The 115343-nt window shown below is 39.8% G+C and carries 123 protein-coding genes and 1 pseudogene (2 of these 124 running past the window's edge); 102 read left to right on the top strand and 22 right to left on the bottom strand.

Annotated elements, in window-relative coordinates; translation table 11 throughout:
* The 9 genes from ACRRMM_RS03345 to ACRRMM_RS03305 all read left to right on the top strand — a co-directional run.
* Window positions 1-863: the 3' portion of an acetyl-CoA C-acyltransferase gene (locus tag ACRRMM_RS03345; protein ID WP_146270642.1), read on the top strand. 226 nt of this gene lie to the left of the window's left edge; only the last 863 of its 1089 coding nucleotides appear in the window; its start codon lies off the left edge, out of view; it ends in the stop codon at window positions 861-863.
* A gap of 73 nt (window positions 864-936) precedes the next feature.
* Complete coding sequence (gene mltG / locus ACRRMM_RS03340; protein ID WP_146270640.1) at window positions 937-2019, top strand: endolytic transglycosylase MltG; 1083 nt, start codon at window positions 937-939, stop codon at window positions 2017-2019.
* A 212-nt stretch (window positions 2020-2231) separates the two neighbouring features.
* A complete protein-coding gene (locus ACRRMM_RS03335) occupies window positions 2232-2897 on the top strand; it encodes an O-methyltransferase (protein WP_008342672.1) in 666 nt (221 codons plus the stop codon).
* Entirely contained in the window at window positions 2894-3823 is a 930-nt protein-coding gene (locus tag ACRRMM_RS03330; protein ID WP_008342670.1) for a peptidase U32 family protein, read from the top strand. The genes ACRRMM_RS03335 and ACRRMM_RS03330 overlap by 4 nt, the downstream gene beginning before the upstream one ends.
* A 20-nt stretch (window positions 3824-3843) precedes the next feature.
* Window positions 3844-5112: a peptidase U32 family protein gene (locus tag ACRRMM_RS03325; RefSeq protein ID WP_017358097.1), complete on the top strand. Its 1269-nt coding sequence runs from the start codon at window positions 3844-3846 to the stop codon at window positions 5110-5112.
* A gap of 7 nt (window positions 5113-5119) precedes the next feature.
* The gene (gene udk, locus ACRRMM_RS03320) at window positions 5120-5752 is read left to right on the top strand and encodes a uridine kinase (RefSeq protein ID WP_007501435.1); all 633 of its coding nucleotides are present in this window, start codon (window positions 5120-5122) and stop codon (window positions 5750-5752) included.
* Between the two features lie 648 nt (window positions 5753-6400).
* Window positions 6401-6874 (top strand): transcription elongation factor GreA, encoded by a 474-nt coding sequence (greA, locus tag ACRRMM_RS03315; protein ID WP_007501433.1) that lies wholly within the window; start codon window positions 6401-6403, stop codon window positions 6872-6874.
* Window positions 6875-6924: 50 nt separating this feature from the next.
* The gene (locus ACRRMM_RS03310; protein WP_407974438.1) at window positions 6925-8667 is read left to right on the top strand and encodes a peptidoglycan D,D-transpeptidase FtsI family protein; all 1743 of its coding nucleotides are present in this window, start codon (window positions 6925-6927) and stop codon (window positions 8665-8667) included.
* A 67-nt stretch (window positions 8668-8734) separates the two neighbouring features.
* Window positions 8735-9397, top strand: coding sequence for a YrrS family protein (locus ACRRMM_RS03305; protein WP_007501430.1), 663 nt, complete (start codon window positions 8735-8737; stop codon window positions 9395-9397).
* Window positions 9398-9539: 142 nt separating this feature from the next.
* Here the strand turns inward: ACRRMM_RS03305 and ACRRMM_RS03300 are convergent, their stop codons facing one another.
* Entirely contained in the window at window positions 9540-9746 is a 207-nt protein-coding gene (locus ACRRMM_RS03300) for a YrzA family protein (RefSeq protein ID WP_026050117.1), read from the bottom strand.
* A gap of 187 nt (window positions 9747-9933) precedes the next feature.
* On the opposite strand from ACRRMM_RS03300, the gene ACRRMM_RS03295 reads away from it, so the two are divergent.
* The 7 genes from ACRRMM_RS03295 to ACRRMM_RS03265 all read left to right on the top strand — a co-directional run bounded on the left by ACRRMM_RS03295 (window position 9934) and on the right by ACRRMM_RS03265 (window position 14704).
* Window positions 9934-10575 carry a class I SAM-dependent DNA methyltransferase gene (locus tag ACRRMM_RS03295; RefSeq protein ID WP_407974437.1) on the top strand — a complete coding sequence of 214 codons (642 nt, stop codon included), beginning with the start codon at window positions 9934-9936 and terminating at the stop codon, window positions 10573-10575.
* Window positions 10576-10590: 15 nt separating this feature from the next.
* Complete coding sequence (mtnN, locus tag ACRRMM_RS03290; protein ID WP_019743016.1) at window positions 10591-11286, top strand: 5'-methylthioadenosine/S-adenosylhomocysteine nucleosidase; 696 nt, start codon at window positions 10591-10593, stop codon at window positions 11284-11286.
* A 47-nt stretch (window positions 11287-11333) separates the two neighbouring features.
* Complete coding sequence (locus tag ACRRMM_RS03285; protein WP_007501427.1) at window positions 11334-12257, top strand: PLP-dependent cysteine synthase family protein; 924 nt, start codon at window positions 11334-11336, stop codon at window positions 12255-12257.
* 1 nt (window position 12258) lies between these two features.
* Entirely contained in the window at window positions 12259-13407 is a 1149-nt protein-coding gene (locus ACRRMM_RS03280; protein WP_407974436.1) for a bifunctional cystathionine gamma-lyase/homocysteine desulfhydrase, read from the top strand.
* A 72-nt stretch (window positions 13408-13479) separates the two neighbouring features.
* The gene (locus ACRRMM_RS03275; protein ID WP_017358091.1) at window positions 13480-13710 is read left to right on the top strand and encodes a YrhC family protein; all 231 of its coding nucleotides are present in this window, start codon (window positions 13480-13482) and stop codon (window positions 13708-13710) included.
* Window positions 13711-14248: 538 nt separating this feature from the next.
* Window positions 14249-14383: a YrzI family small protein gene (locus ACRRMM_RS03270; protein ID WP_008342648.1), complete on the top strand. Its 135-nt coding sequence runs from the start codon at window positions 14249-14251 to the stop codon at window positions 14381-14383.
* A 159-nt stretch (window positions 14384-14542) separates the two neighbouring features.
* Window positions 14543-14704, top strand: coding sequence for a hypothetical protein (locus ACRRMM_RS03265; protein WP_154666048.1), 162 nt, complete (start codon window positions 14543-14545; stop codon window positions 14702-14704).
* 43 nt (window positions 14705-14747) lie between these two features.
* Here ACRRMM_RS03265 and ACRRMM_RS03260 read toward each other — a convergent pair whose 3' ends face one another.
* The gene (locus ACRRMM_RS03260) at window positions 14748-14873 is read right to left on the bottom strand and encodes a YjcZ family sporulation protein (protein WP_008342643.1); all 126 of its coding nucleotides are present in this window, start codon (window positions 14871-14873) and stop codon (window positions 14748-14750) included.
* Between the two features lie 267 nt (window positions 14874-15140).
* Here ACRRMM_RS03260 and ACRRMM_RS03255 point away from each other — a divergent pair, with 267 nt between their 5' ends.
* From ACRRMM_RS03255 to ACRRMM_RS03235, 5 genes are all read left to right on the top strand, one after another.
* Entirely contained in the window at window positions 15141-15743 is a 603-nt protein-coding gene (locus tag ACRRMM_RS03255) for a class I SAM-dependent methyltransferase (protein WP_428828464.1), read from the top strand.
* Window positions 15744-16168: 425 nt separating this feature from the next.
* Window positions 16169-17383, top strand: a complete 1215-nt coding sequence (gene fdhA, locus ACRRMM_RS03250) for a formaldehyde dehydrogenase, glutathione-independent (protein ID WP_017367682.1) — start codon at window positions 16169-16171, stop codon at window positions 17381-17383.
* Between the two features lie 221 nt (window positions 17384-17604).
* Complete coding sequence (locus ACRRMM_RS03245; protein WP_144625308.1) at window positions 17605-18549, top strand: ABC transporter ATP-binding protein; 945 nt, start codon at window positions 17605-17607, stop codon at window positions 18547-18549.
* Window positions 18550-18568: 19 nt separating this feature from the next.
* Complete coding sequence (locus ACRRMM_RS03240) at window positions 18569-19735, top strand: ABC transporter permease (protein WP_249669021.1); 1167 nt, start codon at window positions 18569-18571, stop codon at window positions 19733-19735.
* Window positions 19728-20849, top strand: a complete 1122-nt coding sequence (locus ACRRMM_RS03235) for an ABC transporter permease (RefSeq protein WP_249669013.1) — start codon at window positions 19728-19730, stop codon at window positions 20847-20849. Before ACRRMM_RS03240 ends, ACRRMM_RS03235 begins: the two co-directional genes overlap by 8 nt.
* Before the next feature lie 138 nt (window positions 20850-20987).
* Here the strand turns inward: ACRRMM_RS03235 and ACRRMM_RS03230 are convergent, their stop codons facing one another.
* Entirely contained in the window at window positions 20988-21881 is an 894-nt protein-coding gene (locus ACRRMM_RS03230) for a LysR family transcriptional regulator (RefSeq protein WP_008342630.1), read from the bottom strand.
* A gap of 130 nt (window positions 21882-22011) precedes the next feature.
* Here ACRRMM_RS03230 and ACRRMM_RS03225 point away from each other — a divergent pair, with 130 nt between their 5' ends.
* From ACRRMM_RS03225 to ACRRMM_RS03205, 5 genes are all read left to right on the top strand, one after another.
* The gene (locus ACRRMM_RS03225) at window positions 22012-23454 is read left to right on the top strand and encodes an alanine/glycine:cation symporter family protein (RefSeq protein WP_187424760.1); all 1443 of its coding nucleotides are present in this window, start codon (window positions 22012-22014) and stop codon (window positions 23452-23454) included.
* Window positions 23451-24650, top strand: coding sequence for an iron-containing alcohol dehydrogenase (locus tag ACRRMM_RS03220; protein ID WP_057079276.1), 1200 nt, complete (start codon window positions 23451-23453; stop codon window positions 24648-24650). The genes ACRRMM_RS03225 and ACRRMM_RS03220 overlap by 4 nt, the downstream gene beginning before the upstream one ends.
* 194 nt (window positions 24651-24844) lie before the next feature.
* Window positions 24845-25594 (top strand): glucose 1-dehydrogenase, encoded by a 750-nt coding sequence (locus ACRRMM_RS03215; RefSeq protein WP_017367675.1) that lies wholly within the window; start codon window positions 24845-24847, stop codon window positions 25592-25594.
* Between the two features lie 374 nt (window positions 25595-25968).
* The gene (locus ACRRMM_RS03210; RefSeq protein ID WP_407974434.1) at window positions 25969-27189 is read left to right on the top strand and encodes an MFS transporter; all 1221 of its coding nucleotides are present in this window, start codon (window positions 25969-25971) and stop codon (window positions 27187-27189) included.
* 70 nt (window positions 27190-27259) lie between these two features.
* Window positions 27260-28300, top strand: coding sequence for a 2,3-butanediol dehydrogenase (locus ACRRMM_RS03205; protein ID WP_008342621.1), 1041 nt, complete (start codon window positions 27260-27262; stop codon window positions 28298-28300).
* Between the two features lie 40 nt (window positions 28301-28340).
* Here the strand turns inward: ACRRMM_RS03205 and ACRRMM_RS03200 are convergent, their stop codons facing one another.
* Genes ACRRMM_RS03200 through ACRRMM_RS03185 form a run of 4 tightly spaced genes read right to left on the bottom strand, consistent with a single transcriptional unit; the run spans window position 28341 to window position 31407 of the window.
* Window positions 28341-29054: an amino acid ABC transporter permease gene (locus ACRRMM_RS03200; protein WP_008342619.1), complete on the bottom strand. Its 714-nt coding sequence runs from the start codon at window positions 29052-29054 to the stop codon at window positions 28341-28343.
* Window positions 29055-29066: 12 nt separating this feature from the next.
* The gene (locus ACRRMM_RS03195) at window positions 29067-29765 is read right to left on the bottom strand and encodes an amino acid ABC transporter permease (protein ID WP_008342617.1); all 699 of its coding nucleotides are present in this window, start codon (window positions 29763-29765) and stop codon (window positions 29067-29069) included.
* Window positions 29762-30622 carry an amino acid ABC transporter substrate-binding protein gene (locus ACRRMM_RS03190; RefSeq protein WP_428828463.1) on the bottom strand — a complete coding sequence of 287 codons (861 nt, stop codon included), beginning with the start codon at window positions 30620-30622 and terminating at the stop codon, window positions 29762-29764. The genes ACRRMM_RS03195 and ACRRMM_RS03190 overlap by 4 nt, the downstream gene beginning before the upstream one ends.
* The gene (locus ACRRMM_RS03185; RefSeq protein ID WP_007501396.1) at window positions 30619-31407 is read right to left on the bottom strand and encodes an amino acid ABC transporter ATP-binding protein; all 789 of its coding nucleotides are present in this window, start codon (window positions 31405-31407) and stop codon (window positions 30619-30621) included. The genes ACRRMM_RS03190 and ACRRMM_RS03185 overlap by 4 nt, the downstream gene beginning before the upstream one ends.
* A gap of 120 nt (window positions 31408-31527) precedes the next feature.
* Between ACRRMM_RS03185 and ACRRMM_RS03180 the strand changes: the two genes are divergently transcribed.
* The 23 genes from ACRRMM_RS03180 to ACRRMM_RS03070 all read left to right on the top strand — a co-directional run bounded on the left by ACRRMM_RS03180 (window position 31528) and on the right by ACRRMM_RS03070 (window position 53645).
* On the top strand, window positions 31528-32697 hold the full coding sequence (locus tag ACRRMM_RS03180; RefSeq protein ID WP_331832524.1) for an acyl-CoA dehydrogenase family protein: 1170 nt from the start codon (window positions 31528-31530) through the stop codon (window positions 32695-32697).
* Between the two features lie 115 nt (window positions 32698-32812).
* Complete coding sequence (blaBPU, locus tag ACRRMM_RS03175; protein ID WP_081114540.1) at window positions 32813-33601, top strand: BPU family class D beta-lactamase; 789 nt, start codon at window positions 32813-32815, stop codon at window positions 33599-33601.
* A 304-nt stretch (window positions 33602-33905) separates the two neighbouring features.
* Window positions 33906-40754: a DNRLRE domain-containing protein gene (locus ACRRMM_RS03170; RefSeq protein ID WP_428828981.1), complete on the top strand. Its 6849-nt coding sequence runs from the start codon at window positions 33906-33908 to the stop codon at window positions 40752-40754.
* Between the two features lie 15 nt (window positions 40755-40769).
* Window positions 40770-41528, top strand: a complete 759-nt coding sequence (locus ACRRMM_RS03165; protein WP_254000680.1) for a hypothetical protein — start codon at window positions 40770-40772, stop codon at window positions 41526-41528.
* A gap of 174 nt (window positions 41529-41702) precedes the next feature.
* Window positions 41703-42170, top strand: coding sequence for a hypothetical protein (locus tag ACRRMM_RS03160; RefSeq protein WP_428828462.1), 468 nt, complete (start codon window positions 41703-41705; stop codon window positions 42168-42170).
* A 156-nt stretch (window positions 42171-42326) separates the two neighbouring features.
* Window positions 42327-43025: a hypothetical protein gene (locus ACRRMM_RS03155; protein WP_428828461.1), complete on the top strand. Its 699-nt coding sequence runs from the start codon at window positions 42327-42329 to the stop codon at window positions 43023-43025.
* Window positions 43026-43784, top strand: a complete 759-nt coding sequence (locus tag ACRRMM_RS03150) for a hypothetical protein (RefSeq protein WP_428828460.1) — start codon at window positions 43026-43028, stop codon at window positions 43782-43784. It abuts the gene before it with no gap.
* 47 nt (window positions 43785-43831) lie between these two features.
* Window positions 43832-44074, top strand: coding sequence for a DNA-binding protein (locus ACRRMM_RS03145; RefSeq protein WP_254000679.1), 243 nt, complete (start codon window positions 43832-43834; stop codon window positions 44072-44074).
* 65 nt (window positions 44075-44139) lie between these two features.
* The gene (locus ACRRMM_RS03140) at window positions 44140-44523 is read left to right on the top strand and encodes a DUF2750 domain-containing protein (protein WP_322535883.1); all 384 of its coding nucleotides are present in this window, start codon (window positions 44140-44142) and stop codon (window positions 44521-44523) included.
* A gap of 24 nt (window positions 44524-44547) precedes the next feature.
* Window positions 44548-45177: a hypothetical protein gene (locus ACRRMM_RS03135; RefSeq protein ID WP_056705355.1), complete on the top strand. Its 630-nt coding sequence runs from the start codon at window positions 44548-44550 to the stop codon at window positions 45175-45177.
* A gap of 56 nt (window positions 45178-45233) precedes the next feature.
* On the top strand, window positions 45234-45842 hold the full coding sequence (locus ACRRMM_RS03130) for a hypothetical protein (protein ID WP_017358071.1): 609 nt from the start codon (window positions 45234-45236) through the stop codon (window positions 45840-45842).
* Between the two features lie 23 nt (window positions 45843-45865).
* Complete coding sequence (locus tag ACRRMM_RS03125) at window positions 45866-46549, top strand: DUF7003 family protein (RefSeq protein ID WP_046344065.1); 684 nt, start codon at window positions 45866-45868, stop codon at window positions 46547-46549.
* A gap of 39 nt (window positions 46550-46588) precedes the next feature.
* On the top strand, window positions 46589-47065 hold the full coding sequence (locus tag ACRRMM_RS03120) for a hypothetical protein (RefSeq protein ID WP_017358069.1): 477 nt from the start codon (window positions 46589-46591) through the stop codon (window positions 47063-47065).
* A gap of 47 nt (window positions 47066-47112) precedes the next feature.
* On the top strand, window positions 47113-47511 hold the full coding sequence (locus ACRRMM_RS03115; RefSeq protein ID WP_255835831.1) for a YxiG family protein: 399 nt from the start codon (window positions 47113-47115) through the stop codon (window positions 47509-47511).
* Window positions 47512-47569: 58 nt separating this feature from the next.
* A complete protein-coding gene (locus ACRRMM_RS03110) occupies window positions 47570-47917 on the top strand; it encodes a YxiJ-like family protein (protein ID WP_255835832.1) in 348 nt (115 codons plus the stop codon).
* Between the two features lie 18 nt (window positions 47918-47935).
* Window positions 47936-48313, top strand: coding sequence for a hypothetical protein (locus tag ACRRMM_RS03105; RefSeq protein WP_081114544.1), 378 nt, complete (start codon window positions 47936-47938; stop codon window positions 48311-48313).
* 53 nt (window positions 48314-48366) lie between these two features.
* Window positions 48367-49236 (top strand): alpha/beta hydrolase, encoded by an 870-nt coding sequence (locus tag ACRRMM_RS03100; RefSeq protein ID WP_428828459.1) that lies wholly within the window; start codon window positions 48367-48369, stop codon window positions 49234-49236.
* 94 nt (window positions 49237-49330) lie between these two features.
* The gene (locus tag ACRRMM_RS03095; RefSeq protein ID WP_034646559.1) at window positions 49331-49669 is read left to right on the top strand and encodes a winged helix-turn-helix transcriptional regulator; all 339 of its coding nucleotides are present in this window, start codon (window positions 49331-49333) and stop codon (window positions 49667-49669) included.
* 338 nt (window positions 49670-50007) lie between these two features.
* Complete coding sequence (gene hxlA / locus ACRRMM_RS03090; RefSeq protein ID WP_007501390.1) at window positions 50008-50640, top strand: 3-hexulose-6-phosphate synthase; 633 nt, start codon at window positions 50008-50010, stop codon at window positions 50638-50640.
* Entirely contained in the window at window positions 50637-51194 is a 558-nt protein-coding gene (hxlB, locus tag ACRRMM_RS03085; RefSeq protein WP_017358065.1) for a 6-phospho-3-hexuloisomerase, read from the top strand. Before hxlA ends, hxlB begins: the two co-directional genes overlap by 4 nt.
* 148 nt (window positions 51195-51342) lie before the next feature.
* Window positions 51343-52068 (top strand): DsbA family oxidoreductase, encoded by a 726-nt coding sequence (locus ACRRMM_RS03080; RefSeq protein ID WP_428828458.1) that lies wholly within the window; start codon window positions 51343-51345, stop codon window positions 52066-52068.
* Window positions 52069-52162: 94 nt separating this feature from the next.
* The gene (locus ACRRMM_RS03075) at window positions 52163-52618 is read left to right on the top strand and encodes a MarR family winged helix-turn-helix transcriptional regulator (protein ID WP_428828980.1); all 456 of its coding nucleotides are present in this window, start codon (window positions 52163-52165) and stop codon (window positions 52616-52618) included.
* A gap of 10 nt (window positions 52619-52628) precedes the next feature.
* Window positions 52629-53645: a serine hydrolase domain-containing protein gene (locus tag ACRRMM_RS03070; RefSeq protein WP_428828979.1), complete on the top strand. Its 1017-nt coding sequence runs from the start codon at window positions 52629-52631 to the stop codon at window positions 53643-53645.
* 5 nt (window positions 53646-53650) lie between these two features.
* Here ACRRMM_RS03070 and ACRRMM_RS03065 read toward each other — a convergent pair whose 3' ends face one another.
* Window positions 53651-54763 (bottom strand): substrate-binding domain-containing protein, encoded by a 1113-nt coding sequence (locus tag ACRRMM_RS03065; RefSeq protein WP_428828457.1) that lies wholly within the window; start codon window positions 54761-54763, stop codon window positions 53651-53653.
* Between the two features lie 272 nt (window positions 54764-55035).
* On the opposite strand from ACRRMM_RS03065, the gene ACRRMM_RS03060 reads away from it, so the two are divergent.
* From ACRRMM_RS03060 to ACRRMM_RS03045, 4 genes are all read left to right on the top strand, one after another.
* The gene (locus tag ACRRMM_RS03060; RefSeq protein WP_426995157.1) at window positions 55036-56661 is read left to right on the top strand and encodes a xylulokinase; all 1626 of its coding nucleotides are present in this window, start codon (window positions 55036-55038) and stop codon (window positions 56659-56661) included.
* Window positions 56655-57359, top strand: coding sequence for an L-ribulose-5-phosphate 4-epimerase (locus ACRRMM_RS03055; RefSeq protein WP_428828456.1), 705 nt, complete (start codon window positions 56655-56657; stop codon window positions 57357-57359). Before ACRRMM_RS03060 ends, ACRRMM_RS03055 begins: the two co-directional genes overlap by 7 nt.
* Window positions 57360-57376: 17 nt before the next feature.
* Window positions 57377-58798: an L-arabinose isomerase gene (gene araA / locus ACRRMM_RS03050; RefSeq protein WP_428828455.1), complete on the top strand. Its 1422-nt coding sequence runs from the start codon at window positions 57377-57379 to the stop codon at window positions 58796-58798.
* Between the two features lie 84 nt (window positions 58799-58882).
* Window positions 58883-60223: a sugar porter family MFS transporter gene (locus tag ACRRMM_RS03045; RefSeq protein WP_007501378.1), complete on the top strand. Its 1341-nt coding sequence runs from the start codon at window positions 58883-58885 to the stop codon at window positions 60221-60223.
* A gap of 241 nt (window positions 60224-60464) precedes the next feature.
* On the opposite strand, the gene ACRRMM_RS03040 is transcribed toward ACRRMM_RS03045, so the two are convergent.
* Both ACRRMM_RS03040 and ACRRMM_RS03035 read right to left on the bottom strand, forming a co-directional pair.
* Entirely contained in the window at window positions 60465-60686 is a 222-nt protein-coding gene (locus ACRRMM_RS03040; protein ID WP_428828454.1) for a hypothetical protein, read from the bottom strand.
* A gap of 27 nt (window positions 60687-60713) precedes the next feature.
* Window positions 60714-61023: pseudogene (locus ACRRMM_RS03035) on the bottom strand (hypothetical protein).
* 183 nt (window positions 61024-61206) lie between these two features.
* Here ACRRMM_RS03035 and ACRRMM_RS03030 point away from each other — a divergent pair.
* Complete coding sequence (locus ACRRMM_RS03030) at window positions 61207-61500, top strand: CotD family spore coat protein (protein WP_017358055.1); 294 nt, start codon at window positions 61207-61209, stop codon at window positions 61498-61500.
* Between the two features lie 52 nt (window positions 61501-61552).
* Here ACRRMM_RS03030 and ACRRMM_RS03025 read toward each other — a convergent pair whose 3' ends face one another.
* The 5 genes from ACRRMM_RS03025 to ACRRMM_RS03005 all read right to left on the bottom strand — a co-directional run bounded on the left by ACRRMM_RS03025 (window position 61553) and on the right by ACRRMM_RS03005 (window position 65447).
* Window positions 61553-62221 carry an ABC transporter ATP-binding protein gene (locus tag ACRRMM_RS03025; RefSeq protein WP_008342557.1) on the bottom strand — a complete coding sequence of 223 codons (669 nt, stop codon included), beginning with the start codon at window positions 62219-62221 and terminating at the stop codon, window positions 61553-61555.
* Entirely contained in the window at window positions 62214-62759 is a 546-nt protein-coding gene (locus ACRRMM_RS03020; protein ID WP_236809971.1) for a hypothetical protein, read from the bottom strand. The genes ACRRMM_RS03025 and ACRRMM_RS03020 overlap by 8 nt, the downstream gene beginning before the upstream one ends.
* Window positions 62760-62780: 21 nt before the next feature.
* Window positions 62781-63281, bottom strand: coding sequence for a stage II sporulation protein M (locus tag ACRRMM_RS03015; RefSeq protein WP_019743196.1), 501 nt, complete (start codon window positions 63279-63281; stop codon window positions 62781-62783).
* Between the two features lies 1 nt (window position 63282).
* Window positions 63283-65052 (bottom strand): hypothetical protein, encoded by a 1770-nt coding sequence (locus ACRRMM_RS03010; RefSeq protein ID WP_048003087.1) that lies wholly within the window; start codon window positions 65050-65052, stop codon window positions 63283-63285.
* Between the two features lie 68 nt (window positions 65053-65120).
* Window positions 65121-65447 carry an uberolysin/carnocyclin family circular bacteriocin gene (locus ACRRMM_RS03005; protein WP_017358050.1) on the bottom strand — a complete coding sequence of 109 codons (327 nt, stop codon included), beginning with the start codon at window positions 65445-65447 and terminating at the stop codon, window positions 65121-65123.
* A 372-nt stretch (window positions 65448-65819) separates the two neighbouring features.
* Here ACRRMM_RS03005 and ACRRMM_RS03000 point away from each other — a divergent pair, with 372 nt between their 5' ends.
* The 4 genes from ACRRMM_RS03000 (at window position 65820) to ACRRMM_RS02985 (ending at window position 68702) form a co-directional block, all read left to right on the top strand.
* Window positions 65820-66338 (top strand): GNAT family N-acetyltransferase, encoded by a 519-nt coding sequence (locus tag ACRRMM_RS03000; RefSeq protein WP_432450780.1) that lies wholly within the window; start codon window positions 65820-65822, stop codon window positions 66336-66338.
* Entirely contained in the window at window positions 66292-66846 is a 555-nt protein-coding gene (locus ACRRMM_RS02995) for a hypothetical protein (protein WP_017358048.1), read from the top strand. The genes ACRRMM_RS03000 and ACRRMM_RS02995 overlap by 47 nt, the downstream gene beginning before the upstream one ends.
* A 154-nt stretch (window positions 66847-67000) precedes the next feature.
* The gene (locus tag ACRRMM_RS02990; protein WP_428828452.1) at window positions 67001-68413 is read left to right on the top strand and encodes a polysaccharide deacetylase family protein; all 1413 of its coding nucleotides are present in this window, start codon (window positions 67001-67003) and stop codon (window positions 68411-68413) included.
* Between the two features lie 97 nt (window positions 68414-68510).
* Complete coding sequence (locus ACRRMM_RS02985; RefSeq protein ID WP_017367648.1) at window positions 68511-68702, top strand: hypothetical protein; 192 nt, start codon at window positions 68511-68513, stop codon at window positions 68700-68702.
* A gap of 47 nt (window positions 68703-68749) precedes the next feature.
* Here the strand turns inward: ACRRMM_RS02985 and ACRRMM_RS02980 are convergent, their stop codons facing one another.
* Window positions 68750-68881 (bottom strand): hypothetical protein, encoded by a 132-nt coding sequence (locus tag ACRRMM_RS02980; RefSeq protein WP_019743202.1) that lies wholly within the window; start codon window positions 68879-68881, stop codon window positions 68750-68752.
* A 154-nt stretch (window positions 68882-69035) separates the two neighbouring features.
* Here ACRRMM_RS02980 and ACRRMM_RS02975 point away from each other — a divergent pair, with 154 nt between their 5' ends.
* From ACRRMM_RS02975 to ACRRMM_RS02965, 3 genes are all read left to right on the top strand, one after another.
* Window positions 69036-69446, top strand: a complete 411-nt coding sequence (locus ACRRMM_RS02975; RefSeq protein ID WP_019743203.1) for an Imm1 family immunity protein — start codon at window positions 69036-69038, stop codon at window positions 69444-69446.
* A 211-nt stretch (window positions 69447-69657) separates the two neighbouring features.
* Window positions 69658-70914 (top strand): reverse transcriptase domain-containing protein, encoded by a 1257-nt coding sequence (locus tag ACRRMM_RS02970; RefSeq protein WP_019743204.1) that lies wholly within the window; start codon window positions 69658-69660, stop codon window positions 70912-70914.
* Window positions 70915-71013: 99 nt separating this feature from the next.
* The gene (locus tag ACRRMM_RS02965; protein ID WP_019743205.1) at window positions 71014-73017 is read left to right on the top strand and encodes an RNA-directed DNA polymerase; all 2004 of its coding nucleotides are present in this window, start codon (window positions 71014-71016) and stop codon (window positions 73015-73017) included.
* Between the two features lie 116 nt (window positions 73018-73133).
* Here ACRRMM_RS02965 and sigK read toward each other — a convergent pair whose 3' ends face one another.
* Entirely contained in the window at window positions 73134-73862 is a 729-nt protein-coding gene (gene sigK, locus ACRRMM_RS02960) for an RNA polymerase sporulation sigma factor SigK (RefSeq protein ID WP_058014952.1), read from the bottom strand.
* A 231-nt stretch (window positions 73863-74093) separates the two neighbouring features.
* Between sigK and ACRRMM_RS02955 the strand changes: the two genes are divergently transcribed.
* From ACRRMM_RS02955 to ACRRMM_RS02940, 4 genes are all read left to right on the top strand, one after another.
* Window positions 74094-75215, top strand: a complete 1122-nt coding sequence (locus ACRRMM_RS02955; protein ID WP_019743206.1) for a tetratricopeptide repeat protein — start codon at window positions 74094-74096, stop codon at window positions 75213-75215.
* A gap of 165 nt (window positions 75216-75380) precedes the next feature.
* On the top strand, window positions 75381-76121 hold the full coding sequence (locus ACRRMM_RS02950; RefSeq protein WP_428828451.1) for a polysaccharide deacetylase family protein: 741 nt from the start codon (window positions 75381-75383) through the stop codon (window positions 76119-76121).
* Window positions 76122-76192: 71 nt separating this feature from the next.
* On the top strand, window positions 76193-76921 hold the full coding sequence (locus tag ACRRMM_RS02945) for an SGNH/GDSL hydrolase family protein (protein ID WP_188092722.1): 729 nt from the start codon (window positions 76193-76195) through the stop codon (window positions 76919-76921).
* A 78-nt stretch (window positions 76922-76999) separates the two neighbouring features.
* The gene (locus tag ACRRMM_RS02940; protein ID WP_003217499.1) at window positions 77000-77149 is read left to right on the top strand and encodes a hypothetical protein; all 150 of its coding nucleotides are present in this window, start codon (window positions 77000-77002) and stop codon (window positions 77147-77149) included.
* 136 nt (window positions 77150-77285) lie between these two features.
* Here ACRRMM_RS02940 and ACRRMM_RS02935 read toward each other — a convergent pair whose 3' ends face one another.
* Window positions 77286-77426 (bottom strand): sporulation histidine kinase inhibitor Sda, encoded by a 141-nt coding sequence (locus ACRRMM_RS02935; RefSeq protein WP_003217327.1) that lies wholly within the window; start codon window positions 77424-77426, stop codon window positions 77286-77288.
* Window positions 77427-77788: 362 nt separating this feature from the next.
* Here ACRRMM_RS02935 and ACRRMM_RS02930 point away from each other — a divergent pair, with 362 nt between their 5' ends.
* From ACRRMM_RS02930 to ACRRMM_RS02895, 8 genes are read left to right on the top strand one after another with little or no spacing between them, the layout of a single operon-like run.
* Window positions 77789-78310 carry a YqeG family HAD IIIA-type phosphatase gene (locus ACRRMM_RS02930; RefSeq protein WP_008356191.1) on the top strand — a complete coding sequence of 174 codons (522 nt, stop codon included), beginning with the start codon at window positions 77789-77791 and terminating at the stop codon, window positions 78308-78310.
* Between the two features lie 2 nt (window positions 78311-78312).
* Entirely contained in the window at window positions 78313-79413 is a 1101-nt protein-coding gene (gene yqeH, locus ACRRMM_RS02925) for a ribosome biogenesis GTPase YqeH (protein WP_007501357.1), read from the top strand.
* A 21-nt stretch (window positions 79414-79434) separates the two neighbouring features.
* Window positions 79435-80277 carry a shikimate dehydrogenase gene (gene aroE, locus ACRRMM_RS02920; protein ID WP_017358031.1) on the top strand — a complete coding sequence of 281 codons (843 nt, stop codon included), beginning with the start codon at window positions 79435-79437 and terminating at the stop codon, window positions 80275-80277.
* Entirely contained in the window at window positions 80271-80561 is a 291-nt protein-coding gene (gene yhbY / locus ACRRMM_RS02915; protein WP_008342507.1) for a ribosome assembly RNA-binding protein YhbY, read from the top strand. The genes aroE and yhbY overlap by 7 nt, the downstream gene beginning before the upstream one ends.
* A 13-nt stretch (window positions 80562-80574) precedes the next feature.
* Entirely contained in the window at window positions 80575-81144 is a 570-nt protein-coding gene (locus ACRRMM_RS02910) for a nicotinate-nucleotide adenylyltransferase (protein ID WP_008342505.1), read from the top strand.
* A complete protein-coding gene (gene yqeK / locus ACRRMM_RS02905; protein ID WP_035390865.1) occupies window positions 81134-81697 on the top strand; it encodes a bis(5'-nucleosyl)-tetraphosphatase (symmetrical) YqeK in 564 nt (187 codons plus the stop codon). The genes ACRRMM_RS02910 and yqeK overlap by 11 nt, the downstream gene beginning before the upstream one ends.
* Window positions 81698-81709: 12 nt before the next feature.
* Window positions 81710-82066, top strand: coding sequence for a ribosome silencing factor (rsfS, locus tag ACRRMM_RS02900; protein ID WP_008342502.1), 357 nt, complete (start codon window positions 81710-81712; stop codon window positions 82064-82066).
* The gene (locus tag ACRRMM_RS02895) at window positions 82063-82806 is read left to right on the top strand and encodes a class I SAM-dependent DNA methyltransferase (protein WP_428828450.1); all 744 of its coding nucleotides are present in this window, start codon (window positions 82063-82065) and stop codon (window positions 82804-82806) included. Before rsfS ends, ACRRMM_RS02895 begins: the two co-directional genes overlap by 4 nt.
* A gap of 48 nt (window positions 82807-82854) precedes the next feature.
* Here the strand turns inward: ACRRMM_RS02895 and comER are convergent, their stop codons facing one another.
* Window positions 82855-83703 carry a late competence protein ComER gene (gene comER / locus ACRRMM_RS02890; protein ID WP_428828449.1) on the bottom strand — a complete coding sequence of 283 codons (849 nt, stop codon included), beginning with the start codon at window positions 83701-83703 and terminating at the stop codon, window positions 82855-82857.
* Between the two features lie 90 nt (window positions 83704-83793).
* On the opposite strand from comER, the gene ACRRMM_RS02885 reads away from it, so the two are divergent.
* The 3 genes from ACRRMM_RS02885 to ACRRMM_RS02875 all read left to right on the top strand — a co-directional run bounded on the left by ACRRMM_RS02885 (window position 83794) and on the right by ACRRMM_RS02875 (window position 87378).
* Window positions 83794-84423 (top strand): helix-hairpin-helix domain-containing protein, encoded by a 630-nt coding sequence (locus ACRRMM_RS02885; RefSeq protein WP_428828448.1) that lies wholly within the window; start codon window positions 83794-83796, stop codon window positions 84421-84423.
* Window positions 84424-84488: 65 nt separating this feature from the next.
* Complete coding sequence (locus ACRRMM_RS02880) at window positions 84489-85058, top strand: ComE operon protein 2 (RefSeq protein ID WP_008342495.1); 570 nt, start codon at window positions 84489-84491, stop codon at window positions 85056-85058.
* Window positions 85051-87378 (top strand): DNA internalization-related competence protein ComEC/Rec2, encoded by a 2328-nt coding sequence (locus ACRRMM_RS02875; RefSeq protein ID WP_428828978.1) that lies wholly within the window; start codon window positions 85051-85053, stop codon window positions 87376-87378. Before ACRRMM_RS02880 ends, ACRRMM_RS02875 begins: the two co-directional genes overlap by 8 nt.
* A 39-nt stretch (window positions 87379-87417) precedes the next feature.
* Here the strand turns inward: ACRRMM_RS02875 and ACRRMM_RS02870 are convergent, their stop codons facing one another.
* Window positions 87418-87552 (bottom strand): YqzM family protein, encoded by a 135-nt coding sequence (locus ACRRMM_RS02870; RefSeq protein WP_008342491.1) that lies wholly within the window; start codon window positions 87550-87552, stop codon window positions 87418-87420.
* Between the two features lie 238 nt (window positions 87553-87790).
* Here ACRRMM_RS02870 and holA point away from each other — a divergent pair, with 238 nt between their 5' ends.
* Complete coding sequence (gene holA / locus ACRRMM_RS02865) at window positions 87791-88810, top strand: DNA polymerase III subunit delta (protein WP_242730689.1); 1020 nt, start codon at window positions 87791-87793, stop codon at window positions 88808-88810.
* A 134-nt stretch (window positions 88811-88944) separates the two neighbouring features.
* Here the strand turns inward: holA and rpsT are convergent, their stop codons facing one another.
* Entirely contained in the window at window positions 88945-89211 is a 267-nt protein-coding gene (gene rpsT / locus ACRRMM_RS02860) for a 30S ribosomal protein S20 (protein ID WP_008342485.1), read from the bottom strand.
* Window positions 89212-89409: 198 nt separating this feature from the next.
* Between rpsT and gpr the strand changes: the two genes are divergently transcribed.
* The 12 genes from gpr to mtaB all read left to right on the top strand — a co-directional run bounded on the left by gpr (window position 89410) and on the right by mtaB (window position 103410).
* Window positions 89410-90525: a GPR endopeptidase gene (gpr, locus tag ACRRMM_RS02855; RefSeq protein ID WP_008342483.1), complete on the top strand. Its 1116-nt coding sequence runs from the start codon at window positions 89410-89412 to the stop codon at window positions 90523-90525.
* 66 nt (window positions 90526-90591) lie between these two features.
* Window positions 90592-91800 carry a stage II sporulation protein P gene (locus tag ACRRMM_RS02850; protein ID WP_008342481.1) on the top strand — a complete coding sequence of 403 codons (1209 nt, stop codon included), beginning with the start codon at window positions 90592-90594 and terminating at the stop codon, window positions 91798-91800.
* A gap of 13 nt (window positions 91801-91813) precedes the next feature.
* Window positions 91814-92146, top strand: a complete 333-nt coding sequence (locus tag ACRRMM_RS02845) for a YqxA family protein (protein WP_019743214.1) — start codon at window positions 91814-91816, stop codon at window positions 92144-92146.
* Between the two features lie 165 nt (window positions 92147-92311).
* Window positions 92312-94150, top strand: a complete 1839-nt coding sequence (gene lepA / locus ACRRMM_RS02840) for a translation elongation factor 4 (protein ID WP_008342476.1) — start codon at window positions 92312-92314, stop codon at window positions 94148-94150.
* A 114-nt stretch (window positions 94151-94264) separates the two neighbouring features.
* Window positions 94265-95404: a radical SAM family heme chaperone HemW gene (gene hemW / locus ACRRMM_RS02835; protein ID WP_428828447.1), complete on the top strand. Its 1140-nt coding sequence runs from the start codon at window positions 94265-94267 to the stop codon at window positions 95402-95404.
* Window positions 95405-95485: 81 nt separating this feature from the next.
* On the top strand, window positions 95486-96517 hold the full coding sequence (gene hrcA / locus ACRRMM_RS02830; protein ID WP_008342473.1) for a heat-inducible transcriptional repressor HrcA: 1032 nt from the start codon (window positions 95486-95488) through the stop codon (window positions 96515-96517).
* A 63-nt stretch (window positions 96518-96580) separates the two neighbouring features.
* The gene (gene grpE, locus ACRRMM_RS02825) at window positions 96581-97138 is read left to right on the top strand and encodes a nucleotide exchange factor GrpE (RefSeq protein WP_272511715.1); all 558 of its coding nucleotides are present in this window, start codon (window positions 96581-96583) and stop codon (window positions 97136-97138) included.
* Between the two features lie 24 nt (window positions 97139-97162).
* A complete protein-coding gene (gene dnaK / locus ACRRMM_RS02820) occupies window positions 97163-99001 on the top strand; it encodes a molecular chaperone DnaK (protein ID WP_008342469.1) in 1839 nt (612 codons plus the stop codon).
* A 165-nt stretch (window positions 99002-99166) separates the two neighbouring features.
* Window positions 99167-100300 (top strand): molecular chaperone DnaJ, encoded by a 1134-nt coding sequence (gene dnaJ, locus ACRRMM_RS02815; RefSeq protein ID WP_008342467.1) that lies wholly within the window; start codon window positions 99167-99169, stop codon window positions 100298-100300.
* A gap of 22 nt (window positions 100301-100322) precedes the next feature.
* The gene (gene prmA, locus ACRRMM_RS02810; RefSeq protein WP_035390850.1) at window positions 100323-101258 is read left to right on the top strand and encodes a 50S ribosomal protein L11 methyltransferase; all 936 of its coding nucleotides are present in this window, start codon (window positions 100323-100325) and stop codon (window positions 101256-101258) included.
* Between the two features lie 23 nt (window positions 101259-101281).
* Window positions 101282-102052, top strand: a complete 771-nt coding sequence (locus ACRRMM_RS02805; RefSeq protein ID WP_019743217.1) for a 16S rRNA (uracil(1498)-N(3))-methyltransferase — start codon at window positions 101282-101284, stop codon at window positions 102050-102052.
* A complete protein-coding gene (gene mtaB, locus ACRRMM_RS02800) occupies window positions 102052-103410 on the top strand; it encodes a tRNA (N(6)-L-threonylcarbamoyladenosine(37)-C(2))-methylthiotransferase MtaB (RefSeq protein ID WP_017367626.1) in 1359 nt (452 codons plus the stop codon). Before ACRRMM_RS02805 ends, mtaB begins: the two co-directional genes overlap by 1 nt.
* A gap of 40 nt (window positions 103411-103450) precedes the next feature.
* On the opposite strand, the gene ACRRMM_RS02795 is transcribed toward mtaB, so the two are convergent.
* Complete coding sequence (locus ACRRMM_RS02795; protein ID WP_060832438.1) at window positions 103451-104380, bottom strand: Na/Pi symporter; 930 nt, start codon at window positions 104378-104380, stop codon at window positions 103451-103453.
* A gap of 182 nt (window positions 104381-104562) precedes the next feature.
* Here ACRRMM_RS02795 and rpsU point away from each other — a divergent pair, with 182 nt between their 5' ends.
* From rpsU to era, 13 genes are all read left to right on the top strand, one after another.
* Window positions 104563-104736 carry a 30S ribosomal protein S21 gene (rpsU, locus tag ACRRMM_RS02790; RefSeq protein ID WP_003152957.1) on the top strand — a complete coding sequence of 58 codons (174 nt, stop codon included), beginning with the start codon at window positions 104563-104565 and terminating at the stop codon, window positions 104734-104736.
* 14 nt (window positions 104737-104750) lie between these two features.
* The gene (locus ACRRMM_RS02785) at window positions 104751-105200 is read left to right on the top strand and encodes a GatB/YqeY domain-containing protein (protein ID WP_017358018.1); all 450 of its coding nucleotides are present in this window, start codon (window positions 104751-104753) and stop codon (window positions 105198-105200) included.
* A gap of 141 nt (window positions 105201-105341) precedes the next feature.
* On the top strand, window positions 105342-106655 hold the full coding sequence (locus tag ACRRMM_RS02780; protein ID WP_007501318.1) for an NfeD family protein: 1314 nt from the start codon (window positions 105342-105344) through the stop codon (window positions 106653-106655).
* Window positions 106656-106682: 27 nt separating this feature from the next.
* Window positions 106683-107675 carry a flotillin-like protein FloA gene (floA, locus tag ACRRMM_RS02775; protein ID WP_007501317.1) on the top strand — a complete coding sequence of 331 codons (993 nt, stop codon included), beginning with the start codon at window positions 106683-106685 and terminating at the stop codon, window positions 107673-107675.
* Window positions 107676-107706: 31 nt separating this feature from the next.
* The gene (locus ACRRMM_RS02770) at window positions 107707-108204 is read left to right on the top strand and encodes a hypothetical protein (protein WP_046344011.1); all 498 of its coding nucleotides are present in this window, start codon (window positions 107707-107709) and stop codon (window positions 108202-108204) included.
* Between the two features lie 206 nt (window positions 108205-108410).
* Window positions 108411-108692 carry a sporulation protein YqfC gene (gene yqfC / locus ACRRMM_RS02765; protein ID WP_003217398.1) on the top strand — a complete coding sequence of 94 codons (282 nt, stop codon included), beginning with the start codon at window positions 108411-108413 and terminating at the stop codon, window positions 108690-108692.
* A gap of 18 nt (window positions 108693-108710) precedes the next feature.
* Window positions 108711-109901, top strand: coding sequence for a sporulation protein YqfD (gene yqfD / locus ACRRMM_RS02760; RefSeq protein ID WP_017358015.1), 1191 nt, complete (start codon window positions 108711-108713; stop codon window positions 109899-109901).
* 3 nt (window positions 109902-109904) lie between these two features.
* Window positions 109905-110864: a PhoH family protein gene (locus tag ACRRMM_RS02755; RefSeq protein WP_008342419.1), complete on the top strand. Its 960-nt coding sequence runs from the start codon at window positions 109905-109907 to the stop codon at window positions 110862-110864.
* A gap of 114 nt (window positions 110865-110978) precedes the next feature.
* Window positions 110979-113093, top strand: coding sequence for an HD family phosphohydrolase (locus ACRRMM_RS02750; RefSeq protein WP_407969087.1), 2115 nt, complete (start codon window positions 110979-110981; stop codon window positions 113091-113093).
* Window positions 113094-113573 (top strand): rRNA maturation RNase YbeY, encoded by a 480-nt coding sequence (ybeY, locus tag ACRRMM_RS02745; RefSeq protein ID WP_007501310.1) that lies wholly within the window; start codon window positions 113094-113096, stop codon window positions 113571-113573.
* Entirely contained in the window at window positions 113551-113937 is a 387-nt protein-coding gene (locus ACRRMM_RS02740) for a diacylglycerol kinase family protein (RefSeq protein ID WP_008342413.1), read from the top strand. Before ybeY ends, ACRRMM_RS02740 begins: the two co-directional genes overlap by 23 nt.
* 112 nt (window positions 113938-114049) lie before the next feature.
* On the top strand, window positions 114050-114448 hold the full coding sequence (locus tag ACRRMM_RS02735) for a cytidine deaminase (RefSeq protein ID WP_008342410.1): 399 nt from the start codon (window positions 114050-114052) through the stop codon (window positions 114446-114448).
* On the top strand, window positions 114441-115343 hold the 5' portion of the coding sequence (gene era / locus ACRRMM_RS02730) for a GTPase Era (RefSeq protein WP_007501305.1). 3 nt of this gene lie beyond the right edge of the window; only the first 903 of its 906 coding nucleotides appear in the window; it begins with the start codon at window positions 114441-114443; the stop codon falls past the right edge of the window. Before ACRRMM_RS02735 ends, era begins: the two co-directional genes overlap by 8 nt.

Here is a 115343-nt window from a genome sequence, read left to right as displayed (position 1 = left end):
TTGATAGGCAGTGTGCTTCCGGTCTTGAAGCCATTAGAACAGCGTGCATCATGATTCAGTCGGGGGAGGGATCAATATATATCGCTGGTGGAACGGAAAGCATTTCTCGGTCACCAATGAAAGAAAGGGCCCGCTTTTCTCCAGAGTGGATAGGAGACCCTCATATGGGGGAAGCGGCAGAGCTGACGGCGTCGAGATTTTCAGTTGCGAGACAAGAGCAAGATGACTATGCACTTTTAAGCTGGGAACGAAGTATAACCGCATTCAAGCAAGGAACGTATTCAGAAGAAATTGTTCCGATTAGCGGGCTGAGTACAGATGAAGCGGCAGCTAAAATAAGACCGATTGCAAGCTTGATAAAGCGGGCAAAACCTGTCTTTTTACCAGGAAAAGGTACTGTGACTGTGACCAATAGCTGTAAAGAAGCAGATGGTGCAGCTGCCGTCGTTGTAATGGAAAGAGCGGAAGCGGAGGCAAAAGGCTTCAGCCCTATGCTGCGGTATATCGGGAGTGCCGTGACCGCTATAGACCCGCATTATCCTGCTGCTTCACCAATTGATGCAATCAAGAAACTTTTACATAAAGAACAGGTGAAGATAGAAGATGTTGCACTTTTTGAAATCAATGAAGCGTTTGCGCTCAAAGTAGTACTCATTGCCCGGACACTAGGTATTCCTTATGACCGTATCAATAAAAGAGGCGGTGCGCTTTGTCTTGGGCATCCATATAGCGCCTCGGGAGCTGCTATGATGGTGAGACTGTTTTACGAAGCCCGCGCCTTACCGAATGGAAGCTATGTCATGGCTGCAATTGGCAGTGGAGGCGGTGTCGGTTTAGCCACACTATGGCAAGTTCTGTCATGACATGCATGAGCAAGTAATTGCCGAACTCCGTCGAATCATGTACTATAAAAGCTAGATGTGAGGAGGGCCATGCATGTTTTCAGAACAAAAGAAACGACCATTTTTTAAACGAAAAATGGGGATCGTCCTGTTATCTGTACTTGCTGTGATCATCATTGCAGCATTATCAGGTTTTTTATATGTAAAATCAGCACTCGGGCCGGTCGATCAAAAAAGCAAACAAACCATTAATATTCATATTCCAAATGGGACATCTGTCAGCGGAATTGCGAGCATTTTAAAAGAAAATGAACTGATTTCAAATGACACGATTTTCACTTACTATGCAAAGTACAAAAAAGCATCAGGCTTTAAAGCGGGCTATTTTCATCTCAAACAAACAATGGATGCGGATCAGCTAATTCAAAAGCTGACATCTGGCGGGACAGACTACGCATTTCAGCTTGTGATACCTGAAGGGAAACAGTTGTCTGATATTGCAGCCATTATTGCAAACCAGACGAATTTTTCAGCGAAAGAAGTTGAAGCGAAGCTGGATGATCCAGCCTTTATTAAAAAAATGATGAAAAAATACCCGAAAACGGTGACATCACAAGTGAACGGGAAACAAGTCAAGCATCCGTTAGAGGGATATTTATTCCCGGCGACGTATCCGTTTTATCGTGAGGATGAATCACTTGAAACCATCATTGACACAATGATTAAACAAACAGATCAATATGTAAAAACGTACGAAAAGGACATGAAAAAGAGAAAGATGTCCATCCATGATGTCCTAACGATGGCATCCCTAATAGAAATGGAAGCTACCGAAAAAACAGACCGGTCAAAAATCTCAAGTGTGTTTTATAACCGGTTGAAAAAGGACATGCCGCTTCAAACAGATCCAACCGTTCTTTATGCGCTTGGCGAGCATAAGTCCCGTGTTTATTACAAAGATTTAAAAGTAAAATCACCTTATAATACGTATACAAACAAAGGGCTGCCGCCTGGACCTATTGCCAATGCTGGAGAATCTTCTTGGAAAGCAGCACTCCATCCAGAGAAAACAGATTTTGTTTACTTCCTAGCAAAGAAAAATGGCGAAGTCGTCTTTACGAAAACGTTAAATGAGCACAACAAAGCGAAAGCGAAATACATCACAGGCAGCAACTAGCGCTCATGTGAAAGGAAAAAGACTGTAGACAATGGTGAAATTGCCTGCAGTTTTTTTCGTTGTTATATCCATTTTATAGGTTCGCAATTACCACATCTTTGTGGTAAAATATATCGGGTTGTTTTTACTTAGATGAACGAAAGATTGACGAGAAAGAGAGCTGCAATAGGCAGGACTCTTCTTTTTCAGGTCATGAAGGAGCTAGACATATAATGACAATCGAAGATGATCAAATAAATGATTATATTGAAGATTTAATTGAGCCGAGTCCTGATGCCATCGCTCAATTAGAGGAGTATGCGAAAGAGCATCATGTGCCAATCATGGAAAAGGTGAGCATTGAACTGTTATTGCAGCTGCTTTCTTTGAAAAAACCGAAGAAGATTCTTGAGGTTGGGACAGCGATTGGCTATTCAGCGATTCGAATGGCAGAAGCTCTGCCAGATGCTGAAATCTATACGATTGAGCGAAATGCAAAACGTTATGAGGAAGCGACACGGAATATTGAAGAATTACATTTCAAAGATAGAATTCACGTGTTTTTTGGCGATGCGATCGAATCAGCTAAAACGGTTCAGACGATGGCGCCCTATGATGTGATCTTCATTGATGCGGCAAAAGGCCAGTATCAACGCTTTTTTGAGCTGTTTGAACCGATGCTGTCCGATGACGGAATGATTATTACAGACAACGTATTATTTAAAGGCTTAGTTGCGACAAATTATGAAGAAGAAATTGAAGATAAACGAAAAAAACAATTAATAGGCAAAATTGATCGATACAATCAATGGCTGATGTCAAATCCTGACTACCAAACGTGTATCATTCCGGTTGGAGATGGGATCGCTATTAGTACAAAAAGAGGTGACCAATCATGAAAAAACCAGAATTGCTTGTGACGCCAAGCAAGGTGTCGGATGTACTGCCGCTCATTGAAGCGGGTGCTGACGCATTTTTAATAGGTGAACAAACATATGGAATCCGTCTTGCAGGTGAGTTTTCAAGAGAAGATGTGAAACAAACGGTTCAACTCGCACATGCACATCACAAAAAAGTATATGTCGCCATGAATGCGATTTTTCATAATGACCGTGTGGCACTGCTTGGAGATTATTTAACCTTTCTCGATGGGTTAAACGTGGATGGTGTCGTTTTTGGAGATCCGGCAGTGATCATGGCCGCAAAAGAAACAGGTGTCAACTTGAATCTGCACTGGAGTACAGAAACAACTGGGACAAACTATTACACTTGTAACTACTGGGGCAGAAAAGGCGCAACACGTGCTGTTCTTGCCAAAGAACTCAATATGGATAGCGTGATTGATATCAAAGAAAACGCTGAAGTGGAGATTGAAATTCAAGTCCACGGCATGACCTGTATGTTCCAATCCAAACGGACACTTGTTGGCAACTATTTTGAATATCAAGGCAAACAAATGGACGTGGAAGGAAGAAATATGGAAGAAGGTCTATTCCTTCACGACCAGGAGCGTCAAAACAAATATCCTATTTTTGAGGATGAAAATGGCACTCACATTATGAGTCCAAATGATGTATGTATGATTGATGAATTAGAAGAATTTGTCGACGCAGGCATTGACTCATTTAAAATTGACGGAATTTTAAAGTCACTTTCTTATATGACAGAAGTGACATCCCTCTATCGAAAAGCCATTGATTTACTTGTGACTGATAAGGAAGCCTATGAAGATCAGAAAGATGAATGGGTGGAGCGTATTGAAGAGATCCAGCCTGTCAACCGCTCAATCGATACAGGATTCTTCTTTAAAGAAACGGTTTATTAAGATAAAAGGAGGCAGAGGAAATGGCACTTTTAAAAGATGGAATTTCTGAAGTGATCGATGGAAAACGTGTCATTACAAAAAAACCAGAACTGTTAGCGCCAGCAGGTAACTTAGAAAAACTAAAAATTGCTGTGCATTATGGAGCAGACGCTGTTTTTATTGGCGGGAAAGAATTTGGACTTCGTTCAAATGCAGATAACTTTTCAATCGAAGAAATGGCAGAAGGTGTCGCATTTGCGAATAAATACGGTGCTCGTATTTATGTGACAACGAATATTTTCGCCCACAACGAAAACATGGACGGTCTGGAAGAATATCTTCAAGGGATTGAAGGAGCGGGTGTAGCGGGAATTATTGTCGCTGATCCACTCATCATTGAAACATGCAAACGAGTAGCTCCAAAGCTTGAAGTTCACTTGAGCACACAGCAATCTCTTTCAAATTGGAAAGCGGTGCAGTTTTGGAAGGAAGAAGGGCTTGAGCGTGTGGTCCTTGCACGTGAAACAAGCGCCCTAGAGATTAAAGAAATGAAAGAAAAAGTGGATATTGAAATCGAAACGTTCATTCACGGGGCGATGTGTATTGCTTATTCTGGTCGCTGCGTGCTCAGTAACCATATGACAGCGAGAGATTCAAACCGCGGAGGCTGCTGCCAATCTTGTCGCTGGGATTATGATCTTTATAAACTAGAAGGCTCTGAGGAAGCGCCTTTATTCGGTGAAGAAGATGCACCATTTGCGATGAGTCCAAAAGATTTAAAACTCATCGAATCCATACCGCAAATGATTGAAATGGGAATTGATAGCTTAAAGATCGAAGGACGAATGAAGTCCATTCATTATGTAGCAACAGTTGTCAGTGTCTATCGTAAAGTCATTGATGCTTACTGTGCGGATCCAGACAATTTCGTCATTCAACAAGAATGGCTCGATGAATTAGACAAATGTGCCAACCGTGACACGGCTCCTGCCTTTTTTGAAGGTGTACCAGGAACGGATGAACAAATGTTTGGCATTCATGGAAAGAAAACGACCTTTGATTTCGTCGGTCTTGTACTTCATTATGATGAACAAGAGCAAATTGTCACATTACAGCAGCGTAATTTCTTTAAAGCTGGCGACGAAGTTGAATTTTTCGGTCCAGAAATCGAAAATTTCACATGCAAGATTGAGACGATTTGGGACGAAAAAGGGAACGAACTCGATGCCGCTCGTCATCCACTGCAAATTGTGAAATTTAAGCTTGATCAAAAAGTATACCCTAGCAACATGATGAGAAAGGGGAAATAACCGGCACATGGGGAAAAAACCAGTGGTGATTGGAATCGCTGGCGGCTCGGGTTCAGGTAAAACGAGCGTCACCAATTCCATTTACGAAAAATTTAAAGGACATTCAATCCTCATGCTTCAGCAAGATTTATATTATAAAAATCAAAGTCATATGCCATTTGAAGAGCGCCTGCTGACCAATTATGATCATCCGCTTGCATTTGACAATGACCTGATGATTGAGCATGTAGAAGCGCTGCTAAAGTACGAGTCCATTGAAAAACCGATTTATGATTTTAAACTAAACACACGTTCAGAAGAGACGGTACATGTTGAACCCAAAGATGTCATCATCGTTGAAGGAATCTTTGCCCTTGAAAATGAACGTCTAAGAAACTTAATGGATATTAAACTGTATGTGGATACAGATGCAGATCTTCGGATCATTCGCCGTATTTTACGTGATACGAAAGAAAGAGGCAGATCGATTGATTCCGTGATTGAACAATATGTATCTGTCGTCAGACCGATGCACAATCAATTCATTGAACCGTCAAAACGATACGCCGATATCATCATCCCAGAAGGCGGACAAAATCATGTGGCCATTGACCTCATGGTGACAAAAATTCAAACGATTCTTCAAAACCGCGGAGAGTAAATGGTGGAGAAGAACAAAGACCTTTACGACGTAAAGGTCTTTTCAACATCATGCTCTTGTAGTCAATACTTTAGTAATGGCTAGTCCGAAATCATCGGTGAGCATTGTAAGAAGCAGCCCCCTGAGTAAAAGATTTGATATGATAGGAAAACAATGCTGCGAAATGAAGACAGGAAAATCACGATGGGATGCTGAAAGTTTCAGTTATTCCTGCTTTGTAAAAGTATATTAAAAAAACGACAAACAAATCATCACAAATTTTCAAACAATTCTTGATCAAAATGCAATTTTGTAATAATATAGCATAGACATATCGTACACTGACCATATTATGTATTGGAAGATGGAGAATGGGTAAGCTATTCTTCTACATATGATCGAAATGGCCGAACGAGGTACAGGAGCTTCCTGTGCCTTTCCACAGTTTGTGCGATGAAGATAATACATCATCATGAGACCGCTGCTGTTCCTGCCTAATAAAAAGGCATAATAGTTGCATCTAAAAGGGACGCCATGTAAGATGGACTTTTACGAATATGGGACAGAAGGAATGAGGGCCGGAATATGTCCTCATTCTTGTATATTTCAGTCGTCACTCACATGCAGAAAGCTTGTATGATGAGGATTAATAGAAGGAGTGAATGATTCATGGCACAAGAGAAAGTATTTCCAATGACAGAAGAAGGAAAGCGCAAATTAGAAGAAGAGCTTGAATATTTGAAAACGGTTAAACGTAAAGAGGTTGTAGAGCGTATTAAAATCGCTAGAAGTTTTGGAGACCTCTCTGAAAACTCGGAATATGATTCTGCTAAAGAAGAGCAAGCGTTTGTAGAAGGTCGTATTACAACGCTTGATAATATGATTCGTAATGCCAAAATTATTGAAGATGAAGGTAACTCAAATATTGTTTCACTCGGTAAAACAGTGACATTCGTTGAATTACCGGACGGTGAAGAAGAGTCTTATACGATTGTAGGAAGTGCAGAAGCTGATCCGTTTGAAGGCAAAATTTCAAACGATTCACCAATTGCAAAAAGCCTTTTAGGCAAACAAGTAGACGACAAAGTCACAGTTCAAACACCTGGCGGAGAAATGTTCGTCCAAATTGTAAAAATTTCATAATTACGTTTATACGATAAACACCTCGTCCACAATAGGGACGAGGTGTTTTTATGCTGAAAACAAGAAGAATCCAATGGACAGGTGTCATTATTTTTATCTTATTGCTCGGTCTCCTATTTAGACTAGCGGAAATTCAGTTGTTTTTCACAGAATCTTTTTCAAAGCTTGATATTAATTTGATCCAAGAAAGTGTCAGGCAGCGGACAGAAGAAGTAGTCATTTCAGACGGACGCGGCGAATTTTTAGATCGAAACGGCGAGGCACTTCTCACAAAGGAAGAGCCAGCGGTCATCATATTTCCATTCCTGCAATATGACCTCCCTCACTTAAAGCAAACCGCTTCTATACTTGAGATGAAAGAAGATGAACTGAAAAGCCAGCTGACAGAAACGAAGAAACCACTCATTTTAAAAGATGATATGACGAAAAAAAAGCTGAAAGACATCAATGATATGAAATATTCAGGTGTTTACGGCGTATATATGAAAGAGAAGGACAAAAAAAGACTTGCCCTCCACACATTAGGTTTCACAAGCGAGAATCCAGAACTCTTGAGAAAGCGTTATCCGGACAAAAAAGAACTTTCAATCCGCACTGAGATCGGTACATTCGGTTTGGAAAGTACATTTGACGAATTTCTATTACCAGAGCAAGACACAAAATTGTTATATCATGTGGACGGAAGGGGAAACCCTTTGTTTGGGATGGACGTCAAATATACAGCAGAAGCTCATTCGTTTTATCCGCTGCAAGTGCAGACAACTATGGACGAAGACATGCAGAGGGAAATGGAGAATGTTCTCAAAGCGCAAGGTGTTGAAAAAGGCGGAGCGGTTCTGCTCGACATTCAGAATAGCAGTGTGCTGGCGATGGCGAGTGTTCCAAATGTGACCAGCAAAAACCGGCATGAGGCAAGAAATTACATGCTGACCGCAATGGCTCCCGGTTCTGTATTTAAAACGGTCGTACTTGCCGCAGCGATTGAAAAAAACTTGAACCAGCCACAAACGATGTATGATTGTCGAAAGAATTTATATGGAGAGCCAGAAGGAAAGCAGGAAGTACTGAATCTGTCTGAAAGCTTTGCGCAAAGCTGTAATTATACATTTGCGACACTCGCTGAGCAGCTCATCCAAACAGATGATCAAAGCCTTGAAAAGACAGCTTCAAAGCTTGGGCTTGTGGATCGAGCCGGCTGGGAAGGGGATGTATACCATAAGCAACAATTCAAACAGTTTGATCGTGAAGAAACAGGCAGTGTGTGGGGAGATAAAAGAGACAAGCATGTCAAAAAAGCCATTGCGCAAACGGCAATTGGTCAAAAAAATGTCAAAACAACCCCCTTACAAATTGCCAATATGATGGCAACGATTGCAAGGGGCGGAGAACGAAAAGAAGTGAGGATTGCAGATAAAGTGATGTATCAAAACGGAACAACGATGCTATCCTTTCAAAACAAACGACCTGATGGTGACAGTATTGACCGCTATACAGCTCAAACCTTGCAAAAGTACTTAAGGCAGGTGGTGACCTCTGACAAAGGAACAGGAAGAAGATTTCAAGACCTGCCGTTCCATATAGCAGGGAAATCAGGCACTGCCCAAACCGGCAGCAAAGATAAACAGGGGAATCCACTTTATCACAAGTGGTTTGCCGGATACTTTCCGGCAGAAAAACCAAAATACGCTCTGGTTGTTGTTCACCTTGACGAGGCAAGTGGCCGGGCTAAGACAAATGAAGCGTTTTATGATATTGTAAAAAAGGTCAATGAAATTGAAAAGAAACAGACATAGAACATCCCTTCATGTCATGTTAGAATAGTAACGACTTAGGGAACAGAGGCAAAGGAGTGCAGAGATTTTGAGTAGAAATTCTCGATTTGAACATCGTGATAAGCGCAGAAAGGCGAATATGGTGCTTAACATATTAATTGGTATCGTTGTGGTGCTTATTTTGGTTGTCGCATCGAGTTTGTTAATTTTTAATAGACCACCGAAAGATGTAGCCAACGAACCATCAAAAACAGCACCTGCATCGAGTGAAAATAAACAAAACTCAGAAGAAGATGTGAAAGATCAAAAGAAAGATACATCCGATGATGCGGATGCAAAAAAAGACGATTCATCTGACAAAAAAGACGATACAAAGAAAACAGATGATGAAGAAGAGCCAAACAAAGATGCGTTAAAAGATGCCACAGAAACAGATGGCGGTAAAACAAGTGACGTAGATAAAACATATGAAAACGATAACTGGGAGCCTGTAGGAACAGAGCAATCGGGATCACATACAGCAACCTATGATGCTAACTCAAAAGACTGGAAAGAAATGATCAAAGCCATGTCCTATGCGACAGGAATCTCAGAAGACCAAATGACTGTTATTTGGTTAGGAAATAACGGAGGACCTCAAGATGCAAAAGGAACCATCCGTGATAAATCAACAGGTGAACGCTACCGTGTAGAAATTACGTGGGTGGATGAAAAAGGCTGGAAACCTGTGAAGGTTGAAAAATTAAAATAAAATAAAAAAGATGCATGCAAAAAGGCTAAAATGAACTTCATTTTAGCCTTTTTCTTCTTTTCAGCGTGATAGAAAACCTTTGCAGTCTAGGAAGGACTAGCACCGGCGCACAGACCTGATTGCCTACACGCTGATCTTTTTTTTATGAGATATTCGCTTTAAAATGAACAACTGCTGTATACAAAATCTTATCATCAATGACAGTCGTTTGATGACTCACAGAATGAACAGTCAGCAAGATCGCCTGATTATGTTCAATTTGTTTTTGGATCTTTTGTTCAAGTTCTTTTAAAGACGTTGCTTCAAAAAATTCAATTTTGTCCTTTAAAAAATCCAGTTGAAAATCCATTTCATTCATCCCTCCATGCTCTAGATTCATCATAATCTCTCCCATTCAAAAGGGCAAATATTTTTCTACCCCGCCCAGTATTTTTTAGTAGGAAAGAATCAGAAGATGTGGTAGGATAGGAACTGTTCGACGGAATAAAACATACTATACGGATAGGAATAAATAGATAAAGTGGAGGGAAAGAAAAATGGGACGTGAGTTTCTTTCTTTATTTGATCATTGGGCTGAATCTTATGATGACACTGTAAGTGGTCATGACGAGCAGTATAAAGAAGTGTTTCGCTGGTATCCGGCCATTCTAAAAGAGATTACTCGCCGTGCAGGTCAACATGTCATTGAGTTTGGAAGCGGCACAGGAAACCTAACGGCGGCACTGCTTCAAGCAGATAAGAAAGTGTTTGGCGTTGAACCTTCAGAGGCCATGAAGAAAGCGGCTCTTCAAAAAGGAATACCAAATGTATTTCATGACGGGGATTTTTTATCGTTTCCATCTCCACCTTTTGAGCCTGATACGATCGTCAGTTCATATGCTTTCCATCATTTAACGGACGACGAAAAAAAACAAGCCATCCACACCTATGGCAACATCCTTCCCTCAGGTGGTAAAATAGTCTTTGCTGATACAATGTTTCAAAATCAAGCAGCACATCAAGCTGAAACGAACAAAGCGAAAGCCGCTGGATTCGATCAGCTTGCAGAGGATTTAGAAACGGAATACTATCCATCCATAGGTGTGTTAAAGCAAATCTTTGAAGAAGAAGGTTTTAGCACATCTTTTCATCAAATGAATGATTTTGTGTGGATCGTAGAAGCGAAGAAAAGGGAATGAAAGGATGTTTTTGATTTGAAAATCGCAGTGATAGGTGCAATGGAAGAAGAAGTGACGATTTTAAGAGACCAACTAAAGAATGCCACACAAGAAAACATCGCTGGGTGTGAATTTACAACAGGTGTTTATGAAGATAAAGAAGTGATTTTATTAAAATCAGGGATTGGAAAAGTAAATGCAGCGGTCAGCACAACACTTCTGCTTGACCGCTTTCAGCCAGATTATGTGATCAATACAGGATCAGCTGGCGGTTTCCATCACTCATTAAATGTAGGTGATATTGTCATCTCTACTGATGTTAGACATCATGATGTGGACGTGACGATCTTTAATTACGAATATGGACAAGTGCCAGGATTACCAGCTGCTTTCATCGCAGATGATCAGCTTGTGAAGCTGGCAGAGGAATCTGCTTCAGAAATCGATCATATTCAAGTGGCAAAAGGAACGATTGCAACAGGAGATTCATTTATGGATGATCCTGGTCGTGTCGCGTTTGTGAGAGAGAAATTTCCAGAGCTGTATGCAGTGGAAATGGAGGCAGCTGCAGTTGCGCAAGTTTGCCATCTATTTGAAACGCCATTTGTGGTCGTTCGAGCGTTGTCAGATATTGCTGGGAAAGAATCCAATATCTCTTTTGATCAATTTCTAGAGCAAGCAGCGATTCACTCAACAGACCTTGTCCTGCGTATGATAAAGCAAACACAATAAAAGAAGGGGTTTCCCCCCTTCTTTTCCATACAAAGGAAGGGATTTATATGGCTGTCATACATGATATTACGGAATTAATTGGCCACACACCGCTTTTAAAACTGTCAGGGATGGGTGTGCCGGCAGGTGTTGATGTTTATGCAAAACTTGAAATGATGAACCCAGGCGGAAGTATTAAGGATCGCTTAGGTGATATGCTGATTAAAGAAGCGTTGGCATCGGGCAAACTGCGCCCAGGCGGAACCATTATTGAAGCAACTGCAGGAAACACAGGCATCGGGCTTGCGCTAAGTGCAAGAAAACATCAATTGCATCCGATCTTCTGTGTACCAGAACATTTTAGTCAAGAGAAACAACAGCTCATGAAGGCGCTTGGTGCAGAGATTATTCATACACCAAGAAAAGATGGGATGAAGGGTGCGATTGATCGAGCCCTTGAACTAGAGGCAAGCCTTGACAATGCTTATTGCGTCTTACAATTTAAAAACCAAGTAAATCCATTGACTTACTATAAAACACTCGGGCCAGAAATATGGTCTGACCTCCAGGGGAACATAGACGTGTTCGTAGCAGGAGCGGGCTCTGGCGGAACGTTTCAAGGCTGTGCTGCCTATTTAAAAGAGCAAAAAGAAGCGCTAAAAACAGTGATCGTGGAACCAGAAGGATCTATTTTAAATGGCGGAAAGCCGGGACCGCATAGAACGGAAGGAATTGGCCTTGAATTTATTCCAGATTATATGGAATCGACTTTATTTGACGAGATTTATACCGTCAGTGACGATGATGCTTTCCGAATGGTGAAAGAAGCAGCTGAAAAGGAAGGTGTTCTGATCGGAAGCTCGTCTGGAGCCGCTCTATTTGCCGCTTTAGAGGAAGCGAAAAAGGCATCACCTGGGACGGTGATCGTCACTATTTTTCCTGATAGCAGTGAACGTTATCTAAGTAAAGGTATTTATGAGGGAGGAAAATAAAATGAAGCCAAAAACAATGATGATTCATAGTGGAATCACTGGTGATGAAAAAACAGGAGCCGTGTCTGTTCCCATTTACCAAGTCAGCACCTATAAGCAGCCTAAAGCAGGCGAGCACACTGGATATGAATATTCCAGAACTGCGAATCCAACAAGAACAGCACTGGAAACAGTCATTCGTGATCTTGAAGGCGGGGCAAACGGCTATGCATTCGGTTCAGGGATGGCTGCAATTACAGCTGTGATGATGCTGTTTAACAGCGGAGATCATATCGTACTGACTGACGACGTGTACGGCGGAACCTATCGTGTGATGACAAAGGTGCTCAACCGGATTGGCATTAAAGCCACATTTGTAGACACAAGTGATCCTGAAGCGGTGAAAAAAGCAATTTTACCAGAAACAAAAGCCGTCTATATTGAATCACCAACCAATCCATTGCTGAAAATGACCGATCTACAAGCCATAAGCCGGATCACAAAAGAAGCTGGCATCTTGATGATTGTCGATAATACGTTTTTTACCCCATATTTTCAAAAGCCGATTTCATATGGGGCTGACATTGTCTTGCACAGTGCCACAAAATATTTAGGCGGCCATAGTGATGTGGTGGGCGGACTTGTCGTGACAGCTACTGAAGAGCTTGGTGAAGAACTGCACTTTGTTCAAAATTCTACAGGCGGTATTCTTGGACCGCAAGATGCGTGGCTTCTAATGCGAGGGATGAAAACGCTCGGACTAAGAATGGAAGCACATCAACAAAACGCGCAGAAAATCGCTGAGTTTTTAGAACAGCATCCTGCGATTACACGTGTCTATTACCCAGGTTTAAGCGCTCACCCAGGTCATGAGCTTGCAAAAACTCAAGCAACAGGCTTTGGCGGTATGATTTCTTTTGATATTGGAAAAGAAGAAAATGTCGACGTGTTTTTAAGCCAATTGAAATTGTTTACAATCGCAGAAAGCCTAGGGGCGGTTGAAAGTTTAATCTCTGTTCCTGCTCGCATGACCCATGCATCCATTCCAAAAGAGCGCAGAGAAGAGCTTGGTATCACAGATGGTTTAATCCGTATTTCTGTCGGTATTGAGGATATTGATGACTTATTACATGATATTGAACAAGGGCTCGACACAGTAACGAATGGATAGATTTACATGCCCCTCGCTTTCTCTCACTATGGTAAGCTATCAATAGACATTGATAACGGGAAGGTGAAACAAGTGAAGAAAAAGTGGGATGGTTTAGTGACAGATTACAAGCAATACGCTTTTATTTTGCTTGCTGTCAGCACCTTTTTATATATTGGTACGATTTTACCGAATCAGCACATAGAAGCATCACCAAAAATGCTGATGCTGGCAGTTGATTGTGTTTTCCTATTGGCTGCTTTTCTTTGCGTGAAACGTGCGATCTTTTTTCAAAAAAAGCTACAAGAACTAGATGAAGATTAAGTCGAAAAGTCTCCTCATATGATGAGGAGACTTTCAGCGTGTAGACAAACCCTCGCATTCTTTGTCAGTCCTGCGTGCCGGTGCTCACGAAACAGTCTGAAGTTTCCTCATGTGATGAGGAAACTTTTTTTAATTACACTGGATAATCGGACAAGAATCACTGTAGAAATTTAGTCAAACACACAAAAATCATCTAATTTACTAAAAACAGGTTTACAAAATGGTGCTTGCTGGATATACTTACAAAGTAATTAAAAACGTAAAGGAGGCTGAAGAATATGTTATTCGTATCTACTTGTGATCAATTCAACAACCAATTTCATCATGTCATCAGCCTGTGGAAGAGCTCGTGTCCTTCCTTTACCTTTTACGGTTCACGCTACAAAACTGTTTAAGTAAACGAGGATTTCACGTATCATCCATCGCAGGTTAGAAGACACTGTCTTTTGATCTGCATTTTTGTGTGCCCGCAGGTCAACTGATAAAGAAGATCTGCGGGCTATTTCGCGTGCTGCGAACTGAAGGGAGGTGAGCGTATATGACAATCCATTTATTTTTTATTACTTTGACGATCCAACGTAAATACAAGGACATTGAAACCGTTCTTTATGAACAACAAGTCGAAACATTTTATGAAGAAATGAAGCAGAAACAACTAAAGTACATGAACTAAAAAGGACAATAAAAACATGAAAAGGAGGAGATTGACATGTTTATGATGCTTGCAATGCTTGATTGTTATACAAGGGAGAAGGACCAGGTTTAGACACGCTCCACATTGATCACCTGCACATATGATAACCGTAAAAAGAGATTGTGAGGTGATCAATGAATGTCGATGTCACCATATATGAGGTTTCCGTCAGTGGGGCACGGGTATGCGTCTATTCCGCATTCTTTAAAGCACGGATACGGCAATCCATACAGAATGCAAAGAGAGCAAGAAGAAATGCTCAGACGCTATATGTACAATTATCCAACCTATTGGTATTAAAGAAAAGGAGCAGGAAACGTTATCGTTTCCTGCTCCTTTTACATTAGCAAATCCAGCTTGCACCGATGATGATTAACAAAATGAACAGTACAACAAGCAATGCGAATCCGCCTGCAAAACCGCCACCGTAGCCACCGCAGTAGCCTCCAGAATAACCGCCAAAGCCCATAATCTAGCACCACCTTTATCTAATCAAGATACATTCATAAAATATGCAGCTCATGCGGAAAACGAAATCAATCTGAGCACAATTAATGAAAATGCCTATTTGTTTAAATATTTTTCATGACGTGCGAAACATTTTCAGAAAAGGTGCCGTCTAATAAAAGACAAAGAAATTAGGACTAGGTCTTAACTTTTGTTAGGCGAGAGCCGATATGAAAAGTAAGAAAATTCGTAAATAGTTTTATTTACTGGTGCAAAGCAGGTGTTGACATTGATTCAAAGCTGGATTGGAAAACAAATGAGGGAACCAAAGGGCTTGTTCTCAAAATGGGTTGCCCGCTATATGGAAAAAAATCATCATAATATCAATCAATGGACGATTCAACTCTTAAATATACAAGAAAACGACCGGATTTTAGAAATTGGTACTGGAAGAGGTATGACATTATCTAAAGTAGCGGAAAAACTTGATCGAGGGAAAGTATATGGAATCGATGCTTCGCGTCATATGGTAAAATACGCGAAAAGAAAACATAAGAGGCTTGTCGAGCAGGAAAAAGCCGTTATCACACTTGGAAAAGCTGAGCAATTACCTTTTGAAGACAGATCATTCAATAAATTGTTCACAGTGCAGACCATCTATTACTTGCCAGATATCGAACAAGTCATGAAAGAGGTATATCGTGTTCTTCAAGTGGATGGAGAAGTATTCTTATCTTTTCAAAAGCAGGAACTAATGAAGGAACAAAAACGCCCACAGTCTCTTTCAACGTACAGTGAAGAAGACATCAGCTGTCTTTTTTCAGCGTATCACTTTAGAGACGTCTCTGTTTACCATTATGATACATACATCTGTATCAAAGCCTTAAAATGATGAAAATATTTCCCAGGTAATGAACAAGCACTCAAAAAAAGGCTCTTCGCCAGAAGGGCCTTTTTTGCATGTGGGAATTGATCATTCATCAATAAAAAAGACTCTTCACAAGAAGAGTCTTTTGCATTCATTTCATATGTAGGGGCCAGCCAGGTGTGTAAGGAATGATAGTATATATAAGGAATTTGTTTGTCGATTAAGGATACCTGTCTGGCTTATTCCTTATATCGACAATGTTCTGCAAATGTTTAGCTTTTTTTTCAATATTTTCTTTTTTATTTGACTGGAAAATACATTTTTCTCTCCTAGATAGACATTTGTCACTTATTTTTTGAGTCAATGTGCGGTTAAAAGAAGGAAAAAGCCCGAGAAAGAGAGAATTTTGGAGAGACTTCATTTTTAAACAAAAAGGGAGGAATGAAAACATGTCGGGAAACAAAGGTGTCGTTTACAAAGGAGCAGGAAATGTAGCAGTTGAGGATATTGGATACCCTGATTTGGTTTTAAGGGATGGCCCTGGTGTACCTAAAGCCAATGTTGGACGTAAGTGTGAGCATGGCGTCATTTTAAAAGTAGTGACAACAAACATTTGCGGGAGCGACCAGCACATGGTAAGAGGGCGCACAACTGCGCCTGAAGGACTTGTCCTTGGTCATGAAATTACTGGTGAAGTCGTTGAAGTTGGACGAGATGTAGAGTTTATCCAAAAGGGTGATCTCGTATCAGTTCCGTTTAATATTGCCTGTGGCCGTTGCGTCATGTGTAAGGAACAAAAAACCCATGTGTGTTTAAATGTGAACCCCGATCGACCTGGCTCAGCTTATGGATATGTAGATATGGGCGGATGGGTTGGCGGCCAATCGGAGTACGTCATGGTGCCATATGCTGATTTCCAGCTACTCAAATTTCCGGACAAAGATCAGGCGATGGAAAAAATACTTGATTTGACGATGCTTTCTGATATTTTCCCGACAGGTTTTCATGGTGCGTATTCGGCTGGCGTAAAACCAGGCTCTACTGTCTATATTGCTGGTGCAGGGCCAGTAGGTCTTGCAGCAGCGCATTCCGCTCAGCTCCTTGGCGCTTCTGCTGTCATCGTCGGCGATCTCAATGAACAAAGGCTCGAGCAGGCGAGAAGCTTTGGCTGCGAAACGATTAATTTACGAAAACATGATCGAATCGGTGAACAAATGACAAACATCCTTGGAGAGCCAGAAGTCGACTGTGCGGTCGATTGTGTCGGTTTTGAAGCTTCAGGTCATGGAGATCAAGGAGAAGCACCAGCCACCGTTTTAAATACAATTATGGATATTACCAAAGTTGGCGGTAAGCTTGGAATTCCAGGACTTTACGTCACAGAAGATCCAGGTGCTGTGGATGAAGATGCAAAAGTTGGATCTCTGAAAGTGCGAATTGGACTTGGCTGGGCCAAAGCCCATACCTTTGTGACAGGCCAAACCCCTGTCATGCAATATCACCGCAGCTTGATGAAATCTATTTTAAGCGGAAGAGCACAAATCGCCAAAGCCGTTAATGCGACCGTCATTTCCCTTGATCAAGCCCCTAAAGGATATAGCGATTTTGATTCGGGTGTGGCGAAGAAATTTGTGATTGACCCGCATGGTATGATTTCTAAATAATGATCCATCGAAAAAAACTTACAGGATTTTTCCTGTAAGTTTTTTTGTTTATAAATATAAAAAGACCTATACTGTTCTTCTACATTTCATAACGTGATAAAATGAGTAAATTGGAAAAAATGATCTTTAGTTGAAAGACATACCATAAAACAGTTGGCAATGATTGGACAGGATTATGATAGATAGGAAGAATGATAGGAAGAATAGAGGAGAGATTGCGATTGCTAAAAGTACAAAACATCATCAAAAATTATGAAGGTAAACAAGTATTAAAAGGGGTTAGCTTCCACTTAAAACAAGGTGAATCATTTGGACTGTTGGGCCCTAATGGTGCAGGGAAATCAACCTTAATCGGTATCATGACAGGACTTATACATGCAACGAGCGGGACTATTACGATTGGAGGCATTGATCTACATAAAGAAACAAAGCATGCACAGCAATTGATTGGCATTGTTCCGCAAGAGATCGCTTTATATTTAGATATGTCAGCAAAAGAAAATTTAACGTTTTGGGGGAAAATGTATGGACTTAAAGGAGAAGAATTAAAAAGCAGAGTACAAGAAATCCTTGAATTAATTGGTCTGGGCAATAGAGCGAATGATAAGGTGAAAGTATTCTCAGGAGGGATGAAAAGAAGAGTGAATATCGGATGTGCGATTTTGCATCGGCCAAAACTATTAATAATGGATGAGCCTACAGTGGGTATAGACCCGCAATCCAGAAATCATATATTAGAAACAGTTAAAACGCTAAATAGTGAAGGAATGACGATTATTTATACGAGTCATTACATGGAGGAAGTCGAATATCTATGTGAAAAAATAGCTATTATGGATCAAGGTTCTTTCATTAAGGTAGGTGATTTAAGTGAATTGGCTGAGCTTGTTGGAGAAAAAAGAGAAATCATTTTTACGATTAAATGTGAACAAGGACAAAAGGATATGGAGCGAGTGTGCCAATATATAAATGAATATCACCCACTGAATGACTTTATGGTGCAGGGAAATCAAATCAAATTATTTGATGACAATCCTCAGCATTTACTAAGTCAACTTATTCAAGGTGTAACCGAATTAAATGTTCAATTAATTTCAGCAGAAGTTGTAGAACCAAATTTAGAAAATGTATTCTTGTATTTCACAGGTAAGAAATTACGAGACTAGACCGAATAGAGGTGAGCATATGAGCATTTGGGTTGTACTGAAAGATCTATTATTGTTTTTTAGGGATAAGAAAAGCTTTTTTACACTTTTTTTTATGCCTATCATATTAATTGCTATATTAGGTGCAGCATTTGGAGATAACATGAAGAAAGATAGCGAAATTAGGATCAATTCATTTCGAGTAGGAATAACAGATCAAGATAAGTCCGCTACAAGTAAAATGTTTCTTTCAACATTGTCTAAGAGTGAACTCAGTGACATATTTGAAGTGAAGGTCACCTCGAAAAATCAGCTAGAGAAAGATTTAAATAGTAGAGACATTACAATGGGTATAATCATAAAGCCGAATTTTGAAAAAAGCCTATTAAATCATGATCATGTGCAATTGAATATTTTGAAAGGACCTAATTCAAGCTTACAGGAAATGGTCCTAGAAAATGTGGTTTTGCAATTCTTTCAAAATTATCATATGAATCGTATTCTGGTGCCGTTGAATCAAGGTAAAGAAGTGGAGGTCGTGTCTGATCAACTGAAAAAAGAACTAGTGAACGAAAGGAATATTCATATCAACAGCCAGCCGATTACATCCTTCCAATACTACGCAGGCGGGATGGGTGTGCTTTTTTTATTAATGACTGTTGTTTTCTTGGTTGGCAGTATGATAGAGGAAAAAGAAGAAGAAGTTTATAAAAGACTACTAGTATCAAAATTAAACAATACTAGTTATATCATTGGAAAGTTATTGGGCATTATTTTAATGAGTATGATTCAACTTGCGGTCATTATTTTATTTACTAGCTTTATCTTTAAGGTGAACTGGGGAGAGCCTTTTACTGTTGTTATGATCGGATGTAGTTTTATATTAAATGCTGCGGGTTTCGGGGTGCTGATTGGTTCTTTTATCAAAAGAGAAAAAACGTTTAATAGTGTGGGGATTTTAGGCACTCAAGTGTTAGCTGCTTTAGGCGGAAGTATGGTGCCCTTATACTTATTCCCACAATGGGTGATTGATACCAGCTATTTTTTACCTAATTCTCTTGCACTTCAAATGTTTTTGAAAAGTATGGCAGGTGCTGATTTTAGTGAAATACAAAACGGATTATTACTTAGCTGTGGGATGGGAATGGCTTTCTTCATCATTGCTTTATTAAGAATGTCTTTTGAAAGGAAGCATCGTTATGCATAAAATATTAGCCATTATCACGTTAAAGTTAAAAGAAACATTAAAGTCCCCATTGACCCTCATTTTTTTATTTGTGATGCCAATTGTATTTAGTTTTATCTTTGGTAGTACCGCATCTGATACAAAGAAACCGACAGTTGCTTTTATTCTAGAGCCCAGTCAAGGTAAACTAGATCAAGAAATTTTTCAAATTCTCGAAAAAAACACCAAATTTCTCTGGGTAAAGGCAACTGAAAGCGACGCAAAAGATTTAGTATCTGAAGAAAAGGTAGTTGCGTCTGTGAAAGTCGTAAACCAATTAAAGTCCCATCTAAAAGAAAATAAAGAGATTTTTGATGTGACAGTTTATAAAAAAACTGAAGAATATGCAGTCTTATCTCCCTATTTAAAAGAGACAGCTGCCATCATTTATCAAATCAATCAGGGTGTGAAAGAGCAGAAAAGTGTTTCTCTCACCAATGCATTGAACAAGTTAAATGAATCTGGTACGATTTCATTGGCCGAAAAAAATCAAAATGGTCAAGCAAGCCAGCAACCAAATTTAATACCGCTTGGCTTTACCATTATGTTTATGATGTTTGCGATTTCAAGCTCTTTGTCATCTATACATTCGGAGTATAAAAATTATACATGGCAAAGATTGCTTTCGAGTCCCATCCATAAAATATATGTACTTCTGGGCTATTTAATAGCATATTTCCTTCTTGGATGGATACAATTGGGTGTTCTTTTGACCATCTTATCTATTTTCTTTAATGTCTACTTAGGCAACCTGTTTCTTATCTTATTGTTCGGATCATTTGTTATAGGCCTTGTCGTAAGTTTAGGATTTATGATAGCTACTTTATCTCAAACAAAAAAACAAGCTGAAATCTTTAGTGCAATTGTCATTGTAGGATCGTGCATGCTGGGTGGTATTTATTGGCCTTTAGATATCGTTCCAGACATTATGAAGAAGATTTCTTTGACTATACCGCAAACATGGATGATGTCTGGTTTTGGTGAGATCATGAGCGGCAATGTTAATCTTTCTATCTTATTATTAGATGCGACGGTTTTAATTGCTTTTACGGTGGTCTTTATGATCATTGGTTTGAAGAGTATCAGATCCTATTAATCCTTTGTTCTTCTAAAAAGCCCTCTATAGCTATGTAGAGGGCTTTTTGTATACACGTGATTTACTTTAAATGATTGGATAACTCGTTAATATTTAATGGTGAAAGAAATTGAAGGCTGCCCAAGTAAATATTTCACATTACCCATTGAGAAGGATATATTCCTCTGTTAAATCAACAAACGCCTTCAAAGCAGGAGACATCCATTTATTTTTATGCCAGAATAGTTGGATTTTCGTTGTGAGACAGGGTCCCATCCAATTGATTTTAATCATATGGCCTTCTGTTATTTCTCTTTTTATAGAAATTTCGGGAAGTACAGCAATTCCTAGACCAGCCATTACACATTTTTTTATGGCTTCTACATCTGCTAGTTCTAGTTTACTTCTCGGTTTTGCTCCTGCCTGTGTCAAAGAGTGTTCGAAGGCATAACGATAATCGCAGTCTTCAGTTAACAACAATCTTTGCTCGTCTAAATCGATAGGATATACTTTTTGTTTTTTGCTCAATGGATTTGTTGGACAGCATACAATGGCCATCGGTTCATCTTTTAGTTCTTTTACAATTAAATGTGAGGATACGACAGGATTCATCGATAATAGGGCGACATCAATTTGTCCTTCCAGTAATAGATTTAAAACATCCTTTTCAGCTATTCCGGGACGGAAAATCAGTTCTACTTTAGGATACGTTGTTTGAAAGTCCGTTAAAATATGAGGAAGTCGATAGGTACATTGTGTTTCAGATGCACATATTCTTAAAATGCCGCTTGGCTCACTCATCCCACCAACAGCCTCTAATGCTTCTCCTGTTAAACCTAAAATCTTATCCGTATAATCTTGAAACTTCATGCCAGCTTCAGTTAAAATGACCCTTTTTCCAAGCCTTTCAAATAGAGGGGTTCCTAGCTCTTCTTCTAATGCAGCGATATTTGCTGTGATACTTGATTGAGCATAGCCAAGTATTTGTGCTGTTTTTGTAAAGTTTAATACTTTTGATGCTGTTTGGAACATCATCAGTTGCTTTATTTCCAACGTCAATCCCTCCTAAATCGGATGAGCCGATTGATGCAATCAGAAAACTTCTATAGATAGATCATAACATTTTTACTATGATAAAAGTAGGCGCTTTCATTATTTAGAATGTTCAGATTTTATAGGGGGGATGGCTTTGTTTGAAACGATTGTCAATTCAATAAATGACTTTTTATGGACATATATTTTAGTCGTTATGTTAATAGGGATTGGAATCTACTTTACGGTGAGAATGAAGTTTATGCAAATTGTCTTACTAAAAGAGATCTTCCGTTCTATTTTTGAAAAAGCCCCAAAAATAAAAGGGAGTCAAGACATTTCTTCAATGCAAGCTTTCTTTATCGGAGCAGCGACGAGGATTGGAACTGGAAATATGGCAGGTGTTGCTATTGCCATCACAGTTGGTGGTCCTGGAGCTATTTTCTGGATGTGGTTTGCAGCGGTTTTAGGGGGAGCTTCTGCATTTGTCGAAAGCACACTCGCTCAAATATATAAAGTGAGAACAAGTGATGGTTTTAAAGGGGGGCCAGGCTATTATATACAAAAGCAATTTGGACTGAAATGGCCAAGTAGGATCTTTGCCTTTTCTGTTATTATTAGTTTTGGCTTAATTTTTAATGCAGTACAAACGAACACCATCACAAATGCCTTTCGATATTCATTTGGTATCAGTCCAATTGGCATGGGGGTATTCGTAACCATTCTTACGGCTCTCATCATTTTTGGTGGTGTAAAGAGAATTGCCCGCTTTACCCAAATCATTGTGCCAATCATGTCCTCGTTTTATATTATCTTAGCACTTTATGTGATTGTGACAAATATCGCTGATGTACCCGCAGCATTAGCAAGTATTATGAAAAGTGCGTTTGGATTAGAGCAAATGGTTGGAGGCGGAATCGGCGCTGCAATAATGAACGGTGTCAAACGCGGTTTATTTTCCAATGAAGCAGGAATGGGAAGTGCGCCAAATGCGGCTGCTGCTGCCCATGTTTCACACCCAGTAAAACAAGGGTTTGTTCAATTATTAGGCGTATTTTTTGATACATTAGTTGTTTGTAGTTGTACAGCATTTATTATTATGCTATCAACAGTAGAAACAGCAGGTGATTTGTCAGGTATTGAAATTACTCAAGCTGCAATGGCGCAGCATTTCGGTTCTTGGGCTAGTATTTTCTTAGCATTTGCGATCTTTACTTTTGCATTTAGCTCCATTGTAGGTGGCTACTATTACGGTGAAGCCAATATCGGTTTTATTCATAACAGTGTAACCGCGCTATTCGTGTATCGAATCACTGTTTTAATGATGATTATGTTTGGTGCTCTCGCCAACTTACAAATCGTTTGGACGTTAGCGGACTTGTCGATGGCGATTATGGCTATTGTTAACTTGGTTGCCATTGCGATTTTAGGCAAATTTGCTTTTGCGGCTCTAAATGATTACATGGGACAAAGAAAGGTAGGAAAGAACCCTGTTTTTTACGCTTCTACCATTCCCGGTTTAAAAGGAATAGAATGGTGGGGAGCAGAAAAACAAGCAATTAAATCAACAAATGAAGGGGTAGAAAATCAATGATAAATTTTGAATATGATTGTCATACGAAAATGATCATGGGGGCGGGGAAATCTAAAGATATTGCCTCTATTGTAGAGGACATTGTATTGCCTAGTGCTACAATTATGATTGTAACTGACCCTGGTGTAAAAAGCGCAGGATTGGTGACGCCTATTGAAGCCTATTTGCAAGAAGCTGGTTATTCCGTTGTCGTCTTTGATCAAGTATCTCCAAACCCTAGAGATCATGAATGTCTAACGGGTGCAGAGCTCTTTAGAAAAGTACAAGCATCAGCGGTTATTGCGATTGGTGGAGGCAGCCCAATGGATACGGCAAAAGCCATAGCTTTATTAGGTCCAAATGGCGGTAATCCTGAAGAGTATATAGCAGGCAAGAAAGCGTACACAAATGTATCACCCTTAATTTGTATTCCAACCACGGCTGGAACTGGCTCTGAGGTGACCCGTTCATCTGTGATTACGTTAGCTGCTTCACATAAAAAAATCACCTTAAAACATGCCTTGCTTCGACCAACTATTGCGATTTTGGATCCTGCTCTTACTTCTACGGTGCCAAAAAGTATAACAGCGGCAACAGGTGTTGATGCACTGGTCCATGCGATTGAAGGCTATACATGTAAAGAAACAAACCCTATATCTAAGGCGATGGGAGCAAGCGCAATGAAAACCATTGTGACCTATTTACCGAAGGCGTATGAAGACGGGTCTGATTTAGAAGCAAGATACAAAATGCAGGAAGGCAGTTTACTCGCTGGCTTATGCTTCGGTTCTGCTGATGTAGCAGCCGTACATTGTTTAGCCGAAGCGCTCGGCAGTCTTTATGATACGCCTCATGGTATCGCAAATGCTGTGTTTTTACCTTATGTCATACAATTTAATGCAGCTGAAAACAAATCATTGCACATAGAGCTTGCAAACATCATGGGCTTTGCAGATAAAACGGATGCAGATGATGTGGCGATTCAAAAATTAATGGATGGTATGTATACATTCACAAAGAATTTAGGTATTCCATCACTAAAAGAATTATCTTATGTAAAAGTAGAGGATTTTGAAAAAATGGCTCAACTAGCAGAACAAAATAACTCTACAAAAAGCAATGTTCGTGCCGTTACGAAAGCGGACTACTTAGATATACTAAAGGCTGCTTTTTCATATAGTCATACAGAAAAAGAGCCGAATAGAATGACTGAATGATAAACACAAACTTTCCCAGACTTTACACAAGAAGCAAACGACTATGTCGTCAATATGGAGAATTACAAATATACCACCCTCCTAATGTATGATTTAGGTGGTGGTTTTTCTATGTCCCATTTGACTAGGTATCATGTATACATGAGTGGTATGATAGACGACAACATCTCATGAGAGAAAGGATAGGATAAACGATGAATTTTCACAATAAAACAGTCGTTATCACTGGCGCAGCCAATGGAATTGGTGAATCGATCGCGTATGGCTATGCGAAAGAAGGGGCGCGTGTCGTGCTTGCGGATATTGACGAAGAGAAGGGCAAGCGCTTGGAAGATCAGCTGAAAAAGGAGTCCTTTGAGGCTTTTTTTAAAAAAACGGATGTGAAACAAGAGAAGGATATTCAAGACATCATGTCGGCTGCCGTGGCACGTTATCAAACGATCGATATTCTCATCAATAATGCAGGGGTTATGTGTACAAAATCGCCTTATGAGCTAACGGTTGATGAGTTTGATCATGTGCTGCATACAAACCTACGAGGTGCTTTTTTATGTGCAAGGGAAGCGGCACGTTATATAAAAGAGAATCAATCAGGCGGTTCTATCGTTAATATCTCATCCACTCGCGCGACCATGTCAGAACCAGATACAGAAGCGTATGCTGCATCAAAAGGCGGGATATCAGCACTTACTCATGCGCTGGCTGTTTCCTTTAGTCAGGATCATATAACAGTAAACAGCATTTCCCCTGGGTGGATTGAAACGAAGGATGAGAAAAATTTGCGAGAAATTGACCATCAGCAGCATCTTTCCAATCGAGTAGGAACGCCAAAGGATATTGTCAAAGCTTGTTTTTATTTAACAGATGAAGACAATCAATTTGTGACAGGAACAGATTTGGTTGTTGATGGCGGCATGACTAGGAAAATGATTTATGCGGATTAACATGAAAAAAACATTGACGCCTTGACGGAGGCGCAGTACAATATGTAACAATTCAGCTGAAGATCGTGATGAAAAAAAGATAAAGCGCAAATAGAGAAGAGTATGTAATGGCTGCCTCACACAGAGAACTCCGTAAAGCTGAGAAGGAGCTGGGAAGCGTTACAGAACCAAGCCTCTTAGCTCTGTACCGGATTCATTGTGATGGTGGTGCAGCGGCATTCTCCCGTTATAGAGAAGGGTTAGCGATAACCTGCTGAGGTTCATCTGGTAACAGGTGAATGAACTGAGGTGGCAACGCGGAGTCAATCCCGTCCTCAAGACAGAAATGTCTTGGGGGCGGGATTTTTTTTGATGACAAAAAGGAGGGCACTACGATGAAAAAACATTGGCGGGATATGAGCATGTTACTTGGAGCGATTGGTATTGCGAACATAGGAGAATGGATTTATATGATTGCTCTCCACCTGCTGATTTTTCAGGAAACGGGCTCCGTTCTTGCTGTAACAGCCGTCTATATGTTAAGACCTGTCTCGGCTCTTTTAACAAATAGCTGGTCTGGTAGTTTAGTAGATAGACTGAATCAGCGGAATGTCATGATCAGTCTAGATCTATGCCGGGCCGTTCTGATTGCTTGTTTACCCTTTGCCTTATTTTCAGGCCACTTATTGATCGTATATGTGATGCTATTTCTCATTCATATGGCACAAGCCATGTTTCATCCAGCTTCGATGGTGTATATGACAGCACTAATCCCGGCGGATAAACGAAAACGGTTTAATGCCATTCGATCTTTGCTTCAGTCTGGTGGATTTTTACTCGGACCTGCCGTAGCAGGGTTGCTTTTTCTCATTGGTACACCAGTCCTTTCAATTTATGTAAATGCAATCTGCCTTTTGATATCTGCTGTTTTGACGATGTGTTTACCGACTTTGTCAAAAGCAGCCGGGGCACAAAAAGGCTTTTCACTCTCGGTATTAAAGGAAGATGCAAAACTTGTCTTTCATTTCAGTCTCACATCCCGTCAAGTGATGACCGTGTATTTATTATTTAGTGCCGCCATCACGGTGCTGCCGACTGCCATTGACTCACTTGAAGCAGCTTTTGCAAAGGAAGTGCTGATGTTGACCAATACCGAATATGGGTTTCTTGTCAGTGTAGCTGGAGCAGGGATTATCGCAGGGGCATGTCTCAATACGGTCATTGTCGAAAGGCTGCCTATTTCAGTGATGCTTGGTGCGGGAAGTTTGTTAGTGGCTTTTGGATACTTGATCTATGCTTTTTCAAGCACATTGACTGTCGCAGCAGCTGGCTTTTTTGTTCTCGCTTTCTTTTTAGCATTTGCAAACACCGGTTTTATGACTTTTTATCAAACGAATATCCCGGTAGAGGTTATGGGGAGAGTGGCAAGTTTTTATGCGTTATGTGAAGCTGTTCTGACGATGATGATGACAGGAATATGCGGCGCATTGGCGCATGTGTTATCGATACGTACTTCTGTCATAATTGGCTGCCTATGTATGCTTCTTATTTGTCTGTTGCTATGTTTTGTCATTTTTCGTCCATTGACTGTCAAAAAAATAGTGCATCTTACTTAGAAAATTAAAAAAATTATGTTATCATTATTTAAGTAAGTTAATTAAATTGATGAGAAAAGGAGTCTTACAAATGAAAGCACTACGCTGGCACGATCAAAAGGACATTCGACTAGAGGAAATTGACGAACCAACAGTTGCTCCAGGAAAAGTGAAACTGAAAGTAAAATGGTGCGGCATTTGTGGTAGTGATTTACATGAATATTTAGGCGGACCGATCTTCATTCCTGTGAACGAACCTCATCCACTTACAAAAGAAAAAGCACCCATTACATTGGGACACGAGTTCTCTGGTGAAATTGTAGAAGTTGGAGAAGGTGTGAGTAATTACAAAGTAGGCGATCGAGTGGTTGTTGAACCTATTTTTGCAACTCACGGGCACCAAGGTGCTTACAACTTAGATGAAAATATGGGCTTCTTAGGACTTGCTGGTGGCGGTGGAGGATTCTCTGAATATGTATCTGTCGATGAAGAATTACTTCATTTGTTACCAGACGAAATTTCATATGAGCAAGGTGCACTTGTTGAACCTTCTGCAGTTGCTTTATATGCGGTTCGTTCTAGTAAAGTGCAAGCTGGGGATACAGCAGCTGTGTTTGGCTGTGGACCAATCGGTTTACTTGTCATTGAAGCATTAAAAGCAGCTGGTGCTACTGACATTTATGCAGTGGAATTATCAAAAGAGCGCCAAGAAAAAGCAAAAGAACTTGGAGCGATCATTGTAGATCCTTCTCAGTATGAAGATGTTGTTCAAGAAATCGCACGCCGTACAAATGGTGGAGTCGATGTTTCTTTTGAAGTGACAGGTGTACCTGTTGTATTGAAGCAAGCAATCCAATCAACTAGAATTTCAGGTGAAACAGTCATTGTAAGCATTTGGGAAAAGGGCGCAGAAATTATGCCGAATGACATTGTCATTAAAGAACGTACAGTCAAAGGAATCATCGGCTATAGAGATGTTTTCCCATCTGTATTAAACTTAATGAGAAAAGGCTATTTCTCTGCAGATACACTCGTCACGAAAAAAATCAAGCTGGACGATGTGATCGAAGATGGCTTCCATGCATTAATCAATGAAAAAGATCAAGTGAAAATTTTAGTCAGTGCTGAATAAGTAGGACGATAAAGAGAATGGCAGATGCCGTTCTCTTTTTTTAACGTCCAAGAGATTTTCCGTACACGCTGACTCGTTTCTCTAACAAAGCAAAAGCGAGTTCAAAGAAAATGCTAAGCATCCAATAGATCAAAGCAGAGACGAGATACGTTTCTAAAAATTTGTAGCCGTCATTTGCAATGATGCGAGAGATTCCCATGATTTCCAGTACACCAATTGTAAACGAAAGGGACGTGGCTTTTAACAGCTGAATGAGCTGATTCCCTAGGTTTGGCAGGGCAACCACAAACGCTTGCGGTAAAATAATGCGAATCATCGCCTGTCTGGTGGTCATGCCAACGATTTTCGCCGCTTCAAGCTGCCCTCTGTCTACTGCAAGGAGTGCGCTGCGGACCACTTCTGTTAAATGTGCGGCTGAATGCAGGCTGAAGGTGATAAGGGCAACGGTAAGCGGGGAGACCATATCCGGGTGAAAGGTCAACCCAAAAGTGCTATTCATTTTGGTCAGAACAAATGGAATGCCATAAAAGAAAGCAAACAACTGAACAATGAGAGGTGTTCCTCTAAAAAATGAGACATAGAGCGTGACCAGCTGGCGGAGCACAGGGATACGAAAGAGGCGAATGAAAGCAAAAACAGATCCAATCAAAAGGCTCACAGCCATAGAAACAAGTGCAATCAATAAGGTAAAGGGAACGCCTTTTAGAATATGTGGTATTTGGTCAATCGCAAATGATATATCAATGGTTTGCATCAAATCGCCTCCTTAGCGTGACAGGCTGGTGCGGCCTTTCACAAATTTTCTTTCCAGTAGCATCGTGATCAGTTCAATACTGATGCAAATCAGCCAATACACAATTGCAATGATGACGTACACTTCAAACATGCCTATCCCGTAGTTATTGCCTAGGATGATTTTGACCTGTCCCATCATATCAATGAGTCCGATTGTAAATGCAATGGCGGTATCTTTCACGAGATCAATGGTGTAATTTCCGAGGTTCGGAAGTGCAATGAGAAAGGCTTGCGGAATAATGATCCTCATTAATGCCTGCGTATCTGTCATCCCAACAATGTAAGCTGCTTCAAGCTGATCTTTCCCAACAGAGGAATATGCACTGCGAAAGACTTCAGATAAATAAGCGCCCGTATGTAACGAGAATGTGATCATCACAAATAACACACGATCCCAATGATTGATTTGAATTCCGGCCATGAGTAAAAGCTGAGGCAGGCCAAAATAAATCAGAAATAACTGAACAATGAGCGGTGTACTTCGTGTAAATGACAAATAAATGACCGCCAATTGTTTCAGCACTGGAATTTGTTTGATTCGAATGCAAGCAAACAGCAATCCGATGATGATGGCAAAAAACAATGACACCACAATCATAAGAAATGTGAGTGGCAGACGATCAACCACTTGTAAAAAGATTCTCAGCCAATCTCCAGCTGTAAACGTCATGGCGCTTCCTTCCTTTCTTCATATTGATAGCCTTGCTCTGATATATAGTCAATATCTTGAAAGAAATCAACGCCAAACCATTTCTTCGCAAGGTCAGGTAATGTTCCGTCTTCTATCATCTCTTGTGTCACTCGGTCCAATTGTGATGCTAGTTTCTTTTGGCTAGGCTGTAAGACAAGATAAATAGGTTCCTTTGAGACAATGCCGCCCACTTTGACTTTCAGGTGAAGATGTTTTTGAATCGTATCAAAGGTCGAAATATTCATAAAAGCCGCATCGGACCGTCCACTTTCGACTCGTTTTAAATTGAGTTCGTTTGAAGGGCTTTCAATGGTCGTGAGCGGAATTTTCGGATCATTTTCTTCATTATATTGATTTAATATGGAACGAAGGCCGCCGCTAGGACTGACGGGAGCGAGCTTTTTTGATGTCATATCGTCTAGAGATTGAATATCTTGCTCTGATTCATTCACAATTAAACCTGTCATCGAATAGCCGTATGGCACCTTAGGATAAAGAAAGCGTTTTTCACGTTCAGGATTACTGAAAAACCAATTAGCCGCCATTTCAAATTTCCCAGCGCCGATCCCAATTAAATTGGATTCTTCCTCGCCAAAGATATAATCAAAATGAATATGTGGCAAACGTTTCTCGACTTCATTTAAATAATCGATGTTATAGCCAATCGGCTCGTTGCGGTCATTTGTGGCTAAAAAAGGCGGATTGACTTCTGCGCTTAGTGCGACTTTGACAATTTGTTTGCCATCATCTGTTGTTGTTTTCACACTGCTGCAGCCAATAAGAGAGAGGAGAAACAGAAGGATACCAGCGGCAGTGAATAAAGTCTTGCGCTTCATCTGTCTTCCTCCAATCCTTGCCACATCCCGCGATGAATTCTTGATAAAAATTGTTTCGTCCGTTCATGCTGAGGCTTCATCAGGACGTCTTCTGGTGAGCCTTTTTCAACGATTTCCCCATCTGCCATAAAGATCACTGTATCCGCTACATCCTTTGCAAACGAAATTTCATGCGTCACAATGACCATCGTCATTCCTTGGCTCGCAATATCTTTCATCATTTCAAGGATTTCTCCGACCATCTCTGGGTCCAGTGCGGACGTCGGCTCATCAAATAAAAGCACCGCAGGATTCATGGCAAGCGCACGGGCAATTCCGATTCGCTGCTGTTGACCGCCGGATAATTCGCTTGGAAATGCTTCTTTTTTATGAAGCAGTCCAATTCGTGTTAACAATTGCTCTCCGATTTTTTCTGCCTCTTTTTTAGACATGTTTTGAGACACAATCAATCCTTCTGTGATGTTTTCAAGTGCTCGTTTATTTTGAAACAAGTGATAATGCTGAAACACCATAGACGATTGCTGTCTGAGTTTTAGAAGATCTTTTTTTCGATATTGTTCAAATTGAATCGTAGCTTCTCCAACTGTCAGCGTTCCTTTGTCTGGGATATCAAGGCTGTTTAGACTGCGGAGAAGTGTTGTTTTTCCTGATCCGCTCGGTCCAATAATGGCGACCACTTCACCTTCTTGTACGGTGAAATCAATTCCTTTTAACACATGAGTTGACCCATAGGATTTATGTAGATTAGTAGCAGAAATCATAAAAGCATCACGTTCCTTTGACATATGTACTTAATATTGATAAAATTTAACACATTAAATCCTATAAGTAAAGTGTGTTTTAATAATACCTATTGGATAAATCGGATATGATAGATTGCTAGAAACAGAGGAGTTGGATACGTTTTGTCTAAAGCATTATTTGTCGATACAGATTTTCAAAAAAATTGGCTAAATCAACTAGAATCCCTTCGTGAAACGATCGAACATTCTGCAAAAGAACATGATGAGGGTGCCTATTTTCCTAAACAGAATATCGAATCATTAGTAGAACTGGGCTATACAACGTTGTCTCTGCCTGTTGAGTACGGGGGCGGGGGTCAATCTGTAAAGGATATGGTCCTTTTTCAAGAAACGCTAGGAAGTATGGATGGAGCAACTGCCTTATCGATCGGCTGGCACCAAGGAGTTGTTGGTGAAATTTATGAAAAGAAACTATGGAATGAGAAGCAGCTGCAATTTTTTGCTGAAGAAATCAAAAATGGGGCTCTTGTGAACCGGGCCGTCAGTGAGGCGCAGACAGGGAGTCCAACAAGAGGAGGCAAACCTGGAACAACTGCAACGAAATCAGGAGATCATTGGGTGATCAATGGCCGGAAAACATTCACAACGATGTCACCAGCACTCACATACTTTCTCGTCGGTGTATGGATCGAAGAAAAAGAAGCGATGGGCTTCTTCTTAATTCACCGTGATACAAAAGGTGTTTCTATAGAAGAAACGTGGGATGTTGTTGGCATGAGAGGAACAGAGAGCCATGATTTAATTCTAGATCAAGTGGAAGTCCCAGATGACATGTTGGTTGAAGTGCAAAAAGGACCTCGGGGCGGTATGCTGAATCCTTGGATCGCACATATCCCTTCCTGTTATTTAGGGATTGCGCAAGCGGCAAGAGACTATGCTGTTCAGTATGCCATCACCCATTCACCGAACAGTATTAGCGGAACAATTAGCGAACTGCCAAATGTCCAAACACTGATTGGCGAAATTGATTTACTACTAAAGCAAGCACGCCATGTCATCTATTCAACGACAACATTGTATGAGCAGCCAGAGAAAAGAGAGCTGTTAATCAATGAATTCGGTGCTGTGAAGCATACAGTCGTCAATCATAGTCTGCAAGTGGTCGATAAAGCCATGCGTTTAGTCGGTGCAAAAAGCTTAAGCCTTAGCTGCCCGCTTCAACGTTACTATCGAGACATTCGTGCTGGCCTTCATAACCCACCAATGGACGATATGACGATTTCGAAAATTGCAAAGCAAGCGATAGAAGAGAAAAAATTGAACGTACAATAAACAGAAAGCCGGATAAAACCGGCTTTTTTTATTGAAAAAGAGGACGAGCGGCTCTTATTTCTGATCAGCCAGCATGCTACAATCGATTGCAATCATGAGCAAAGAGGGTGATTGTTTGCAAAAAAAGAAGATGAAATGGCTGATTGCTGGCGCGATGCTTGTAGCACTTTGTATGAGCAAGCCTGCATCAAGTGAAGGAACATCTCCAAAATGGTCCGTCGATGAATTTATGAAAGATCGGGAAGGCACATTTGTGATTCAAGAAGTAAAAGAAAAATCACCATGGGTGTATAACAAAAAAAGAGCGAACAAGCGCTTTGCACCTCAATCAACGTTTAAAATAGCAAATGCCTTAATCGGACTTCAAACAGGTGCAGTTAAAGATGAATACGACATTAAATATTGGGACGGAGTAAAAAGAGAGATTGATAATTGGAATAAGGACCATACACTGGGCTCTGGCATGAGAGATTCAGTCGTCTGGTATTATCAAGCTATGGCACGTGACATCGGGGAAGAGCGCATGGCCCATTGGATAAAAGCCATTCATTATGGGAATCAAGACATATCTGGCGGAATCGATCAATTTTGGCTAAGCAGTACGTTGCGCATTTCTCCAGTAGAACAAGTCCATTTCCTAAAACAGTTATATGAAGAAAGTCTCCCATTTGACCTATCGGTTATGAGAACCGTCAAACGAATGATGATACAAGAAGAAGAGAAACACACCACGCTATACGGAAAAACAGGCTCCGGATCAGGCATAGGCTGGTACGCAGGCTTCATCAAACATGAAAACAAAACCTACATCTTCGCCACAAATATAGAAGGCACCGGACTAGAAGCAAAAGAAATCACCTATCGTATTTTGAAAAAATATCATTTGGTAGAAGCATCCGTTTAGGGTGCTTTTTTTATGAGTGAATTTGGGGATATATTGATAAAAAGATGATACTTGGGTTAGTTTGAAAGGATGATATATTTTTAGAAAAATATTGAAACGTTATCTTAAATATATTATGATATATGACGTATTGTTACAAATGTTACAAATATATGATAAGGAGATTAATATGAACCTAAAAAGAAAAGTAAATTGGAAAAGAAATATTGCAGCGCTTCTAGCCTTTGTGATGCTTATATCAATGTTACCTTCTGACATTTTTGCAGAAGAACATGTAGAAAATACAAAATCAAGTCATAACAGCATGCCAGAAACAGACGATTCAAAAACCCTTGAAATAGCAGGGATTGATGAAGCTGAAATTGGTAAAGACGGAGAAGTTCTTTCGGAAAGAACAGCCAATAGCAAACTTTTCTATGAAGGAGAGGGAGTATTTACGCAAGAAGTATATCCTGACCCCATTCATATAAAAGAGTCACCAGATGCTGAGTGGGAGGACATCTCTCCAGAGTTAAAAGCAACTTCGAAAAAAGAAATAGAAACGGAAAATGCAAGGTTAGATTCAACCTTTCAAAAACAAATGAAGCAAGGGCTTTATGCTACATTCGAACACAAGAAGCATCAAATTGAATTTTCAATTTTAAAAGCTTCAGGAACAAACAAATCAGAAATTCGTTCCAAAGATACCTCTGCACAATTTAAAGAAAACACCAACGAACTTACATACGAAGAGGTATTTCCACATATTGATTTACGATCATTTACTTTTAATGAAAATATCAAAGAAGATATTGTACTCAAACGATATGATGGCTACAATTCTTTTACATTTAAAATAAAGACAGATCTAACTGGAGAAATTGAGGAAGATGGTTCTATTAGATTTTTTGATCAGAAAAAACAGACCATTTTTCAAGTTCCAAAACCGTTTATGACCGATTCAAATCTAGATGAAAAGTCAGGCGAAGTGGCTCGATCAGAAGATGTGAGCTTTGAATTGCAAAAAGAAGATGATGGCTATTTACTTCGTGTAACTGCTGATGAGAAATGGCTTAAGGATCCTGAACGAGTTTATCCTGTGTCTATCGATCCATCGACTTCTTTATCTGTTTCATCAGACACATTCATTATGAGTGCATACCCAACAACAAACTATTCAACATCTACGCAAAAATGGGATGCTAATCTGAAAAGTTATGTCCTGAAAACCGGTTATTATGATAAAACAACTGGTACAAACTACGCGTTCATGAAGTTTAATTCATTCAAACCGATTCAAAATATGAATGTAACAAAAGCGACGCTCAAAACGTATGTTGCTCATTCATATTACGGGACGAAAGCAACTGGTCTTTGGCTTGATACAGTGAATGCCAACTATGATCATACAAAGCTAACATGGAACAATAAACCAAGTTCTAAAAACATCGGTAAGGCCAACGTATATAAAGGACAATGGGCGAGTTATGATGTGACATCGACCATCAAAGCTTGGAATAGTGGAACAGCTAACTACGGCTTTAAATTACATGCTAATGGAAATGGACAAGACCATTGGAAAAAAATAATCTCATCAACAAACTCAACCAAAAAACCAGTCATTGAAGTCACATATACCATTCCACAAGCAAATGCACCAACTGTAAAAGGTTTTAGTAATGGAAATGGGACAGGTTACTTAAACTTAAGTTGGAAAAAGGTGTCTGGCGCAAAAGGTTACAAAGTGTGGCTATACAACGGAAAAGAATATGAAGCCATTTCAGTTGGGAATGTAGCATCATGGAGTACAAAAGGAAAGAATATTTGGCCGACAGCAAGCGAGATTGCAGCTAAGAAATATAAACTTCATTTAGATGGAAAAGGGGGGACAGAATTAGCAGTTGATCCTTCCCCGGTTTACAAAAACTCAGGTGGTAATTATGCGACAAGCAAAAATTATTGGGTAGCTGTAAGTGCGATTTTCGACCAAGGTGAAGGCGCAATGTCAGCAAAAGTAAAACCTGTCGTGCCGAATGTGGCTAGAGCGAAAGCACCTAGTACAAAAGGATTCAATAATAATAACGCAACAGGTTACTTTGATCTTTCTTGGACTTCAGTTTCCGGTGCGACCGGTTATAAAATACAAATGTTTAATGGGAAAAGCTATGAGACATTGGATCTCGGTAATCAAACATCATGGTCAACAAAAGGAAAAAAAGTATGGCCAACAGCTGCTGAGATTAAAGCAGGTAAATTTGCATTGCACCTCCAAGATGGAAAAGGGGCTGAGCTTCCAATTCATCCTGGTGCGACTTATAAAAATGCTGGAGGAGATGCGGCTCAAAAACATTATTCCTTCAGAGTGATCGCCTACAATAAAGATGGAGAAGCTATTGCTTCACCGCCATCTGGACCAACTTTACCTGATCTATCTAGACCAAAAGCTTTATCTGGATATGCTTATACGAATACGAAAGAGAGCCAAACAGGTTATATCAATTTACATTGGGACAAAGTAAAAAATGCAAAAGGATATAAAATTAACATCTATAATGGTAAGGCATATCAATCATTTGATGTTGGTGATGTCGATCATTGGACAACACAAAATAAGAACATTTGGCCGACTCCTACTGAAGTTACAAGTGGGAAATATGTGCTTCATACAGATGGTAAAGGCGGGGAATTAGCGCTAGACCCATCACCAGTTTATGAAAATGCGAATGGAAATTATAAAGGACGCAAGAACTACTCCTTTACCCTTTCCGCATACGATGCAAATGGAGAAACCATTCCGACACCAGCCTTTAACCCGACATTCCATGAAGGTGCCGAATTCCTTGGAATAGAGGATTACTGGTCGATTATTGATATACCAGACGGCCAGCTGAATGGTGCAACTGGTAATGTGATTGTCAGTGAAGAAGAAATGTCGATCGATGGAAGAGGACCGGGACTTGGAATTGGTCGCACGTATAACAGTTTAGATGCAGCTGACCATCTGTTTGGTCAAGGGTGGTACGCAGATGTAGAAACTAGTATCACTCCAACAAAAGAAGGTGCCATCTATCTTGATGAGGATGCCACAACTCATATTTTTACAAAAAAAGCAGATGGTACGTATCAACCACCAACAGGTATTTTCCTTGAATTAACGGAATCAAAAGATGAATACATGTTAAAAACGAAGGATCAAACCTTTGCACACTTTAGTAAAAATGGTGGGAAAATCACCAAGATTGTAGATGGACATAAAAATACAACGACATACAAATATAACGAAAACAATCAGCTCACTTCAATGGAAGATGCATCTGGCCGAAAAATAACAATGGAATATGATGAAGATGGTCATATCACCTCGGTTCAAGGACCAAAAGGAAAAAAACTTTCATATGAGTATGATGCAGGCTTTCTAATAAAAGTCATTGATTCAGATGGAACGAGTATCTCATATGAATACGACAAAGAAGGCAGATTGATTAAACAATTCTCTCAAAACAGCACAGAAGATCAGCCTGTTTTTACAGAATACCAATATGAAAATCACCGTTTAGTCAAAGCGATCAATGCAAAAAAAGAAACCTTTGAGTATGCATATGATATGTCTAAAAAGACACTCATGCTGACGCAGCCAAATGGTCGAAAAATACAGTATACGTATAACGAAGCAGCCAATCCAATTCAAGTTGTAGATGATGCGGAAGGTTTGAAGATTACGACCAAAACCAAATATGAAGGAAATCAAATCGTTGAAGAAACTGATCCCAATGATGTAGAAAAAGGAAAAGCTACAGAAAGCTATTCGTATGACAAAAATGGCAACGTCATTCAAGCGAAAGATGCTTACGGGACAGAAACCTACGAGTATAACAAAAACAACGATGTCACTAAAGTAAAAGATACAGAAGGAGATATTACAGATATCGCCTATGATGGATTAGATGCTGTATCTGAAACGGATCAAAGTGGAAATATGTCTTCAGCAAGTATTTATGATTCGTATGGGAATTTGGTACAAACGAGTAAAGAACTTGCTGCAGGTGCGAGTATATTAAAAAATGGCAGTTTTGAAGATACGCTAACTGGCTGGAAGCTTACAGCATCTAAGGATGATGGGAAATTAGCGCAAACAGCTGGAAAAAGTGGTGCTTTGTCTGGCAGTCGAGTGTTAGAGATCAGTTCACAATCGACAACTGAAGGAACTGAACTTGGCTATTCTTCTGCTACTCAAGAAGTGACACTAGAGCCAAATACGACGTATACACTGAGTGGAAAAATCAAGACAGAGCTAACGAAAGCAAGAGCATTTTTTAACATTGATTTAAGAGATACAAACAACAAACGAATTCAATGGATCAGCAACGGCTACAGCACATTATCAGGCAAAAACGATTGGACTAAACGCCAAGTCACGTTTACGACGCCATCTCATGCAGGTAAAGCTGTGATCTATATGGAAGTGGATCATCGAGATAAGGCTGGAAAAGGAAAAGCCTGGTTCGATGAAATTCAGTTAGAAAAAGGCGAAGTTTCATCAAGTTATAATCCAGTCAAAAATAATTCCTTTACGGATAAAACAACAAGCTGGAGTGGGTCAGGTGGTTCATTAGATAATGAAGAAGGCTTTAACGATGACGTTTCGTTAAAAATGACCAGAACATCTTCATCTCAAGCGAATGTCATCTATAAACAATCTGTCCCGATTGAACAAAGTGCGAATGATCAATCTGTGTATGTCACCTTGACTGGGATGTCTAAGTCTGAAGATGTCAAAGCCTCAAATGAAAATGATTACTCACTTCAAGCGTCCGTCACGTATACAGACGGCACAACAGGAACGTTTAATGCAAAATTCCCAACCGGTACACAAGAATGGAACCGAGCGGCGGTTGTCATACCAAAAACAAAACCATTGAAAAAAGTCGACGTTCAGATTGTTTTCCAAAAAAGCGCGATTGGAACGGTTTGGTTTGATGATATCCGTCTAGTAGAAGGTAGTCTGTTAACGAAAACTACTTACGACGAGAAAGGGAACTATGCTGTTAAAGAAGAGGATGAGCTTGGTTACTCATCTCAATCTGCCTACGACGAAACGGGCAAAAAGCTTTCAGAAACAGATGCGAAAGGCGAAAAAACAACATTCGAATACAACCAGGCAGACCAGCTGAAGAAAATCACTTTATCTAACGGGACATCCATTGTGAGAACCTACGATAAAGAGGGCAATGAACGGTCGAAAACCATTCGTGCTGATTCAGATCAGACGTATCAATTTGAATATGACCTGATGGGCAAATTGACGAAAACCATTGATCCTTTAGGAAATGTGTTAAAAAGTGAATATGATGCGAATAGCAACTTAATCAAAACCATTTCTGCTAATGGACATGAAGTGTCTCTCACGTATGATGGAACAGACCGAGTGAAATCCAAGTCATACAATGGAACAGAAAAATATAACTTTAGCTATGATAAAAACGGAAACGAAACAACGGTTGTCAACAAAGAACAAAACACAACCAAAAACAGAACGTTCGACCAACAAAACCGCATCACAAAGTTAGCAGAGCGTGGCAGCAGTCAAACTTGGACGTATCCAGCCGATTCAGATAAACTGAAATCCTTTGAATGGACACACGGAAATCAAAAAGGGACGAACCAATTCAGTTACAATAAGCTTGATCAAATGACGCAGATGAAGGATTCGAGTTCTACGTATTCGTTTGATTATGATGAAAATGGAAATGTTCAGTCCTTTATTACAGGTAACGGCAGTGGTGCTAGCTTTGCTTATGATGAGCGCAATTTAATTAATGATTTGCACATTGGAACAAGCCAAGGGGCAACGATCTTAAACGAAGCTTACGAATATGATCAAAATGGAAACAGAATAACGATTGATCAAGGAAGCAATGGGAAGATTCGTTATGAATATGGAAAATTAGATCAATTGATCAAAGAAACTCATCCAGAAGGCACGGTCATTGAGTACACATATGATGGGTTTGGAAACAGAAAAACCGTTACGATTGAAAAAAATGGCACTAAAAAAACAATCAACGCATCATTCAACATCATGAACCAACTGACAAAGGTAAATGATGAGACTTTAACTTATGACAAAAATGGCAACCGAACGTCTGACGGGCAATTCCTTTATGAATGGGATGCAGAAGATAACATAACGGCCATCACGAAAAAAGGCGAAGACAAGCCATTTGTCACTTACAAATATGATGAGCGTGGATATAGAATTCAAAAAACAGTGAATGGAAAAGTCACCAATTATTTTTATGATGGTGATAGTCTGAATGTTTTATACGAAACAGATGGAGACAACGAAGTCACAAAAACATACACATACGGTGAGAGTGGACAACTCCTTGCATTCACGCAAAATGGAAACAAATATTTCTATCACTACAATGCACACGGTGATGTCATAGCCATCACAAATAGTGCAGGAAAAATCGTTGCTGAGTACGAATACGATACATGGGGCGTTCCAACAAAAGTAAAAGAAAATGAAGAAGTAAAAGGAAACCCATATCGCTATGCTGGTTACCGCTTCGACGAAGAAACAGGACTTTACTATCTAATCGCCCGCTACTATGAACCAAAAAATGGCGTATTCCTATCACTTGACCCAGACCCAGGAAGCGATGGAGATGCACTAGATCAAAACGGATATACCTATGGAAACAACAACCCAGTCATGAATGTAGACCCAGACGGCCATTGGGTATGGTTAGTTGTCAATGCAGGATTTGCGGTATATGATGGATACAAAGCTTATAAATCGGGCAAGGGCTGGAAAGGCGCAGCTTTAGCAGCAGCATCTAATTTTGGACCAGGGAAGATATTTAAGGGTGCAAGCCGAATTTTAAAAGGTGCACATTCTGTATATACATTAAGAAAAGGTAAAAAGGTCGTTTATGTAGGAAGAACAAAAAATGTTAAGAAAAGAAAAGCTGCACATAAAAAGAAACACGGTGATGCTTTCTTTAAAAAAGAAGAAAGTGGTTTAACCTATGCTGAAGCAAGGGGGTTAGAGCATCGTTTGTATCTACAACATGGTGGAAAGAAAAAGCTTCGAAATAAAATAAGACCAATTAGCAAAAAGAACAAAAAGTATAAATATTACTTGTCGGAATCAAGAAAATATAAATAAGGAGTGTGCTTTCAAATGGGTTTTTGGGAAGAAGAACATAAGAAAAAGAACATTATGATCGGTGATGACGGGTTAGATATTTTTGAAGAAGCGATCGAACAATTTTATGAAATGACTGAGGAACATTTGGAGAGAAAGCCAACGATGGATGAGATGCTTTTGACCATCATGACGGTCTTAAATAACGGAGGCAGCCACTATTTTGATGATTTAAATGAGAAAGAAGTAACGGATATTAAAGTAACAACTAAAAAAGCAAAAACTTTAAGTAAAGTAGAACCAGGAGCTATTATTGAACTCCCGTTAGAAGAAATTGGAAAATTGAGCTATGCTTTAATCATTTCAGGTGAGGGAAAAAATCAATATGATGATATTTTAATCCAATACTATGATTTGTTTGTTGATGACAGAATAGAAAAAAGTGAGTTAAAACAATTGATAAAAAAAGAGAATGGACTATTTGTTGCAAGTACAGGATTGACAGGATTTTTAAGTGGTTCATGGAAAGTCATTACAAAAATAAAGCAAGATTTTATAAAAGAAGAGGATCTTCAAAATCTGAAATTCGTGGAATACCGAGATGGAAATTATTATGTAAGCAAGGGTAAAGAAGGTCACGATGCACCTGTTAGGTCCTTAGAGGTTGCTGATCCAAAAACCGCTAAAATGATATTTAACCCGATTGGTATGTATGGCGAATACATTATTAAAAGTATTCTTACTTTATATTTTAAAGGTATGTCAATGGAAGATATTATTAAATACGAAATATAGGCATCTATCATGAGGGTCAGCTGATAAAGATGATTTGTTTTAAAAGCCTTATGGAATAGTAGTATTTCAAAAAGTAAGCAATATAGCTTTCTATCGTTTAGCAAACAAACCTCCACTTTATCAGTAGGAGGTTTGTTTGCTTTAAAGATCATTTGAGTTTCTACAGTAATTGAGGTGAAAAAATTGAAGAAAGTTAAATTAAACACAATGACCAAAGAATCTATCGCAGATATCGAAAAAGAAATAACAAATATCGCACTGAATCTAGTGAAAGAAAAACAAGCAAAATTTAAAGATTTAGGTTTAACAATCAATGCTGAATTTGGAAGATTCGTATATGGAAAAAAATATAGAGGGAGAGAAATTCAAGTCTCAGATTGTTTTACAGCAGGATATCATTCATCCATATATTTTTCAGTAGATTATCTAAATGGCGAAGAGTTTCATGATGGTGAAGAAGGTGATCAAGGCTATTGTATAGACCATCTTGATATTTGGATTTGTGTATCGAATAATCTCGTGAGCAAAAAAGGATATTTAATAGCATTTGAAAATGAATCAGATTTGCGGGGAATGATTATACCATTAATTGATGAATTGTATAAAGAAGCAACAGAAATTCTTCAAATCCTACGCAACTAGGATTTTTTCAACCGGTCTAAAAGGGAGAGAAAAGGTGCTTTGATGGGAACAAGATAAAGTAGAGCATTTGTAGTAAAGAAAGCAAGTAAAGGAAAAAGAATGAGCAAACCATTCAAAGCCATGATGAATAAAATCTTATTAGGAGGCTTATAAGGAGTGCATTTCAAAAATATACAATTAATGTCAGATGAAGATCGTGGGAACTTAGCCAGCCAATCCCTTTGTATGACTGAAATGTTTTTATACGAATTAGAAAAGAAATTTAAAACGAAAGATTGTGCGGCTATTGTTTTGATATGTGGGCCTTTTAAAGACTACAAATTAATTAGTACTTCAAAAGATGAACCAGACATCTTATTTATAAAAAATACGTACGAGCTGGAAGTACCCTTCCGTTACAGTGAATTTGAAAATGCAACAAATAAGAAAAAGATCTTAGCAGATACTTTGGGAAAAGCGATACTCTATCTTTGTGAACTGAAGAATTGGGACAGTCAGCTAGTCAAAGCAACATTTAAGAAAATGAAGGAGAAGGAATATAAAGCGGAGATTAAAGGGAGAACAAAACTAAGTCCCGATAAAAAAAGAAAAGCTTACCCACTTATCGAATTAGATTTAAAACAGTTTACTCTTTATCTTGTAGTTGAAGACAATAAAAGAAATATCTTAGATAAAAAATTAATTGCTAAAACCGATACTTACTTAGAAGAAATTTCCTATCATATGAGAGAGCTTAAGTGGTTAACGGATCATGAAGTGGCACTTTTCAAACGTGCAAATAAAACAGTTTATACAAGTATACGTTTATCGTGTGAGAATAACCTAAAGAACACAATATATAAAGGGGTATTCTAAATGGGCTTTTGGGAAGAAGAACATAAGAAAAAGAACATCATAATTGGTGATGATGGATTAGATATTTTTGAAGAAGCGATTGAACAATTCTATGAAATGACTGAGGAACATTTGAAGAAGAAGCCAACGATTGATGAGATGCTTTTGACAATTATGATGGCTTTAAACAATGGAGGTAGTCACTATTTTGATGATTTAAACGACAAAGAAGTAACGGATATTAAAATAACAACTAAAAAAGTAAAAACTTTAAGTAAAGTGGAACCAGGAGCTATATTTGAACTCCCATTAAAAGAAGTTGGGAAATTGAGCTATGCTTTGATCATTTCGGGTGAGGGGAAAAATCAATATGATGATATTTTAATCCAATACTATGATTTGTTTGTTGATGAAAGAATAGAAAAAAATGAGTTAAAACAATTGATAAAAAAAGAGAAAGGACTATTCGTTGCAAATACAGGCCTGACAGGCTTTTTAAGTGGTTCATGGAAAGTCATCACAAAAATAAATCAAGATTTTATAAAAGAAGAGGATCTTCAAAATCTGAAATTCGTGGAATACCGAAATGGAAATTATTACGTAAGCGAGGGTAAAGAAGGTTCCGATACACCTGCTATGGACTTAGAGGTTGCTGATCCAAAAACGGCTAAGACTATATTTAACCCGATGGGTATACGTAGCGAATACACTATTAAAAACATTCTTACTTTATATTTTAAAGGTATGTCAATGGAGGATATTATTAAATATGAAATATAGGCAGTTTACAGCGTAAAATGAGTTTTGAGAAAGGAATGGTGTAATAAATGGCTGAACCAAAAATGCTAGACTGTTTAAATAAAATACGAAATGTCTTAAAGGGGACGATCACAAGAGAACAAGTGTCTGATTGGGCTGAAATTTACGTTTCTGCAGACGATCCAGAAATAGACGATGATGAAGTTTGGGATATGCTGATTCTTTTAAGTGGAATTGATTTGAAAGATTCACCTAATTCTTACTTACATTCTGTAGATGATTTGAATGACTGGTTAGAAGAATACAAATAGTTCCTATGTATGAGCTTGCTAAATTCTTATGATTAAGCCCATTTATAAATAAAAGGCGTGACGCAATGTCTATGCATCCGAAAGAATTAGAAACCACCATGCAATTACCTGCGAAAAAGTGTTATGACTATTTCATCAAAAAGATTGTTGATTTTGAAGAGGTTTGGTCATTAAGAAACGAGAAGGGGTGGGTGATGTCAGAGGATGATTATCGTGTACCGCAGCTTCATTTTTGGCCGACAGAGGAACATGCCGCTTATTGTGCGATCGACCAATGGGAAAAAACAGTGCCAGAAATGATTGATTTAGACGATTTTATAGAAGAGTGGCTGCCGGGAATGTTAGCAGATGGAATCAATCCGTCCATTTTCTATAATCGAAATAATTCGTTGTCAATTGAAATTCAAACATTAAAAGAAGATATAGAGGAAGAATTAAAAAACTACTAGTTCGACAAGAGTGGAGGTAGTTGTTTGAAACGGCTTGAAGATTTATTTATTCGTTCAGAAAAAGAATTCAAATTCTATCAGAATTTAGTAGACCATGTGTTTGAAACAAGTAAAGAGCTGCCACAACAAGTTTTTCGTAAGACATTTGATTGTTTTTTGTTTCAAGAGTTTGATTGGGCATTGAGTGATGATATTTTACCAACCATAAAAGAGTTATCAACTGTTACACAAGATAGAGAATTTTTGACTGCAGTCCTTCAACCAGATCCAACCGCATATTATTTGAAGGAATTTGGTTATTATCATTGGCTGAAAGCGAGTGTGAACATTTCAGGTGAGGATTATGTAAATGCACTATGGATGCACCCAAAAGGTTCCATAGCGGATAATATAATCACGCATTCGAATATAGTTGTCTGGTTAGCTCATTCTTTGCAGTGGGCGATTTGGGCAGATAGAGATATGGAAATTTGTATCATAGGAATGGTATCAACAAAAGATTCTGTGAAAAATAGGTTATTAAAAGAAGGGTGGAAACCAATGGATCACCCTGTTTTAGCAAATTGGTTTGAAGGATTATTGAAGGATCAAAAAACATTCAATGATTATTACACTCAAATGCTCTCTCATTATGCGTCATGTTACAAGCGGTGAAATGGATTATTAATGACTGATGATAGACTTACCCGAAGATATGAAAGGAGCATAAAGTGAAACATTTGTTTATATCCGATCCAAAAGAATTTGAACATGTTCTATCGTTTGTTCATTCGCTCATTCACAGTACGAAGACATTCCCTGATCAAGTGTTGAAAACGAAAACCCCTCATTATTTATTCGAAGAATTCCATTGGTTGTTATCAGATGATGGTTGGGAAATGTTAAAAGGTTTAGCTTTGAATCATCATGATGACTATATACTCATGGCTGTATTAGATGAGCAGAAGAGCATGGATGATTATTATCATGATTTTGGTTATTATCCTTGGGTGAAAGTACCGTTAAACCTTACTCCAAGTGATTACCTCGATCTCTTAACGGATTATCCGATAGAGAGTGTAAATGATAGCATAATGGATATTGCTTCACGTGTGATATGGGTTTCCCCTTCTGCGAAATGGATCATTTATGGCGACAGAGGTTATGAGATAGGAGTACTAGCGATTCTTCAATTAGAACAAATGAATAAACAATTGTTAAAAACGTGGAGAATTTTAGATGAGATTGTATTAGGCTGGATTTCAGTTGTATTTCCGAATCAAAAACTTCCTGATGATTTTAAAAAAGAACTGATTCGAAATTATACAAACGTAGAATGAAATAACTTCATAAGGAGGAAGACATGAATCAAATAGACAGTGTGTTATCTATACTAGATGAGTCTTTTCTAAATAAAGAGTTTCCATTATTAGATAATGGGAACTTTGATTTTGCCAAAGGGAAGCTTTCTCTATTTACTAGAGAGGAAAATTGGCTGATCACGATTCAATTATTCGGTTTATCGAAGGTAGGACCGTCTATTGATTTTTTTGCGATTGGTCATGATTTGAAGAATGGATCAATCAATTTTCTACTGGATGAGCTTTTTGATTTCGTGGATCATCATCATGAAATAATAGATGATGATGAGATAGAACATGGGTTCACAAAGCATCCTTTACGGATTAGATTAAATGGAGACTATTTTCATGTTCAAATACCAGAGTCATGCCAAGCTGATGTAACAGAGGAAAATGAATGGATTACTTTGTTAAGAGAAATGGCCAAACATCAAGATTTGCTGGATAGTTTATGGATGACAGATCAAGAACAATTTGACATCGTTCAGCATGTATATGATAAACCGCTCTACACAACTGAATCATGGTTTCATCCAGAAACGCATAGCCAACTCCCTAGTCAATCTCCTTTTTTTCAATCGGTTGCGAAGAGTTTGATCTATCAAGATCCAACATGCATTGTAAATATAAACACGAACACTGACTGGAGATTATGGTCAGATTTTGATACTGTGGAATATTTTTAGTTTCGTCTGATGTTTTAAATCGGTGAGGTGGAGCAAGTAATGAGAATCGTATTAGCAAAAGAGGAAAATCTATTCGAAGTAAATGAATTAATAAAGAAAATCAATTTAAACGTAGAAGAGTATCATTGGGTCATAAGTGATGTGACACTCCCAATGCTTCATGATCGGAATAATCAATCTCATTCAGAAGTCATGCCGGATTATACGGATTTTTTATTTCTGAAGGGTGAACATTTCAAAAAATTCTTACATGACTATTCTTATTCTTTTATTTTCGCTGTTTTGACCGCATTGCCTCGTCATATAGATCATTTGAATATTATTTCAATACCTCAAATTGAAGATAATGAACGATATTGGAACGTAAATTATACACCCGTTATCCCTCAAGCCGTGTTTGAAATCGGATTTTTTGATTCGACAGATGTTATTTTTACAGGAGATCAGAAAATCTTAAGCGAATTTCGAAAAAAAGCGGACTTTATTTCATTTGAAGAATATTTACAAACTCCGTGACACGATAAGAATAGAGTTCATCCTGAAAAAATAGGAGAGTGAATGAGATGTTTAATAGTGTACAAAAATGGATCGATTATCTAGATGGTGGTTGTAATGTACTTGGAGTCACATTTGATTTGTTTCATAAAGAATTAGTACTGAGCGTAAAAGTATCAGAATTAAATAAAGTTACTCAACATGAAATACGATTTATGAATGTGGCGAGTCTTTATTATAATGGGGGTGAAGGTAATGATAGATTTGAAGAATTGATACAAGAAGAGATGAATTGGCAAATTTTTGAATGTAGTTACCATCCTAATGGGATAGGGAACCTTAAAAATGTACTTCTTGAAGAATTTGATTCAAATGCAAATTTTCTATTTAACATCAATGGGATGTTACTCGCAATAGAATCGAAAAACGTATGTTTCGATTCACAAGAATTTATTTGCAGTGTATAGGAAGATCTCATTAGCGTCTAAATAAGAATTAAAAATAATGAGAGATTGGGGAAAAACCATGAGAATCAGCCGTGATAAACAAGGTTTATTCGATGATTTAAAACAACGTTATCAATACTTATTAGATTCATCTTATCCAGATGAAATCGTCTCTTTTGAAGAAGAAACCGGTATGTACTCAGATGATTTTTATATGTTTTTTTCACTTGTTGCAGGCAGCTTAAGTTATGTGGTCGATCATAAACGAATACCGAAAAAACAGTTAAACGTGCTGCGTCAGTCATTTGAAGAGCAATACCCTCAAATCAAATCGTTTCAACACATCCTTGAATCGTATCCTTTATTACATTCCTATATCCAGTACTATGAAGAAACAAGAAAACGAATCATTGCATTTATACAATAACCTCTTGGAGGATAAACGATGACATGGTTTTTAAATGAAAAAATCCAGAAACAAATCCCTGATTTCAATATCAACCATCTAAAGCAAATCAATGAATTTCACTACTTTAAAGAGTATAATGAACATTACGACTTGATCAACTGTATTCATCTACACATCCCATACGAATCTGCAACCCATAAAGCAGACATTCATCTGAAATTTACCAACGTCTCTTCTGTTCAAATCAAAGATTTGGAGTTAACAAACGATTCCTATCTTTTTTTGAACATTCAACTTTTGGATAGAGGCTGGGAATATTTGAATTACTTTGTCGAAGATTATGAAGAACAGTATTTTTCTTTTTACTGTCAAACGGTTCAAGTCATACAAGTCGTATCAAATGAATCGGGCTAGTCGCTCTACATATGTGCGAATCATACTTCCCCATCCCAACACAGAAAGGTGCAATGACATTGAATCGAATCATGAAATGGCTCTTATTTGCGGCGGTCATCGCTGGATTATTGGTATGCGCATTCTTTGTGTTCCGTTTCAACCAGCCTAAGCCGACGACGAACATCCATTATGCAGACACACAAAACAAACAGCAAACACTGGATATATATATGCCAAAGGGAAAAGATGAAGACAAAAAGAAGAAGCATCCAGTCATGATCTATCTCCATGGCGGCGGCTGGACAGGCGGCGATAAGAATAGAGTCGCTTCAAAGGCCGATTATTTTACGGGTCAAGGGTATGTGTTTGTTTCAATGAATTACAGGCTTCACCCTGATGCCAACTTCGAGCAGATGGCAGATGATACGGCAAGCGCTATTAAATGGGTCAAGGATCATGCAGATGAATATCAAATCGATTCGTCAAAAATCAATGTCATGGGTCACTCAGCGGGCGGTCATTTGACGGCATTGGTTGCTACAGATTCGACTTACTTAAAACGTGTGGGGCTGTCGCCAAAAACGATCAATTCTATCGTGATTTTAGATGGACCGTTAAACATCAATCAATTTATACAAGCCATTCCATCGTACAAAAAAGTCTTTGGCAAACAAGAGGAAAACTGGACAAAAGCATCACCGGTCACTTATATGAATCAAACGAATGTACCGCCTGTTTATTTGGTCACAGGCTGGGAAAATCCTGAGGTGTACCGATTTGCAGAAAAACTGAATCATGAGAAAGGCTCACGGTTTGTGTTTCGGGTTCATTCGCTGAGCCACAGTGATTTAAATAAATGGTTTGGATCTGACAGAGCGCCAAAAGAAGCGCAAGACATGACAAAGGCTGTGATGGCTTTTGTCAAAAAACAAAATCAATAACGAAGACCGTATGCTAGGCAATCGATTTTGCCGCAGTATATGATATAGGATAAACGGTTTGTATTAAAAGGAGTGTATATTGTTGTCATCAAGAATGGAAAATAAAGTGTTCAATTGCGAAAAAGAGCTGACGCTGAATATTATCGGCGGGAAGTGGAAAATGCTGATTTTATGGCACCTTGGCAGAGAAGGGACAAAACGGTTTGGTGAGTTAAAGTCGTTAATGCCTGGAATTACGCAAAGAATGCTTGTCAATCAGCTAAGAGAATTAGAGGAAGATCACATTGTGCATCGGGAAGTTTATCCTGTCGTTCCGCCAAAGGTTGAGTATTCTCTCACAGAACTCGGAGAAAGCTTAATGCCGATTTTAGAGGCGATGTATGATTGGGGAAAACAATATCTCGATAGCAATTTTTTAAAGGATGATAAATAGAAAGACGATAGATGTAGACAAAGAGCTAAAATCATTTTATTTTAGCTCTTTGTTTTCTTTTCAGCGTGACTTGAAAACCTTTGCAGTCTAGGAAGGACGAGTACTGGAGTGGCATCATAACACAGACTTGACACCGAATGCGAGGATTTGTCAGTACGTTTAGATACTGGTCGAAAAGACAGTGTCTTTTTTGTAACCATATGCGAAAAAGTATAGTATGTAAAAAAAAAGTGCGTACTTGGATTGCTTCCATCCTGTTGTTATACTCATTTCATCGTTCAAGAAGCCCTATTCACGGAGCTCTTGAAGATGAGATGAAAAAACGGGAGTGAACGTTCATGAAATTACAATTAGCGTTAGATTTAGTGAATATACCAGAAGCGATCGAGCTGATCAAAGAAGTAGAAGCGTCTATTGATGTGGTGGAAATTGGGACACCTGTTGTGATCAACGAAGGGCTTCGTGCTGTAAAAGAAGTCAAACAGGCGTTTCCGAATTTACGTGTGCTGGCGGATCTTAAAATTATGGATGCTGCCGGTTATGAAGTGCAGCAGGCATCTGAAGCTGGAGCGGATATCGTCACGATTCTTGCGGCAGCGGAAGATATGTCTATCCAAGGAGCGGTGAAGGAAGCAAAAGCAAGAGGGAAACAAATTTTAGTTGATATGATTGGGATCAAAGATATCGCCGGCCGTGCGAAAGAGCTGGATGAGCTTGGGGTAGATTATATTTGCGTGCACACAGGCTATGACCTGCAAGCGGTTGGTCAAAACTCATTTGCGGACCTCATGACCATTAAACAAGTGGTCAAACAGGCGAAAACAGCGATTGCAGGTGGTATTAAGCTTGATACATTGCCTGAAGTCGTCAAATTAAATCCAGATTTGATTATTGTCGGCGGCGGCATTGCGGCTCAAGACAATAAAGCAGAAGTGGCTGCGCAAATGAAGCAGTTGATTGCACAATCATGAAAATAAGTGACTATGTGAGAGCCATTCTAAGCGAGCTTTCTGAGCACTCGCCCGCTATTCAAGACGAACAAGGAGAGCAGCTTGTCAAAAGCATTTTAGCGGCTCGAAAGGTCTTCGTCGCAGGGGCTGGCAGGTCTGGTTTGATGGGGAAATCGTTTGCGATGAGACTCACGCATATTGGTGTCGAAGCTTATGTGATCGGTGAAACGAATACGCCTGCTTTTACATCTGAGGATTTATTGATTGTAGGGAGCGGTTCTGGCCGAACAGAGACGCTGCTTGTGCTCGCGAAAAAGGCAAGGGGGATTGGCGGAAGCGTGGCGTCGTTCACGCTTTCAGCTGAGTCACCTATAGCTGATCTATCGGATGAAGTCATCTTACTGTCAGGTGCGCCCAAGGATCAACATGAAGGAAATCATCATACGATTCAGCCGATGGGCTCATTATTTGAGCAAACTTTGCTTCTTATGTACGATGCGGTCATCTTGAGATTGATGGAAATGAAAAAGCTCGACACCCATAAAATGTACGGTCACCATGCGAACTTAGAATAGCCGTGATGAAAACCTTTCCTTTTTTGAAGGAAAGGTTTTTTTAATACATGGTACTTAAAAAGAAGGATCACTTGACATATAGGATAAGATGTAACTATAATAGTTACATCTTAAAAGAAAAAACGTAAGCAACGGAAGGAAGATGAAGATGAAAGTGCAAATTTGGTCAGATATCGCCTGTCCTTTTTGTTATATAGGAAAAAAACAGTTGGAAACAGCGCTTGAGCAATTCCCTCATAAAGAACAGGTAGAAGTAGAGTTTAAAAGCTTTGAGCTTGATCCGAATGCACCTGTTGCAGTGGATTATGATGTGCATGATATGCTTGTCAAAAAATATGGCATGAGCCGTAGCCGGGCCATCGCGATGAATGAACAGGTGAAACAGGCGGGCAAGGAGAAAGGAATCGATTTTCAATTCGATCCACTCGTTTTGACAAACACCTTTGATGCCCACCAGCTCGCACAATATGCTGGAAAAATGGGAAAAGGCGATCTCGTCATGAGTGAGCTGTTTCAAGCGTATTTTACAGATGGAAAGCATGTTGGTGATCGTCAAACCCTTTTAGATATCGCAGAAAAAGCAGGTCTTGATCAGAACGAAGTACAGAAGGTTCTAGACGGGCAAGAATTTGCAGACGATGTGCGAGAAGACGAAAAAGAAGCAAGACAGCTCGGGATTTCTGCTGTGCCTTTTTTCTTGATCAATGATCAATATTCGGTTGCTGGTGCACAGCCAGCAGATACGTTCCTTCGTGCACTTGAAACGGCTTGGACAGAAGAGGCAGCGCAAACGGAGAAAGTGGCTGATGCTTCATTTGAAGAAGCATGTGCAGATGGCGTATGTGTAGTGCCCTCGCCAAAAGAAGAAGTATAATCGGCATTTTCCCTATCTTTGATAAAAGATAGGGATTTTTGTTGATTAATAATTAATATGCCTTTATACTTAAGTTATCTTAATTATGAAGGTGATGACAGTGACATCCAAAACAACGATGATCCAAGAATTAAACCAAATCGAAGCGCGCATCCATCAAAAGCTCCGATTAGAGTTTGAAGAATTATTTGTAGATGAGTTAACTGATAAGCAGCATATTGTCCTTGATTTCGTAGAGCGAACAGGGGGAAGCTCACCTATTCAAATTGCTCAGCAACTAGGCATCACCCAAAGTGCTGTGAGCCAGTTGTTAAACACGCTTGAAAAAAAAGAATGGATTCGCCGCAGCATCAACCCGCAAAACCGCCGGGAATTGCACGTTGAACTTTCTGAAAAGGCAAAGACGTACTTGGAGAATATGAGAAAGATAGAACTTGCGATCATTGAAAAATACTATTCAAAATTAAGCCTCGAAGAGATCAGCACATTGACATCCATTTATACAAAGCTTGATCAATTGATTGTAGATCAAAATGAAGGGGAAGGATGATGATCCATTGATGATGCTCAAACAAGAAGTACAGCGAATTGCCTCTTCTTATACGGAGAAAAAGAAACAGGCGCTGCTCGTGATCGGACTGATTCATCAAGGAGAAAGACACGTTTTTCATTTCGGAGATCACCCCATACAGCAGTGCGTCCAGCCTGAGGAGGTCATTTTTGAAATCGGCTCTATTTCAAAAGTCTTTACGACAAGTATATTGGCAAGCATGATTCAAAAAGGGCAGATGAAGCTAGACGATTCCATTTCACTGTATTGTCCCGAAATAAGAAAGAATCACCCCATCCAATTGGAACAGCTGGCAACCCATACGTCTGGACTTCCTTCACATCGTTTTCTCAGAGATTTACAACTAAGGTTCCTTCCAAAAGTGAGAAGAGATATGTACTGTCAATACTCCCTTGATGAATTAATGAAACTGTTACACTCGAAAAAATGGAATGAGCGAAAAGAATACCCATCTCGTTACTCCAATGTAGGGATGGGACTCCTCGGGTTGATCATGGGATGGTCTCTTCACAAAACATATGAAGAGTTGCTGACTGAATATATCGTGGATGAGCTGAAACTATCGAACACCTTTATTACGATCAAGGAGGACGTCAAAGAGAAGATGATCCTCGGTCATCAAGAGAATGGAAAAGAGGTTCCTCCGCTTCAGATGCATGACTATCAAGGGGCTGGTGCGATTCGTTCGACGGTCACTGATTTGCTTTCATTTCTCTCTGCGCATATGAGTGCAGACGTCGCTTCTCCATGGAAAATGACCCACGAGCCAAAGGTGAAGATAGGGAAAAACATGTCAATGGGACTCGGGTGGGTCATAGATGATACGGGATTGATTTGCCATAATGGTGCAACTTCTGGTTTCTCCAGCTTCATGGGCTTCCGCCCGGATTCAAAAGCAGGAGTGGTCGTCTTGTCTAACTATCGCAATCGTATCACGCAAGATTCTCCCGACCGAATTGCCTATGATGTGATGAATATGCTTGAACAAGAGCTTAAAGTCAAATGAGCCTTCTATGAAGAGGGCTCATTTTTTCTTACGTTCAGCTCTTTAATCGTTTCACCAGGAACGAGTTCAGGCTCATAAAATGTTTGATCAGGCAGGTTCTTTTTCCCTTGTACTTTTTTAATCATCCAGTCTGCCGCATCTCGTCCCATTTGCTCTTGAGGGTGTGTCAGCGTTGTCAGTTTCACATGGGCATTTTTTTGGGCAATATACGAGTTATCCTGTCCAATAATGGAAAGATCATCTGGAATAGATAAACCTATTTCACTACATACATTTGCTACTTCTAATCCTACCTCATCGTTATAGCAAACAAGGGCTGTCAGCTCATGCTGGTGCGCTTGTAAAAAGGTTTTGATATGATCCCCTAAATACTGCTTCGATTCTGTATCGAAAAAAAGAACATGCTCTGGTAGGAAATTGAGCTTCGCTTCACCAAGTGCCTGAATATAGCCCTTCATTCGATATTTTCCTTGTAAATCATCTGTTTTTGAAATCAGTCCAATGTGCTGATGCCCAGAGGTGATCAGCTCCTTTGTCGCTAAATAGCTGGACTTTACATCATCCAAACAAAGGAAGGGGACCTCTAACTGCTCATAGTAGGCATTGATCATAATAAGCGGGACATCCTGTTCTTTAAAGGATAGGTAGTACGAAATGTTTGGATTATATAAGTTGCTTTTTGTCGGTTCGACAATTAATCCGTCCACACCAAAGGACAGCATCATTTCAAGCGCTTTTTTCTCCTGCTCCACATCGTTATTCGTACTCGCCAGTAACAAAGAATAGTTCTCTTCATTTAATCGGCTTTCGATGCCCCGAATGATCGACGGGAAAATGTAATCGGATATGTATGTGGTGATGACGCCAATCGTTTTCATATGAGCATGTCCAGCAGGTTTTGTTTGATATTGATTGGTGACAAATGTGCCTGAGCCTTTTTCACTTCTTAAAAAACCTTCACTCGATAATTCCAAGATGGCTTTTCGCACCGTATGTCTGCTTACTTGATACATCCCTTGTAAGCTTGATTCGGTTGGAATACGCTCCCCGATCCGGTAATCCCCTGTCAGTATTTTGCTTTTTATATCATCTATAATGATCTGGTACTTCTTTTTCATCGTTTCACTTCTTTCACAGTTGATCCTCTACTCGGGTTGAGAAGAACTTGTATGGACATATTTTAACATGGTTGCTCAATCAAAAACAGGCGCTTGCAGTGTCTACCGTCTAATCCTTAGAGAACATGAAAGTTTTTGTCTAATTATGTATGCACAACTATATTTATTATTGACATATGTACGGACAAATATTATATTATTTTTGTGCACAGGTAAAGGTGAATCAAACGAAAAAGATATTTGAAACCGCTATCATCTTGGAGGTGAACAAAATGAATCGTGAAAAGACGGCCAAAGTCATTAGAGAAGGCAGGACATCTTTGGGCATTGAATTTGGTTCCACACGAATTAAAGCGATTTTAATAGATGAAGAGTTTCAGCCAATTGCGCAAGGTGCATTTGAATGGGAAAGTTCTCTTCAAGAAGGAATATGGACGTACAACTTAATTGAGATCATTACAGGTCTTCAAGTGGCATACCGTCAGATGAAAGAACAGGCTGCACAATTGTATGGGGTGACGATTCAAACCATTGGCTCCATCGGGATATCTGCGATGATGCATGGCTATGTCGCCTGTCATCATACAGGAGAAGTCCTCGTCCCGTTTCGAACGTGGCGGAATGGAACAACGACCGAGGCGAGTCAAAAGCTAACGGATGTATTCCAATTTCATATTCCAGAAAGATGGAGCATTGCTCACTTATATCAAGCGATATTAGGAGAGGAAAAACATCTGTCCCGGTTAGAGTATGTGACCACTTTGTCCGGCTACATTCACTGGCTGTTAACAGGGAAGCAGGCCATCGGAATTGGCGATGCGTCGGGAATGTTCCCCATTGATGAAAAAACGAAGGATTACAACGAAGTGATGCTTCATCAATTTGAAGCATTGATTGCAGAAAAAGGCTACCCGTGGAAGCTTCGTCATCTTTTGCCGCGCATCTATTTAGCAGGCGAAGAAGCTGGTGTGTTAACAGCAGCTGGAGCAGCGATTTTAGACCAAGGCAAACAGTTGCAGCCAGGTATCCCTTTTTGCCCACCAGAGGGTGATGCAGGAACGGGAATGGTCGCAACAAACAGTGTGGAAAAGAGAACTGGGAATATTTCAGTTGGGACATCTGTATTTGCCATGATTGTGTTAGAGCATCATCTAAAAGGTGTGTACCCAGAAGTGGATCTTGTCACGACACCAGATGGCCTGCCAGTCGCGATGGTTCATGCCAACAATTGTACAAGTGACCTTAACGCTTGGATGAATCTATTCAGAGAAGCGTTTGAAGCAATGGGTCAGCCAGTTGAAACAGAAAGAATGTACGAAACCCTATTAAATCAAGCTTTAGAAGCAGATCATGATGGGGGCGGGCTTTTAAGCTATGGCTATTATTCTGGTGAAAATATTACGAGACTAAAAGAAGGAAGACCCCTTTTTGTTAGATCTCCTCAAAGCCGGTTTACCCTTGCTAATTTCATTCGGACGCATCTCTTCTCTGCATTTGGCGCAATGAAAATTGGGATGGATCGTTTAAAAGCACATGAACAAGTCAAGATTGATCGCTTACTAGGACATGGCGGTTTATTTAAAACACCCATAGTTGGGCAAAAAATGGTCGCTGCTGCACTCGGGACACCTGTATCCGTCGTATCAACGGCGGGAGAAGGCGGTGCGTTTGGGATGGCGGTCCTTGCTTCATATATGCTCAATCACCAGCAGCAAACACTGAGCCATTTCCTCAAGCATCAAGTATTTGCCCATACATTAGAAGAGCTTATTGATCCTGATCCACTGGATGTTAAAGGTTTTGAGGCATTTATAAAGCGCTATCAAGAAGGACTCCCGATAGAAAAAGCGGCAGTAGAACATTTGACGCCACAGAAAGGAGCGGCACCTGTATGTTAGAGCGGTTAAAAGAAGAAGTGTTTCAAGCGAATCTAGATCTACCAAAGTACGGACTTGTGAAATTTACATGGGGCAATGTCAGTGCGTGCGATCGTGACAGTGGACTGTTTGTCATTAAGCCAAGCGGCATAGCGTATGACAAATTATCAGCAAAAGACATGGTCGTGGTCGATTTTGACGGTCAAGTGGTCGAGGGAGAATTCAATCCTTCTTCCGATACTGCCACACATGCTGTTCTTTACAAACACTTTGAGGAAATTGGCGGCATTTCACATAGCCATTCAATGTGGGCAACGGTATGGGCGCAAGCTGGACTTGATTTACCAGCAATGGGCACAACACATGCCGATACATTTTACGGATCTGTTCCGTGCGCTCGATTTCTCACAGAAGAAGAGGTGAATCGCGGGTATGAGGTGGAAACAGGATACCTGATCATCGAAACGTTTGAGAAAAGACAGATAGATGTCATGGCGGTTCCTGGTATTTTGCTACAAGGTCATGGGCCCTTTACGTGGGGGAAAGATGCAAAAAGTGCGGTAACGAACAGTGTCATTTTAGATGAAGTAGCGAAAATGAACCTGTTTGCAAAGCAATTGAACGAATATGCGGAGCCTCTTCCGCAGGTGATTTTAGATAAACATTATTTAAGAAAACATGGAACACATGCGTATTATGGACAAAAACCTTCAAGATAAAGAAAAGAGGGATTTCTATGTTAACAAGTCAGAAGAAAGAATGTTGGTTTGTCGTCGGTTCACAGCACTTATATGGGGACGAGGCACTAAAGCAAGTGAAGGCAGATGCGCAAAAGATAACAGATGCCTTAAATGAGAGCGGTTTGCTGCCTTATCCAATTATTCTGCAGGAACTGGCGGTCAGTGCGGATCAAATCACAGAGCTGATGAAAGAGGTCAACTATCGTGATGAGGTCATCGGTGTGATGACTTGGATGCATACGTTTTCTCCAGCAAAAATGTGGATACGTGGTACGTCTCTTTTGCAAAAGCCTCTTTTGCATCTCGTCACGCAATACTATGAAAACATTCCGTGGGACACGATTGATATGGACTATATGAATCTCCATCAATCGGCACATGGAGACAGAGAGTACGGCTATATCAATGCACGTTTAAATAAGCAAAACCAAATCGTTGCAGGTCATTGGTCGAAGCAGGAGGTGAAGCAGCAAATCGCTGATTGGATGGACGTTGCAGCTGCCTATCATGAGAGCTTTCATATCAAAGTGGCCAGGTTTGGTGACAATATGCGCCACGTTGCGGTGACAGAAGGAGATAAAATTGAAGCGCAGATCCAGCTGGGATGGACCGTTGATTACTTTGGTATTGGCGATCTTGTGAACTATGTAAATGCTGTGGAAGAAGCAGAAGTTGATGCTCTGTTTGCTGAGTACTTAACGTTATATGACGTGGATTATGGGAGTTATTCGGCAGAAGAATGGGAACAAAGTGTAAAAGTGCAAGCACGATATGAAATTGCCATCAAACGTTTCTTAGATGAAGGTGGCTACAATGCCTTTACGACAAACTTTGAAGATTTACATGGCATGAAGCAGCTTCCGGGTTTAGCTGTTCAGCGCCTCATGGCAAAGGGGTATGGCTTTGCCGGTGAAGGCGATTGGAAAACCGCCGCACTGGATCGTTTATTAAAGGTGATGAGTCATCATCAATCGACTGGTTTTATGGAAGATTACACATATGAAATGACCTCTGGTCAGGAAGCAGTGCTCCAATCTCATATGCTAGAAGTAGATCCAGTGCTTGCACATACAAAACCTGTCATTGTCGTGTCTCCGCTAGGCATTGGAGACCGGGAAGACCCAGCACGTCTTGTGTTTGATGGAAAAGCAGGCGAGGGCGTTGTTGTCTCCATTGCTGATTTTGGAACACATTTCAAATGGCTGATTCAAGAAGTGGAAGCCTTTGAGCCGCAGGAAGCAGCACCTCATTTACCGGTAGCACGAGTCCTCTGGAAAATCAAACCGAACTTTCAAGATGGCGTCAAAGCATGGATTAAGCACGGCGGAGGTCATCATACAGTCGTATCTCTCAATTTAACGGTTGATCAAATTGTTCATTTTGCAAAGCTTGTGAATGCAGAATATGTGGTTTTATAAAGAAGGGTGAAATGCATTCTACTGTGAACGGTAGAATGGCAGGGAGAAATGAAAGCGGTTTATTAAGTGAGGGGGGTCATCCACTTGGAGAAAAAAGTATCAAGTAAATTTATCTTCTTTTTCGGGTCCTTTGCAGGCATCTTATTTGGATATGATATTGGCATTATCGCAGGGGCGGAAGGGCACATTCAGGAAGAATTTCAGCTCAGCCCGTTATGGCTTGGTATCGTCGTTTCTTCATTAATGGGCGGGGCGATCATTGGTTCCATTTTAAGCGGTCTGATGGGGGATAAGTTTGGCCGCAGAAAGCTCATTTTGGTGTCATCAATTATCTTTTTTGTCGGTGCGCTTGGCTCAGCCATTGCACCAGAAGAAATCTCATTAACCATTGCCCGGATTTTCTTAGGAACAGCTGTAGGGACAGCCTCATCGCTCGTGCCTGCTTACATGTCTGAAATCGCTCCGGCCAAAATTCGCGGGAAATTGTCCGGCCTGAATCAGCTGATGATTGTGAGTGGATTATTGCTTAGCTATATCGTCGCATTTGTGTTTGAACCAATTCCAGACAGCTGGCGCTGGATGCTGGGAAGTGCTGCTTTATTTGCGATCGTGCTTTATATTGGCATGCTGAAACTTCCTGAATCTCCAAGATATTTAATTAAACACGGAATGGCTCATAAGGCACGTGAAGTATTAGGATCACTTCGTTCCTCACGTGAAGAGATTGAAGCAGAAATGCAAGAAATTTTAGAAGTGGCAAAAGAAGAACGCTCAGGCATTCGTGAATTATTTCAAAAGAAATTCCGTATGGCTCTCTTTATTGGGGTCGGAATGGCGACACTCCAGCAAATACAGGGTGCGAACTCCATTGTGTATTATGCAACGAGTATCGCAAGAAATGTAGGTCTTGCTCCGCAAGTTGCCGCAGGTTTTACCGTCATTGTTGGAGTCATATTTGTTGTGACGACCGTGATCTTTTTACAATTCGTCGACCGGTTCGACCGCCGAACGATTCTCACAGTTGGGGGAACGGGGATGGCCCTGTCTTTCTTTGCACCAGCGGCATTAGGTGCGCTCGGAGTGAGTGAAGGCATATTAAACTGGGTCACATTGATTTCACTTTGCTGCTTTATTTTGTGCTATGCCTTCTCATGGGCACCGATCACATGGATTATTATTGGTGAAATTTTCCCACTTTCTGTAAGGGGCATTGGAGCGGGCATTTCCTCTGCCTTTAACTGGACGGGATCATTAGCAGTTGGCCTTGTTTTCCCTATCTTGGCTGACCAATTCAGCTTTGGCGTCATTTTCTCCTCATTTGGGGTCATCTGCTTAATTGGCCTGTTGTTCACCCGCTTTGTATTAGTCGAAACAAAAGGAAGAAGCTTAGAACAAATCGAAACCGATATGGCTGCACGTGTCTAAAGAAAACCATCTATCCTGTGTGGATAGATGGTTTCAGCGTGTAGACAAACCCTCGCATTCTTTGTCAGTCCTGCGTGCCAGTGCTCACGAATGTCAAATTCGCTCCGCGCCGGTACTCGTCCTTCCTAGAATTCAAAGGTTTTCTATCACGCTGAAAAGAAGACAAAGGGCTAAAATCAAGTTCATTTTAGCCCTTTTTCAACAATCTGAACCATCTATCCTGTGTGGATAGATGGCTTTTTTAATCAAGTACTTGTTTCAGTTCATCTGGCAGTAAATCCATTAATTGATCAGATGAGGATACGTCCAGCACTTCAAGAAGTGCATAATATTTTGCATAAATTTCACTCAGCTGATCAGGATGATTTGCTTCATATCGATTCAAATGCAATTGCGTCAGTTCAAGTGCAATGTCCAGTTTGTTTCGTTCGATGGTTTGTGTTGTGTTGATCAAATCGTTCACCTCTAATTTTAAAGTTATAGAAAAATGTTACGGTGCAGTTCCGCAGCTGACCTTATATTCATGGTCTTCTACCTTTTTTGAATAACAGACGGAAGGCGTCATTCCCGTCTCACTTTTCCAAGCCTGCCAATACACATCATAAAGCTGACCATATTGAGGGTCTACATCGTCCTTTTTTTGCAAAATAGCTTTGGTAAGGGTAGCCTTCTTGATAAATGGCATGCCGTATCGCTCCTCTCTCGGTCGCATTTGTAAAAGCCATAGGCGACAGCAGTGGAAGAGTGATGATCACGACGAGCAGGATGAAAAATGAAAAAAGCTTATGTCTTGTTTTCATCAATGAATGTCCTTTCCTTCACAAGAGATCATTTGTATAATATGTTAAAATTGTCCTATTGTAAAGAAAGAGACGACTAGATCACCAGCGGATTTTATCAAAAATAGACAAGCATCTAATCACTAATCGCGCCTCTGACATACGATAGAGTGTAAGTGAAAGACAACTTGAAGGGGTGTTGAGATGAGCCGGAATCGATTAGACAATTTTTTCTTTGGACCTCGCAGAGGGAATCATGGAGAAGTTGAAACGGTTGTATCCCCTACACGTCAAATTGTCAACACGACAACAAATGTACAAACGATCAGAAAGATTCATCCAACTCATATCACAAACGTCAATAAAAACATCAAAAGAATTGAAAACTACTACCCTGTAACGCAATCTACTCGAAATGAGTATATTGTGGAAGAATATGACTGTGGCAGTGATATCAAGAATCCTTGCTGCCGCCCGGTCAAACGCTGTAAGTGGTAGTTTAATGGTAAAAAGAAGTGAGGCATCCTGTGATGGGATGCCTTTTGTATGTTTAACGCTCTATTTCATTTAGTTGTCCGTGATCAAGCTCGAAAAAACGATTTCCTAATTCTGAATAAAGGTAGCGCTGATGGCTTGTAAATAAAACACATTGATCAGAGAATTCTTCTTTTAATAAAGAAATAGACTGCATTTGAGATGCCTCATCAAGAGATGTAAAAGGTTCATCAAGAATGATTAGTTCTGGTGATCTGGCTGCCATACAATTAAAGAAAAGCTTATATCTCATACCTAGTGAATATTGTTTGACAGGCATCTTAAGTGCATGAGTTAAATCAAATACATCACAAAGCGAGAGAAAGGTCTTTTTGTATACCTCTTTTTCTGACTGATTCATTTTCCATAGCGACTGTATAAGATTCATATGCTCGATACCAGTCAGCGCATCATAAACCAAAGGCTTATCTGGGATGTACGCGACCAACCCTTTATAAAGAGCTGACCCAGGATGATGCTGTTCGTTGAGTAAAACCGTTTCGGATACTGAAGGAAGCAGACCTGCGATGATCTTTAAAAGTGTCGATTTACCGCTGCCGTTTTTCCCGATAATACAAGCACGATCACCTTCTTTCAAATGAAAGGATACTTGATCAAGGAGGGGAGAGCTTTCTTCAGTTGTTTCATAACGAAAAGATAGCTGAGACACTTGCAAACTAGCCATTGATAAATCCTCCAGTAACAAAAACAGTGGTCACCAGCATATACAAGATGACGGTCGCAAGGGCGGCTTTTTTTGATCCTTCAGCATAATAAATGATCCCATCATATAGGATGCGTAAAAGGTACAAGTTGATCAAAAAAGAAACCGCTTGGATGAAGATAAAATAATGATCTAAATCGAGTACCATCACACAATAGATTGCTGCGCTATTCACTAATAGAAGCAACGCATTATAAAGCAAGATGACAAAATACATTTTGCGCAAAATAAACGTTTTATGAAAAAAGTACATATAAATCGAAGTCACGACAGTACCGAGAAAATTTAATATGAAATAAAGCGGGATTGTCAGTAAAAAGATAAACACAATGCTGGCTAATTGTTTTCCAGCAGATAAAGGCTCCTCTACTAACAAATCAATGATAAAAAATGTTAAAAAAACAGTTGAAACAAATAAAGATAGTAAGACAAGACCTACAATGGTTTTGATCGATTGATGTTGATTGAAAAATTGTTTAGGGCGTAGAAGTAGCTCCATAGAACCACATTCTCCTTTCTTCTAAGATAGATGTACATGGCTAACATATTCCTCTAAAAGAGAGGCAATCAACAAGAGCACTACAGCGGAAAAGATTAACTGAACCACAGTCCGAGTCAGCTTTCTTACATCAATGGCCTTACCTTTCATAAACCGGTAAAGATAAATGAATGGAAAAGCACTGACGATTGAAAAGAGGATCAAACCAAGAATCTCAACAAAAGCATGCGGCATGAGGCCAGTGAATAACTGCGGCACTTCATGATGGGCTATCAGAAACTGAATGAGTTTTCCGATGATATAGCCATTATAAAAAAGAATGCCAGCAGACATAATGCCGCCAGTAAAAGCCCCGATACCTAGAATGGCAAGCCCAACCTGTAAATTATTTGAAAAAATAGAGAGAAAAAACATGTCTTCATCCTTTTTTAAATAAGGAATCTGATCATAAGGAAGGAGGCATCCAATGAGCAAAGCTGCAATAAATACACCGGCGTAAAAATAGCCGAGACGTAGAATCAATCTATTCTCCGATAGAAAATATCTTATTTTTTTCAACATACTCAATTCCTTTATAAATGGTCTTGCGGCATAATATCCAGCAAATCACTGAAACGATCACAAAATATATAGCGAACAGCACGTTTACGAGCCCTGAGGATTGCTGCAATATAGGGAGAAAAGAGGTCAAAATTAAATAGTACATAAAAGGCAGCACAAGAAAGTTTCTGGCAAATGCCTGACCTTTATCGATGATCTCTAATTCCTCATTTGTTGTCCCTATTTCATGCTCATGAATAAAATTGAATTTCGTTGTGAATGGAAACAGGTAAAGCTGAATCAAAGGAAAAATGAAAAAGCCAATCCCTAATACCACCAGTTGAATGAGCATCTGAACATGAAACAGTTGATACACAGTCATAATAGATAGATTAATGAATAGTAAACAGAGTGCTGGTATGGAAAATAAACAATAAAATAACTGGATTTTTGATAAGAAAAATTGCAAAAGAGATATTTGAGAAAGCTCGTAAAGCCAAATGTTCTTTTTTTCAGCACTTAAAGCAAAAATAGAAGGTGTCAGCATTCTCATCTCATAAGATTGATTTGCTAGTATCATAATATTGAGTGTGAATAGCAGCTGAATTTGCAAGGCTTGATGATCGATGATCGAGATCAATCCGGTAAAAACACCAATATAAAAGAAGGCTTCATATGACATGAACATATAATTAAAAAATTCTTTAGATAAGAGCCACCTTTTTTCTTTCAGCAGCTTGATGTCTTTTTGAATCAACGCATTTTGTCTAAACAGCGAACCCTGAATTTTATGCAGTACTTGAAAGTACCAATAAAATAAATCCCGAAAATGCTTTGAGCTTTGGTCTTGATCTTTTTCCGTTGGAATCCATCGAACAGGACTTCTCATGACAAGCGCACTACCTAGTATCACAACAATCAATGTAATAGGTGAATTAAAAAGGGCTTGAAATTGTAGAAAAACAGAGCCATCTGAAAATAAAGCATGATGCATTTGCTGAAGATCATGTTGATATAAAGAGATCAGCTTGTTTGAAAGAGTGATCCAAAACGAATCCTCTGCAAGCGATGAGATCGATTGAAATAGTTGCTGGAAGGTGTGATAAAAAGGGAAAATGATGTTTAATATGAGAACCCTTCCGAAAAAGAAAAAAAGCAAAGCGATGCTTGCAAAAAAGAGGACACGAATGGCCCCGATTTTTTTTACGACGATGTTATAAATATAAGCACCGAATATCTTATTGCTGATGATAAATAGGAAGATACTTGTCAGCATCACATTGACATGTTTTAACCAGAATGCCAGATCGTGTGTTTGAACAATATCATATTGAAACAAAAAATAGATCAAATAAGTGCTCAAACTCGTAAACACAAGCCAAATCAATTCTGAAAACAGAAGCGTTTGAAAAAGTTGTCTAGAGGAAACAGGTGCTAGCTGTATCAATTCTTTAAAAGGAAGAAGATGAGTTCTTCTATAAGATTCAATTCCTTTGACGATAGAAAATAAAAATAAAAACATCACAAAAGCACTTTCCCATTCTATTTGATAGACGGGGGAGTAAAGAAATGAAGAAATCACGAATACAATCATGCATCCGAATATGATATCAAGAATACAAGAAAAAAATATGTACTGTTTTGAAGAAAACGACTTGAGAAATGGAATTTTTCGTATAACGAACTGAGCGATATTAGAATACTGCTGCTCCAGTCTAATGGATAGAAGTAGTGATAATAATGGATATAACATCTTCTCACCTGCACAAAAATTTAAATAGAAGGAGAACAGAGTCTCCTTCTATTGAGTCGTTAAATAAATTACCAAGCGATAACGGCTTTACGGCCTTTTTTCTTAATTTCGTTTTTAAGGTATTGACGAATTGTCTCTTTACCAGCCGCAGCAATAAGAGAAAGACCGCCTGAACCTACAGCAGTTAAAATGGAGACAATTGTAGTGACAGCTCCACCCGCTTCAACCACATTAAGAACCACAGCGGCAACACTGCCTGGAATACCAAATTCTTTTGCTAGATCAGCAACTGGCAGTACTTGTAGCGAGAAGGAAAAAAGAGCTAGCATAAGGAATCCTACTGCTAAAGCACCAAAAAGAACATGTAGTTTGATTTCATTTCTTGTTTCTGTCATATCAAATTCCTCCCTTTTTTGTCTTTTTATTACTATTCTATCTTATGATATGTTTTTGTTCATATCAATCCTTTTTTTTCTTTTTTTTCATGAATTAGTTATAGGTTAATATAAAATAAGTGAAAAGATAAGTGAGAAAAGAATCGTTTTGGATAGGGAATATCGAGTGAACATGATCAAAATGACCTTGTTTTCACAAAAACGAAAGAGAGCCTAAAAGTCTATAAGAAATGTGCTATATGTAAATGAACCAATATTCTTTGATCAAAAGCTTCTTTCAAGATAAAATTGGAAGTATCAATTCATTCTGATGGAGGCGATTTTCTGAATATTCGATTGTTAACACCAGAAGATGCTCAAGAATATGCGAACTTGAGATTAGAAGCACTCCGATTAAATCCAGAGAGTTTTGCTATGAGTTACGAGGAAGAGAAGCTAGATACGAAGAATAAATATAAGGATCGTTTTGCTTCTACACAATCTATGTGGACATTCGGTGCCTTTCATCAAGGTCAGCTGGTCGGCTCGGTCACACTCATACAAGAAACATTGCAGAAATTAAAGCACCGTGCCAATGTGGCAGCGATGTATGTAACGGCTAATGGACGCGGAAAAGGAATAGGGAAGGCGCTCCTGACAAAATTACTTTCTTTTGCACGCGAAAAAAAAGACATCGAACAAATATATTTAACAGTGGTCACAACAAATGACCCAGCCAAATATCTTTACATGTCTGTTGGATTTAAGTCGTATGCGGAAGAGGAAAAAGCACTAAAAATAAATGGTGCATATGTAGATGAGGAAAAAATGATGCTATGTTTATCATCGTTTGGAGGGGATATAAATGAGCCAGCCAGTCATGCGCATCACATTGGCAGCCGGACCAAATAGTGAGCTGGAATCCTTTGCGCTTCGTGCAGCACTTGAAAACTTTGGCGCAAAAGTCGATATGCATTGGATAGGCAGACCGAATGACCTGATTAATGTTTTATCCGGGAGGAATAGAGGCGAGACGGATTTCATTCTTTTATCCTTTCACGGAGAAGAAGGAGCGTTTCTCATGCCGGAGTTAGGAGAAGATGTATACGAAGAGGGTGAGCCGAGAGGTGCTGCTTTTGGTGCGGATGACATAAAGCGGTATGCTTCGTTAAATGGAGTCCACATTATATGTACAGGCTGTACACTAGGCGAAAAAAAGGTGGCAGAAGCTTTTTTAGAAACAGGGGCGATATCCTATACAGCGCCCGATGACTACATTGATGGAAATGCGTCATTTATTTTTGTTCTCACCATGCTGTATGAGCTGGTGAACAACTCAAAGACAGTCAGAGCAGCTTTTGACCAGGCACGCTCTATTGATGAAGAAACAAAGTTATTCCAACTGTATATGCAAAAATAAGGGCTGAGCAATCAAGCCCTTTTTATATGTCTCTCGTAAAATATGTCGAAAATGTGACAAGTGTGTTTTTTGCAAACTAAAAAGGGGCTTCGAAAAGTCTATCCTACAAACACACGCCATTTAGACAGGACGGCATCACGAGAGGAGAATCATTGTGTCAATCAAAGGGAAAGTCATTCTTGTTCTATGCGGACTTGCGATTGTCATCGGAATCGCTGGATTTTATCATAATCAGCAAGCAAGCGGGACAGAGAGAAAAAAAGTAGAACAAGATGCGAGCTACAAACAAGTTGAAATTGTCACACTTGTGAATGACGGGAAATTCATGAGATATGCTGTCAACTATCCGCTGTTTCATCAAGAAAAACTAGATCAGGAGATCAAAAGATTTGCAGAGACAGCGTTAGAAAAGTTTAAAACATCATTTAGTCAAGCGAGTGATGTCAATGAAGAAAAACGATACGAATTAAACATCGATTATGAGATCATTCATTATGCCAAGCAAACCGTCGCAATCAAATTCAATACATATGAAGTGAAGGGCGGAAAGCAAGGCGTCAATCAAACGAAGGTGATGAACTTTGATTTCAAGAAACAGACATTTTTATCAATCAACGATATCTTTCTATCAAAGAAGGACAATCTTCAAAAATTATCTCATATGACTTTTGAGGAATTAAAAAAAGATCGAACGCTAGCTGAAAATCAGCCGCTGCTCAAACAGGGAACGTCTCCTGTGGCGAAGAATTATCAGTATTTTGCCATCAAGGATCGCTATATCGAATTCTACTTTCCAAGAGGACAAATCGCTCCAAATCATCAAGGCCCTCAAGTGCTGGCGATTAAAAAAACACTGCTTAAAGGAATGTTAAAGCCAGAATACATCAATAAAGAAAAGAACAAAAACGAGAAAAAAGAACCGATTCCAACAAGAAAGATTGTGAAATTGCCAAAACCATCCACATTTCATCCAAATCAAAAAGCCATTGCACTCACATTTGATGATGGGCCCAATCCATCAACGACCTCAAAAATTTTAACAGCATTAAAAGAGAACAAAGGACATGCTACATTTTTTGTATTAGGCAGCAGGGTTCAGTATTATCCCGATATGTTAAGTGAAATCAGAAAGGGTGGAAATGAAATTGGAAACCACTCCTATAACCACCCTTTGCTCACAAGACTTCCCTTAAAACAAGCGGTCAAACAAGTAGAAGACACGCAACAAATCATTGAAAAAGCGAGCGGGTTCACACCGACTCATTTTAGACCGCCATATGGCGGGACAAACGGGCAAATCAACGAAGCTCTTCACATGAAAGTGACCCTTTGGGATGTGGATCCTGAAGACTGGAAATATCGAAACAGCCAATACGTCGCGGACTACATTCTAGCCCATGCATCTAGCGGTGAAACGGTCTTAATGCACGACATCTATGACACCTCAGCCAACGCAGCCGTCACGATTATCAAAGAACTCACCAAACAGGGATATCAATTATTGACGGTGTCTGAGCTTGAGCAGTGGAAGGAAGCGCGTGAGAAGAAAGGTGAATTGAATACGTAATGATGATGCGAATCTTAGTAGATTCGCATTTTTTAAAGCATATTATGAAAATAAAGGGAAATCATGTTAAAGTGAGTGTAGAAAAGGAGGGCTTCGGATGGTATTCATGAGGTTGATTAGCCTATATATGCTGACAGCATTTAGTTTGGGTTTTATCGTTAACTATGTACCTGGTTTGATGCTGCCCATCTATATACTTGCGATGATCGGGCTTATTTTATGTCTCGTTCATATTGCGCTGCATTATATTCATCGAATCAGAAATATGTTGTTTCATGAGAAACGGTAAGAATACTTGCGTACGCTAAGAAACCTCTCTCTAAAAGAGTGAGGTTTTTATTTTTGCGGTTTTTGATGTTCTAACAGTTGTATATTTTTCTCATTTGATTCTTTCATGTGTCTTAATAACGAAACGATACTCCAAGTAAACCAAATGAGGACAATCAGTAAAATGATGATGATCCACATGCTGGGGCATCCAATCTGCTGAATGCTTCTTTTTGCATGTATCAAGGATACCGTATAATGAATGTATTGAAATGAACAGTTCGTGCTATTTATTCGACAAAGGAAATAGAACAGTTGGTTAACAAGTTGATATAGGTATGAAGGAGAGATATGGATGGTTTTATACTACGGCCCCACAGGAGCTCCAGTAGAAAATCCAGGAGAAGAATTCATGAAAAGAATTTTCTTTCAGGAGGGTGAAGAGTATTGGAAACAAGGAAACGGTGAATCTTCCATTGAGATAGAAGAAGATTGGGAAAGTGAAAGTCTAGTTTTCTTTTATACGGAACCGTATGGGTTCTTGATCATGAGATATCCAAATTTTTTGGTCCCTTTTAAAAAGGGAGAAAAAATTGAAACGATCGAGCATTTGGTCGCAGGCGCCCCATTGTATGTGCCGTCATGTAGCTACATCAATCGGGATCAAGCTTATCAAATCGTTCACCATTTTTTGACGACAAAAACAGTTCCTGACCTTGTTCAATGGGTTGAGTTGAGGGATATTGATTATAAGCATGCTAATTAAAACTGTTATTTTTTAGATTAATATAAGTTTTTAAAAGTGTTATTGAAATAAAAGAAGTAATTTTAATATATAATTTTTCGATGAATTATTAAAGAGGGATTTAAATTCCTTTATAGAATAGTAGAAAAGATTAGCTTAAATTTAAACATGTTTTGATAGAGGTTCTCTAAATCATTAATTAAGAATTAATTTATTTATAGAGGGGTTTAATATGCGAAAAAAAATAATCTGTGAACTTGCCAATGAGTTTGAAAAAAATGAAAAAGATATTTTAAGTCTTCTACATACTGGTAAGAATATTACACCATATAAGACACATTTTAATAATAAAGGTAGAGAAATAATTAATAAAGACCATATAACTAAAGAAGAGCAAATTATTCTAAGTTATTATAAGTTACTGTTAAATAAGTTATGTGCAATTAGATTTCCCAATAGATCATATACTATGACGGAATTGATGAATTTAATGCCAAATATTCATAAATATAAATCTTATACAATCTTTAGATTCGATATTAAGAATTTTTTTTATAAAATTGATCCAAAGAAAAGCCTAGGCTATATTAAGAAAACTTTAAACTTAAGAAGTAATGAATTTGTTTTTTTAAATAATTATACAGAATCTCAAAATAACCTTATTCCGGGATTAGGTTTACATAATTCACTGGTTGAGATTTGTGGATATCATTTTGATCTAACAATCAAAAAAATATTTAGAGAAAATTTACTGTATTACTCTAGGTATGTAGATGACTGTATATTAGTTTTCGATGAGATTATAACAGAAGAAGTCATTAAAGGAGATATTTTGAAATTGTTAAAGTGCTGTTTTGGGGATAAAATAGAGCTCAATCTCAACGAATCGAAAACAAAATATGTTAATTCGAATTGGGAAAGGTTCGAAATAGATTATCTCGGTTATACTTTTCAAAAAGATCAATCTGAAAAATTGAAATTCGGAATATCAGAAAAGAAGCTAGAAAAGTATAAAGGTAAAATCGATAATATAGTTTTAGAATATTGCAATAGCAATAATGTAGACGTTTTAAGCTTGAAATTAGAGCTTTTATTTAAAAGAATTGTTTATCTTGGTAATAGAAAAAACAACAATAAATATAGATGGCAAGTTAGAGGATTAAGTGAAAATTATAAAGAGCTGAAGAGATTTATGAAAAAGAATGATGATTTTTCACGTATAACAAAAAATACTCAGAATTTTTTTAAAAAGGAGGTTCAGTTAAGTTTCAGGAAAAAAAATATACAAATACCTGCTAAAATCAATAATCAAATAAAAAATAAAAAATTCATTTCGAGTTTCATCAATAATAGAGCACTGCTTCTTCATAAAAAAATAGGTTTAAAACATAATGATTTGAAAAAGAAGTTAAAAATATTGACCGATGAGAATGTAGATGGAAGAAGTTACAGTGATCTTGCAAGTGAATTTTTGATAAAAATAAAATAAAAGATGGTGATTTATTACCATCTTTTTTAAGAAATTGCAAGTGCAAATCCTTGATATTGTGTATAGATAATATAACAAAAAAGGTATGGTGTGTCAATAATGGTTAAATTGACTAAATTTAATAGACAAAAAAATGATTACTTATTAACAGATTTGCTTCCTTATGAGAAAGGTAATCATTATACTCATAGATACTTCTATGATTTTCTTCAAAAAAGAAAAAAATTTTTAAACAAATTAATAAATGATATTAAGAATAATGGACAATACTTTGGACCGAAATGGCATTCAGCTCCTTTGAAATTCCTTATAAATAAAAAGAAGGAAGAGTCTAGAGAAATTTCGTTAATTAATCCATTAGGCTTGATTGAATCTCTGGTATTTATTAGCCTATTTGAGAGCGATTTACTAAATATTATACATAATAAAGAAAGTTTTTCTTTCAGAAAAGCTTTTAGAACGAATAGTTTGGTTTATAAAAAAGAAAATAATCAGACAGTATACTACTCAGATAAAAGTTCTAAACAACAACTTATCATTTCACTGGAATCAAGCGGAACATATTTCAAACAATACCCTTTTAAAACTATTTCGGGATTGTTAAATAGTAATGTTTTTTCATATTGTAGAGATAAATATAGTTTACTATTAATGATAGATATACAGGAATGCTTTCAAAGCATATACACGCACTCTTTTAAATGGTTAATAACAAATAAATCATACGATTCGAAAAAATTAAATGGCTCAAGTTCTTTATACAGTAACATAGATTCTTTTATGCAAAACCTGAACGGGTCAAAAACTAACGGTATTATAGTAGGGCCAGAGATAAGCAGATTACTCTCTGACTTTTTGTTAACCCATATAGATGAGAAAATCATAGAAAGTTTAGCTGAGAAAGGTAAAATACAGAGAACTGATTATTATATTTTTAGATTTGTAGACGATTATTTTATTTTTACAAATGATGAGCCTACACAAAAACTTATAAAAGATATTATTAAAGTAGAATTAAGTAATTTTCAATTAAAAATTAATGAGTTTAAAGTGACTAAGATTAGTAATGAAGATAATGTTAACAATTGGATATCAGAATTAACACCTTTAATTCAAACTATAGATGAGATATTTCCTTCTAAAGATGAAATCCAATTAATAAGTAGTAATCCTCAAATTAATGATATTAGTAGGGGGATTTTAGAAGTTGCAGCAAGCAATAGTTACGGAAATTCTAATGCAATTAACAAAATTAAATATAATGATCTCAAAAATAAAAGTATTTTATTGATCAAATCTACTCGGGAAAAAAAACTGATCAGCTCATATATATTGAGTACAATAGTAAAAAAAGTTGAAAGAATGGGTGATGTATTTTCAATAAAGAAAATGAACTTAAAAGATTTCTTTAATTTTATATTCTATATTTATTCACTAAATGTAAGCTATACTTCAACTCAAAAAATGACAAGAATTCTCTCATTGGTATTAGGGCACAACGATTGGGATGTAATTAATGCAGTCGAGTCGAGTATAGAAAGATTTGAGAATGAAATATTTACTAAGTATCAAGCAGATTGGATTGATTTAACTCTAATTCTCTCTACATTTAATATCCAAATTTCTTATAAATCAATTGAAAAAATAAAAAACAGTCTAATAAATAGTAAAAATCCATTGCATCTATCCGCTCTATGTTTATTACATGAAGCAGGGTATATACAAAGTGAAAATTTCACAAAGAAAATTAATCATATTATTTATGATAATGTAAAAAGAATTAATTGGACTGAATTTTTTCAAGATGATTTAAGTTGGTGGGTATTTATTTTCTTATCCTATCCTAAACTGGATAATCAAATTTTCGAATATATTAGGGGAAAGGTAAATTGCGAAAAATTAAAATTAACTGACGAAAAAAAAATCGGTGATAATTCAGATTTAGCTAAATTGTTAGTAATAGACTTTTTATTAGAAAACGATCAACATTTTATTGAATGGAATTTCACAAGTGAGAGGTATTACGAAAAATTTTATTTTTATACAAAGGACAGAACAGTTTTTAATCCAAACACTAATGATTTAATTCATATTTCAATATAATATGAATATTACTTCAATTAAATACCGAAATTTATATAGAAATTGAATTCCTTTGTTAAAATTCAAATAAGCTTCTAAGGTAATAGAAGCCAGGATTATAGACTGGCTTCTATTTTTTACTTCCCCTTCTCCCGCTTCCGTTTCTCCTTCTCCGCCCGGTAAAACTCATGAAACATCTTCATCAGCGCGCGTTTCTCTATCCGAGACACATAACTCCTTGATATGCCGAGCTCCTTGGCTATTTCCCGCTGCGTTTTCTCTTTCTTTAAGTCCAAACCGAATCGGCCGACGATCACTTCTTTTTCTCGGCCGTCGAGAATGTCGATATATTCTTTTACTTTTTCAAGCTCCATGTTGAGCTGAATGGTATCAATCACGTCTTCATTTTCTGATTTTAAGACGTCAATTAATGAAATTTCGTTGCCTTCTTTATCCTGACCGATGGGGTCATGCAAAGAGACGTCCTTTTTTGTTTTTTTGAGTGCGCGTAAATGCATAAGGATTTCGTTCTCGATACACCGCGCCGCATATGTCGCCAGCTTTGTTCCTTTTCCAGAGGAATAGCTTTCGATGGCTTTAATGAGTCCGATCGTCCCGATGGAGATGAGGTCTTCAGCGTCTTCCCCGGTATTTTCAAATTTCTTGACAATATGGGCGACGAGCCGAAGGTTATGTTCAATCAGCATGTTTCTTGCGTGTTCATCGCCCTCTGCCATGAGGGCTAAGTATTTTTTCTCATCATCTCCCGAAAGGGGTTGTGGAAAGGCATTGTTTTTGACATAGGACACTAAAAACACCAATTCTTTGACCATCAATCCCATCGCTGTAAATACTCCTGCCACGATTTTCACCTCCACCATGTTTAGGCCGCTGCCTATATCCTCAAATGTATGTGAAGGAAGGATTGTCTGTGTCTGTACGATGAAAAAATCATCTTATTTGAAAGAAACGTGCTTCTGTGCGTATGTTTTTGCTGCACCTCTCATATGTTTGCGGTTTCTTTGCGGTGCTTGGCGGTCTAGAAGCGTGCTAAAATATGTAATATTAGACCGAAAAGGAAGGGGTTTTTTCGGAACATGGGGAAGGTTCTTTCTTCACATGTCGGTATGAAAATTAATGAATGGTATCGAATGATACGGCAGTTCAGTGTTCCAGATGCGGAAATCTTGAAAGCGGAAGTAGAAGCGGAAATTGAACGTATGGAAGAGGACCAGCATTTACTGATTTATTATCAGCTCATGTGTTTTCGGCACCAAATTATGCTCGACTATATACACCCTTCAAAATATCAACCTTTCTCAGTATCTAACCTTGTCGATAAAATCGAAAATTCCAATCATGAGTTATCTGATATGCTGCATTATTACCATGCATTTTTTCGTGGCATGCATGAGTTTAGTCAAAAAGAATATTTGGAGGCCGTCAAATATTATCGCATGGCAGAAAAACAGCTGTCTATGGTATTTGATGATATTGAGCAGGCCGAGTTTCATTTTAAAGTAGCAGAAGCCTACTATATAATGAAACAAACGCATGTCTCCATGCACCATATTTTAAAAGCGCTTGAAATATACGATCAGCATGATGCATATGCCATTCGCATTATTCAGTGCCTCTTTGTCATCTCAGGAAATTATCAAGATTTAAAACGTAAAGATCGAGCACTGCCTCACTTGAAAAAGGCGAAACAACTCGCATCCGAAATTGATCACCCGCGCATTTATAGCTCAGCACTCTATAATTTAGGGAAATGTTACGGGGAGTTAGGTTATCGAGAAGAAGCAGAACGATATTTAACCGAATCGGCTGACCTCGCCAAAAAAGAGCTGCTTCCCACGCTGCCTCATACACTTTATACACTGGCCAAGCTGCTTTTTAGACAAAATGAGCAGACTGAAGCAAGGCGCATATTAGAGGATGGGAAATTGGCCGCAAAGAAGCATGAAGACCAGCTGTTCTGTCATATGTTTGAGTATCTGGATGCTTTATATGTTCAGGAAATCAATGAAGAACAACTGCAAAAAACCATTGATTATTTGGAAAAACTTAGCCTATACTCTTATATAGAGGATATCTCACTAGAAATTGCGACAGCCTTAGAAACCTCTCAACAATACCAGAAGTCCAACCAGTATTATCAAAAATTGTTATGGGCTCAAAATCAAATCCAAGAAGGAGAGTGTCTGTATGAATTCTAAGCAACGTTCGACAGTTGAAGAGAGAAACCAAACGTGAGACAAAAAGCGGGCCTAATGGGCCGGCTTTTTTGTGTGAAAAAGAAGCGTAGACGATCACGAAACTTGAATGAATTCATCAGAAAGCGGGCAATTTAATGTGTAATGATGTTCTGTGGAGGCGGTCTGATGAAAGGGTTGCATATCTTGTTATGTATATTGGTATTATGCGTTTTTGTTCCTGATAACATAGAGGCGCGTACATTAAAAAGAATCGACCTAGAAAAAACGGGACGAGCCTTTTGGGACATGAGAGAGGAACGAAAAAAGATTGCGTTAACCTTTGATGATGGGCCTCATCCGGTATACACAAATCAAATACTAGATGTACTGAGAGAGCATGAAGTGAATGCCAGTTTTTTTGTCATCGGGAGCCGTATTCATGCATATCCCCTGCTCGCAGAGCGGATTGTGAGCGAAGGAAATGAGCTTGGCAATCACACGATGAACCATACGTATTTTGACCTTTTGTCATCGAAAGCAATCAAGCAAGAATTAAAAGAATCAGCGGCTCATATCGCTTCTCTCCAGCCTGGCGGACCCTTATTATTTCGTCCCCCGGGCGGGCGCTTGACGATGAAGTCATTCCGCATTCTTTCAAAGCAAGGATACGATGTCGTGATGTGGTCCTTTACGCAAGATCCGAAGGACTGGTCTAGGCCAGGTGCACACAAAATTGCCAGCCGTATTATTGAGAATATTCAGGGCGGTGATATCATCCTTTTACATGATGGCGGAGGAAATCGTAAGCAGACAGTAGAAGCGCTGAAACAAGTCGTACCTGAACTAAAGAAGAGGGGCTATGAGTTTGTGAAAGTGAGCGAACTGCTGCACCATGACAGAGATTATCTGCCGGTTCAATTACAATAAGAAACAGTCATTCATTGAAACCAAAAGTCTTGTCGTTTACTATATGAAGAGGGCTTTTGGAGGTGAATGTTGTGAAGAAATTTGTTTTCCTTTTCATCCTGTTATGTGTTGCTGCTGGGTGCTCAAAACCAGCGCAGGAAAGTGTGATTGCATTTGGTGACAGTAACACAAGAGGATCGAACTGGGATTTTCGAGATTATCCAACATCTGAAAAATGGGTGAATCTCATGAAAAACGTCGAGCGCGGCCAAATCAAGGTACAGAATGCCGGAATTGGCGGGCAGACAACGGAAGATGCGAAGCTGCGCTTTGAGCAGGATATTTTAAAACAAAAACCAACTTACGTCCTCATCATGTTCGGTACAAATGATGCGGCGATTCTAGACGGGAAACATCCCCGTGTGACAAAAAAACGATTTAAAGAAAACTTATCCTACTTCATTTCTGAAAGTAGGAAAGAGGGAATTACCCCGATCCTCATGACGTGCGTGCCTGTGGTGGAAGGAGGCAAAAAGGGCTTGTATTATTACTCTAGATATAAGTCATCTTATTTTGCTGAGAGAGGCGGGGCGAGAGCTTGGCAAAACTCATACAATGACATCACAAGACAAGTAGCTGAAAAACAGCAAGTGCCGCTTGTCGACAATTGGAAAGCGTTCATCCGAGAAGCGGGTGAAGATAGTGACAACGCCTTGATTCAGTCTGGCCTCATTGACCCTTCTGGCAATCATATGACACCAAAAGGGGCAAGAATCATTTATAACGAAATCAAAGAGCGTGATGTCATTAAACATTTTTAAATGCAGGCCATCAGCCTAAACAAGACGATCCATCTTGCATAGTCTAACAGTATATCTTCCTAGAAGGAGGTAACTGATATGTGGGGATGTCCTTATCCTTACCCTGCGTGTTCACCTTATCCAGCTCAAGGAGCAGGAATCGGTTACGCTTTTCTTGTTGTGTTCCTTGTCGTTATTTTGGTCGTAGGTGGAGGGTTATGGTTTTGGAATGAACAGCCTTGCAAATAAGACACCTCTTCTTTGATCAGAAGGGGTGTTTTTTACGGAAAATAGTAGTAAGCCTATAGCGCAAGTGATATAATATCAGTCACCTGAGTTTAAAAAAGGAGAGTGCTCGGGAGGCATGGTTCCTGGATATATGGAATTAAGAGGAAACAGAGAGCATATGCCCGAGCGAACGTCTTTTCATTTCTGTCTCAATTAATTCAATGAAGTCGCGATTTAAGTTCATTTCATTTGCTTTATAATACGATTCTATAAGTAAATCATCTGACAGCTTTTTCATACTAGAAACCCATATGATGGGAAAAACACCTCCCCTGAAAAAGTTGGCATAAAACTTGAGGAAAAGACATATCATCATAGGTTGATCGAATGTCTTTGAAGTACCTTTAATCTACCATGAATGGGAAACAAGAACAATCGTTCTGTTATCCACATGGTTAAGTGGATAACTTGTGGGTAGAGTGTTTATAATTGAATGAAAGCGTGATGAAATATAGGTGGATAATGTGTGTAAAATTATCCACACCTGTTGAAGGTCCTCATCATATGTCGAAAACTTTTTCATTGTATTCGATAGACAGACAAATTGTGATTTGATTCGACACAATCGCTGAAAAACCAATGGAAGAAAGGGTGCAAATTGTGCTAAAGAAGTATTTCTTACCGGATGAATTTGTGAAAAGTATTTTCCACATTTCGCCGCAAAAACTAAAAGAACGAAATGTAAAAGGAATTATTACGGATTTAGATAACACACTAGTAGAATGGGATCGTCCAAGTGCGACCCCGCGTTTAATTGAATGGTTTCAAGAGATGAAAGATCACGGGATACAGGTGACGATTGTATCGAACAATAATGAAAAAAGGGTCAAGCTTTTTTCTGAGCCGGTTCATATCCCGTTTATTTATAAAGCGAGAAAACCGATGGGAAGAGCCTTTAATAAGGCCGTCGCTGATATGCAATTGAAGAAAGAAGATGTGGTTGTCATTGGCGATCAGCTTATGACAGATGTGCTTGGCGGAAACAGGCATGGCTTCCATACCATTTTGGTTGTACCTGTTGCGGCATCGGACGGATTTTTCACGAAGTTTAACAGGCAGATTGAACGCAGAATTTTAGGAGCCTTAAAGCGTAAGGGCCACATTCAGTGGGAGGAAGAGTAATAATGGAAAAGGTTGTTTGTATTGGCTGCGGTGTAGCCATTCAGACGGAAGATAAAGATCAATTAGGATATGCGCCGGCAGCATCTCTATTGAAAGAAGATGTGATCTGTCAGCGCTGTTTTAGGTTAAAGAACTACAATGAAATTCAGGATGTATCTTTAACAGAAGACGACTTTTTAAATATTTTACACAGCATTGGCGAGACTGATTCTCTGATCGTCAAGGTCGTTGATATTTTTGACTTTAACGGAAGCTGGATTAATGGACTGAGCCGTATTGTTGGTGGTAATCCCATTTTACTTGTCGGCAACAAGGTAGATATTTTACCGAAATCCGTGAAAAAAGACCGTCTTGTTCAATGGATGAAGCGGGAAGCAAAAGAAAATGGGCTCAATCCGATCGATGTGTTTTTAATCAGTGCGAGCAGAGGACAAGGTGTGCCTGAGGTCATGGAGGCAATTGATCATTACCGTGAGGGCAGAAATGTCTATGTTGTCGGCTGTACAAATGTTGGGAAATCAACATTTATTAACCGTATTATCAAAGAGGTGTCTGGAGAAGAGAATGTGATCACCACATCCCAATACCCAGGGACAACACTTGATGCGATTGAAATCCCGCTTGATGACGGGTCTGCTTTATTCGATACACCGGGTATCATCAACCGCCATCAAATGGCGCACTATGTCGGCAAAAATGACTTAAAGATTTTAACGCCGAAAAAAGAATTGAAACCGAGAACGTTCCAGTTAAATGAAGCTCAAACGCTTTACTTTGGCGGACTGGCACGATTTGATTATGTAAAAGGCGGCAGAACATCCTTTGTCTGCTATATGCCAAATGAACTCAACATTCATAGGACGAAGATGGAGAATGCAGATGACTTATATGAAAAGCATGCAGGTGAACTGCTTTCACCGCCATCAAAAGAGGGAATGGAAGATTTCCCGCCGCTCGTTCCGCACACTTTCACCATCGATCAGCCAAAAATGGACATTGTCTTTTCAGGATTAGGCTGGGTGACTGCAAATGATGCTGGGAAACAAATCAAAGTGTATGCGCCAAAAGGCGTGCACGTGTTTATGAGACGTTCGTTAATTTAAATGTTCAGAGGGGGAGAGACCTTGAAACCTTTATACGGAGTAATCGGTAACCCTGTTGGCCATTCAATGTCTCCGGATATTCATAATGCAGCATTAAAGGATGCTGGAATTGATGGACATTATCATGGCTTTCAAGTAGAAAATGATGACCTGAAAGATGCGATTAGCGGCATGAAAGCGTTAGGAATCAGCGGCATTAACGTCACTGTTCCGCACAAGGTAGAAATCATGAAGTACCTCGACAAAATTGATGTGACAGCTGAACGCCTTGGTGCCGTCAATACGGTGCGTCTCGAAGGAGATCAGCTCGTTGGGTACAATACAGATGGAGAAGGCTTTCTTCATTCATTGCTTGAAGCGTTGGATCAGCCGTTATCAGAGCTGTCATTTCTCCTGCTTGGTGCTGGTGGAGCAGCAAGAGCGATTTACACGACAATTGCTGAGTATGCACCGAAACAATTTGATATCGCCAACCGCACCATTGAAAAAGCTGAGGCTTTAATTGAAAGTGCCGATGGGAAAATCACATCTCGTGCCATTGCATTAAATACAGCAGAAGAGCGGCTTGGGGAATATGATGTCATCATCCATACGACCTCGATTGGTATGTATCCGAATGTTGAAGAAACCCCGATTCCTTTAGCGAACGCAAAAAAAACAGCGGTCGTTTGTGATATTGTGTATAATCCAATAGAAACAAAGCTGCTAAGCGAAGCAGCCGGGTTAGGTTTGAAAACAGTCGATGGCGTCGGCATGTTTGTTGGTCAGGCGGTAAGAGCCTTTGAACTGTGGACGGGCATTACACCTGACGCCCGAAAAATGAAGTCAATTGTCATAGAGAAATTAGGAGGAACACCATGTTAAAAGGTAAGCAAAAACGTTTTTTACGTGCGCAAGCACATCATTTATCACCTATTTTTCAAGTTGGAAAAGGCGGGGTAAATGACAATATGGTCAAGCAAATTTCCGAGGCGCTTGAAGCAAGAGAACTTTTGAAAGTCAGCGTATTGCAAAACTGCGACGAGGACAAAACAGAGGTTGCAAAAGCACTTGTAAAAGGTGCAAAAGCTGAACTCGTTCAAACGATCGGAAATGTGATTGTCCTTTATAAGGAATCAAAGGAAAATAAACAAATTAAGCTGCCGTAAAGGTGGATATGATATGAAAAAAATAGGATTGTTCGGCGGTACGTTTGATCCCCCGCATAATGGGCATTTGCTGATGGCAAGTGAGGTGCGTTTCCAAGTAGGGCTTGATGAAATTTGGTTTATCCCAAATCACAAGCCCCCTCATAAAACGGGCCGAAAACGAGCAGAGAGTCATCACCGCGTAAAAATGGTGGAAAAAGCGATTCAGACAAATCCTCATTTTCGAGTTGAGCTTATTGAAATGGAGCGGGAGGGCCCATCTTATACAGTAGATACGGTTGAGCTGTTGAAGAAGCGCCATCCTGAAGATGAGTTCTTTTTTATGATTGGAGCGGACATGGTCGAGTATTTGCCGAAATGGCATAGAATCGATGATTTGCTTCAGATGATCACCTTTATTGGGATGAAAAGACCAGGATATGAAGGAAGTACGGCGTATCCTCTTTTGTTTGCAGATGTTCCGGCTTTTGATGTATCATCGACATTGATTAGGCAGCGAATGAAGCAGGGGAAACCTGTTGATTATTTGATTCCGAAAGCGGTTGAGTGTTATATAAAGGAGCATCATTTATATGAATCGTGAAGAAGCTTTAAACTGTGTCAAACAGCAGTTAACAGAGCATAGATATACACATACAATTGGGGTCATGGAGACGGCCATTTCATTAGCTGAACGTTTTGGTGCAGATGTGAAAAAAGCAGAGATCGCGGCTATTTTCCACGATTATGCTAAATTTAGACCGAAAGAAGAAATGAAGGGCATCATCCAGCAAGAACAGATGAACCCTCTATTGCTTAAATATTCACCTGAGCTTTGGCATGCCCCAGTTGGTGCCTATTTGGTCAAAAAAGAAGTTGGAATTGACGACCAAGATATTTTAACAGCCATTGAATTCCATACGTCCGGCAGACCGAACATGACATTGCTTGAAAAAGTTATTTATGTTGCCGATTATATAGAGCCAGGACGCCATTTTCCTGGTGTAGAGGAAGTAAGAGAGTTAGCAGAGCAGGATTTGGACCTTGCCTTGATTCAATCTTTAAAAAACACCGTCAGCTTTTTAATGAAAAAGAATCAGCCAGTTTTCCCAGATACACTTGCTACTTATAACTCACTTGTGCAAAAGAACAACTAAGGAGGAATTTTGATGGATGCATCATCAATTTTAAACATCGCAGCAGGAGCGTGCGATGATAAACGGGCAGAGGACATTATTGCCCTGAATATGCAAGGGATCTCACTTGTTGCAGATTATTTTCTCATTTGTCACGGGAATTCTGACAAACAAGTACAGGCCATTGCAAGAGAAGTGAAACACCTTGCAGAAGAAGGCGGCATCGAAGTTAAAAAGATGGAAGGCTTTGACGAAGCAAGATGGGTCTTGATTGATCTAGGAGATGTCATTGCTCATGTGTTCCACAAAGAGGAAAGAGGATACTATAACTTAGAGAAGCTTTGGGGAGATGCGCCGAGAGAAACGCTTTCGCTTGGCATTAACTCATGATTTATCAAGGGTTTGCAGGTGTGTATGATGAGCTCATGACACATGCCCCTTATGATGAATGGGTTCAGTGGATACAGCGGTATATCAAGCCAAATAGTGCGATTATCGATGTAGGCTGTGGAACTGGAGAGATCTCTCTTCGGTTAGCTGCAAAAGGCCACATGGTCACAGGAATTGACCTAAGTGAAGAGATGCTGGCATTTGCGCAGCAAAAAGCACAGGCTCATAAGCAGTCTATTCAATTTTTACATCAAGATATGAGAGAGCTTGAGGGGTTTGAACAAACTTTTCAAGCAGCGGTTATTTGCTGTGATTCTTTGAATTATCTAAAAAACGAAAATGACGTCAAAAAAACCTTTAAAAACATGTTTCAGCTTTTAGAGACAGGTGGGGTTTTATTGTTTGATGTTCATACCCCTTTTAAAATGGAAGAGGTATTTCCTGGCTCTACTTATGCCGATCAAGATGAAGAGATCAGCTATATTTGGCAGAGTGATCAAGGAGATCATCCATATTCGGTCATTCATGATTTAAGCTTTTTTGTAAAAGACGGAGACGTGTATGAGCGTTATGATGAAACGCACGAACAGCGTACATTTCCTTTTGAAACATATGCAGAGTTCCTTGAGTCCGCTGGCTTTGAACAGATTGAAGTGACCGCTGATTTTACAAATGAAGCACCTCAAGAATGTGCAGAAAGATATTTTATTTCAGCGAAGAAACCAAAAACCATCGTTTAATGGAACGATGGTTTTTTAAAACCCTTTTTTCGCTTATTGCGAACATGTTTAATTTCTGAGATCATCAGTAAACACACTCGGCGGGTATTGATGCGCAACCGCTTCTACATCCTCATCGAACTTGTCATGAGTGTTCTGGAAAAGCTGATGGAACATATCTTGAACACCTGCTTCAAGTGCTTTAATACCCTCGCCGGTGACGCCGCCTTTTACACACACCTTCTCTTGCAGTGTAGGCAGGGTATACACCCTTTTTTCAATCAAACGGCCAAGTCCTACAAGCATATCTTCTGATAAGGTGGTGGCTTCTTCTTTTGAAATATCCGTTTCTTCAACAGCGGCTTCAATCATTTTCTGAACAAGAAAGCTAATAAAGGCAGGACCGCAGCTGACAATATCTGAGGCTGCCCGTGTGATTGAATGATGAATTTCTATTGGTGTTGAAATGCGGCAAGCGAGTTGTCTGAGCGCTGCTTTTGTCGTGACATTGCATGATGAACCAAATGTTAAAAGTGATGCGCCTGATAACGCGCGGTTGGTGATGCTTGGGATCAGTCTGGCTGTTTGACAAGGAACAATGTCTTGAAGCTGTTCAGGATGAACCGGACTTGTAATGATGACAATGGTTTGCTGTTCTTTTAAAAGTGGGCTCAGTTCTTTTAAAAGCGGATAAATATCAAGTGGTTTGACACAAACAAAGATGAAATTTTTATCTGTTACAGCTCCTGAAAGCTGTTTCGTCACTTCGACCTCTGGGTGATTCTTTTTTATATTGAACGCTTTTTCGATGGTCCGATTTGTAATGGTGATGGATGAGGGATTGACTGCTTTTGATTCAATAAATGCCTCAGTAAGTATGGTACCCATGTTTCCTGTACCGATTAACCCTATATTCAAACGTTCTCCCTCCTTAGACGCATAGGATCTGTTATCTTCTAAACAGTATGTGAAGCAGCGTGAAAATATGATTGAAAGAAGCGTGAACAAGTGAAGCAGCTCATTTCGTTGAAAAAATACAGTCTTTATCTGATAGCGGGAATCATTATCCTCGTCATCATCTGTTTCTTCTTTTTAGCAGGAAAAGAGAAAGGCAGCGCCGAGCTAGGTGTATTGAAAGAACAACATGAAACGCAAGTCACATTAGAAGAAAAACAAGAGAGTGCAGAAAAAGAGCCAACATCCATCGTAGTAGAGGTCAAAGGAGCTGTACGGAAGCCGGGCGTTTATGCATTTATGGCTGAGGACAGAGTTGAAGAAGCCATTAAAAGAGCAGGTGGTTTTACGAGCAAGGCAGATATAGTTGACATCAATCAAGCAGCAAAATTAGAGGATAGTATGATGATTTATGTACGAAAGAAGGGGGAGGCTGACAAGCGGGGACAAACAGCAGCGGCTGATACGCCGCCGGGAAATGAAAAGAGTCAAGGGGTGAATGTCAATCAAGCTGATGCAGCGGAATTGCAGACCATTAACGGAATAGGCCCAGCCAAAGCGGAAGCCATCATTGCGTATAGAGAAGAACATGGAGAATTTCAGCAAATTGAAGATTTACGGAATATTTCGGGTTTTGGAGAGAAGACCATTGAACGGCTGAAAAATCAACTGACGGTCAAGTAGAATTGACGGTATAGAAGAAAGGCATGTACACTTAATACCAACCATCATTCTGGAGGGATCAGCTCGTGGAGAGAATTTCATGGAATCAATATTTTATGGCTCAAAGCCATTTGCTTGCCTTGCGAAGCACCTGTGAGCGGCTAGCTGTTGGGGCAACGATCGTAAGAGACAAGCGCATCATCGCAGGTGGATATAATGGATCCATTGCCGGTGACGTGCATTGTGCAGATGTAGGATGCTATGTGATAGATCATCACTGCGTTCGTACAATCCATGCAGAGATGAACGCTATTTTACAATGTGCCAAATTTGGTGCACCAACGGCTGATGCTGAAATATATGTGACGCATTTTCCTTGCTTGCAGTGCTGTAAAGCGATTATTCAAGCAGGTATTCGAACAGTGTATTATGCGAAGGATTATAAAAATCATCCATATGCTGTTGATTTATTTGAACAGGCCGGAGTTCAAACAGAACAGGTAGAACTAGATGAGATGATTATTGACTTAAAAAACCAAGAAAAATTAGCCTTTGTTGCGGATTTAATAGGCAAACTAAGTGAATCAGGACGTAGCGAAACAGAAATTCGTCAAATGCATGAAAAGGCGAATCAATTATTTACTTCCTATGTTTAAGTATTTGCCGTTCGGGGCGATTTCAGCAGCTGCTGGAATTGCTCTGGCCGCATATCATCTTCATTTGTATTTTCTCCTTTTTCTTCTAGTATTTCTTCTTTTCAGTCTGCTGAAAAAAACAACCCAGCTCTTTTTAATGGTCAGTTTGTGTGGAACGATCTATATGCTCATTTTTATGGTGCATCAGTTTTTTGAAACGGATCATCCCATGCAAGAAAAAGCATCTTCTCATTCGGTTGTGATTGAAACGATCCCGAAAATAGATGGCAATCGCTTTTCAGCGACTGTTTCATCAGAGAATCGTCGACTAGCGGCATTTTATACGATTCAAACGGAGCGTGAAAAAGAAGCGCTAAAAGATGTTGGGCCAGGTATGAGCTGTCATATGACAGGTGAGATGCGGTTGCCTAAACAAGCAACCATACCGAATGGCTTTCAATATGATCAATTTCTAAAAACAAAAGGCATTGATGCTATTTTCTTAACGCAGTCTATGAAAAGCTGCACGAAACATGACAGCCCTTCACATGACCTTTCATCTATTAGGCAGAAGGGGTTGAAATTTCTAGAAGATCACGTTCCGAAGAATTCTGTTGGGATTGTGCAGGCACTTATTTTTGGCGATCGTGATTTAATAGACCCTGATACATTAAGAGATTATCAAATGCTTGGCATCATTCATTTATTAGCCATTTCAGGACTTCATGTTCAAACATTGCTCGCTTGTTTATTTTGGTGTCTACTCCGTGCTGGCGTGACAAGAGAGACAGCGCGTATTTTTTTATTATCCTTTTTGCCGGTTTATGCTTGTTTAACAGGTGCTGCACCGTCTGTGTTAAGAGCCTGTCTCATGGCTGGAATTTATTTAGTCATCACAAGCCTGCCAAAAGAAATGAAACAGCCTTCTGCGGTCGTGTTAAGTGCAGCGTTCTTGCTTTTATTAGCCATTCAACCACTTTATATATTTGATGTCGGTTTTCAGCTGTCATTTGTGGTGACCTTATTTATTTTGCTATCCACTAGTATTTTATCAAAAGCAAAAAGTTCGGTGATGCAGTTATTTCTCATTTCCTTGATTGCACAGCTTGCTTCGCTTCCTGTTCTTTTATATTATTTTCAACAATTTTCCTTGCTGAGTGTTCCTTTAAATATGATGTTTGTTCCTTTTTATACAATGGTTGTCATGCCTCTGTCCTTATTCTTTTTTCTTTTATCTATCATTTATCTTCCGCTTGGACAAACACTGTTTCAGCTGCTTGATTGGGTGATCCAGTTTAGTCATCAATTGTCTGCACACATGGCTGCTTACGATAGTCTTACTCTCATTTTTATGAAATCGACATGGTGGCATGTGCTCCTAGAGGTTTCCTCCATTGTTTTTCTATTCATTGTGATGGAATGTAAAACTTCTATCAAATCTTATCTTGTGCCGATTTTGATTCTCGTTTGTGTGCTGGCTGTACACTATTTCACGCCGAATTTTCTTCAAAAAGGAGAGGTCACGATGTTAGATGTAGGACAAGGGGATAGTTTGTTTATTCAGCTACCTTATCGAACCGGGCATATATTAGTTGATACAGGAGGCAGGCTTTCTTTTGAAGAAGAGCCATGGAAAAAAAGACGTAAAGTATCTACAATTGGGGATCAAACCCTTATTCCATTTCTGCATTCTAAAGGCATAGCAAAACTTGATGTACTCATCCTTACCCACGCAGATCAAGATCACATGGGAGAAGCGATGCGGTTAATAAAGCGAAATAAAGTCAAACGCCTTGCAATCCCAAAAGGCTTTGCTCGAAATCCAGAGGATGCGCAGCTTTTAAAGGAAGCGGCTGATCAACGGATTCCTGTAGATGAGTTGGAAAGAGGGGATCAGCTGAGAATTGGAGGACAAAAATTTGACGTTCTGCATCCAGCACGTGACCAGGTGACGAGTAAAAATAATGATTCACTGGTCCTCACCTTTACGCTTGGCGGCAAGCGTTTTATGCTGACTGGGGATCTTGAACAAGAAGGGGAACGAGACATCATTCAAGCTTACCCCAAGCTACGAGCGGATGTCTTGAAGGTTGGGCATCACGGGAGTAAAGGATCAACAAGTGAAGAATGGCTTCAGCATTTGAATCCGTCATATGCACTGATTTCAGCAGGTGAACGAAATCGGTATCTGCATCCTCATCAAGAAGTTTTGAAAAAATTAAATGATCATCAAACAAGGGTGTATCGTACAGATATCGATGGAAGTGTGACCTATGAATTTCTTGAAGAGGATGGAACATTTTACGCTCATCCTCCATATGATATCTTACAAAATCAATAAAAAAACTGCCAAAACGGCAGTCATCTTGCATTCATGTAGTTAAGATCCAACGAGGTGTATCACAGTTGCCAAAATAAACATTGAGGCGAAAAATCCGAATGTGACGATAAAACCAACAGCTGAGTCGGTCACATCATTCCGCTTGCTTTGAACATTCTTTTCAAATTCATTCATTTTCATCCCTCCTGGCTATTTTTAGTATACTTGAACTCATTTGGAATTGCTAGAAGGTAAAGTAACCGTTTTCCATTTTCATGATCATTTTGTGAATATCGTCTGACTGTAAGCTGACCCGGGAGCTTACGTGAGACGTTTACTATAAATGAGGAGGCGGCACTTTCAGCTTCCTCTTTACTAATGTCTCTACACACTTTAGGATAGAGGAGGAAGTGAAAGAGAGGGATTTAAGCGAATGGTCTTTGAAGTATGGAACAATTTAAAAAAAGGGGATATTCACCCCGTTTATTGCTTATATGGAAAAGAAACGTATTTACTTCAAGAGACAGCTGCAAAATTGAGACAAGCTGTCGTCGACGAAGAAACAAAGGATTTTAATTACTCTGTCTTCGATATGGAAGAGGTGCCGCTTGAGCAGGCTGTGACGGACGCAGAAACATTTCCGTTTATGGGAGAGCGGCGTCTCGTTGTGATCAAGAACCCTTATTTCCTCACTGCAGAAAAGAAAAAAGAAAAGATCGAGCATCAGCTTTCCGTGTTAGAAGCTTATTTAGAAAAGCCAGCACCCTACACAATTCTCGTGTTATTAGCCCCATATGAAAAACTGGACGAACGTAAGAAAATCACCAAATTGTTAAAAAAGAAAGCGGCTGTAGTTGAGGCGAAAGAGTTAAATCCGAAAGAAACAACAGATTTCACTATCACGCTGGTGAAAACAGAAGGAAAAACAATCTCGGCTGAAGCGGCAGAACAGCTTGTCATGTTATGTGGCGGGAGCCTGTCCTCACTTTTTCAAGAGGTTCGAAAGCTAAGTACATATATTGGGCAGCGAGAGGAAATTGAGCTGGCGGATGTCAATCAGCTCGTTGCACGAAGTTTGGAGCAGAATATTTTCGAACTGATTAACCAAATCGTGAACAGGCGCCGGTCTGAAGCGATGCAAATGTTTTATGATCTCCTAAAGCAAAATGAGGAACCCATTAAAATATTGGCACTCATTTCAAATCAATTTCGGTTGATATTGCAGACAAAGTACTTTGCTCAACAGGGATACGGGCAAAAACAAATTGCGTCAAACCTGAAAGTCCACCCATTTCGGGTCAAACTCGCGATGGATCAGGCAAGACTGTTTTCAGAAGAAGAGCTAAAGCACATCGTCAAAGAGCTCTCCACGATTGATTATGAAATGAAAACGGGTAAAAAGGACAAGCAGCTATTATTAGAATTGTTCCTGCTTCGGTTATTAGGGGCTTGAACATAAAAAAACGACCTTCTCAAAAGAGGGTCGTTTTTGTTTAGATGTATAATTGCCAGTCTGTCCTTATGGCTGAGCCGTTCAGGACGGACGTACAGTTAAACAGGTGCCTCATCACTGAGGCGTTGCAAACATTATGCAGAAAGTCCGTTTACTTGTTTCGCAAGTCTTGATTTGTAACGCGCAGCTGCGTTTTTGTGTACAAGACCAGTTTTAACGGCTTTGTCAATGCGTTTTGCAGCAGAAGAAAGAGCAGCTTTTGCTTGCTCAGCATCGTTGTTAGCTACAGAAACTTCAACTTGTTTAATCGCAGTACGCATCGCAGACTTGATTGTTGCGTTGTGTGCACGGCGTTCGTTATTCGTTTTTGTACGTTTGATCGCTGATTTAATATTTGGCATGTGTTTCACCTCCTAAGATACAACCTAAACACAATTGTCTTAAGGTTAAATCTTCACAATAGAACAAATTGTATTCTATCAAACACACCTTTAGAATGCAATATAAATGTAAAGTATTTTTCATTGATGAAGCGCTCGAATGTTTCTTGAACGAGATGGAAAGACTACTGTTAATTACTTGATGGAAGGAGCCTTTTCATGAAGAAACAGAAACTCGATTTAAGCGCTTATCAAATCCGGACCGATTTGGCCGTTGAAACAAAAGAGATACTAGAACAAGAGAACGATCCGAATGTGGTCAAAAAGGACGGTATTCAAGGAATTGTTGAGAAGGAGAAGGAAGAGCACGGCATCCGCATCCGCACTGTGGAGATTACGACAGAAGGAGAAGAGCTGACCGGAAAAAAGGCAGGGACATACTTGACGCTTGAGGCGCAAGGAATTCGGGAGAAAGACTCTGAGATGCAAGAAAAAGTGGTCGAAGTTTTTGCCCATCATTTTGCTCAGTTTTTAAAAGATCACGGCATTCAGGCAGATGCAAGCTGTCTTGTCGTAGGACTCGGAAACTGGAATGTCACGCCTGATGCTTTAGGGCCGCTCACAGTTGAGAATTTGCTGGTGACACGCCACTTATTTGAATTACAGCCTGAGAATGTGCAGGAAGGCTATCGCCCGGTGTCTTCCCTATCGCCTGGAGTCATGGGACTGACTGGTATAGAAACAAGTGACATTATACAAGGTGTCATTGAACGATCTAAACCAGATTTTGTGATCGCCATCGATGCACTGGCTGCACGTGCAGTAGAACGGGTGAATACGACGATTCAAATTTCTGATACAGGTATACATCCAGGATCGGGTGTCGGAAATAAACGAAAAGAATTAAGCAAAGAGACCTTGGGGATTCCAGTCATTGCCATTGGTGTACCGACAGTGGTCGATGCAGTGACGATCGCAAGTGACACGATTGATTACGTGTTAAAGCATTTTGGTAGAGAACTGAAAGATGATAGACCTTCCCGATCTTTAGTACCAGCGGGTCTGACATTTGGGAAGAAAAAAGTGCTGAATGAAGAAGATTTGCCAGATGATGAAACGCGTCAATCCTTTTTAGGAATCGTCGGAACGCTTCCTGAAGAAGAAAAAAGACAGTTGATCCATGAAGTGCTTGCGCCGCTTGGACAAAATCTAATGGTCACACCGAAGGAAGTGGATACATTCATTGATGACATGGCGAACGTACTCGCCAATGGGTTAAATACAGCACTTCATCAAAAAATCTCTCAAGACAACATGGGTTCCTATAATCATTAATCAGTTCTACTTTCTCTAGCTCGCTCATAGTGTAATTACTAGAAAGCGTGCTGGAGGGAGTAAATCATGAAAAAAAGACCTCGCCGTCCTCGACAGTTGGTCGTTGCGATTAATGGAACAAAAGTAGTGAAGAGTATTTTTTTGTTTATTGTCTCTCTGGTGGTTGTGTTTGTCATGTCAGGGGCTTTGACGTCTTTAAAACCTGAGCTTAGGCCTCAAGCATCATTATATGGTGTGGCAGATGAGCTGTCAGGGGCATTCTTTGCAACTCTAATGGGGATGGAAAATCAATATTTTTCCTCAGCAGTCCCTGAAGATCAAAAAGGATTTCATTTCTCCGGGCTGTCACTCAAACTTGCCACAAGTATCAATTTAGAAGACCCCCGCAGTTTTCTAGGAAGAGAGCTGCCAGGCTTTGAACATTTTGATACAAAAATCATCCTAGCAGGTGAAGGTACAGACTATACGAATATGCCAATGGAATCGCCGCCTCCAAGTGAAGTCATCAAAGATGAAAAAGAAGCAAATCTAGCTGAGCTGGACAAGCTTGATGAAGATGAACCGAAAACGCCTGCAAAAGAGCCGAACCAGTCGACAGGAAAACGAAAAGCTGTATACATTTATCACACACATAATACGGAATCATATTTACCATTTTTAAAAGGAGAAACAAACCCAAACAATGCGCGCCACTCAAAAGTGAACGTCACCCTTGTCGGGGAGATGTTTGGTAAAGCGCTCGATCAGCAAGGAATCGGCAACACAGTGGATAAAACAGAAATTGAAAAAAGACTGCTGAAAAAAGGGTTGAAGTATCCTCAATCATATAATGAATCCAGATTGGTTGTAAAAGAAGCTCTCGCTAAAAATGATGACCTAGATTACTTAATCGATATTCATCGGGATTCAAGAAGAAAGAAAGATACGACAGTAGAAATCAAAGGCAAGAAATATGCGAGAATCGCTTTTGTTGTAGGGAAGAAAAATCAAAGCTATGAGAAAAACTTAAAGCTGGCGACAGAGTTCCACCATTTGATGGAGAAAAAATATAAAGGACTTAGTGTCGGTGTGTTTGCCAAAGGAGAAATTGGTGATAATGGAATCTATAATCAAGATTTATCTGACAAAGCCCTCCTATTAGAATTTGGCGGTGTGGATAATAATATGGAAGAACTGAAAAACGCATCCAATGCAGCAGCAGATGTGTTCAGTGAAATTTTCTGGGACGCAGAAAAGGTAGACGGCAAAGCAAAGGATGAGAAAAAACGGTCTTAAGGTGGTGGAGGACATGGGCTCATTTATTGGAAAAACCATTATTTTATCGCTCGTATTGCTATTCGGTGTCTTTTTAGGAATGCAGCAAGCCAATAATGGCATGCTGCAAATGAAAGGGTATCATGATCCGCAATTAAAAGGGGCCTTCACTGTCCAAATGAATGATGATCAAGAAAAAGAAGCCTCTATCCTCGGAACAGCTGTCACACAAAAAGACTTAGCAGAAAAACAAAAGCAGCTAGAAGAAATGGAGAGCTTTAATGCCTTCTCTAAGGCCGGAAAAGCATTATCAGATGGTATGACGCATGCAGCCCGTACACTTTATGATTGGGTGAATGGTAAATAAACTGTTGTAAGCATCATGTTGGATGTTATTTCATAAGATATCACACCTTTTCGCAAAAGCCGCTAACCGATGAGCGGCTTTTCTTGATTTCGATTGAATCTTTACAGCCCTATTGATATAATCTAACCTAGCGCAACCCGCGTTTTATAGTAGGAGTGATAGATTGTGACAGATAAAGAAAAACGATTAGAACGGCAATCAAGAATTCGAAATTTCTCCATTATCGCCCATATTGACCATGGGAAATCCACATTGGCTGACCGTATTTTAGAAAAAACAGCGGCGATTACGCAACGAGAAATGAAAGAACAATTACTTGATTCCATGGACTTAGAGCGTGAACGCGGCATTACGATCAAATTAAACTCTGTCCAGCTGAAATATCAGGCGAAGGATGGAGAAGAATATATTATGCACCTGATTGATACACCAGGGCATGTCGACTTCACCTATGAGGTATCTCGAAGCCTAGCTGCCTGTGAAGGTGCAATTCTTGTGGTGGATGCAGCACAAGGCATTGAGGCACAGACACTTGCGAACGTTTATTTAGCTCTTGATAACAACTTAGAAATCCTGCCGATCATTAACAAAATTGATCTGCCGAGTGCAGAGCCTGAACGTGTAAGACAAGAAATTGAAGATGTCATCGGGTTGGATGCATCTGAAGCTGTTCTCACCTCTGCTAAGGCGGGCATCGGGATCGAGGATATTTTAGAACAAATCGTCGAAAAGGTGCCGGCACCAGCTGGAGATCCAGAAGCACCACTTCAAGCCCTCATTTTTGATTCTCTCTACGATGCGTATCGTGGCGTCATTGCTTACATACGAATTGTCGAAGGAACCGTAAAACCGGGTCAAAAAATTAAGATGATGGCGACAGGCAAAGAATTTGAAGTGCTTGAAGTTGGCGTATTTACACCGAAAGCAATGCCAACAGACGAACTCACTGTTGGAGATGTTGGCTATTTAACAGCTGCCATTAAAAACGTTGGTGATACACGAGTAGGGGATACGATCACAAGTGCGGTAAACCCTGCGAAAGAAGCTCTGCCTGGATATAGAAAGCTGAACCCAATGGTGTACTGCGGCCTTTATCCAATTGACACAGCGAAATATAACGACTTGCGTGAAGCGTTAGAAAAGCTTGAATTAAATGATTCTTCACTTCAATATGAGGCAGAGACATCCCAAGCACTTGGCTTCGGCTTCCGCTGCGGCTTCCTTGGCATGCTTCATATGGAAATCATCCAAGAACGGATTGAACGTGAATTTAAAATCGACCTCATTACGACAGCGCCAAGTGTTATTTACGATGTGTATATGACAGACGGAGAAAAAATCGTTGTAGATAATCCATCCAATTTGCCTGATCCGCAAAAGATTGAGCGAATTGAAGAGCCATACGTGAAGGCAACAATGATGGTGCCAAATGATTATGTTGGTTCTGTGATGGAGCTTTGCCAAGGAAAGCGCGGCAATTTCATTGATATGCAATATCTTGATGCAAACCGCGTGAGCATTGTGTACGAAATTCCTCTGGCAGAGATCGTATACGAATTCTTTGATCAATTAAAGTCCAATACAAAAGGGTATGCATCCTTTGATTACGAGCTAATCGGCTATCGCCCATCCACTCTAGTGAAAATGGATATCATGCTCAATGGCGAAAAAATCGATGCACTTTCCTTTATTGTTCACCGCGATTATGCATATGAACGCGGAAAGATCATTGTAGAAAAGCTGAAAGAACTGATTCCGCGCCAGCACTTTGAAGTACCAGTTCAGGCAGCGATCGGTCAAAAAATTGTTGCTCGGTCTACCATTAAAGCAATGCGCAAGAACGTACTAGCGAAGTGTTATGGTGGAGATATTTCCCGGAAAAGAAAGCTTCTTGAGAAGCAAAAAGAAGGGAAAAAGCGCATGAAGCAAGTGGGTTCTGTAGAAGTCCCACAAGAAGCATTTATGGCCGTGCTGAAAATGGACGACAGCACACCGAAAAAATAACATCCTCAAGGCAACCTGCTTTACAATGCTCGCCTTGACGTTTATAGTCGAAAACAAACGAAGAGGCCGCAGCGATAAACTGCGGCTCTTTAACTGTAAAGAAGGTGTCAACAAATGAAAGCAGCATACATTCACATTCCATTTTGTGAGCACATTTGTCACTATTGTGATTTTAATAAATTTTTCATTAAAACCCAGCCGGTCGCTGAATACTTAGCCGCTCTTGAAAAAGAAATGCAGCACACGATCGATCAAAAAGGGGAGCAAGAACTAAAGACGATCTTTATTGGCGGGGGAACCCCGACATCACTGACAACCACCCAGTTAGATCAGCTTATGGACAGCATTCACCGCGTATTAAAACCAACCAAAAACTTAATCGAGTTTGCAGTAGAAGCAAACCCAGACGAACTATCGCTTGAGAAATTGAATGTCTTAAAATCAGCAGGCGTTAATCGGCTGAGCTTTGGTGTTCAAACATTTGAAGATGACCTGCTCAAAAAAATCGGACGGGTTCATCAAAAGAAAGATGTTCTCACGTCTTTCGAGCGAGCAAGAGCAGTTGGGTTTGACAACATTAGTCTTGATCTGATGTTTGGTTTGCCTCATCAAGAGAAGCATCATGTCATGCATTCACTAGAGACCGCTTTTTCATTAGGTGCAGAGCATTATTCGGTTTATTCGCTGATTGTCGAGCCAAAGACGGTCTTTTACAATTTGATGCAAAAAGGGAAACTGCATTTACCACCGCAAGAACGTGAGGCTGAAATGTATGAGCTCGTCATGGATGAAATGGAACGGCATGGACTCAAACAATATGAGATTAGCAATTACGCCAAACCAGGTTTTGAAAGCCAGCATAACCTCACCTATTGGAGCAACGAAGATTACTTTGGTTTTGGCGCTGGAGCGCACGGGTATGTAGATGGCGTCCGTAATGTGAACGCTGGACCAGTGAAGCATTACTTAGAGCTCATTGAACAAACAGGGTTTCCATATAAGGAAACGCATCAGGTGACAAAAGCAGAACAGATCGAAGAAGAAATGTTCTTAGGTTTGCGGAAAATTGAAGGCGTGAAAAGTGCTCACTTTCAAGCGAAATTTGGAGCATCACCAGAAGCACTCTTTCCCGCCGTTCTTGAAGAATTAGCAGAAAAAGGTCTCATTGAACAGGATGAGATTGGCATTCGTTTAACAAGAAAAGGAAAATTGTTAGGAAATGAAGTATTTCAAGCGTTTCTCGGTGAGTTATAATTGACATTTTAATTTGAGTTTGGTAATTTTGTTTATACAATTAGCACTCGTTGAAAGAGAGTGCTAACAGGGGTGATGATGATGTTAACAAATCGTCAGCTTTTGATTCTACAAGTCATTATTAATGACTTTATTCGTTCGGCGCAGCCAGTTGGATCAAGGACTCTTTCCAAAAAAGAAGACATTACATTCAGCTCTGCGACGATTAGAAACGAAATGGCTGATTTGGAGGAACTCGGTTTTATTGAAAAGACCCATTCTTCATCAGGAAGAATTCCTTCCGAAAAAGGATATCGTTATTATGTAGATCATTTGCTCTCTCCGCGAAAACTGTCATCTAAAGAGCTTGTGCTCATCCAGTCAGTATTTCAGGAGAAAATTTTTGAGCTGGAAAAAACAGTTCAAAAATCGGCGGAAATTTTATCAGATCTCACAAACTACACATCGATTGTCCTTGGTCCAAAGCTAAGTGAAAATCGATTGAAGCAAATTCAGCTTGTCCCTGTCCAGCCTAATAAAGCAGTAGCGATTATGATTACAGACAGCGGGCATGTTGAAAACAAAACCATTACCTTCTCTGAGCATCTTGATGTCTCCGATATTGAGAAGCTAATGAATATTTTAAACAGCCGCTTAGCCGGAGTCCCGATGGATCAGCTGAAGGACAGGATGTATAAAGAAGTAGTGATGCTCCTTCGCACGCATTTAAAAGACTATGATCATATTTTAGATGCACTTGGTAACACATTCACTTCAACACAAAATGAATCAAAACTTTTCTTTGGCGGGAAGATTAATATGTTGAACCAGCCAGAGTTTCATGACATTGACCGCATTCGTTCACTCATGATGCTGATTGAACAAAAGAACGATGTCATGCAGCTGTTTCATCCAAATCAGCAAGGAATCACCATTAAAATCGGTTCAGAAAACAATTTGGAAGCAATGGAGAACTGCAGTTTAATCACAGCAACTTATGCGATTGATCAAAAATCACTCGGCTCCATCGCTGTCATTGGTCCAACCCGTATGGATTACGGGCGAGTCGTTAGTCTTTTGCATCATGTATCAAAAGACTTGTCAAACGCACTTTCCAATTTGTATGATGAGTAGGGTGATAAAAGGTGGGGGCACAGCCCCTTCGTATAATTGAATCTTTTGAGGGAGGTGAACACAATGTCAGAAGAAAAACAGACACCTGAGCAAGCAGCAGAGGTTGAAGCACAAGAAGAAGCAGTTCAAGCAGAAACTGAGGAAGTAAAGCACGATGAACAGTCTGCCTTCCAAGAGAAGATTGATGAATTGCAGCAGCTTCTAGATGAAAAAGAAAACAAAATTCTGCGTGTTCAAGCAGATTTTGAAAACTATAAACGCCGTGCTCGAACTGAAGTGGAGACCGTGCAAAAATATCGTTCTCAACATGTTGTCAGCGACCTTCTCCCAGCTCTCGACAACTTTGAAAGAGCGCTTGGAATCGATCCAGACAATGAGCAGACGAAAAGTTTGTTAGAAGGTATGCAAATGGTTTACCGCCAGCTGGTAGAAGCGTTGAAAAATGAAGGCGTTGAACCAATTGAAGCTGTCGGCAAAGAGTTCGATCCAAACCTTCATCAAGCCGTCATGCAAGTTGAAGATGAAAACCACGATTCAAACATCGTTGTAGAAGAATTGCAAAAGGGCTATAAACTCAAAGACCGAGTTATTCGTCCATCAATGGTAAAAGTAAATCAATAACTACATAATGGGAGGTCATCGAATATGAGTAAAATCATTGGTATTGACTTAGGAACAACAAACTCATGTGTTGCAGTACTCGAAGGCGGCGAGCCAAAAGTTATTGCAAACGCTGAAGGAGCACGTACAACACCATCTGTTGTCGCTTTTAAAAATGGAGAGCGCCAAGTAGGTGAAGTAGCGAAACGTCAATCAATTACAAACCCGAACACCATCATGTCTGTTAAAAGACATATGGGTACAGATTATAAAGTAGAAGTTGAAGGCAAGAACTACACGCCGCAGGAAATCTCTGCAATTATTCTTCAACATCTTAAATCTTATGCTGAAGCTTATCTTGGCGAAGAAGTAACAAAAGCGGTTATTACAGTTCCTGCTTACTTCAACGATGCAGAGCGCCAAGCAACAAAAGATGCTGGTAAAATTGCTGGTCTTGAAGTAGAACGTATCATCAACGAACCAACAGCAGCTGCACTTGCTTATGGTTTAGATAAAACAGATGAAGATCAAACGATCCTTGTATATGACCTTGGCGGCGGTACATTTGACGTATCAGTCCTTGAGCTTGGAGACGGCGTCTTTGAAGTACGCTCAACTGCTGGGGACAACCGTCTAGGTGGAGACGATTTTGACCAAGTCATCATCGATCATCTAGTGGCTGAATTCAAAAAAGAAAACGGCATTGATCTTTCAAAAGATAAAATGGCGCTTCAGCGTTTAAAAGATGCTGCTGAAAAAGCGAAAAAAGATCTTTCTGGTGTATCTTCTACACAAATCTCACTGCCATTTATCACAGCTGGAGATGCAGGTCCTCTTCACCTAGAATTAACGCTAACGCGTGCTAAATTCGAAGAGCTTTCTGCAGACCTTGTAGAGCGTACAATGACACCTGTACGTCAATCACTGAAAGATGCTGGTCTATCTGCTAGCGAGATTGATAAAGTTATCCTTGTTGGTGGATCAACTCGTATTCCTGCAGTACAAGAAGCAATCAAAAAAGAAACAGGTAAAGAGCCTCATAAAGGCGTAAACCCTGATGAAGTGGTTGCACTTGGTGCGGCAATTCAAGGTGGAGTTATCACAGGAGATGTCAAAGACGTTGTTCTTCTTGACGTCACACCACTTTCTTTAGGAATTGAAACAATGGGCGGCGTATTCACAAAGCTGATTGAACGTAATACAACCATTCCAACAAGTAAATCTCAAGTATTCTCAACGGCTGCTGACAACCAAACTGCTGTAGACATTCACGTCTTACAAGGTGAGCGTCCAATGGCAGCAGACAACAAAACATTAGGTCGTTTCCAATTGACTGATATCCCGCCAGCACCACGCGGCGTACCACAAATCGAAGTATCTTTTGATATCGATAAAAACGGTATTGTCAACGTACGTGCGAAAGATATGGGTACAGGCAAAGAGCAAAACATCACAATCAAATCTTCTTCAGGTCTTTCTGATGATGAGATCGAAAAAATGGTCAAAGAAGCAGAAGAAAATGCTGAAGCAGATGCAAAGAAAAAAGAAGAAATCGAAGTGCGCAATGAAGCAGATCAATTAGTGTTTACAACAGAAAAAACATTAAAAGATCTTGAAGGCAAAATCGATGAAGAGCAAGTGAAAAAAGCGAATGATGCAAAAGATGCGCTAAAAGCTGCGATCGAAAAAGGCGAGCTTGAAGACATCAAAGCGAAAAAAGATGAGCTACAAACAATCGTTCAAGAATTAACGACAAAGCTCTACGAAGAAGCTGCAAAACAAGCACAAGCTCAGCAAGAAGGCGCTGAAGGTGCTCAAAAAGCAGATGACAATGTAGTGGATGCAGAATACGAAGAAGTAAACGACGATCAAGAGAAAAAATAATCACCTTTACTTTTGAAAAAGACTGCTGAAACGTACTCGTCAGAAAGTCAAAGTCAGGATCTCTTGGCTTTGACTTTTTTCTTTTCAACGATGAAAAGGAATTGAAAAAGATCAATTTAAAATGATACAATCGTATTTATGTGAGAAAATCGGGAGTGTGAAGAGATGAGTAAGCGTGATTACTATGAAGTGCTTGGCGTGAGTAAGAGCGCCTCAAAGGACGAAATCAAAAAGGCATACCGCAAGCTTTCAAAAAAGTATCACCCTGATATTAATAAAGAAGCTGGCTCAGATGATAAATTCAAAGAAGTAAAAGAAGCCTATGAAACCCTTTCTGACGATCAAAAACGTTCACATTATGACCAGTTCGGTCACACCGATCCAAACCAAGGATTTGGTGGCGGCGGATTTGGCGGTGGGGGAGACTTTGGCGGCTTCGGCGGCTTTGATGACATCTTCTCTAGTATTTTTGGCGGCGGAGCCAGAAGAAGAGATCCAAATGCACCACGTCAAGGAGCGGACCTTCAATATACAATGACCCTTTCATTTGAAGAAGCGGCATTTGGGAAAGAAGCAACGATCGAGATTCCCCGCGAGGAATCATGTGAAACGTGTCATGGATCAGGTGCAAAACCTGGAACACAGGCAAAGACATGCTCACATTGCGGCGGATCAGGTCAACTAAATGTCGAGCAATCCACGCCATTTGGTAAAGTAGTCAACCGCAGAGTATGTAACTACTGTAGCGGAACTGGTAAACAAATTGAGCATAAGTGTTCAACATGTGGTGGATCTGGTAAAGTGCGTAAGCGTAAGAAAATCAATGTGACGATCCCAGCAGGTGTGGACGATGGTCAGCAGCTTAGAGTATCTGGTCAAGGTGAACCAGGTGTAAATGGAGGACCTCCAGGCGATCTATTTGTTGTTTTCCATGTGAGGGCGCATGAATTCTTCGAACGAGATGGAGATGACATCTACTGCGAAATGCCGCTTACCTTTGCGCAGGCTGCACTAGGTGATGAAATTGAAGTGCCGACATTACATGGGAAAGTCAAATTAAAAGTTCCTGCGGGCACACAAACGGGTACGAAGTTTAGACTCAAAGGAAAAGGTGTAAAAAATGTACGCGGTTATGGTCAAGGCGATCAGCATATCGTTGTACGCGTCGTAACACCGACGAATTTAACTGAAAATCAAAAAGATATCATTAGAAAATTTGCTGAAGTGAGCGGAAATAAACCGGACGAACAAGAAATGAGCTTTTTCGATAAGGTGAAACGCGCATTTAAAGGCGAGTAAGACGGATAAGGAGTTGGTAGTATTGAAGTGGTCAGAAATTAGCGTCCATACAACAAATGAAGCGGTGGAACCGATCACCAATATTTTGCATGAAGCAGGTGCAAGTGGTGTCGTGATTGAGGACCCGCTTGATTTAGTCAAGGAACGTGAAAATGTATACGGTGAGATCTACCAGCTCGATCCGAATGATTATCCTGAGGAAGGGGTTATCGTCAAAGCCTACCTTCCGATGAATAGCTTTTTGATGGAAACGGTAGATGAGATCAAAGAGGCCATCAACAATCTTCTTCTATATGATATTGACCTTGGACGAAATACACTGTCAATTTGTGAAGTAAACGAAGAAGAATGGGCGACTGCATGGAAGAAATACTATCATCCTGTGAAAATCTCTGAGAAATTTACCATCGTCCCAACATGGGAAGAGTACACACCCGTTCATTCTGATGAATTGATCATCGAAATGGACCCTGGAATGGCATTTGGAACCGGTACACATCCAACAACGGTTCTTTGCATTCAGGCGCTTGAGCGCTATGTGAAGGAAAACGACACGGTGATTGACGTTGGAACAGGATCTGGCATTTTAAGTGTTGCCGCTGCAATGCTCGGTGCAAAAGACATTCATGCATTTGATCTCGACACCGTTGCAGTGGAAAGTGCAAAGCAGAACATCGAATTAAATGGTGTGAGCGAGCAAGTAACGGTAAAACAAAACAATTTACTTGATGGGATTTCAGGTGAACGCGATGTGATTGTGGCCAATATCCTTGCAGAGGTCATCTTGCGCTTTACAGATCAAGCGTATGATCTATTGAAGAAAGACGGTTACTTTATTACATCAGGCATTATCGGACAAAAGAAATTACAAGTTAAAACGGCTTTAGAAGAAGCCGGTTTTGAGATTGTTGAAGTGCTGTCAATGGAAGATTGGGTCAGCATAATAGCGAAAAAATAAAGCGAGTAGGTGTCAGGACACGTATGCAACGATATTTTATCGACCTCACAAAAGAAGAAGTGACGGAAAAGGGAAACATCGTCATAAAGGGTGAAGATGTTCATCACCTTGCAAACGTCATGCGGATGAAAGCAGGAGAGGACATCCTTTGCTTAACAACAGACGGCTTTGAAGCGCTCAGTAAAATTGATACAATAACAAAGGAAGAAGTGATTTGTCACTTGGAAGGCTGGACGAATCAGAATCGAGAGCTTCCGATCAAGGTGACGATTGCAAGCGGTCTGCCAAAAGGGGATAAGCTTGAATGGATTATCCAAAAAGGCACCGAGCTTGGCGCAAGTGCTTTTATTCCGTTTCAAGCGGCTCGTTCGATTACAAAACTTGACCAAAAAAAGTCATTGAAAAAACGAGATCGCTGGGAAAAAATTGCGAAAGAAGCTGCCGAGCAGTCTTACCGGAATATCATTCCGCGCGTTCATCCAGTATCAACATTTAAAGAGCTGATTCAACTGGCCGGTGAATTCGATAAATGTGTCGTTGCATACGAAGAATCATCGAAAGAAGGCGAGCAAAGCCGGTTTCAAACGGTGCTCCAACAGATGAAGGGCGGACAAACCTTATTAGTGGTTTTTGGTCCAGAAGGCGGTTTAGCAGAAAAGGAGATTGAAGAACTTGAAGCGCATGGTGCAGTCATTTGCGGGCTTGGACCACGCATTTTAAGAACAGAAACAGCTCCTCTTTACGCGCTTTCTGCTATATCTTATCAAACAGAGTTATTAAGAGGTGAATCATGATGGGAACAGTAGCGTTCCATACACTTGGCTGTAAGGTCAATCACTACGAAACAGAAGCCATCTGGCAGCTGTTTAAAGAAGCTGGCTATGAAAGAAAAGATTATGAATCAAAAGCAGACGTATATGTCATTAATACATGTACCGTCACCAATACAGGCGATAAAAAAAGCCGCCAAGTCATTAGAAGAGCCATTCGTCATAATCCGGATGGTGTCATTTGTGTAACAGGCTGTTACGCACAAACGTCTCCGGCAGAAATCATGGCGATTCCTGGTGTTGATATTGTGGTTGGCACACAAGACAGGCATAAACTGCTTGGTTATATTGAAGAATACAGAAGAGAAAGACAGCCGATCAATGGAGTTGGCAATATCATGAAAGCACGGGTCTTTGAAGAACTAGATGTTCCTGCGTTTACTGACAGAACACGTGCTTCATTAAAAATCCAAGAAGGTTGTAACAATTTCTGTACATTCTGCATTATCCCTTGGGCTCGCGGATTACTGCGTTCTCGCGATCCAGAAGAAGTCATCAATCAAGCGCAGCAGCTTGTCGATGCCGGCTACAAAGAAATTGTATTAACAGGTATTCATACAGGTGGATATGGTGAAGATTTAAAGGATTATAACTTTGCTAAGCTTCTGAAAGAATTAGATGAACGTGTGGCGGGATTAAAACGAATCCGCATTTCATCCATTGAAGCAAGTCAAATTACAGACGAAGTGATTGAAGTGCTCGATCAGTCAGATAAAATTGTGAGACACTTGCACATTCCGCTTCAATCTGGCTCTAATACTGTACTGAAAAGAATGCGCCGTAAATACACAATGGAATTCTTTGCAGAGCGTTTAACGAAGCTCAAAAAAGCATTGCCAGGTCTTGCTGTCACTTCAGATGTGATCGTTGGATTCCCAGGAGAAACAGAAGAAGAATTTATGGAAACATACAATTTTGTCAAAGACCATCAATTCTCTGAGCTCCATGTGTTCCCTTACAGCAAACGGACAGGTACGCCTGCTGCAAGGATGGAAGATCAAGTAGATGAGAATGTGAAAAACGAACGCGTTCATCGCCTCATTGCTCTTTCTGATCAGCTTGCGAAAGAATATGCATCGGCATATGAAGGCGATGTCTTAGAGATTATTCCAGAAGAATCCTTCAAAGAACAAGACGGAACGCACAATCTGTATGTAGGATATACTGATAACTACATGAAGGTCGTATTTGAAGGAACAGAAGACATGATCGGCCGTTTGGTGAAAGTGAAGATTACGAAAGCAGGTTATCCTTATAACGAAGGACAATTCGTCCGTATAAGTGATGACGTGCAGACGGATCAAGTGAGAATGACCTCATAATGAATGAAAAACCGGCAGCCATTAGGCAAGCCGGTTTCTTTTATGTTGACCGATTCGGAAGAAGGAACAAAATCAAGGCGTGAAAAGGGCGGATGAACGGGAAAAAGAGGAGAGAACTTGCAACATTAAACAGCAGACTAAAGTGCGCAATCTGCTGGGCAGGAGAGCTTGCTAAAAGCGCAACAAACTCTGTGATAAAGGCGAGAAAAGGAAGACATAAAAGAACACCTAGAACATTAAACACGACGTGTGCATACGCGGTTTGGCGGGCTGCATAACCGCCAGAGATAGCAGCCATCACGGCAGTAATACATGTTCCGATATTGGATCCTAAAACAAAGCTGATGCCTTCTTTTAGAGCGACAGTCCCTTCATTCATAAATCCCATCAAAATACCGATACATACAGAACTTGAATGAACAATCGCCGTGAGCACTGTACCAGAGAGAAGAGCTGTCCAATCGGAGTGCTGCATCATTTCAAGGAAACGTAGTGTCTCTGGCTGACTGGTCATCATACCTGCAATTTTTGAAAAACCTTGAATACAAAAAAAGATCATGCCAAGCCCAAATAAACTTTTTCCTGCATATCGAAAAGACTTCCTGCCCAAAATGATACATAAAAGACCGGCTGCAATCAGAACCCACATAAACACGTCCATCTTAATGGCAATAAATTCTGTCGTAAATGTTGAGCCGATATTCGTTCCAAGAATCATGGGTATGGATTTTTTAAACGTGAGAATGCCTGTACTCACAAAGCCGATAACGATGACCATAAACGCCGAACTGCTTTGAAGAACCCCTGTAAACACAATACTGACCAAGAATGCTTTGACTGGATGATCTGTAAAGAGAAGAAGTGATTTCTCAATACGAGACGACGTGAGCGTCATTAATCCTTTCCTAAGCAAACCCATTGCCCATAAAAAAATGAAAATAAGTGCACAAAAATAAATGATCGCCATCATAGAAAAGTCCTCCTCTTACCAATGAATATATGGACTTGTCTACCTGCTCATGACGAAAATATATTTCCAAATCACTTAGTTGACCTCAACCTAGGCTTATATTATAATGTCTAGGTACATGTTTTGCATGTATATCTTTTTTTAATGCAGTCGATTGGTGTATTCGGAGGGAGGGAAAGAGAATGTCAAAAACGGTCGTTAGAAAAAACGAATCGCTTGAAGATGCTCTTCGTCGCTTTAAACGCAGTGTATCCAAAACTGGAACATTGCAAGAAGCAAGAAAGCGTGAATTTTATGAAAAGCCTAGCGTAAAGCGTAAGAAAAAGTCTGAAGCTGCTAGAAAACGTAAATTCTAAAGAGGGTGGATTTTATGAGTCTTCTTGAGCAATTAAATTCTGATATGAAGCTTTTTATGAAAAACCGAGAGAAAGACAAGCTTCTTGTCATTCGTATGGTAAAGGCTTCACTGCAAAATGAAGCAATAAAGCTTAAGAAAGACAGTTTGACCGGAGATGAGGAACTAACCGTCCTTTCCCGCGAGATTAAGCAACGTAAAGACTCCCTCCATGAATTTTCGAAAGCTAATCGCTTAGATTTAGTAGATAAAGTTCAAAAAGAGATTGACATTTTAGACGTTTATTTACCTGAACAGCTTTCTGAAGAAGAACTGCAGGCGGTTGTGAAAGAAACAATCGCCGAAACCGGTGCTTCATCGAAAGCTGATATGGGTAAAGTGATGAGCGCTATTATGCCAAAAGTAAAAGGTAAAGCTGATGGTGCTGTGATTAACAGACTTGTCAGCGAGCAACTGTCTCAATAAAAAAGTATCCTTCTCATGTTAGAAGGGTACTTTTTTTATGCCTCCATAAACCTGTCATATAAAAATGAAACCTATGATACATTTGTAACGTATGTAAAGGAACGGTAAAATGAAAGAAAGAGAGGGGGGATCACCAAATAGATGAAAAAAATGAAAATTTCTATTGCTCTCTTCAGTTGTTTTATAATATGCTTGTTATTAGGGGTTCAATTGACCGCGAAATCAGCAGATCAGAAAGTTCATGTTATCCCAATTGAAGATACAGTAGAAAAAGGACTTTCTAAATTCATTGAACGATCATTTGAGCAGGCAAAGTCGGAACGGGCGAAGCACATCATTCTCGACATCAATACACCAGGTGGTGCAGTCGATGCGGCGCTTGAAATAGCCGATACCATTCGTGCATCCGATATCCCAGTGACAGCGTTTGTGAATCATAGAGCGCTTTCAGCCGGGGCATTCATTGCCTTAAATGCCGATCAAATTTATATGACCCCAAACGGAAAGATGGGGGCTGCTGCGATCATTGATGGTGAAGGCAACGCTGCCGATCAAAAATCTGAATCTCTATGGCTTGCTGAAATGAGTGACGCTGCTGAAAAGCAGGGGCGTGATCCAAAATATGCTCTTGCGATGGCAGATGTAGATATAGACGCAAAAGAAGCTGGTGCACCAAAAGGAGAATTGCTGACCTTTAACACAGATCGGGCACTTCAGTTCGGTTATGCAGAAGGAGAAGCGAAAAATATGGATGACTTGCTTCAGAAGCTGAACTTAGCAGATGCTTCTGTTCAATACGATGAAGTGAGCTTTGCTGAAAAGGTTGCGCGTTTTCTCACGCATCCGATCGTCATTCCTATCCTTTTATCCATCGCGAGCTTAGGGTTAATTGTTGAATTATATTCTCCCGGCTTTGGGGTCCCAGGCACCATGGGAGTCACAGCGCTTCTTCTATTCTTTTATGGTCATCTCGTGGCAGGTTTTGCAGGATATGAGACATTGTTCCTGTTTTTGGCAGGGATTGTGTTGATCATTCTGGAATTATTTTTGCCAGGGGGAATCGTGGGTGTCATTGGACTAATCTGTGTCGTTGTCAGCTTATTTTTAGCAGCTGGAAGCTTTACAGAAATGGCGATTTCCATCTTGATTGCCACTGCTGTTTCAATCATAGCAGTTATTTTATTGACAAAGGTGTTGGGGAAACGTATGAAATTTTTTAAAAAGTTCATTTTAACCGATTCAACCAATAAAGAAAGTGGTTATGTCTCAAATGAAACAAGAGATGATCTTGTAGGACAAATCGCAGTGACAGCAACAGCACTTCGTCCATCTGGTACGATTGTATTCGGAGACGAGCGCATTGATGTTGTGTCAGAAGGTGCTTTTATCGATAAGGATGAACAAGTAAAAATTGTGAAAGCGGAAGGCTCACGCATTGTCGTGAGGAAAGTATAGATATACTGATTTTATAGGAGGAATAAAATGGATCCATCTACTTTACTATTATTTGTGATTATCGCAGCAGGTTTGATCGTTCTATCGATCTTCTTCACCTTTGTACCGGTGATGCTGTGGATTTCTGCCCTAGCGGCTGGCGTAAGAGTGAGCATTTTTACACTTGTAGGAATGAGACTTCGCCGAGTGATTCCAAACCGAGTGGTCAACCCGCTCATCAAAGCGCATAAAGCAGGTCTTGATGCGACGATTAACCAATTAGAAAGCCACTATCTTGCAGGTGGTAACGTAGACCGAGTTGTCAACGCACTGATCGCGGCTCAGCGTGCGAATATCGAATTGAACTTTGCTCGCTGTGCGGCAATCGACCTAGCAGGCCGTGACGTACTTGAAGCTGTCCAAATGAGTGTAAACCCTAAAGTCATTGAAACACCATTTATCTCAGGTGTTGCGATGGACGGGATTGAAGTAAAAGCAAAAGCACGTATTACAGTTCGTGCAAACATTGACAGACTTGTTGGTGGTGCAGGGGAAGAAACGATCATTGCTCGTGTAGGTGAAGGGATTGTTTCGACAATCGGTTCATCAGATAATCATAAAAAGGTTCTTGAAAATCCTGATATGATTTCTCAAACGGTTCTTGGTAAAGGATTAGATTCAGGTACAGCATTTGAAATTCTCTCGATTGATATCGCAGATGTTGATATCGGTAAGAATATCGGGGCGATCCTGCAGACAGACCAAGCAGAAGCCGACAAAAACATTGCACAGGCGAAAGCAGAAGAACGCCGCGCGATGGCTGTTGCACAAGAACAAGAAATGCGTGCGAGAGTTGAAGAAATGCGCGCGAAAGTAGTAGAAGCAGAGGCTGAAGTACCACTTGCAATGGCCGAAGCACTACGTGAAGGTAATATTGGAGTTATGGACTACATGAACATTAAGAATATCGATGCTGATACGGATATGAGAGATTCATTTGGCAAAATGACAAAAGGTCCATCTGATAATGAAAACAAATAAGCATCCTCTCACGCTTTAAGGAGGGAGCCCATTGGACATTCTATTTGAAAATCCGTTACTAATAGCGATTATCATCGGTATTATCTCTGCGGTCTTTGGGAAAATCGGCAAACAAGAGGAGAAGGAACAAAAGAACCAGCAAAGCAAACCGGCTCCTCAACGTAAACCAGTGCCGCAAAAGCAAACAAAACAAACAAGTCCAGATCCAGTCGTGACGGACCAGCTCGACGATTTTGGCGATGTACATGATCATGGCGGGATGAAGAAACAAGGTTCACAGTCCTTACAGGATCGTTATACAGCTACACTTGCCGAAATGGAAGAAAGAAAAAGCGAGCTGAATAAAGAGTTTCAATCGCTTGAAAGAGAACTTACAAGGCCAAAGGCAGCATCTGCTGGAATGAAGCCGAAAATGATTGAGAAGCTCAACCAAGATACGGTCGTTCAAGGGATGATCCTTGGTGAAGTATTTGGAGAGCCTCGTGCAAAAAAGCCACATCGAACGATGAAACGGCCATATAAAAGATAAAGAAGAAAGTCCCCTTATTCTTAAGGGGGTTTTTTTGTTGCGTAATGGAGATTTTTCTTAGTCAAAATGATGAAACGGCTGTTTTACGGGATTCATTAGCATGATATGAACCGCTGAGGAATAGGATGATATAGAGGCTTTCTCATCAGTCTCACCATCTTTCAGTTTGATCTCATACACATGAGGTGGGAAGGGGTTCTTATTGAATGGGAAAAAGAAAAAATCAACTTAAAGCATGGCTGACAAGAACACTTGAAATCCCTCCGGACGTGATGATGGATCTTCCCCGTATTACGATGGTTGGCAGACTCCATATTTACATAGAGAACCATAAAGGGCTTTTACTTTTCAGTGATCAAGAGGTAAGGCTGATGCTCAAGCAAGGACAGTGCATTATTTCAGGAAAAGACTTTGTGATTAAAACGATTTTGCCAGAAGAGATCTTATTAGAGGGGAAAATCGATGAGGTCCGTTATATTGATTCTTAACTGACGGAGGGGAGAAACGTGAAGAACAAATGGTTTTCCTATTTTATTGGCAGAGTGGAAGTGGAGATAAGAGGAAGCGGTATTGAGCGGCTAATCAATGAGTGCACGAGACAGGGGATCACAATTTTTCAAGTGAGCCGCCGTCAAGACAGCGTGCGCTTATTTATTCGCCTCTCAGATGTACATGCCTTTAGAAAAGTGCGCAGACATCATGAGGTGAAATGTTCGTTTCATCAAAAGAAAGGGTTCCCGTTTCTTCTTCTATGGTCGAGAAGAAATATTGGCTTCACCCTCGGGATGGCTTTTTTCCTAGTGACGATATTGGCTCTTTCAAATATGGTGTGGAAAATTGAGATTAAAGGTGCGAATCCAGAAACAGAACACCAAATGAGAAAGCATCTGGACGAAATAGGGGTACAAAAAGGGCGTTTTCAGTTTCTCATGGGGACACCTGAAAAAATACAAAAGTCATTGACGACCAATATTCAGAGCATTACATGGGTCGGAGTTGAACTGAACGGAACGACGTTTCAAATGAAAGTGGTCGAAAAAAATGAACCTGAAAAGGAGAAATATACAAGTCCTCAGCACATCGTTGCCAAGAAAAAGGCGGTCATCACGAGAATGTATGTAGAAAAGGGGGAACCGCTTGCCCAGGTCGATGAGCATGTGAAAAAAGGGCAGATGCTCGTCTCAGGTTTAATTGGGAGTGAAGATCAGAAAAAAACGGTCGGAGCTAAAGCGAAAATCTATGGTGAAACATGGTACCGATCTGAAGTTTCTGTCCCTCTCCGAACATCTTTTGATGTCTTTACGGGTAAAATGAAGACAAAGCACAAGCTCTCCTTGTTTGGAGGCTCCATCCCATTTTGGGGATTTTCCTTTAAAAAAGATGATTTTCAGCAGCCGAAAACAGAAACAGAAGTTCACCCGCTTCATTTTTTGAATATGCAATTGCCGTTCTCCTATGAAAAGGAAATCACACGAGAAAGTGAAAAAATAAATCGAGAATACACAAATAAAGAAGCGGTTCAAGCAGGGATTAAAATGGGTAAAAAAGAATTAGAAGAAAAGCTAGGTCAAACAGGTGAGGTGAAAAGTGAAAAAGTTTTGCACGAGACAACAGGGAATGGTAAAGTTAAGTTAATCATCCTTTACCAAGTAATAGAAGATATTGTTCAACCAACACCTATTGTTCAGGGAGACTAGAGAATGACAGAACATTTACTTGAGATTCAACAAAAATTGGATAGCCCAAACGAAGCCATTGCTTTATTTGGCAATCAAGATGCTTATCTGAAACTGATGGAAAACGAGCTGAATGTCTCCATTATCACACGTGGAGAGAAAGTGTATGTTTCTGGTCAGGAAGCATCAAGAGATACTGTGAGCCGTTTGATTACATCTCTCTTACATCTCATTCGTAAAGGAATTGAGATTTCTGAACGGGATGTCGTCTATGCCATTAAAATGGCGCAAAAAGACAAGCTCAATTATTTTGAAAATATGTATGAAGATGAAATTACGAAAAATGCCAAAGGAAAGTCGATCAGAGTCAAAACGATCGGCCAGCGTGAATATGCTGCGGCAATGAAAAAAGATGATCTGGTCTTTGGGATTGGACCTGCTGGTACAGGTAAAACGTATTTGGCAGTGGTCAACGCCGTACATGCCCTGAAAAATGGACATGTCAAACGGATTATCCTGACAAGGCCAGCTGTTGAAGCAGGAGAAAGTCTTGGCTTTTTGCCAGGAGATTTAAAAGAAAAAGTCGATCCTTATTTAAGACCGCTATATGATGCTTTGCACGATGTGCTTGGTAGTGATCATACGGAACGTTTAATTGAGCGCGGAGTGATTGAAATTGCCCCTCTTGCCTATATGAGAGGGCGGACGCTTGATGATGCATTTGTGATTTTAGATGAAGCGCAGAATACAACGCCAGCTCAAATGAAAATGTTTTTGACGAGACTAGGCTTTGGTTCTAAAATGGTCATTACAGGAGATATTACACAAATTGATTTGCCTAAAGGTATGCAGTCAGGCCTTGCAGCTGCAAAGGACATGCTTGCTGAGATCAAGGGTATCTCATTCATTGAATTAGATCAGACAGATGTGGTCAGACACCCGCTTGTGGCGAAGATCATTGGAGCATACGAAAAGCAAAAATGAACTGAGTGACCCGATCGCCTTAATCGGGTCATTTTGTTTCGATCGTGGTTTAAAGTAAAAAAGGAGGTACTTTCCTTGAGAAAGAATCAGAAAGGCAGTAAGCGCAAAAGGCTGCTGTCTAAAAAAGAACCTCAGAAAATGGAGCGCTCACGCTATTTAAACGTACTGCTATACGCTGGTTTAGCGGCCATCATGTTTGTGGTGCTCTTCTTCCATGTAAAACCTGAATCGCTCGACCTAGATTTGTTTTCAGTGAGCGAACAGACCATCTATTCTCCGTCTACCGTTGATGACCAAGAAGCAACAGAAGAAAAGAAACAAGAAGCAACGGATCAAGTGGAAGACCAATATACACTCAAAAAAGCATATTCTGATAATCGTGTTGACCTCATTTCATCCCTCTTTGAAGCCATTAAAGAAGAGAAGAAAGCAGCAGCTGATGACAAAGAGAACCCGCCAACAGATCAAGAGATGGCGAAGCGTGTAAAAGAGAAACTCACAACCGATATGCAGGAAGCTGTTTCGGATCAATCGATTAAAGCACTGCTCCAAGCAAGCGACGAAAACCTTTCTTTTACAAAGGACTCCATCATCACAGTGGTCAATTCTCTCATGAGTAAAGAAATCACAGCTTCTAAGCTGCAAGATGAGAAAAAACAAGTGAAAGCAGAGCTTGAAAACAATTCGATTCCGTCAAAATATTTAAATGCAGCGAAAGAAATTGGTGAATTTGCGATTATTCCAAACTATGTATTTGACCCGGTCGCAACAGAGAAGAAAAGACAAGAAGCAGCTGATAATATTCAGCCGGTTCAAATTAAGCAAGGGCAAATTTTAGTGGAAGAAGGAGAGCTCATTGACCGCGAAGTGTATCGCAAATTAGAACTGACCGGCCTTTTAAACAGCTCCAATTTGTTTAAGCCTGTAAGCGGTCTTATCATCTTAATTGGTCTCTTCTTAGCGGCGATTGTCCACTCACTGGAATCGAGGAAAAAGTCGCTCGTCCATAAGAATAAATCGTTACTGCTGTACTCGCTTATTTTCACCATTATTTTAATCATCATGGAAGTATTCAGTCTCTTCCAGGAAACCAAATATACAACCATCGGCTACGTCGTGCCTGTTGCACTTGGTACGATGCTGATTAAGCTGCTGATCAATGAGCGGCTGGCGATCTTCTCCGGCCTTGTATTTGCCCTTTGCGGCAGTATGATGTTTAATCAAGGAGTAACAGGCGTCTTTAACTATGTCATCTGTGCTTATTATCTAATAAGTGGGATGGCGGGGATTTTATTTTTGAGAAAACATAATGCGAGATCGAAAATTTTGCAGGCGGGGCTTTGGGTAGCTTTGGTGAATGTACTTGTTGTGCTGTCCATTACGCTGATTCAAAATTCTTCTCCATCAGGGCTTGAAATAGGTGTAAACCTCATCATGGCGATTGTGTCAGGTTTTGCATCGGCTATTTTGGTTATCGGGTTAATGCCAGTCTTTGAGAGCATGTTTGGCATTCTTTCGACCATGAAGCTTATTGAATTATCGAACCCGAATCATCCGCTGCTGAAAAAGATCTTAACAGAGACACCAGGTACATATCATCATAGTGTCATGGTGGCGAATTTAGCGGATGCTGCATGTGAAGCAGTTGGTGCAAATGGATTGTTAGCAAGGGTTGGAGCTTATTATCATGACATTGGGAAAACGAAAAGGCCACAATACTTTATTGAAAACCAAATGAACATTGATAATCCGCACGACAAGCTTTCTCCTCAGCTGAGCAAGAATATTATTATTGCCCATACGACAGATGGTGCTGAAATGCTGAGAGAAAAGAAGTTTCCAGAGGAACTTGTGGACATTGCAGAACAGCATCACGGAAAGTCCCTGCTGAAATTCTTTTACTATAAGGCAAAAGAACGGGATGATCAGGTGACAGAAGAAGAATTTCGTTATCCTGGTCCAAAACCGCAATCGAAAGAAGCGGCCATTATTTCTGTGGCTGACAGCGTGGAAGCGGCGGTTCGTTCGATGCATAATCCAAACCCTGAGCGGATTGAAAAGCTTGTCAAAGGCATTATTTCAGATAAGATGCAGGATGGGCAATTTAGTGAATGTGATCTGACATTTAAAGAATTAAATATTATTAGCCAAACAATTTGTACAACATTAAAGGGGATTTTCCATTCTCGGATTGAATATCCAGATGCCCCGAAGCAGAAGGTGAAGTAAATGACATTGTTAATCGATTTAATAGATGAAACAGGACAAGTATCGAAAGAGCAGCTTGAAGAAGTGGAAAAGCTTCTTCAATTTGCTGCGGATGCCCTTGAGGTAAAAGATCAAGCGGAAGTATCAGTATCGATCGTTTCAAATGAAGAAATACATCAAATTAATAAAGAATACCGAGGAAAAGATGCACCAACAGATGTAATTTCATTTGCCCTTGAGGAAGAAGGCGAAGGGGAAATTGAAATCATTGGAGCTGATGACATTCCGCCTGTACTTGGTGACATTATCATTAGTGTTGATCGAACGAAAGAGCAAGCAGAGGAATATGGACATTCCTTCATGAGAGAGCTAGGATTTTTAACGATTCATGGTTTTCTTCATTTGCTTGGCTATGATCATATGACAGAAGAAGATGAAAAAGAAATGTTCGCCAAACAGACAAAAATTTTGGATGATTATGGCCTTTCGAGATCATCGTAAGAAGCGAACGCCGCTTGTCCGTTTTTTTCGGAGTTTTTATTATGCATTTAGAGGAATATGGCGAACTTTCTTGAATGAACGGAATTTTCGATTCCACACAGTCGCAGCCATCATCGTGGTGATTTGCGGCTTTTGGTTTCACATTCATCCGGTTGAATGGATGATCATTCTGCTTTTATGCGGCGGGATGTTTGCGTTAGAACTTGTGAATACAGCGATTGAACATACAGTAGATCTTTTCACAGAAGAGAAGCATCCTCTTGCTGAGAGAGCGAAGGACGCCGCAGCAGGCGCTGTTTGCGTTTACGCCGCCATTTCGGTTATGATTGGGTTGATCATCTTCTTACCGAAGATCATGCAATAGAACAATATTACTATTTATTAACATTTTTAGAAATGGGCGTGAAAATGTCACGTGAATTATGTAAAATATAAATGTGACAGTGGTACCATTTCTTCTGAAAGTGGGAACTAGAATGAACAAACAAGAGTTGATTTCAGAAGCAGTCAAAGCAAGAGATTTTGCATATGTACCCTATTCTAAATTCAAAGTCGGTGCAGCATTATTATCGCATGACGGAAAAGTGTATGGCGGCTGCAATATTGAAAATGCAGCATATGGTATGTGTAATTGTGCGGAAAGAACAGCACTTTTTAAAGCGTACTCAGAGGGCATCACATCTTTTCAAATGCTTGCAGTAGTGGCTGATACAGATCGGCCTGTTTCACCATGCGGCGCATGCAGACAGGTCATTTCAGAGCTATGTGCACCTGATATGCCAGTGATTCTAACGAACTTAAAAGGACATATATACGAAACGACAGTAAACGAACTATTGCCAGGCGCATTTTCACCGGAGGATTTAAATGACTAACGAAAGCTTCAAATCAGGATTTGTATCAATTATTGGAAGACCAAATGTAGGGAAATCGACCTTTCTTAATCGTGTAATTGGACAAAAGATTGCGATTATGAGTGATAAGCCCCAAACGACTCGAAACAAAGTGCAGGGTGTTCTGACAACGAACACGTCACAAACGATTTTTATCGATACACCAGGAATTCATAAACCGAAGCACAAACTTGGCGATTTTATGATGAGGGTGGCTCAAAATACACTCAAGGAAGTCGACCTGATCTTGTTTATGATCAACGCACAGGAAGGCTATGGCAAAGGTGATGAATTCATCATTGAACGACTAAAGCAAACATCGACACCGGTGTTCCTTGTCGTCAATAAAATTGACCAAATTCATCCGGATGAACTGTTCCTTTTAATTGATGAATACCGCACACGTTACCCATTTAAGGAAATTGTGCCAATTTCAGCACTTGAAGGCAACAACATTGATACGCTTCTTCAGCAAATTGAAGGTTATCTTCCAGAAGGCCCTCAATTTTATCCGGCAGATCAAGTAACAGATCACCCAGAGCGATTTATTATTTCTGAATTAATTCGTGAAAAAGTGCTGCATTTAACGAGAGAAGAGATCCCTCACAGTATTGCGGTTGCAATTGAATCGATCAAGCCAGATGAAAACGGCAAGATTCATGTTGCAGCGACCATCGTCGTAGAACGTGATTCACAAAAAGGGATTGTGATTGGTAAGCGCGGCAGCTTATTAAAAGAAGTGGGACAAAAAGCGCGCAGAGACATTGAAGCACTTTTAGGCTCAAAGGTGTATTTAGAGCTTTGGGTAAAAGTGCAGAAGGACTGGCGTAATAAATCCACACATCTTCGTGATTTCGGATTTAGAGAAGACGAATAT

The organism is Bacillus sp. XT-4 (assembly GCF_050864245.1).
GTDB lineage: Bacteria > Bacillota > Bacilli > Bacillales > Bacillaceae > Bacillus > Bacillus altitudinis.
This window is presented reverse-complemented; position numbering and strand designations above follow the sequence as displayed.

What these genes read in the sequence shown, in the direction of transcription:
- hemW (WP_428828447.1), top strand. Translation starts at nt 94,265, where the DNA reads ATGAAAGCAGCATACATTCACATTCCATTTTGTGAGCACATTTGTCAC.
- udk (WP_007501435.1), top strand. Translation starts at nt 5,120, where the DNA reads ATGGGGAAAAAACCAGTGGTGATTGGAATCGCTGGCGGCTCGGGTTCA.
- ACRRMM_RS03205 (WP_008342621.1), top strand. Translation starts at nt 27,260, where the DNA reads ATGAAAGCACTACGCTGGCACGATCAAAAGGACATTCGACTAGAGGAA.
- ACRRMM_RS03240 (WP_249669021.1), top strand. Translation starts at nt 18,569, where the DNA reads ATGAGCATTTGGGTTGTACTGAAAGATCTATTATTGTTTTTTAGGGAT.
- dnaK (WP_008342469.1), top strand. Translation starts at nt 97,163, where the DNA reads ATGAGTAAAATCATTGGTATTGACTTAGGAACAACAAACTCATGTGTT.
- ACRRMM_RS03065 (WP_428828457.1), bottom strand. Translation starts at nt 54,763, where the DNA reads ATGAAAAAGAAGTACCAGATCATTATAGATGATATAAAAAGCAAAATA.
- ACRRMM_RS02755 (WP_008342419.1), top strand. Translation starts at nt 109,905, where the DNA reads ATGACAGAACATTTACTTGAGATTCAACAAAAATTGGATAGCCCAAAC.
- ACRRMM_RS03200 (WP_008342619.1), bottom strand. Translation starts at nt 29,054, where the DNA reads ATGCAAACCATTGATATATCATTTGCGATTGACCAAATACCACATATT.
- rpsU (WP_003152957.1), top strand. Translation starts at nt 104,563, where the DNA reads ATGTCAAAAACGGTCGTTAGAAAAAACGAATCGCTTGAAGATGCTCTT.
- ACRRMM_RS03055 (WP_428828456.1), top strand. Translation starts at nt 56,655, where the DNA reads ATGTTAGAGCGGTTAAAAGAAGAAGTGTTTCAAGCGAATCTAGATCTA.
- ACRRMM_RS03070 (WP_428828979.1), top strand. Translation starts at nt 52,629, where the DNA reads ATGATGCTCAAACAAGAAGTACAGCGAATTGCCTCTTCTTATACGGAG.
- ACRRMM_RS02780 (WP_007501318.1), top strand. Translation starts at nt 105,342, where the DNA reads ATGAAAAAAATGAAAATTTCTATTGCTCTCTTCAGTTGTTTTATAATA.
- ACRRMM_RS03005 (WP_017358050.1), bottom strand. Translation starts at nt 65,447, where the DNA reads ATGACAGAAACAAGAAATGAAATCAAACTACATGTTCTTTTTGGTGCT.
- mltG (WP_146270640.1), top strand. Translation starts at nt 937, where the DNA reads ATGTTTTCAGAACAAAAGAAACGACCATTTTTTAAACGAAAAATGGGG.
- ACRRMM_RS02895 (WP_428828450.1), top strand. Translation starts at nt 82,063, where the DNA reads ATGATTTATCAAGGGTTTGCAGGTGTGTATGATGAGCTCATGACACAT.
- ACRRMM_RS02980 (WP_019743202.1), bottom strand. Translation starts at nt 68,881, where the DNA reads ATGTGGATCATCATCATTTTACTGATTGTCCTCATTTGGTTTACTTGG.
- greA (WP_007501433.1), top strand. Translation starts at nt 6,401, where the DNA reads ATGGCACAAGAGAAAGTATTTCCAATGACAGAAGAAGGAAAGCGCAAA.
- ACRRMM_RS03280 (WP_407974436.1), top strand. Translation starts at nt 12,259, where the DNA reads ATGAAGCCAAAAACAATGATGATTCATAGTGGAATCACTGGTGATGAA.
- fdhA (WP_017367682.1), top strand. Translation starts at nt 16,169, where the DNA reads ATGTCGGGAAACAAAGGTGTCGTTTACAAAGGAGCAGGAAATGTAGCA.
- ACRRMM_RS02845 (WP_019743214.1), top strand. Translation starts at nt 91,814, where the DNA reads ATGGGCTCATTTATTGGAAAAACCATTATTTTATCGCTCGTATTGCTA.
- grpE (WP_272511715.1), top strand. Translation starts at nt 96,581, where the DNA reads ATGTCAGAAGAAAAACAGACACCTGAGCAAGCAGCAGAGGTTGAAGCA.
- yqeH (WP_007501357.1), top strand. Translation starts at nt 78,313, where the DNA reads ATGGAAAAGGTTGTTTGTATTGGCTGCGGTGTAGCCATTCAGACGGAA.
- ybeY (WP_007501310.1), top strand. Translation starts at nt 113,094, where the DNA reads ATGACATTGTTAATCGATTTAATAGATGAAACAGGACAAGTATCGAAA.
- ACRRMM_RS02805 (WP_019743217.1), top strand. Translation starts at nt 101,282, where the DNA reads ATGCAACGATATTTTATCGACCTCACAAAAGAAGAAGTGACGGAAAAG.
- araA (WP_428828455.1), top strand. Translation starts at nt 57,377, where the DNA reads ATGTTAACAAGTCAGAAGAAAGAATGTTGGTTTGTCGTCGGTTCACAG.
- ACRRMM_RS03115 (WP_255835831.1), top strand. Translation starts at nt 47,113, where the DNA reads ATGTTTAATAGTGTACAAAAATGGATCGATTATCTAGATGGTGGTTGT.
- hxlA (WP_007501390.1), top strand. Translation starts at nt 50,008, where the DNA reads ATGAAATTACAATTAGCGTTAGATTTAGTGAATATACCAGAAGCGATC.
- holA (WP_242730689.1), top strand. Translation starts at nt 87,791, where the DNA reads ATGGTCTTTGAAGTATGGAACAATTTAAAAAAAGGGGATATTCACCCC.
- ACRRMM_RS03215 (WP_017367675.1), top strand. Translation starts at nt 24,845, where the DNA reads ATGAATTTTCACAATAAAACAGTCGTTATCACTGGCGCAGCCAATGGA.
- ACRRMM_RS02965 (WP_019743205.1), top strand. Translation starts at nt 71,014, where the DNA reads ATGGTTAAATTGACTAAATTTAATAGACAAAAAAATGATTACTTATTA.
- ACRRMM_RS03335 (WP_008342672.1), top strand. Translation starts at nt 2,232, where the DNA reads ATGACAATCGAAGATGATCAAATAAATGATTATATTGAAGATTTAATT.
- ACRRMM_RS03110 (WP_255835832.1), top strand. Translation starts at nt 47,570, where the DNA reads ATGAGAATCAGCCGTGATAAACAAGGTTTATTCGATGATTTAAAACAA.
- ACRRMM_RS03285 (WP_007501427.1), top strand. Translation starts at nt 11,334, where the DNA reads ATGGCTGTCATACATGATATTACGGAATTAATTGGCCACACACCGCTT.
- ACRRMM_RS02995 (WP_017358048.1), top strand. Translation starts at nt 66,292, where the DNA reads ATGAGCCAGCCAGTCATGCGCATCACATTGGCAGCCGGACCAAATAGT.
- ACRRMM_RS03095 (WP_034646559.1), top strand. Translation starts at nt 49,331, where the DNA reads ATGGAAAATAAAGTGTTCAATTGCGAAAAAGAGCTGACGCTGAATATT.
- ACRRMM_RS02955 (WP_019743206.1), top strand. Translation starts at nt 74,094, where the DNA reads ATGGGGAAGGTTCTTTCTTCACATGTCGGTATGAAAATTAATGAATGG.
- hxlB (WP_017358065.1), top strand. Translation starts at nt 50,637, where the DNA reads ATGAAAATAAGTGACTATGTGAGAGCCATTCTAAGCGAGCTTTCTGAG.
- ACRRMM_RS02850 (WP_008342481.1), top strand. Translation starts at nt 90,592, where the DNA reads ATGAAAAAAAGACCTCGCCGTCCTCGACAGTTGGTCGTTGCGATTAAT.
- ACRRMM_RS03080 (WP_428828458.1), top strand. Translation starts at nt 51,343, where the DNA reads ATGAAAGTGCAAATTTGGTCAGATATCGCCTGTCCTTTTTGTTATATA.
- ACRRMM_RS03300 (WP_026050117.1), bottom strand. Translation starts at nt 9,746, where the DNA reads ATGGATTTTCAACTGGATTTTTTAAAGGACAAAATTGAATTTTTTGAA.
- ACRRMM_RS03295 (WP_407974437.1), top strand. Translation starts at nt 9,934, where the DNA reads ATGGGACGTGAGTTTCTTTCTTTATTTGATCATTGGGCTGAATCTTAT.
- ACRRMM_RS03310 (WP_407974438.1), top strand. Translation starts at nt 6,925, where the DNA reads ATGCTGAAAACAAGAAGAATCCAATGGACAGGTGTCATTATTTTTATC.
- rsfS (WP_008342502.1), top strand. Translation starts at nt 81,710, where the DNA reads ATGGATGCATCATCAATTTTAAACATCGCAGCAGGAGCGTGCGATGAT.
- ACRRMM_RS02910 (WP_008342505.1), top strand. Translation starts at nt 80,575, where the DNA reads ATGAAAAAAATAGGATTGTTCGGCGGTACGTTTGATCCCCCGCATAAT.
- ACRRMM_RS02735 (WP_008342410.1), top strand. Translation starts at nt 114,050, where the DNA reads ATGAACAAACAAGAGTTGATTTCAGAAGCAGTCAAAGCAAGAGATTTT.
- ACRRMM_RS03025 (WP_008342557.1), bottom strand. Translation starts at nt 62,221, where the DNA reads ATGGCTAGTTTGCAAGTGTCTCAGCTATCTTTTCGTTATGAAACAACT.
- yhbY (WP_008342507.1), top strand. Translation starts at nt 80,271, where the DNA reads ATGTTAAAAGGTAAGCAAAAACGTTTTTTACGTGCGCAAGCACATCAT.
- ACRRMM_RS03010 (WP_048003087.1), bottom strand. Translation starts at nt 65,052, where the DNA reads ATGTTATATCCATTATTATCACTACTTCTATCCATTAGACTGGAGCAG.
- ACRRMM_RS03120 (WP_017358069.1), top strand. Translation starts at nt 46,589, where the DNA reads ATGAGAATCGTATTAGCAAAAGAGGAAAATCTATTCGAAGTAAATGAA.
- ACRRMM_RS03270 (WP_008342648.1), top strand. Translation starts at nt 14,249, where the DNA reads ATGACAATCCATTTATTTTTTATTACTTTGACGATCCAACGTAAATAC.
- dnaJ (WP_008342467.1), top strand. Translation starts at nt 99,167, where the DNA reads ATGAGTAAGCGTGATTACTATGAAGTGCTTGGCGTGAGTAAGAGCGCC.
- ACRRMM_RS03170 (WP_428828981.1), top strand. Translation starts at nt 33,906, where the DNA reads ATGCCAGAAACAGACGATTCAAAAACCCTTGAAATAGCAGGGATTGAT.
- ACRRMM_RS03325 (WP_017358097.1), top strand. Translation starts at nt 3,844, where the DNA reads ATGGCACTTTTAAAAGATGGAATTTCTGAAGTGATCGATGGAAAACGT.
- ACRRMM_RS03330 (WP_008342670.1), top strand. Translation starts at nt 2,894, where the DNA reads ATGAAAAAACCAGAATTGCTTGTGACGCCAAGCAAGGTGTCGGATGTA.
- ACRRMM_RS03060 (WP_426995157.1), top strand. Translation starts at nt 55,036, where the DNA reads ATGAATCGTGAAAAGACGGCCAAAGTCATTAGAGAAGGCAGGACATCT.
- yqfC (WP_003217398.1), top strand. Translation starts at nt 108,411, where the DNA reads ATGGGAAAAAGAAAAAATCAACTTAAAGCATGGCTGACAAGAACACTT.
- ACRRMM_RS02935 (WP_003217327.1), bottom strand. Translation starts at nt 77,426, where the DNA reads ATGAAAAAGCTGTCAGATGATTTACTTATAGAATCGTATTATAAAGCA.
- ACRRMM_RS03265 (WP_154666048.1), top strand. Translation starts at nt 14,543, where the DNA reads ATGTCGATGTCACCATATATGAGGTTTCCGTCAGTGGGGCACGGGTAT.
- ACRRMM_RS03075 (WP_428828980.1), top strand. Translation starts at nt 52,163, where the DNA reads ATGACAGTGACATCCAAAACAACGATGATCCAAGAATTAAACCAAATC.
- ACRRMM_RS02875 (WP_428828978.1), top strand. Translation starts at nt 85,051, where the DNA reads ATGTTTAAGTATTTGCCGTTCGGGGCGATTTCAGCAGCTGCTGGAATT.
- ACRRMM_RS02985 (WP_017367648.1), top strand. Translation starts at nt 68,511, where the DNA reads ATGGTATTCATGAGGTTGATTAGCCTATATATGCTGACAGCATTTAGT.
- ACRRMM_RS03105 (WP_081114544.1), top strand. Translation starts at nt 47,936, where the DNA reads ATGACATGGTTTTTAAATGAAAAAATCCAGAAACAAATCCCTGATTTC.
- ACRRMM_RS02975 (WP_019743203.1), top strand. Translation starts at nt 69,036, where the DNA reads ATGGTTTTATACTACGGCCCCACAGGAGCTCCAGTAGAAAATCCAGGA.
- ACRRMM_RS02740 (WP_008342413.1), top strand. Translation starts at nt 113,551, where the DNA reads ATGGCCTTTCGAGATCATCGTAAGAAGCGAACGCCGCTTGTCCGTTTT.
- ACRRMM_RS03030 (WP_017358055.1), top strand. Translation starts at nt 61,207, where the DNA reads ATGAGCCGGAATCGATTAGACAATTTTTTCTTTGGACCTCGCAGAGGG.
- ACRRMM_RS02785 (WP_017358018.1), top strand. Translation starts at nt 104,751, where the DNA reads ATGAGTCTTCTTGAGCAATTAAATTCTGATATGAAGCTTTTTATGAAA.
- ACRRMM_RS03260 (WP_008342643.1), bottom strand. Translation starts at nt 14,873, where the DNA reads ATGGGCTTTGGCGGTTATTCTGGAGGCTACTGCGGTGGCTACGGTGGC.
- ACRRMM_RS03145 (WP_254000679.1), top strand. Translation starts at nt 43,832, where the DNA reads ATGGCTGAACCAAAAATGCTAGACTGTTTAAATAAAATACGAAATGTC.
- ACRRMM_RS03190 (WP_428828463.1), bottom strand. Translation starts at nt 30,622, where the DNA reads ATGAAGCGCAAGACTTTATTCACTGCCGCTGGTATCCTTCTGTTTCTC.
- ACRRMM_RS03235 (WP_249669013.1), top strand. Translation starts at nt 19,728, where the DNA reads ATGCATAAAATATTAGCCATTATCACGTTAAAGTTAAAAGAAACATTA.
- mtaB (WP_017367626.1), top strand. Translation starts at nt 102,052, where the DNA reads ATGGGAACAGTAGCGTTCCATACACTTGGCTGTAAGGTCAATCACTAC.
- ACRRMM_RS03020 (WP_236809971.1), bottom strand. Translation starts at nt 62,759, where the DNA reads ATGGAGCTACTTCTACGCCCTAAACAATTTTTCAATCAACATCAATCG.
- hrcA (WP_008342473.1), top strand. Translation starts at nt 95,486, where the DNA reads ATGTTAACAAATCGTCAGCTTTTGATTCTACAAGTCATTATTAATGAC.
- ACRRMM_RS03195 (WP_008342617.1), bottom strand. Translation starts at nt 29,765, where the DNA reads ATGACGTTTACAGCTGGAGATTGGCTGAGAATCTTTTTACAAGTGGTT.
- ACRRMM_RS03185 (WP_007501396.1), bottom strand. Translation starts at nt 31,407, where the DNA reads ATGTCAAAGGAACGTGATGCTTTTATGATTTCTGCTACTAATCTACAT.
- ACRRMM_RS02795 (WP_060832438.1), bottom strand. Translation starts at nt 104,380, where the DNA reads ATGATGGCGATCATTTATTTTTGTGCACTTATTTTCATTTTTTTATGG.
- floA (WP_007501317.1), top strand. Translation starts at nt 106,683, where the DNA reads ATGGATCCATCTACTTTACTATTATTTGTGATTATCGCAGCAGGTTTG.
- rpsT (WP_008342485.1), bottom strand. Translation starts at nt 89,211, where the DNA reads ATGCCAAATATTAAATCAGCGATCAAACGTACAAAAACGAATAACGAA.
- ACRRMM_RS03210 (WP_407974434.1), top strand. Translation starts at nt 25,969, where the DNA reads ATGAAAAAACATTGGCGGGATATGAGCATGTTACTTGGAGCGATTGGT.
- ACRRMM_RS03150 (WP_428828460.1), top strand. Translation starts at nt 43,026, where the DNA reads ATGGGCTTTTGGGAAGAAGAACATAAGAAAAAGAACATCATAATTGGT.
- ACRRMM_RS03165 (WP_254000680.1), top strand. Translation starts at nt 40,770, where the DNA reads ATGGGTTTTTGGGAAGAAGAACATAAGAAAAAGAACATTATGATCGGT.
- ACRRMM_RS03140 (WP_322535883.1), top strand. Translation starts at nt 44,140, where the DNA reads ATGTCTATGCATCCGAAAGAATTAGAAACCACCATGCAATTACCTGCG.
- ACRRMM_RS03100 (WP_428828459.1), top strand. Translation starts at nt 48,367, where the DNA reads ATGACATTGAATCGAATCATGAAATGGCTCTTATTTGCGGCGGTCATC.
- ACRRMM_RS02970 (WP_019743204.1), top strand. Translation starts at nt 69,658, where the DNA reads ATGCGAAAAAAAATAATCTGTGAACTTGCCAATGAGTTTGAAAAAAAT.
- gpr (WP_008342483.1), top strand. Translation starts at nt 89,410, where the DNA reads ATGAAGAAACAGAAACTCGATTTAAGCGCTTATCAAATCCGGACCGAT.
- ACRRMM_RS03220 (WP_057079276.1), top strand. Translation starts at nt 23,451, where the DNA reads ATGATAAATTTTGAATATGATTGTCATACGAAAATGATCATGGGGGCG.
- ACRRMM_RS03125 (WP_046344065.1), top strand. Translation starts at nt 45,866, where the DNA reads ATGAATCAAATAGACAGTGTGTTATCTATACTAGATGAGTCTTTTCTA.
- ACRRMM_RS02940 (WP_003217499.1), top strand. Translation starts at nt 77,000, where the DNA reads ATGTGGGGATGTCCTTATCCTTACCCTGCGTGTTCACCTTATCCAGCT.
- ACRRMM_RS03225 (WP_187424760.1), top strand. Translation starts at nt 22,012, where the DNA reads ATGGCTTTGTTTGAAACGATTGTCAATTCAATAAATGACTTTTTATGG.
- ACRRMM_RS02950 (WP_428828451.1), top strand. Translation starts at nt 75,381, where the DNA reads ATGAAAGGGTTGCATATCTTGTTATGTATATTGGTATTATGCGTTTTT.
- yqeK (WP_035390865.1), top strand. Translation starts at nt 81,134, where the DNA reads ATGAATCGTGAAGAAGCTTTAAACTGTGTCAAACAGCAGTTAACAGAG.
- ACRRMM_RS02870 (WP_008342491.1), bottom strand. Translation starts at nt 87,552, where the DNA reads ATGAATGAATTTGAAAAGAATGTTCAAAGCAAGCGGAATGATGTGACC.